Here is a 113285-nt window from a genome sequence, read left to right on the forward strand (position 1 = left end):
TCCTGCTGGGCACGGGCAAAGAACTGGATATCGCCGAAGTTACCTGACTTCAGCGCCAGGGAGAGCGGCTGGCGGGTGTCACGCACCCAGGGCACGCCAGGGGAGATGGTCGGCCCAATATGGAACGCCTCAACCCCCAGGGTCTGCGCCACAATGCTCGACGTTTCCCCTCCGGCCACAATAAAGCGGGTAAATCCGTTCGCCTTCAGGGGGTCGGTTCCGGCTGAGGGCGAAATGACACCCTAAGCTTTCGGTTCCTTGGGCCAAAGATATTCGCCAGTCAGTAGAATGTGCGCCCAGCCCAATGGGGATATGTGGGGAAGAAATTCAGGGGGAACATCCAACCCTTCGTTCCGCCGCTCCGTGACGGCATGACCAAGATGGACGGTATTCCAGTAAATGATCACCGCAGTCAATAAATTGAGCCCAGCGATTCGGTAGTGCTGCCCCTCTGTCGTGCGATCGCGAATTTCCCCCTGCCTCCCGATACGGAGCGCATTTTTGAGCGCATGGTGGGCCTCTCCCTTGTTAAGACCGATCTGAGCACGCCGCTGCATGTCCGTATCCAGGATCCACTCAATAATGAAAAGGGTCCGTTCAATACGACCAACTTCACGAAGCGCAACTGCAAGGTTGTTTTGTCGTGGGTAAGAAGCGAGCTTGCGCAGGAGTTGGCTGGGCCTGATTTTGCCAGCGGTCATCGTCGCGGCACAACGGAATCTATGGTCACTCCCGTTTTTGCAACACCGATTTTGACGATAAATTGGCTTGCTTGAATCTATCCGGCGTCTGAATGGGATTTTATTCCCGCGCCTCGATGAGTTCCGCGCCTGATGAACCTCCAGAAAATATACGGCTTCAATGAGCCTTTCCGTTTTACAGGTTCCTCAACAGGCCGGTGGGCCGTTAGTATCATCAATATCAGTATTCGCAAAACCAGATCAGTGATTCTTTAAACCGGTGTATTTCTGCCGTTATGCTACATAAGTTTGCTGTCGTGCCGTTAGGGCCCAGGCTATTCTGGCCAGCTTGTTTGCCAGAGCACAAGTGACGACAAAGTTGCTTTTCCTACACAGTAGATCCCTGACCCAATCGGCCAATTTGCCAGACTGGTGTTCCAGTTTTTGTATGAATACCCTGGCACATTGAACCAACAAAGTTCGGATCTTTTTGTTACCTCGCTTACTAATTCCCAGCAATGTCGTCCGACCTCCCGTGCTGTACTGTCGAGGCACTAGCCCTGTTGCCGCCGCAAAGTCACGACTGCTGGCGTACTGCTTCCCGTCGCCAATCTCAGTTGAAATAGTACTCGCTGTCAGTGTTCCGACGCAGGGAATGCTCAGCAAGCGCTGTCCAATCTCATCTTCGTCCAACTTTCGTTTCAACTGGGATTCCAAATCTTTAATCTGCTCAACAAGATAGTGATAATGCTGTTGTAATTTCAGCAATAACTGGCTGAGGTATAGAGGCAAACTATTGTCCTCAAGAAGGGTACTCAGTCGGCTAATAACGGCAGCTCCTCGTGGAACGCTGATGCCAAATTCCAGCAGAAAAGCATGCATCTGATTGGTTGTTTTTACCTTATCCTGAACCAGGGATTCACGGACACGATGCAGCGCACGCATTGCCTGCTGAGATTCAGTTCTGGGCTGTACAAAACGCATAGACGGACGCGATGCAGCTTCACAAATAGCTTCGGCGTCGACAAAGTCGTTTTTGTTACTTTTAACGAATGGACGGACAAATTGTGGTGATATCAGCTTAGGAAAATGCCCCAACTCTTCCAACTTGCGTGCCATAAAGTGAGAGCCACCACAGGCTTCCATTGCGATGGTTGTAGCGGGGCATGTCGCCAAAAATTCGATTAACTTTGGCCGTGTAAATTTTTTACGGTAAACAGCCTTGCCGCGACGATCCTGGCAATGAATATGGAAAGAGTTTTTACCCAGATCGATACCAATGAGCGCAATGTTTTCCATGATAGTTCTCCGAATGAAAGCCTGTCCTCAGCATAGTACCGGGAAGGAGGGAGTGACCATCTCATTAAATATCAGGCCAGTTCGCAACGATAAGATCCTCCCGGGCTTTTCCACCTACCAACTTGCGTAACTCCCTGGGGGTCGTATCGGGATTAAATACGTACAACCGCTTCGATGGCAGATCCCTGATTCGCAGAACGAGATTGTAGCCGAGCAGGCTACTGGCTCCGAACAAATGGTCGGTGAATCCTGCTGTATCGGCATACTGTTCGCGAACATGGCGACCGACCTCGTTCATCAGTAGTCCATCGAGAATATACGGTGCCTCGCTCACGGTCGCCGGGATCGACTGACAAGCGAATGGCGCGAACTGGTCGCTTACGTGAGTATACGCTTTGAGGCCGGGAACAGAACCATATTTGGCATTGACCATGTTCATGGCTTCGCCATGCCGCGCTGTCGGGAAAAACTGACCATCGCTCGATGCTGACGTGCCCATCCCCCAGACGCGTGACATCGGCAGTTTACCCTGCGCGGCCACCACAATTGCCAATGCCTGGTTCATGGCTTCGCTTTCAACATGCCAGCGGGCAAGGCGTGAGAGCTGCCAGTAATCATGCGTGTTTGTAGCTTCCGCCATCTTACGCAGGCCCAGATTGAGCCCTTCAGCGAGCAGGACGTTGAGCAGACCGATCCGGTCGCGACATGGAGCCCCGGTTCTCAGATGGGTAAACGCATCTGTGAAACCAAGGGCTGCATCAACTTCAAGCAGCATGTCGGTAATCCGAACGGACGGCATTCGGCGATACAGATCCAGTATGAGTGCCTCGGCACCATCCGGCACGTCTGCTGTCAACCTGTCGATCCGCAACGTTCCATCTTCTATGCTACCGTGCGGAATAGTGCCGTTACGGGCAGCCCGGGCCAGCCGCTTAAGAGCGATCGTGAGTCGCGCCTTTCTGTCTGCCAGCCAATCCTGTGGGTTGGAAGGCACGGCCAGTTTTGCATTTTCCTGCGCCGCGATCATCGGCACCAGTACCTGCTTGAGGTCACCATAGCGGCGCGAATGAGCGAGCCAGACATCTCCGGAACGAAAAGCATCCCGGAGGTGAAAGAGTACCGCCACTTCCCAAAGACGGGTATCTCCTTTTTCCTGAGCTCGTAAATGACGGTTCCATTTGGAGCTGGGCCGCAGGAAACGCCTTTCTGGCGATGCAACACCTTTCATCTCTCCGATCGACAAAGCTGCTGCTACCAATGGTCCGGCGACCGGCGCGGCTTCGAGCTTCAGACAGCGCAACATGCGGGGCGCATAACGACGAAAGCGATGGTATCCCTGCCCGACATATGCAAGAGGCTCATCGGCTAGCGTGTTGCTGAGTTGAGTCCCTGTCGCTACCAGTTGAGCGAGCCGGTCCCATGCAACCGAACTGGCGACAGCCATCTCCAGCGGGGTTCCGTCACTGCGGGCCTCAAGCAACGAAGCTCCCAGCGCGGTGAAGGTACGGATCGTATCCGTGAGTGTGGCTTTAGAGCCGGAAATTGTTTCGTCATGCTGGCGCTTCGCTTCCCGCCAGGTTTTTCCTACGATCCTGTCATGGGTTTCGACTATGGCATCAGCAATCGCCGCTTCCCACTCCACAACACAGACGGCAAGGATCGCCCAGCGGCGGTCCGAAGTGATGTCACGCAAACCGTCGGTGAAGTAGCGTTCACCCTGCCGACGCAGCCGGGCAATGCGATGGGCAGGTATGCTGGCCAAAGCACTATGATTGATATTCAGGGTACGCAGAAATTCGAGCCTGTCGAGCAAACGGTTAGCAGCAGCCGAGTTGTTACCAACCTCGAAGTTGCGAAGCCAGATGAAACGACTGATATTGCCGGCGAGCATTTCACTCAGAAGTTTGTCCAGGTGATCGCGAACATCCGCTGTTAAATTTTCCGCAATCCGCGTTTCAATCCGCCGCTCAGCGGCGACCAGAGCATCCGCGCACAAGCGCTCGATTGTCGATACTGCGGGCAGAATGGTGGAAGTTTCCCGACACCGCACAATAAAACGATGAGCAAGATCCTCGTTTGATCTGGCATCTTCGGCCTGGCCGAAAGTCCACTCCCGCAGATCACGGGCACCACGGCCCGTGAAGGTCTTGTAGCCGTAAATTTCGCGCAGCGTGTCCATGTGCTGCTGACGGGTTTGGCGCCGTGTGGCATAAGTGAGAAGCGCATCAGCCGGAACTCCAAGCTGAGCACCGACGAAGGAAAGGACTTCACGCGGGATCATCTCACCAGGAGCCAGTGCACGGCCCGGATATCGTAAGGCACAAAGTTGCAGGGCAAAGCCAATCCTGTTTTCCGGTCTGCGGCGCTGCCTAATGTTTTCCAGGTCATCATCGCCCAGCGTGTAGAACTTCAGTAGCGACAGTTCGTCCGTGGGCAGATCGAACAGCGCTGCTCGCTGCCGTTCGGTGAAAATATGGCGTCGTGACATACAAATTCGTCCCTTTTGAAGTATAGTCTGTTTTGGACAACAGCCAGCCCATATAAATCAGGGCGTTCCGATACAAAAATCCAGGAGGGTTCAATTGGGACATCGTGCCGCCATTTACTGCCGGGTTTCAACAGCGGATCAGTCTTGTGAACGCCAGGAATTTGATCTGCGAGCCTTCGCCGGCCGTGCCGGCTACGACGTGGTGGGAATATTTAAGGAAACAGGTTCAGGAACTAAACTCGACCGGGCCGAGCGAAAGAAAGTCCTGGCGCTTGCCCAGTCCAGACAAATTGATGCAATCCTGGTCACTGAGCTTTCCCGGTGGGGGCGCTCGACGCTCGATCTGCTCAATACGCTACGTGAACTGGAGAACTGGAAGGTTTCCGTGATAGCCATGAATGGAATGGCGTTCGATCTTTCGTCGCCGTATGGACGAATGCTGGCGACGTTTCTTTCCGGCATTGCGGAGTTTGAGCGGGATCTCATCAGCGAGCGGGTCAAGTCAGGCCTTGCTGTTGCGAAGGCACGTGGTAAGAGGCTTGGTCGTCAGGCCGGAGTGCGACCAAAATCAGACCGACTTTTGCCTAAGGTGGTTGCGATGAGGGCCGAGGGACGCAGCTATCGCTGGATCGCACGCGAGCTCGGTATCAGCAAGAATACCGTCGCTGACATCGTGCAACGACACAGAGCTAACGCTTAGGGTGTCATTTCGCCCTCAGCCGGAACCGACCCCGAATAGGTTTCGTCGCGGATGTGCCAGGCTTGCAGCCAGGACAGCTTGGCGTAGGTCAGGCCGGGGCTCGACTCGGCCATCTTGGTCAGCCCGAGGTTGATCGCATCACCGAGGATTGCGGACAGCAGCAACGTCCTGTCTTTGGCCTCGGCCCCGTCCTTCAAGTGGGTGAAGTGGCGGCTGAAGCCCGTCCAGTCGTCCACGTCCATCAGCAGTTCGGTGATCTTGATGCGCGGCAGTAACTGGCTGGTTTGGTCGATCAGCGCCTGCGCCCGATCCGGCACCGCCGCATCCAGCGGGGTGATTTTCAGCCCTGACTCGGTGAGGATGGCATCGGGCAGCTCGTTGTCCTTGGCCAGGCGGGTGACGGTGGCCAACTGCTCGTCCAGCAGCTGCAAACGCTCTTCCAGGTACTGGTCGCTGTTCGGGTTGATCGCCAGGGGCAGGGCCTGCTCGCGCTTGAGTGCGGCGAACTTCTCGGCCGGCAGCAGGTAGTCGTCGAAGTGGCACTGTTGCAAATAGTCGGTGGTGATAAACTTATCATCCCCTTTTGCTGATGGAGCTGCACATGAACCCATTCAAAGGCCGGCATTTTCAGCGTGACATCATTCTGTGGGCCGTACGCTGGTACTGCAAATACGGCATCAGTTACCGTGAGCTGCAGGAGATGCTGGCTGAACGCGGAGTGAATGTCGATCACTCCACGATTTACCGCTGGGTTCAGCGTTATGCGCCTGAAATGGAAAAACGGCTGCGCTGGTACTGGCGTAACCCTTCCGATCTTTGCCCGTGGCACATGGATGAAACCTACGTGAAGGTCAATGGCCGCTGGGCGTATCTGTACCGGGCCGTCGACAGCCGGGGCCGCACTGTCGATTTTTATCTCTCCTCCCGTCGTAACAGCAAAGCTGCATACCGGTTTCTGGGTAAAATCCTCAACAACGTGAAGAAGTGGCAGATCCCGCGATTCATCAACACGGATAAAGCGCCCGCCTATGGTCGCGCGCTTGCTCTGCTCAAACGCGAAGGCCGGTGCCCGTCTGACGTTGAACACCGACAGATTAAGTACCGGAACAACGTGATTGAATGCGATCATGGCAAACTGAAACGGATAATCGGCGCCACGCTGGGATTTAAATCCATGAAGACGGCTTACGCCACCATCAAAGGTATTGAGGTGATGCGTGCACTACGCAAAGGCCAGGCCTCAGCATTTTATTATGGTGATCCCCTGGGCGAAATGCGCCTGGTAAGCAGAGTTTTTGAAATGTAAGGCCTTTGAATAAGACAAAAGGCTGCCTCATCGCTAACTTTGCAACAGTGCCTTTAAGCGTGCATAATAAGCCCTACACAAATTGGGAGTTAGACATCATGAGCAACGCAAAAACAAAGTTAGGCATCACAAAGTACAGCATCGTGACCAACAGCAACGATTCCGTCACACTGCGCCTCATGACTGAGCATGACCTTGCGATGCTCTATGAGTGGCTAAATCGATCTCATATCGTCGAGTGGTGGGGCGGAGAAGAAGCACGCCCGACACTTGCTGACGTACAGGAACAGTACTTGCCAAGCGTTTTAGCGCAAGAGTCCGTCACTCCATACATTGCAATGCTGAATGGAGAGCCGATTGGGTATGCCCAGTCGTACGTTGCTCTTGGAAGCGGGGACGGACGGTGGGAAGAAGAAACCGATCCAGGAGTACGCGGAATAGACCAGTTACTGGCGAATGCATCACAACTGGGCAAAGGCTTGGGAACCAAGCTGGTTCGAGCTCTGGTTGAGTTGCTGTTCAATGATCCCGAGGTCACCAAGATCCAAACGGACCCGTCGCCGAGCAACTTGCGAGCGATCCGATGCTACGAGAAAGCGGGGTTTGAGAGGCAAGGTACCGTAACCACCCCATATGGTCCAGCCGTGTACATGGTTCAAACACGCCAGGCATTCGAGCGAACACGCAGTGATGCCTAACCCTTCCATCGAGGGGGACGTCCAAGGGCTGGCGCCCTTGGCCGCCCCTCATGTCAAACGTTGGGCGAACCCGGAGCCTCATTAATTGTTAGCCGTTAAAATTAAGCCCTTTACCAAACCAATACTTATTATGAAAAACACAATACATATCAACTTCGCTATTTTTTTAATAATTGCAAATATTATCTACAGCAGCGCCAGTGCATCAACAGATATCTCTACTGTTGCATCTCCATTATTTGAAGGAACTGAAGGTTGTTTTTTACTTTACGATGCATCCACAAACGCTGAAATTGCTCAATTCAATAAAGCAAAGTGTGCAACGCAAATGGCACCAGATTCAACTTTCAAGATCGCATTATCACTTATGGCATTTGATGCGGAAATAATAGATCAGAAAACCATATTCAAATGGGATAAAACCCCCAAAGGAATGGAGATCTGGAACAGCAATCATACACCAAAGACGTGGATGCAATTTTCTGTTGTTTGGGTTTCGCAAGAAATAACCCAAAAAATTGGATTAAATAAAATCAAGAATTATCTCAAAGATTTTGATTATGGAAATCAAGACTTCTCTGGAGATAAAGAAAGAAACAACGGATTAACAGAAGCATGGCTCGAAAGTAGCTTAAAAATTTCACCAGAAGAACAAATTCAATTCCTGCGTAAAATTATTAATCACAATCTCCCAGTTAAAAACTCAGCCATAGAAAACACCATAGAGAACATGTATCTACAAGATCTGGATAATAGTACAAAACTGTATGGGAAAACTGGTGCAGGATTCACAGCAAATAGAACCTTACAAAACGGATGGTTTGAAGGGTTTATTATAAGCAAATCAGGACATAAATATGTTTTTGTGTCCGCACTTACAGGAAACTTGGGGTCGAATTTAACATCAAGCATAAAAGCCAAGAAAAATGCGATCACCATTCTAAACACACTAAATTTATAAAAAATCTAATGGCAAAATCGCCCAACCCTTCAATCAAGTCGGGACGGCCAAAAGCAAGCTTTTGGCTCCCCTCGCTGGCGCTCGGCGCCCCTTATTTCAAACGTTAGACGGCAAAGTCACAGACCGCGGGATCTCTTATGACCAACTACTTTGATAGCCCCTTCAAAGGCAAGCTGCTTTCTGAGCAAGTGAAGAACCCCAATATCAAAGTTGGGCGGTACAGCTATTACTCTGGCTACTATCATGGGCACTCATTCGATGACTGCGCACGGTATCTGTTTCCGGACCGTGATGACGTTGATAAGTTGATCATCGGTAGTTTCTGCTCTATCGGGAGTGGGGCTTCCTTTATCATGGCTGGCAATCAGGGGCATCGGTACGACTGGGCATCATCTTTCCCGTTCTTTTATATGCAGGAAGAACCTGCATTCTCAAGCGCACTCGATGCCTTCCAAAAAGCAGGTAATACTGTCATTGGCAATGACGTTTGGATCGGCTCTGAGGCAATGGTCATGCCCGGAATCAAGATCGGGCACGGTGCGGTGATAGGCAGCCGCTCGTTGGTGACAAAAGATGTGGGGCACTGTTGCAAAGTTAGCGATGAGGCAGCCTTTTGTCTTATTCAAAGGCCTTACATTTCAAAAACTCTGCTTACCAGGCGCATTTCGCCCAGGGGATCACCATAATAAAATGCTGAGGCCTGGCCTTTGCGTAGTGCACGCATCACCTCAATACCTTTGATGGTGGCGTAAGCCGTCTTCATGGATTTAAATCCCAGCGTGGCGCCGATTATCCGTTTCAGTTTGCCATGATCGCATTCAATCACGTTGTTCCGGTACTTAATCTGTCGGTGTTCAACGTCAGACGGGCACCGGCCTTCGCGTTTGAGCAGAGCAAGCGCGCGACCATAGGCGGGCGCTTTATCCGTGTTGATGAATCGCGGGATCTGCCACTTCTTCACGTTGTTGAGGATTTTACCCAGAAACCGGTATGCAGCTTTGCTGTTACGACGGGAGGAGAGATAAAAATCGACAGTGCGGCCCCGGCTGTCGACGGCCCGGTACAGATACGCCCAGCGGCCATTGACCTTCACGTAGGTTTCATCCATGTGCCACGGGCAAAGATCGGAAGGGTTACGCCAGTACCAGCGCAGCCGTTTTTCCATTTCAGGCGCATAACGCTGAACCCAGCGGTAAATCGTGGAGTGATCGACATTCACTCCGCGTTCAGCCAGCATCTCCTGCAGCTCACGGTAACTGATGCCGTATTTGCAGTACCAGCGTACGGCCCACAGAATGATGTCACGCTGAAAATGCCGGCCTTTGAATGGGTTCATGTGCAGCTCCATCAGCAAAAGGGGATGATAAGTTTATCACCACCGACTATTTGCAACAGTGCCTCTCGATAGGTATAGTGTTTTGCAGTTTAGAGGAGATATCGCGATGCATACGCGGAAGGCAATAACGGAGGCAATTCGAAAATTAGGAGTCCAAACCGGTGACCTGTTGATGGTGCATGCCTCACTTAAAGCGATTGGTCCGGTCGAAGGAGGAGCGGAGACGGTCGTTGCCGCGTTACGCTCCGCGGTTGGGCCGACTGGCACTGTGATGGGATACGCGTCGTGGGACCGATCACCCTACGAGGAGACTCTGAATGGCGCTCGGTTGGATGACAAAGCCCGCCGTACCTGGCCGCCGTTCGATCCCGCAACGGCCGGGACTTACCGTGGGTTCGGCCTGCTGAATCAATTTCTGGTTCAAGCCCCCGGCGCGCGGCGCAGCGCGCACCCCGATGCATCGATGGTCGCGGTTGGTCCGCTAGCTGAAACGCTGACGGAGCCTCACGAACTCGGTCACGCCTTGGGGGAAGGGTCGCCCGTCGAGCGGTTCGTCCGCCTTGGCGGGAAGGCCCTGCTGTTGGGTGCGCCGCTAAACTCCGTTACCGCATTGCACTACGCCGAGGCGGTTGCGGATATCCCCAACAAACGATGGGTGACGTATGAGATGCCGATGCTTGGAAGAAACGGTGAAGTCGCCTGGAAAACGGCATCAGAATACGATTCAAACGGCATTCTCGATTGCTTTGCTATCGAAGGAAAGCCGGATGCGGTCGAAACTATAGCAAATGCTTACGTGAAGCTCGGTCGCCATCGAGAAGGTGTCGTGGGCTTTGCTCAGTGCTACCTGTTCGACGCGCAGGACATCGTGACGTTCGGCGTCACCTATCTTGAGAAGCACTTCGGAGCCACTCCGATCGTGCCAGCACACGAAGCCGCCCAGCGCTCTTGCGAGCCTTCCGGTTAGAGGCCGTCGACAATGATAATCTGGATCAACGGACCTTTCGGCGCCGGAAAGACGACTCTCGCTGAGCGGCTGCGCGATCGGCGTCCGAAATCGCTGATCTTTGACCCTGAGGAAATCGGGTTCGTGGTGAAAGAAACGGTCCCCATACCAGCGAGCGGAGACTATCAGGATCTCCCCTTGTGGAGGGGACTTACGATCGCTGCGGTCAGCGAGATTCGCAGGAATTACTCGCAGGACATCATCATCCCAATGACGCTCGTGCACCCGGACTATCTGACTGAGATACTCGACGGGTTAAGGCAGATCGACGATCAGCTGCTGCACATCTTTCTGATGCTTAACGAGGACCTATTGCGTCACCGGATCTCGAACCAGACCATGCATCCTGACCCGAATCGGAATGCGGAGATTCGAGAGTGGCGATTAGCGAATGTCGCCCGATGCTTGGCCGCAAGGGAACGGCTTCCGTCCACAACCCGTGTTCTCGATAGTGGTGCACACACCAGCGATGAACTTGCAGCGATGGTGCTCGACAGACTCGATCAGCGCACCTGATCGCCTTAGAGCTGGCTCGGGAAATCTGCACAGCGGGGATAAGTGGAGTTTCTGCCTGACTTCGGCTTAGATGCCGGGAACAGGAGAGACCATGACGAGACGACCGCGCCGGAACCATAGCCCGGCTTTCAAGGCGAAGGTGGCACTTGCCGCCATCCGAGGTGAGCAGACGCTGGTGGAGTTGTCCCAGCAGTTCGATGTGCACGCCAACCAGATCAAGCAATGGAAAGACCAGCTCCTTGAGGGGGCGACAGGTGTGTTCGGCGATGAAACGAAAGCGGAGCCGTCGGGTCCGACCATCGATGTCAAAACGCTGCACGCGAAAATCGGCGAACTGACACTGGAGAACGATTTTTTATCCGGTGCGCTCGGCAAGGCGGGATTGCTGGGCGGAAAGAAATGATCGACCGCGAGCACAAGCTATCCGTCGTGCGCCAGGCGAAGCTTCTCGGCTTCAGCCGTGGCAGCGTCTACTATCTGCCTCGTCCGGTGTCTGACGGCGATCTGGCCCTTATGCGCCGGATTGACGAATTGCATCTCGACTACCCCTTTGCCGGAAGTCGGATGTTGCAAGGGCTCTTGAGAGGAGAAGGTCTGGAGACCGGGCGGCGACACGTCGCCACGCTGATGAAGAAGATGGGCATCAAGGCGATCTACCGCCGCCCGAACACCTCGAAACCAGCGCCAGGGCACATACGAAAGCTGGCAGTCACCCGGCCCAATCAGGTGTGGGCAATGGACCTGACCTACATCCCCATGGCGCGGGGATTTGTCTATCTGTGCGCCGTCGTGGACTGGTTCAGCCGGAAGGTCTTGTCATGGCGGTTGTCGATCACGATGGAAGCAGCCTTCTGCATCGAGGCGGTGGAGGAGGCACTTGCCCGTCATGGCAGGCCGGAAATCTTCAATACCGACCAGGGATCGCAGTTCACCTCCATCGACTTCACCGCCGTGCTGAAGAGGTCACAGATTGCCATCTCGATGGATGGCAAGGGTGCGTGGCGAGACAATGTCTTCGTCGAGCGGCTCTGGCGTTCGATCAAATACGAGGAAGTCTACCTCCATGCCTACAAGACTGTGTCCGAGGCACGCGCTGGCATCGCCCGATATCTGAACTTCTACAACACCAGACGCCCACATTGGCACTGTTGCAAAGTTAGCGATGAGGCAGCCTTTTGTCTTATTCAAAGGCCTTACATTTCAAAAACTCTGCTTACCAGGCGCATTTCGCCCAGGGGATCACCATAATAAAATGCTGAGGCCTGGCCTTTGCGTAGTGCACGCATCACCTCAATACCTTTGATGGTGGCGTAAGCCGTCTTCATGGATTTAAATCCCAGCGTGGCGCCGATTATCCGTTTCAGTTTGCCATGATCGCATTCAATCACGTTGTTCCGGTACTTAATCTGTCGGTGTTCAACGTCAGACGGGCACCGGCCTTCGCGTTTGAGCAGAGCAAGCGCGCGACCATAGGCGGGCGCTTTATCCGTGTTGATGAATCGCGGGATCTGCCACTTCTTCACGTTGTTGAGGATTTTACCCAGAAACCGGTATGCAGCTTTGCTGTTACGACGGGAGGAGAGATAAAAATCGACAGTGCGGCCCCGGCTGTCGACGGCCCGGTACAGATACGCCCAGCGGCCATTGACCTTCACGTAGGTTTCATCCATGTGCCACGGGCAAAGATCGGAAGGGTTACGCCAGTACCAGCGCAGCCGTTTTTCCATTTCAGGCGCATAACGCTGAACCCAGCGGTAAATCGTGGAGTGATCGACATTCACTCCGCGTTCAGCCAGCATCTCCTGCAGCTCACGGTAACTGATGCCGTATTTGCAGTACCAGCGTACGGCCCACAGAATGATGTCACGCTGAAAATGCCGGCCTTTGAATGGGTTCATGTGCAGCTCCATCAGCAAAAGGGGATGATAAGTTTATCACCACCGACTATTTGCAACAGTGCCCTATTTTTCGGGGATCTGATTGCCCTCTGGCAATATCATTCAGCACGCCATAGTCGGCATCATGGTCCATTCGCCAGAAAACCGAAGCACCGGCATCAGCCAGGCGTGGAGAAAACTGGTATCCCAGCAGCCAGAAAAGGCCAAAGACAAGTTCGCTGGCACCTGCTGTATCGGTCATAATTTCGGTTGGATTCAGCCCGGTCTCCTGTTCCAGAAGACCTTCCAGCACAAAGATAGAGTCCCTCAGCGTCCCCGGTATAACGATGCCATGAAAGCCGGAATACTGATCGGACACAAAGTTGTACCAGGTGATCCCTCTGTTATTACCAAAGTATTTGCGGTTCGGTCCGGCATTGATTGTTCTGACTGGCGTAACAAAGCGCATTCCATCTGCAGATGCCACTTCTCCTCCACCCCATATCTGTGCCAGTGGCAGCGTTGCCTGAAAATCAACCAGTCTGGCATTAGCGCTGGTGATAGTTTCAGCCCGCAGATAGTTCGCTTTTGTCCAGTTCAGCCGGTGTCGGGTCAGTGCAGGAACATTTGATCTGATCAGTGGTTCCAGACCGATATTGCAGGCTTCAGCCATCAGCACGGCGCTGATGCTGACGGGCAGATCATCAACTCTGGCACTGGCTTCACTAGCATGGAAAAACTCATCAGCAAATCCGGTATGGGCGTTAATTTCGAGCAGCAACTCCGTTAAATCCACCGGAGGGAGTAGATCACTGATCATTTTGCTCAGTCGTTTCAGACTGTCCGGCTCATCAAGACTGGCGAGGGGAGAAATTGTCAACCGGGGCTTCGGGCCAGAAACATCGAGTTCGACAGCCTCATTTTCGCAAAGACGTGCAGCAACCTGTCTGTAACGACTATCAAGCTGATGACCCAGAGATTTTATTGCTTCCTGCGGGTCTGTCGGGTGCCCCAAAGAACGATAAACCTTAATCCGGTTTGCCTGCCAGTCAGCACCCTGTAGTAATCTTGCACGAGGATCTCCCCACCGGTTACTGCCGGTAACGTAGACATCCCTCCGCCTCAGACTATCCTGCAGTTTACTGAGAAAGCAGAGCGTGTATCCCCTGCGGGTGATATGTTTTTCCTTGTTAATCACCAGCCGTTTCCATGACCGACTGATAATTTCCGTTGGTGCGTCGTCAAAAAACTGCCGCCGTGAGCTGAACTCCCGGCTGAGGTAGTCACAGGCATTCAGAGTGGTAACCCCGGCAGGTGCGGATGAAAATTTAACGGTATTCAGCAGATGGGGCAGGAAACGACGAACGCGCCCGTACTGCTCCACCATTTCTTCATGAAAATTATCGTCTGAGGGCCGGGCAATTTCACGGACAAGCGTGATGATTTCAGCCAGCTTTTGCCTTGGGATGTAGCTGAACACCTCAGCACGAATCGATTCGTCCGGTGTTTCTTCTTTCAGCAGGTACGAACATGCGCTGGCGAGCGCCAATGCAGATTTATCCAGATCCTTCAGCGAGCGGAGCCGTTTTTTCTGCCCAATCTTTCTGGCGTCACGGATGATAACGGCCAGCATGGCGTCCAGAACGTCCAATGCATCATCCAGCGCCAGCGTTTCCCATGCAAGGACAAAGGCAACCAGAACCGCCATCCTTTTCTGCGGTGACATCCTGGCAATATTGAACACCGAAGTCATACCAGCATAACGTGCGAGATTTTTCAGGCGCACAGCCGGGAGTGTACTCAGGTTTTCAGCATGCAGGCCAAAATCGTTCAGAGTTTTCCAGCGTTCAATTGCTTCATTAAACGCCGGACCACTGATGGTCACAGGGCCCTTTTTCAGTGATTCCAGTAAAGACAGGCGGCTGCAATCAGTTGGCCCCAGCAGCATCTCCAGCTGTGAACGCTGTTCGGCTGACGGTATCAGTGCCAGTTTGTTCCACAGGCGCAACGTCGCCTTTTCCCTTACCTCTGAAATCAACCGGGTCAGCGTAGTGGCTCCGGGGAGAATAATACGATGTTGCATAAGCCACCCTGTCGCCAGATCGAAAAGCAGGCCAGGACGTTCGTTGCTTATCCAGCTCCGGGTATATAAAAGACGGGTAAGGCGAAATGTCCAGGGCCAGGCAAATTCACGATACTGATAGTGCTGACGTATCAGCGCTGCATGCTCACGGCGGGTATTTTCCCTCTGACCGTATTCTGCAAGAACGGTGATATCACGAATCCCGAGCTGTCTGGCGGTAAAATGCCGGACGCCGGAAGGAATATGACCTGGGACCTACGTGCGCCCGCACCGACACCCTCACACCTTCGAGCTACTGTTGCCATTAAGGGGTCGTTTCGTGGTGCTGAATTTTGACGATCGGGGTACCGTCACCCATCGGGCGATATTGGGGGAAACCTGTACGGTGCTGGAGATGGCCGCAGGAACCTGGCATGCCGTGCTGTCGCTGGATACCGGTGGCATAATTTTTGAAGTAAAACACGGTGGCTATCAACCCGTGGCTGCCGATGACTATGCGCACTGGGCTCCAGCGGAAGGAGAACCAGGAACCACGGAGCTTATGGCCTGGTATGCGCAAGCGCAGGTGGGCGACAGCACTTTTGCCGTCTAAGGCGATAAACAAAAACGGAATGAGTTTCCCCATTCCGTTTCCGCTATTACAAACCGTCGGTGACGATTTTAGCCGCCGACGCTAATACATCGCGACGGCTTTCTGCCTTAGGTTGAGGCTGGGTGAAGTAAGTGACCAGAATCAGCGGCGCACGATCTTTTGGCCAGATCACCGCGATATCGTTGGTGGTGCCATAGCCACCGCTGCCGGTTTTATCCCCCACAACCCAGGAAGCAGGCAGTCCAGCCTGAATGCTCGCTGCACCGGTGGTATTGCCTTTCATCCATGTCACCAGCTGCGCCCGTTGGCTGTCGCCCAATGCTTTACCCAGCGTCAGATTCCGCAGAGTTTGCGCCATTGCCCGAGGTGAAGTGGTATCACGCGGATCGCCCGGAATGGCGGTGTTTAACGTCGGCTCGGTACGGTCGAGACGGAACGTTTCGTCTCCCAGCTGTCGGGCGAACGCGGTGACGCTAGCCGGGCCGCCAACGTGAGCAATCAGCTTATTCATCGCCACGTTATCGCTGTACTGTAGCGCGGCCGCGCTAAGCTCAGCCAGTGACATCGTCCCATTGACGTGCTTTTCCGCAATCGGATTATAGTTAACAAGGTCAGATTTTTTGATCTCAACTCGCTGATTTAACAGATTCGGTTCGCTTTCACTTTTCTTCAGCACCGCGGCCGCGGCCATCACTTTACTGGTGCTGCACATCGCAAAGCGCTCATCAGCACGATAAAGTATTTGCGAATTATCTGCTGTGTTAATCAATGCCACACCCAGTCTGCCTCCCGACTGCCGCTCTAATTCGGCAAGTTTTTGCTGTACGTCCGCCGTTTGCGCATACAGCGGCACACTTCCTAACAACAGCGTGACGGTTGCCGTCGCCATCAGCGTGAACTGGCGCAGTGATTTTTTAACCATGGGATTCCTTATTCTGGAAGATACGAAATAACAACAACATGAATAGTCCCTAAATTCCACGTGTGTTTTTTATTAGCTTCAAAAATCACTATTTCACGAAGAATTTAGACTGCTTCTCACACATTGTAACATTATTTACAACCACCTTTCAATCATTTTTGATAAATCATTGATTTCATCTTTGCTGCAATGATACTTAATAAACTCTGCAAGTTATCCACAGAGCAACACTCAATTTTATTGATGATATTCTTATTATACCAGACATTTTTCATACACTCCCTTGTACGGATAGTTTTCCGACAACTTCATGATTACATATCTTGCGGTTTTGATTATTTTTGCTGCAAGAAATACATACTTCAAACGAAAGGTCTTTATTTGCTGTCTGTATTCTGAAGAGTCCAAGGAATCAAACTTGAACAACAAAAATAGGTTATATGAAAGCATCATCATTTGAAACACGGCTTCATTCGCCCAAAATGACTTTAGCAAGAGATGACCCACCGCCATGTCGTATTTGGCTTCTTTGATATAGTTTTCAGCATTACCACGCTTTTCATAGTATATAACTACTTTTTCAGAAAGCAAGGTAGTATTTGTTACAAAGAAAAAGTAGTCGTATTCGGAACCTTCTAAAAGTGATAATTGTGCTCTTTCTTTTTCTGGTTTCAGTACGCGAGATACGACAAATCTTCTGTCTTTTTCCCATTTAACTAATTTTGTATACAGTTCTGTAGTTTCTCTACCTTCTTCTCCTTTAACGAATACAATTGATGAATTCGTTGCTTGTGAGGTGAGTGTAGAATAACTTTTGGCTTTAATTAAATATTTGCATCCAAGAGATTCTATCGTTTCGATAATTTTTTCATCAAAGTAGCCACTATCCATTCGAAATAAAATTTCTAAATCGTCTGATTTGATGTTAGCAACAATTTCTTTGATCATTTCCGCAGCACCGTTTGCAGTGTAAGTATTGCCACTTCTTACAAATCCGGTAACATATGCTTTTAATTCGTCGCAAAATGCAAATTGGATATTGTAGCATCGGTTTCCCAGTTTCTTAGGATTATATCCTTTTGACGCACCTTCTTGATGACCTTCTACGTTAATTACACTACTATCAATATCAATCGTAATGGATGTCAATTTACTTTTAGTGAGCAGTTTTTTAAAGACTTTAAAATTAATGTCTCTAAACATTTGGGTTGTCTTGAAGTTGAAGTTTCCTAGAAACCGTGACACTGTTTCAGGTTCTTTTACGGAAATATCAAACTCGTTGACGAGGGGATCATTTTGAAGTAGCTTTAGACGTTCTAACTTATCAATGCCAATGAAGTGACCGCAGAGCATGGTCTTTATATGATTCATCTTGATTTTATTTGTTGAGTCATTATCAAATACGAGGTCATTTTCAATAAAATCAAAAATCCCATTGCTTTTTGCATTCTCAAGGAGCAGAAAAAGACCTGCATTTGATGTTAGATTCTTAGCTTTGAAATCAATTTTATTAATCATAATTAGAACCCCTTTTTACTACTTTTCTTACTATTATTTTACCATATATCGAGTCATAAAAGCTGATAATTTAACATATTTTTGAGCACTTTTCTTTCACCCAATGGGTGAAAGCTGAATTTCGAAGGAATGCATATTTATCAAGGCTTTGATTATGCTTTTTGAAGTACTGACGTAGAATCTAGGTATGATTCATATCGGTGAGGAAGGTGCCCAGAAAACGGACACATCCAATTTGCAGGGCAATGCCCAGACGGTTGTGATCACCTCTGCTTTTTCCGATAAATTCCTTGTCTGCTTCATCAAGGTGAAAATATCGTGCCAGCTGAAGCTCATCCGGTTCACCGGTGAATCTGCCATAGCTTTCAGTCTGCTCAGTGGTCAGAAAGTCAACGGGCATATCGGCCTCCCTGCCTGACGGGCATTTAGTAACATTTTTCCAACCGTACGAAATGTTATAAATTATCGGACATCGTAAAACTGTTACATTAATATGTCTATTAAATCGTAAATTTGTAATAATAGACATGAGTTGTCCGATATTCGATTTAAGGTACATTTTTATGCGACTTTTTGGTTACGCTCGGGTCTCAACCAGTCAGCAGTCTCTTGATCTTCAGGTCAGAGCACTCAAAGACGCAGGTGTGAAAGCAAACCGTATATTTACCGATAAGGCATCCGGCAGTTCAACAGACCGGGAAGGGCTGGATTTGCTGAGGATGAAGGTGGAGGAAGGTGATGTCATTCTGGTTAAGAAGCTCGACCGTCTTGGCCGCGACACTGCCGATATGATCCAACTGATAAAGGAATTTGACGCTCAGGGCGTGGCAGTCCGGTTCATTGATGACGGGATCAGTACCGACGGTGATATGGGGCAAATGGTGGTCACCATCCTGTCGGCTGTGGCACAGGCTGAACGCCGGAGGATCCTAGAACGCACGAATGAGGGCCGACAGGAAGCAAAGCTGAAAGGAATCAAATTTGGCCGCAGGCGTACCGTGGACAGGAACGTCGTGCTGACGCTTCATCAGAAGGGCACTGGTGCAACGGAAATTGCTCATCAGCTCAGTATTGCCCGCTCCACGGTTTATAAAATTCTTGAAGACGAAAGGGCCTCGTGATACGCCTATTTTTATAGGTTAATGTCATGATAATAATGGTTTCTTAGACGTCAGGTGGCACTTTTCGGGGAAATGTGCGCGGAACCCCTATTTGTTTATTTTTCTAAATACATTCAAATATGTATCCGCTCATGAGACAATAACCCTGGTAAATGCTTCAATAATATTGAAAAAGGAAGAGTATGAGTATTCAACATTTTCGTGTCGCCCTTATTCCCTTTTTTGCGGCATTTTGCCTTCCTGTTTTTGCTCACCCAGAAACGCTGGTGAAAGTAAAAGATGCTGAAGATCAGTTGGGTGCACGAGTGGGTTACATCGAACTGGATCTCAACAGCGGTAAGATCCTTGAGAGTTTTCGCCCCGAAGAACGTTTTCCAATGATGAGCACTTTTAAAGTTCTGCTATGTGGTGCGGTATTATCCCGTGTTGACGCCGGGCAAGAGCAACTCGGTCGCCGCATACACTATTCTCAGAATGACTTGGTTGAGTACTCACCAGTCACAGAAAAGCATCTTACGGATGGCATGACAGTAAGAGAATTATGCAGTGCTGCCATAACCATGAGTGATAACACTGCTGCCAACTTACTTCTGACAACGATCGGAGGACCGAAGGAGCTAACCGCTTTTTTGCACAACATGGGGGATCATGTAACTCGCCTTGATCGTTGGGAACCGGAGCTGAATGAAGCCATACCAAACGACGAGCGTGACACCACGATGCCTGCAGCAATGGCAACAACGTTGCGCAAACTATTAACTGGCGAACTACTTACTCTAGCTTCCCGGCAACAATTAATAGACTGGATGGAGGCGGATAAAGTTGCAGGACCACTTCTGCGCTCGGCCCTTCCGGCTGGCTGGTTTATTGCTGATAAATCTGGAGCCGGTGAGCGTGGGTCTCGCGGTATCATTGCAGCACTGGGGCCAGATGGTAAGCCCTCCCGTATCGTAGTTATCTACACGACGGGGAGTCAGGCAACTATGGATGAACGAAATAGACAGATCGCTGAGATAGGTGCCTCACTGATTAAGCATTGGTAACTGTCAGACCAAGTTTACTCATATATACTTTAGATTGATTTAAAACTTCATTTTTAATTTAAAAGGATCTAGGTGAAGATCCTTTTTGATAATCTCATGACCAAAATCCCTTAACGTGAGTTTTCGTTCCACTGAGCGTCAGACCCCTAAAAGAACTTTCCGCTAAGCGATAGACTGTATGTAAACACAGTATTGCAAGGACGCGGAACATGCCTCATGTGGCGGCCAGGACGGCCAGCCGGGATCGGGATACTGGTCGTTACCAGAGCCACCGACCCGAGCAAACCCTTCTCTATCAGATCGTTGACGAGTATTACCCGGCATTCGCTGCGCTTATGGCAGAGCAGGGAAAGGAATTGCCGGGCTATGTGCAACGGGAATTTGAAGAATTTCTCCAATGCGGGCGGCTGGAGCATGGCTTTCTACGGGTTCGCTGCGAGTCTTGCCACGCCGAGCACCTGGTCGCTTTCAGCTGTAAGCGTCGCGGTTTCTGCCCGAGCTGTGGGGCGCGGCGGATGGCCGAAAGTGCCGCCTTGCTGGTTGATGAAGTACTGCCTGAACAACCCATGCGTCAGTGGGTGTTGAGCTTCCCGTTTCAGCTGCGTTTCCTGTTTGGGGTCGTTTGCGGGAAGGGGCGGAATCCTACGCTAAGGCTTTGGCCAGCGATATTCTCCGGTGAGATTGATGTGTTCCCAGGGGATAGGAGAAGTCGCTTGATATCTAGTATGACGTCTGTCGCACCTGCTTGATCGCGGCCGCGATAGCTAGATCGCGTTGCTCCTCTTCTCCATCCGCGTTCCAAGCTGCGGAAAGGCACCCATAAGCGTACGCCTGGTCGAGCAGGCGACGCGGATCGACGTCCAGCGCACGAGAGAATGCGTCCGCCATCTGTGCAATGCGTCTAGGATCGAGACAAAGGTCGTCTCTGTCAGCCGGATCGTAGAACATATTGGCGGCGCCAAAGCCCACTTCACCGACCAGACCGACGGGATCTATCACCAGCCAGCCGCGACTGGAGAACATGATGTTTTCATGATGCAGATCGCCATGTAGCCCACGCAGTTCCGAGGCATTGCTCATCATTTGATCGGCTATAATCGCCGCGTGGACGTAGTCAGTTTGACAACCTGCGTTTTGATCATCGCGCGCCCGCTGAAACAAAGCTGCAAAGCGATCCCGGATCGGGAGAAGGGCAGAAGGCAGGGGTTCCTCAGATGCGGCATACAGCTTCGCCATTAGTTCCGCTGCAATTTCGGTCGCCTGGTAGTCGCCGTGCTCGGCAACGATGTGAGAGAGCATTCGCTCCCCGGCATATTCGAGCAACATCAGATTGTTCTCACGACCGAGCAACCGGACTGCTCCCCTCCCATTGCGCCATACCAGATAGTCGGCCCCGCGCAGTTCATCAGCAATGTCTTCTATAGGTTTCAATCCCTTGACGATTGCAGGAGTCCCGTCTGGCAATGAAACTTTCCAAACGAGGCTGGAAAAGGTGTCCGCAATGAGAACAGGTTGCGAAACGTGCCAATGAGCAGGAAAAACAGGCGGCATGAACATCAACCCCAAGTCAGAGGGTCCAATCGCAGATAGAAGGCAAGGCGTTCGCGGTCGGGGGCTTCGATCCCCAATACATTGAATAGGACAGCGAAGGCGCGCTCTGCTTCATCTGGCGCTGCCCAGTTCTCTTCGGCGTTAGCAATCATGAGTGCCAAATCGGCATAGCGATCTGCTGTTCCGAGCCGCCCAAGGTCGATCAGACCCGTGCATTGAAGAGTTTTAGGGTCCACCATGAAGTTCGGCATGCAGGGATCACCATGGCAAACAACCATATCGGTGCGCTCTTGGTCGAGCCGCACCGGTAGCTCTCGTTCGACACGAGCCAAAAGATCGAGCTGCGGCGTACTCTTGTCCTCGTCCGGTAAGAAGTCGGGATTGACGGCATTGCGGGACACCACATCAACGGCGCGTCCGAACATTCGCGACAGCCTGCGCTCAAACGGACATTGATCAACCGATAGGCTGTGAACAGCGCCAAGTTGCTGCCCCATTGACGGCCACGCTTTGAGCAAATCCGCTCCAGACAGATCAGCCGCCGGTACTCCCGGAATTGCCGTTATCACCAAGCATGCACCCTCCTGTTCCTCCTGCCAGTTGATGACCTCGGGGCAAGCCACACCTCGACCTTTGAGCCAAATGAGGCGGTCACGCTCTCCAGCGAGCTCACCGCGGCGGGAAGCAGGTGCGATTTTCGCGAAGGCATGCCCGTCACCACGTCGAAAAACAAAATCACCAGATTCTCCGCCTCTGACAGGCAACCAGTCAGAATGCGATTCACCAAAAAAAATATTAGTTCGATTCAATGGAGGTTCCTTCAGTTTTCTGATGAAGCGCGAATATAGAGAAATATCCCGAATGTGCAGTTAACGAATTCTTGCGGTTTCTTTCAGCGCCGCCAATACCGCCAGCCCGTCGCGCAAGGGGCGCGGCTCGTGTGTGCGGATGAAGTCAGCTCCACCTGCGGCGGCGGCAAGCTCTGCAGCGAGTGTCGCGGCCCCGACATCCCCCGGACCACGGCCTGTGAGCGCGCGCAGAAAGGATTTGCGCGAAACAGACAGAAGCACCGGCAAATCGAAGCGCAGCCGCAATTCATCGAACCGCGCCAGCACCGAGAGCGAGGTTTCGGGAGCAGCCCCCAGAAAAAACCCCATGCCGGGATCAAGGACAAGGCGGTTGCGTTTGATACCGGCACCCGTCAGCGCCGCGATGCGCGCGTCAAAGAACGCCGCAATGTGATCCATGATGTCGCCAGCGGGTGCCTCGCGCCGATCTGCCTGCCCGTCTTGCACCGAATGCATAACGACGAGTTTGGCAGATGATTTCGCCAATTGCGGATAGAACGCAGCGTCTGGAAAACCGCGAATATCATTGAGATAGGCCACACCACGCGACAAGGCATAGGCTTGCGTCGCGGGTTGATAACTGTCGAGCGAGACGGGAATGCCATCTGCCTTGAGCGCGTCCAGCACCGGCGCGATACGCGCGATTTCTGTGTCGGACGAAACAGGCGCGGCGTCGGGATTGCTGGATGCCGGACCGAGGTCGATCACATCTGCCCCCTCGGCCATCAGCTTACGCGCCTGCGCAATGGCTGCGTCTGGCGCCAGATACCGGCCTCCATCGGAGAAACTGTCCGAGGTTATGTTGACGATGCCGAAAATGATGAGCGATTTATTCATGGGGGCTTCTATAATAATAATAATCGAGCATGAGTCTCATACGGATGCTCGGGTCGAAAGGGAATCCCCAGGCGAGTAACCTGTTTGCGGTGCTCCATTAGCTGCAGGAGCAGAATAGCATACATCTGGAAGCAAAGCCAGGAAAGCGGCCTATGGAGCTGTGCGGCAGCGCTCAGTAGGCAATTTTTCAAAATATTGTTAAGCCTTTTCTGAGCATGGTATTTTTCATGGTATTACCAATTAGCAGGAAAATAAGCCATTGAATATAAAAGATAAAAATGTCTTGTTTACAATAGAGTGGGTATCGGAGACGAAGAAGGACAAGGTACATGCTGACCGATACCAAGCTGCGCAATCTCAAGCCCAGGGACAAACTCTACAAAGTGAATGACCGGGAAGGTCTCTATGTGGGGGTCGCCTCAGAAAACGGAATCTATGGTCACTCCCGTTTTTGCAACACCGATTTTGACGACAAGTTGGCTTGCTTGAATCTATCCGGCGTCTGAATGGGATTTTATTCCCGCGCCTCGATGAGTTCCGCGCCTGATGAACCTCCAGAAAATATACGGCTTCAATGAGCCTTTCCGTTTTACAGGTTCCTCAACAGGCCGGTGGGCCGTTAGTATCATCAATATCAGTATTCGCAAAACCAGATGAATGATTGTTTAAACTGGTGTATTTCTGCCTTTATGCTTCGTAAGTTTGCTGTCGCGCCGTCAGTGCCCAGGCTATTCTGGCCAGCTTGTTTGCCAGAGCACAGGTGACGACAAAGTTGCTTTTCCGACACAACAACTCCCTGACCCAGTCGGCCAACTTGCCAGACTGGTGTTCCAGTTTTTGTATGAATACCCTGGCACACTGAACCAACAAAGTTCGGATCTTTTTGTTGCCCCGCTTGCTAATCCCTAACAATGTCGTCCGACCTCCCGTGCTGTACTGTCGGGGTACCAGCCCTGTTGCCGCCGCAAAGTCACGGCTGCTGGCGTACTGCTTCCCGTCGCCAATCTCAGTTGAAATAGTACTGGCAGTCAGCGTTCCAACGCAGGGAATACTCAGCAAGCGCTGTCCAACCTCATCTTCGTCCAACTTTCGTTTCAACTGAGATTCCAGATCTTTAATCTGCTCAACAAGATAGTGATAATGCTGTTGTAATTTCAGCAGTAACTGGCTGAGATAAAGAGGCAAACTACTGTCCTCAAGAAGGGTACTCAGTCGACTAATAACGGCAGCACCTCGCGGAACGCTGATACCAAATTCCAGCAGAAAAGCATGCATCTGATTAGTTGTTTTCACCTTATCCTGAACCAGGGATTCACGGACACGATGCAGAGCTCGCATTGCCTGCTGAGATTCGGTTCTGGGCTGCACGAAACGCATAGATGGACGTGATGCTGCTTCACAGATAGCTTCAGCATCAACGAAGTCATTTTTGTTGCTTTTAACGAATGGGCGGACAAATTGCGGTGATATCAGCTTTGGAAAATGCCCTAACTCTGCCAGCTTGCGTGCCATAAAGTGAGAACCGCCACAGGCTTCCATCGCGATGGTTGTTGCCGGGCATGTCGCCAGAAATTCGATTAGCTTTGGTCGGGTGAATTTTTTACGGTAAACGGCCTTCCCACGATGATCCTGACAATGAATATGGAAAGAGTTCTTACCCAGATCGATACCAATAAGCGCAATGTTTTCCATGATGGTTCTCCGAATGAAAGCCTGTCCTCAGCATAGTACTGGGAAGGAGGGAGTGACCATCTCATTAAATAAAGCACGCTAAGCCGGTTGCAGCGGTCGTAGCGGCCTGAACTTGCCCGCGCCGATCTTGGCGCTGCTGCGCCAGAGGTAATCGCCGGTGAGGTTGATGTGCTCCCAACCGAGCGGCGACAGGTACTGCAACAGCGCGTCATCAACGGCATGGCCGTTGCCACGCAGCGCGTGCGCAGCCCGTTCCAGATAGACCGTGTTCCACAACACGACGGCAGCCGTTACCAGATTGAGGCCGCTAGCCCGGTAGCGCTGCTGCTCGAAACTGCGGTCGCGGATTTCACCCAGGCGGTTGAAAAACACTGCCCTGGCCAGCGCATTGCGCGCCTCGCCCTTGTTCAGGCCGGCATGCACGCGGCGGCGCAGTTCCACGCTTTGCAGCCAGTCCAGGATGAACAGCGTGCGCTCGATGCGGCCCAGCTCGCGGAGCGCCACGGCCAGGCCGTTCTGGCGTGGGTAGCTGCCGAGCTTTCGGAGCATCAGGGAGGCCGTCACCGTGCCCTGCTTGATCGAGGTGGCCAGCCGCAGGATTTCGTCCCAATGGGCGCGGACGTGCTTGATGTTGAGCGTGCCGCCGATCATGGGTTTCAGCGCGTCATAGGCGGCGTCGCCCTTCGGGATGTAGAGCTTGGTGTCGCCCAGGTCGCGGATGCGCGGCGCGAAGCGGAAGCCCAGGAGGTGCATCAGGGCGAAGACGTGATCGGTGAAGCCCGCCGTGTCGGTGTAATGCTCCTCGATCCGCAAGTCGGACTCGTGGTACAGCAGGCCGTCGAGCACGTAGGTCGAATCGCGCACGCCGACGTTCACGACCTTGGTGTGAAATGGCGCGTACTGGTCAGAAATGTGGGTGTAGAACGTCCGCCCTGGGCTGCTCCCGTATTTCGGGTTGATGTGGCCGGTGCTCTCGGCCTTGCTGCCGGTGCGGAAGTTCTGGCCGTCCGACGATGAGGTGGTGCCGTCGCCCCAGTGCTCGGCGAAGGGATGGCGGAACTGTGCGTTGACCAGATCGGCCAGCGCCGCCCCGTAGGTTTCGTCGCGGATGTGCCAGGCTTGCAGCCAAGCCAGCTTGGCGTAGGTCGTGCCGGGGCAAGACTCCGCCATCTTGGTCAGGCCCAGGTTGATCGCGTCGGCGAGGATCGTGGTCAGCAACAGGTTCTTGTCTTTGGCCGGGTCGCCCGATTTCAGATGCGCGAAATGCCGAGTGAAGCCCGTCCATTCGTCCACCTCCAGCAGCAGTTCGGTGATCTTGACGTGCGGCAGGATCATTGCCGTCTGGTCGATCAGCGCTTGGGCGGTGTCGGGTACCGCCGCGTCGAGCGGCGTGATCTTCAAGCCTGACTCGGTGATGATGGCGTCCGGCAGCTCGTTGGCCGTCGCCATACGGTTGACGGTGGCAAGCTGTGTTTCCAGCAGCGTCAGCCGGTCGTTCAGGTACCGGTTGCAGTCGGTGGCCACGGCCAGCGGCAATTCGCTGGCCTGCTTGAGGCTGGCGAATTTCGCGGGCGGCACCAGGTAGTCCTCGAAGTCCTTGAACTGGCGCGACCCCTGCACCCAGATGTCGCCGGAACGCAACGCGTTCTTCATCTCCGACAGCGCGCACAGTTCGTAGTAGCGCCGGTCGATGCCGGTGTCGGTCATGACCAGCTTCTGCCAGCGCGGCTTGATGAACTCGGTCGGCGCGTCGGCGGGCACCTTGCGGGCGTTGTCGCTGTTCATGCCGCGCAGCACCTCGATGGCGTCGAGCACGTCCTTCGCGGCGGGAGCGGCCCGCAGCTGGCACTGTTGCAAAGTTAGCGATGAGGCAGCCTTTTGTCTTATTCAAAGGCCTTACATTTCAAAAACTCTGCTTACCAGGCGCATTTCGCCCAGGGGATCACCATAATAAAATGCTGAGGCCTGGCCTTTGCGTAGTGCACGCATCACCTCAATACCTTTGATGGTGGCGTAAGCCGTCTTCATGGATTTAAATCCCAGCGTGGCGCCGATTATCCGTTTCAGTTTGCCATGATCGCATTCAATCACGTTGTTCCGGTACTTAATCTGTCGGTGTTCAACGTCAGACGGGCACCGGCCTTCGCGTTTGAGCAGAGCAAGCGCGCGACCATAGGCGGGCGCTTTATCCGTGTTGATGAATCGCGGGATCTGCCACTTCTTCACGTTGTTGAGGATTTTACCCAGAAACCGGTATGCAGCTTTGCTGTTACGACGGGAGGAGAGATAAAAATCGACAGTGCGGCCCCGGCTGTCGACGGCCCGGTACAGATACGCCCAGCGGCCATTGACCTTCACGTAGGTTTCATCCATGTGCCACGGGCAAAGATCGGAAGGGTTACGCCAGTACCAGCGCAGCCGTTTTTCCATTTCAGGCGCATAACGCTGAACCCAGCGGTAAATCGTGGAGTGATCGACATTCACTCCGCGTTCAGCCAGCATCTCCTGCAGCTCACGGTAACTGATGCCGTATTTGCAGTACCAGCGTACGGCCCACAGAATGATGTCACGCTGAAAATGCCGGCCTTTGAATGGGTTCATGTGCAGCTCCATCAGCAAAAGGGGATGATAAGTTTATCACCACCGACTATTTGCAACAGTGCCCGCTGCCCTACCTCTCACTAGTGAGGGGCGGCAGCGCATCAAGCGGTGAGCGCACTCCGGCACCGCCAACTTTCAGCACATGCGTGTAAATCATCGTCGTAGAGACGTCGGAATGGCCGAGCAGATCCTGCACGGTTCGAATGTCGTAACCGCTGCGGAGCAAGGCCGTCGCGAACGAGTGGCGGAGGGTGTGCGGTGTGGCGGGCTTCGTGATGCCTGCTTGTTCTACGGCACGTTTGAAGGCGCGCTGAAAGGTCTGGTCATACATGTGATGGCGACGCACGACACCGCTCCGTGGATCGGTCGAATGCGTGTGCTGCGCAAAAACCCAGAACCACGGCCAGGAATGCCCGGCGCGCGGATACTTCCGCTCAAGGGCGTCGGGAAGCGCAACGCCGCTGCGGCCCTCGGCCTGGTCCTTCAGCCACCATGCCCGTGCACGCGACAGCTGCTCGCGCAGGCTGGGTGCCAAGCTCTCGGGTAACATCAAGGCCCGATCCTTGGAGCCCTTGCCCTCCCGCACGATGATCGTGCCGTGATCGAAATCCAGATCCTTGACCCGCAGTTGCAAACCCTCACTGATCCGCATGCCCGTTCCATACAGAAGCTGGGCGAACAAACGATGCTCGCCTTCCAGAAAACCGAGGATGCGAACCACTTCATCCGGGGTCAGCACCACCGGCAAGCGCCGCGACGGCCGAGGTCTTCCGATCTCCTGAAGCCAGGGCAGATCCGTGCACAGCACCTTGCCGTAGAAGAACAGCAAGGCCGCCAATGCCTGACGATGCGTGGAGACCGAAACCTTGCGCTCGTTCGCCAGCCAGGACAGAAATGCCTCGACTTCGCTGCTGCCCAAGGTTGCCGGGTGACGCACACCGTGGAAACGGATGAAGGCACGAACCCAGTGGACATAAGCCTGTTCGGTTGGTAAGCTGTAATGCAAGTAGCGTATGCGCTCACGCAACTGGTCCAGAACCTTGACCGAACGCAGCGGTGGTAACGGCGCAGTGGCGGTTTTCATGGCTTGTTATGACTGTTTTTTTGTACAGTCTATGCCTCGGGCATCCAAGCAGCAAGCGCGTTACGCCGTGGGTCGATGTTTGATGTTATGGAGCAGCAACGATGTTACGCAGCAGGGCAGTCGCCCTAAAACAAAGTTAAACATCATGAGGGAAGCGATGATCGCCGAAGTATCGACTCAACTATCAGAGGTAGTTGGCGTCATCGAGCGCCATCTCGAACCGACGTTGCTGGCCGTACATTTGTACGGCTCCGCAGTGGATGGCGGCCTGAAGCCACACAGTGATATTGATTTGCTGGTTACGGTGACCGTAAGGCTTGATGAAACAACGCGGCGAGCTTTGATCAACGACCTTTTGGAAACTTCGGCTTCCCCTGGAGAGAGCGAGATTCTCCGCGCTGTAGAAGTCACCATTGTTGTGCACGACGACATCATTCCGTGGCGTTATCCAGCTAAGCGCGAACTGCAATTTGGAGAATGGCAGCGCAATGACATTCTTGCAGGTATCTTCGAGCCAGCCACGATCGACATTGATCTGGCTATCTTGCTGACAAAAGCAAGAGAACATAGCGTTGCCTTGGTAGGTCCAGCGGCGGAGGAACTCTTTGATCCGGTTCCTGAACAGGATCTATTTGAGGCGCTAAATGAAACCTTAACGCTATGGAACTCGCCGCCCGACTGGGCTGGCGATGAGCGAAATGTAGTGCTTACGTTGTCCCGCATTTGGTACAGCGCAGTAACCGGCAAAATCGCGCCGAAGGATGTCGCTGCCGACTGGGCAATGGAGCGCCTGCCGGCCCAGTATCAGCCCGTCATACTTGAAGCTAGACAGGCTTATCTTGGACAAGAAGAAGATCGCTTGGCCTCGCGCGCAGATCAGTTGGAAGAATTTGTTCACTACGTGAAAGGCGAGATCACCAAGGTAGTCGGCAAATAATGTCTAACAATTCGTTCAAGCCGACGCCGCTTCGCGGCGCGGCTTAACTCAAGCGTTAGATGCACTAAGCACATAATTGCTCACAGCCAAACTATCAGGTCAAGTCTGCTTTTATTATTTTTAAGCGGGTAATGACTCCAACTTATTGATAGTGTTTTATGTTCAGATAATGCCCGATGACTTTGTCATGCAGCTCCACCGATTTTGAGAACGACAGCGACTTCCGTCCCAGCCGTGCCAGGTGCTGCCTCAGATTCAGGTTATGCCGCTCAATTCGCTGCGTATATCGCTTGCTGATTACGTGCAGCTTTCCCTTCAGGCGGGATTCATACAGCGGCCAGCCATCCGTCATCCATATCACCACGTCAAAGGGTGACAGCAGGCTCATAAGACGCCCCAGCGTCGCCATCGTGCGTTCACCGAATACGTGCGCAACAACCGTCTTCCGGAGCCTGTCATACGCGTAAAACAGCCAGCGCTGGCGCGATTTAGCCCCGACGTATCCCCACTGTTCGTCCATTTCCGCGCAGACGATGACGTCACTGCCCGGCTGTATGCGCGAGGTTACCGACTGCGGCCTGAGTTTTTTAAATGGCGGAAAATCGTGTTGAGGCCAACGCCCATAATGCGGGCGGTTGCCCGGCATCCAACGCCATTCATGGCCATATCAATGATTTTCTGGTGCGTACCGGGTTGAGAAGCGGTGTAAGTGAACTGCAGTTGCCATGTTTTACGGCAGTGAGAGCAGAGATAGCGCTGATGTCCGGCGGTGCTTTTGCCGTTACGCACCACCCCGTCAGTAGCTGAACAGGAGGGACAGCTGATAGAAACAGAAGCCACTGGAGCACCTCAAAAACACCATCATACACTAAATCAGTAAGTTGGCAGCATCACCCGACGCACTTTGCGCCGAATAAATACCTGTGACGGAAGATCACTTCGCAGAATAAATAAATCCTGGTGTCCCTGTTGATACCGGGAAGCCCTGGGCCAACTTTTGGCGAAAATGAGACGTTGATCGGCACGTAAGAGGTTCCAACTTTCACCATAATGAAATAAGATCACTACCGGGCGTATTTTTTGAGTTATCGAGATTTTCAGGAGCTAAGGAAGCTAAAATGGAGAAAAAAATCACTGGATATACCACCGTTGATATATCCCAATGGCATCGTAAAGAACATTTTGAGGCATTTCAGTCAGTTGCTCAATGTACCTATAACCAGACCGTTCAGCTGGATATTACGGCCTTTTTAAAGACCGTAAAGAAAAATAAGCACAAGTTTTATCCGGCCTTTATTCACATTCTTGCCCGCCTGATGAATGCTCATCCGGAATTCCGTATGGCAATGAAAGACGGTGAGCTGGTGATATGGGATAGTGTTCACCCTTGTTACACCGTTTTCCATGAGCAAACTGAAACGTTTTCATCGCTCTGGAGTGAATACCACGACGATTTCCGGCAGTTTCTACACATATATTCGCAAGATGTGGCGTGTTACGGTGAAAACCTGGCCTATTTCCCTAAAGGGTTTATTGAGAATATGTTTTTCGTCTCAGCCAATCCCTGGGTGAGTTTCACCAGTTTTGATTTAAACGTGGCCAATATGGACAACTTCTTCGCCCCCGTTTTCACCATGGGCAAATATTATACGCAAGGCGACAAGGTGCTGATGCCGCTGGCGATTCAGGTTCATCATGCCGTTTGTGATGGCTTCCATGTCGGCAGAATGCTTAATGAATTACAACAGTACTGCGATGAGTGGCAGGGCGGGGTGATGCTGCCAACTTACTGATTTAGTGTATGATGGTGTTTTTGAGGTGCTCCAGTGGCTTCTGTTTCTATCAGCTGTCCCTCCTGTTCAGCTACTGACGGGGTGGTGCGTAACGGCAAAAGCACCGCCGGACATCAGCGCTATCTCTGCTCTCACTGCCGTAAAACATGGCAACTGCAGTTCACTTACACCGCTTCTCAACCCGGTACGCACCAGAAAATCATTGATATGGCCATGAATGGCGTTGGATGCCGGGCAACCGCCCGCATTATGGGCGTTGGCCTCAACACGATTTTCCGCCATTTAAAAAACTCAGGCCGCAGTCGGTAACCTCGCGCATACAGCCGGGCAGTGACGTCATCGTCTGCGCGGAAATGGACGAACAGTGGGGATACGTCGGGGCTAAATCGCGCCAGCGCTGGCTGTTTTACGCGTATGACAGGCTCCGGAAGACGGTTGTTGCGCACGTATTCGGTGAACGCACGATGGCGACGCTGGGGCGTCTTATGAGCCTGCTGTCACCCTTTGACGTGGTGATATGGATGACGGATGGCTGGCCGCTGTATGAATCCCGCCTGAAGGGAAAGCTGCACGTAATCAGCAAGCGATATACGCAGCGAATTGAGCGGCATAACCTGAATCTGAGGCAGCACCTGGCACGGCTGGGACGGAAGTCGCTGTCGTTCTCAAAATCGGTGGAGCTGCATGACAAAGTCATCGGGCATTATCTGAACATAAAACACTATCAATAAGTTGGAGTCATTACCCCGGAACAAAACGGATATTAAGTCATTATCAGAAAAAATAAACGATGCGATGGTAGGGCACAATGGTTTATTCATTTCTATAAAAAACATGGAAAATGAAAAAATTGTTGAACTCTATGCCAAAAATTCTGTTGTTCCAGCGGTCCTGCTTAATAAGTCGGGTGATATTCTCGACTATATGATCCAGACGGAAGAAAATAACACCGTGTACCGCAGTATCTCGCGGCGGGTTGCCGTGACGCCGGAACAGGGTAAAAGCAAACATGTCATCATTACGGTTGCCACGGATACTGGGTATCACACCCTGTTTATGGATAAGCTCAGTACCTGGCTGTTCTGGTTCAATATCGGTCTGGTCTTTATTTCTGTTTTTCTGGGCTGGCTGACCACACGTATTGGTCTGAAACCGCTACGGGAAATGACCAGTCTGGCTTCCTCCATGACCGTACACAGCCTGGATCAGCGTCTTAATCCCGATTTGGCTCCGCCGGAAATTTCTGAGACCATGCAGGAGTTCAATAACATGTTCGATCGCCTGGAGGGGTCATTCCGGAAACTGTCAGATTTCTCGTCTGACATCGCGCATGAGCTGCGCACAGCGGTCAGTAATCTGATGATGCAGACGCAGTTTGCACTGGCTAAGGAAAGGGATGTTTCGCATTACCGCGAAATCTTATTCGCTTACCTGGAAGAACTGAAAAGGTTGTCACGAATGACCAGTGATATGCTTTTTCTGGCACGTTCAGAGCATGGTCTGCTGCAGCTGGATAAACATGATGTGGATCTGGCCGCCGAACTGAATGAATTACGTGAGCTGTTCGAGCCTCTGGCAGACGAAACAGGAAAGACAATCACCGTTGAAGGAGAGGGCGTTGTTGCCGGAGACAGCGATATGCTGCGACGTGCTTTCAGTAACCTGCTTTCCAATGCAATCAAGTATTCTCCCGATAACACCTGTACAGCGATACACCTTGAGCGTGACAGTGACTGTGTGAACGTGATGATTACGAATACGATGTCCGGCCAGGTTCCCGCTAATCTGGAACGTTTGTTTGATCGGTTCTATCGAGCTGATTCATCAAGGGTCCACAACACGGAAGGCGCGGGGCTGGGATTATCAATTACAAGGTCGATCATTCATGCTCATGGCGGCGAGCTGTCAGCAGAACAGCAGGGGCGGGAAATTGTGTTCAGTGTGCGCCTGTTAATGGATTAATCCCGTTCTTCAGGAGAAACCTGGAAGGTGACAAAATTGTCATCATTCAGTCACGCGATAAACAGAGGCGGTTTTTTATAATCATACATAAATCAGGAGCAGAGTGATAACGCAATCGCCTGGTTCCTGGAGTGATGAATAACCCGCCCTGAGATCAAATGCTTTCTCTGTTATAAGCCGTTGATTGTTTGGGTATGAAAACACCGGAGACCCAACCATGAAAAAGATCCTTGTATCATTTGTTGCCATTATGGCTGTCGCTTCATCCGCCATGGCTGCAGAGACAATGAACATGCATGACCAGGTAAATAATGCCCAGGCACCCGCCCATCAGATGCAGTCAACCTCTGAAAAAAGCGCTGTTCAGGGAGACAGTATGACAATGATGGATATGAGCGGACACGATCAGGCTGCAATGTCCCATGAAATGATGCAAAACGGCAACGCTTCTGCCCACCAGGACATGGCGGAGATGCATAAAAAAATGATGAAAGGCAAACCAGGGGCCACCAACGAATCAGCAACGTCATTTTCAGAAATGAACGAGCATGAAAAAGCCGCTGTTGTGCACGAGAAGGCGAATAATGGTCAGTCTTCCGTTATTCATCAGCAGCAGGCTGAAAAGCATCGCAGCCAGATCACCCAGAATTAACCCGCAGCTCCACTTGTTAGACCCTCATTTGACGCCGAAGTCACTGGCTTACGCTCCCGTCCGGGAGCGTTTTTTTTATTCTTTCATTTATCATTGAGTCTTATGGGAATGGATTTAATCAGTTACTTAATCCCTGCCTCAGCAACAAGTCCCGGAAAGAGCAGCTTTATATTCCGGGTTTTTCTGCTCATAACCTCAACGGTGGCGCTTAGGATGTACTTTGTAAGTACCCAGAGTGTGTGTCATCAGTACCGGTGTTAATGCACCAGCCCATTCCAGCCATGTATACCCATGTAAATCCCAACAGCAGCAATCAGGGCGCTTGAAATATAGGGGGCTCTTCTGGCGATGGTATTGAAGCCACTCCAGCGTTTGGCGACCTGACGAACGCTGATCGCCGCACCCACTCCAACCGTTACGAGGGTCAATGCCAGGCCGATACTGAAACAAACAACCAGTGTGGCACCCAGCGTAAGCGCTTTAAGCTGAAGGCAGATCAACAATACAGTTATAGCTGCCGGGCAAGGGATAAGCCCTCCTGTCAGTCCAAATATCAGGATTTGCCCGTTGGTTACTTCTTTCCCGTCGAAGCGGCGTTTTATGTCATTGGCATGAGCCAGTTCGTGAGCGTCCTGATACTCTTTCGAATTCACATCCAGCCCATCAAGCTCAGAGTGGTCATGGTCATGGTCGTGTTCAGCGAACGCCACATCATAGTCATGGACATGACCACGATGTCCCAGAGACAGACGTACGTTGAAACTGTGAGGCTCAGGGATGGGAGATGTTGACTCCAGATAATCACCATGATCAACAAATTCAAAAGTCTGAGAGATCGTACTGTTTTCCCGAAGTGTGGTTAATGAGATATCTTCAGAAGCCCATCTTTGGCCACTAAGAGTGCGTAGCCGCCAGTGGGGAAGTTGTCCTTCTTCAAAAATGGACAGTTCAACTTTTCCATGGCCAGTATCGATCAACCTTGTTTCGTCATGGTGATGATGTTCATTCTCCTGCATTCCCTCCAGCCAGTTTTTCTCACCGCTCCAGGTTCGCCAGAACATCCAAAAAGCCGTACCAAGGATGATCACTGAAGAGACCATCTGTAGCCAGGGTTCGGCTGATTCTGCGGTAAATTTATTACTGATATACATCCCTCCAAAAGCAATCAGCCATACGACTGCAGTGTGCGACAATGTTGCCGCGACACCCAGCATCACGGCCTGACGTACGGTGCCTTTTATAGCAATGATGAATGCTGCCATCATTGTTTTGGAGTGCCCGGGCTCCAGTCCATGAAGCGCGCCAAGCAGAATGGCGCTGGGGATGAAAAACCATGCGTTGCCTTGCTGAAGAAGTGTCGTAAATTCGTTCATGAGAATCATTCTTGGTTATTAAGTGTAGGCCGGATTCTACTCCCCCCCAGTAAAATATACTACCCCCCAGTAGAATAACGCTGGTATAGTTACATAAAATATCCAGGAGAGTGAGAGCCCACATGTCACATACCATCCGCGATAAACAAAAACTGAAAGCACGTACAAGCAAGATCCAGGGGCAGGTTGCTGCGCTGAAAAAAATGCTTGATGAACCTCACGAATGTGCCGCTGTACTGCAACAAATAGCCGCCATACGTGGTGCCGTGAATGGTTTATTGCGTGAAGTGATTAAAGGACATTTGACTGAACATATTGTTCATGAAAGTGAAGAACAGAAACGAGAAGAAGACCTGGACGTTGTGCTGAAGGTTCTGGATTCTTACATCAAGTGACAGTTTGGCTAAAAGCCCTGAGCATTAATTTATCTAAATAACACGTTATCAAGTGACGGTTTTGGGCTGTTTGTAGCGGCATAGTGAGTTTGTTTAATCAATGAGCTTTAAGATGCCCCCCTTCATGCAAGGCAACGCGTACATTTCTGGTACATCTACTTCCCTTACTTTGCTCAGGGCAACCCACATTGTTAAAGCCTCTACTCGCTGACCATCAAAATCACCCAACGTCAGATAATGGAAAAAAATTTTGGATGACATTTTGAAACGTGTCCTCTGCTGTGAACGTCGAGAGATGCTACGCGAGAAAGGAGATGACCTACTTAGTATCCTGTTAAGTAGGTCTATCTGAAGAAGTAGACAACTTTAAAGTCTTTTTCATGTTAAAGGAGACAACTTTAATGTCTGTGTACACCTACCTTTGCTCAAATCAAAATGTTCTGACATACCAAAATGGAGTGTAAAATGACTCAAAACCAGGGTTCTGAGCCAGTACCGGCGAGCCGGACAGGGCAGCTCATCAGCGCCCGGGATATGGCCATGCAGAAATTCGAAGAAGGGATGCGGTTAATCTCGGAAGCGTCGGAACTGTGCGGTCTCTCTCTCTTCACCAGCAGAATTATGCAGCCCAACGCATTTGGTCTTCCGTCGTCACTGGATCGCACCATCGAGGAGGGGCGTAAGGAAATTGACCGTAAAACGTGGAAAAGGCTCTTTGAAGAAACAGGTATGGACCGGTACTGGAACCATAAGCAAAAAGAAGCCTTTAACGAATCCCTTCGTACGGATCCGCCCGTCGCTTCCCTGGAGATTGTTAAGGGAACATTACAGCATGCACTGGCTAACAGACGAGACACCCTTGCAGAAGGTTTCGTTGATGTTCTCAACAAGCTTGACCGAAGTTTCAAAAGCAATGCCAGGCAATATACAATGCCAAAAAAGCTTGTTCTTCGGGGGATTTTTCCTGGTGTGAACGTGCTGAGGTACAACGGTTTCTCGCAGGACAATCACTTTTGTTTACGCGACTTTGAGAATATTGTATGCATCTGTTCTGATACTCCAACACCTGCAACCGGCGGTGGGCTGAGTATGGTCGACAGGCTGACGGCCATGAGAAATACAGAATTCACAGGCGAGGTCAGTGATGAGAATGGCTGGCGGTGTCGCCTGTTTGAGAATGGAAACGTTCATATTTGCATCGACAGTATCTCGCTTCTGAATGCTCTGAACGATCTTATCAGCATATATTTTGCAAACCAGCTTCCGGCCGCAGGAAAAAAATGATGATTGAAAATGATAAAGAAAAAAGCCTGAACGATGCTACCCCGCCAGAGGTGCAGAATGACATCCGCAGCGAATCCACTGAAAAATCAAAGGAAATGGGTCGTTCAAGGTACTCATCTATCGCGATGATCGATTACTTCAATGCAATCGAACGTCTGTGCAAAGAGAAAGAAATTAACCCGGAAAATATCGATCTGAGCTTCAAAGTTCACTGGCTCAGAAACGCTGTTGGCGGCTCGTTTGCAAGGTCACAGGAGATGTTCGCGGAGTACCAGAAGTATGTTAAAGAGGTTCCTGAAGAGGCCCGTTACCTGGATATACCCGATGAGGTAAAGGTTGCACTCGGCGATATTATCTCGTACATCACCTGGCACTACCGTAGAAGCTATACCGCAATACAGAATGATAGTGTTAAAAAAGCTGAAGCACGTAGCATGCAGCTGGAGGAGGAGGTAACGCAGCTGTTACAGCGGCTTGAGCAAAGCGCTACCGATATGGATGAGCTGAAACTTGAGAATCAGGCACTACAGGGTCGATTAGAGATCCGGGACAGTACCGTCAAGGAGTTAGAAACAAGGCTGAATGTTGCCGAAGCAGAACTCGAAACCTGCCATCACCAGTTAGATAGCACACGGCATGAATTGAGCCTCGCACAGCAGTCAAATGACTCACTCTCCCAGCAACTGGCTGAACGTAAAACAGAGATCGCTGGTCACCTTGAATATCAAAAAAAGCTGAACGAAGAGATCAACACGCAGCGTTCTGATAACGCCGGTCTTTCCAGACAATGCGACCAGTTAAGTCAGACTGTGTCAGATACAAAGGCAGAGAGGGACAGGTTTGAACAGGAATTGATTGCTGCACAGAACCTTTGTACTGAGCTGAAAAGTGCACTGTCCGGGAAAGAGGGTGACCTGGTGGCGGTGAATGCCGAACTTACTGAACTCCATAAACTAAACGAGTCGCTGAGCGCCGACCTGAATAAAGTAACTTTGGTCAGCCAGGGCTATGAAGCGGAAGTGGCTGAACAAAGCAATGAACTCAAAACGCTCCAGGCCAAAGTAATGAAGCTGGAAGCTACCCTGGAGGCGGAGAAAACAATCTCAGAATCCCTGAAAGGCACCATTGATACATTAACTGGTGCAATGGCAGGGGGAGGTACTGGAAAGTCAAAACAGCCGCGTAGCAGAAAAACATCATGATAAATGAAGCCAGGTTGATACACTTCTCTGCATCCCCTGGCACATAAGAACTTCTGCGGACATTCAGCCCGTCCGCAGGAGTTTTCGTCCTTCAGTCAACAAATGCACTACCTTTTTTGAGTCTCCACTTTCCAGAGCAGAAAACACGTTACCGATTCTACCAACAGCTTGTATCTGAGTGATAACCCCAGTCTTGTAATCATCTAGGATCCCTGACAGGAAAGCGTTCAGTTTTGTCTGTTCGCTTAGCGAAAGCATGTAGGACATTTTTTCTCCATTTTAAGCAGGTGTGTCAGTTGAAAGAGGTTTGCGTGATTCTGGAAAATGAGGCAGCACCATAGTTTCAGATGCTGTGGTCGCATCCCAGTGCCACCATCCATAAGGCCCATATTCACGGTTGTAATAATCTTTTTTGAGTTGCTTTCGGGCCAGATAAGCAGGAGTGGCCATACCAAATACTTCCATCGGGAACGGCTTATCGCTTTTTGTGTCGAGCAGGTAGAAGTCAGGGAACACCTCACTAATACTCGCATCATAACGCATGGGCTTAACGTACTGCCGGTGCTCTGCATCCAGCTTTTCTGCAACAACCGCCTCATAGGAGGAGTCCAGAGGTATCCAGTTCTCGCTAACGTGCATCAGCACAATTTGATGAGCTCTTACAGAAGGGCCTCTGCCGGTTACCGCAGCTGGTGACGTCAACGCAAAGACAACTATTTTCGCCCCGGATTTCCATGCTGCGTACTCCGATGAAAATCGTTTCTTTACGCTATCCCAATGGACTTCTGAATTGAAAAAAATCAGCGGTAGCCCCCCAAAATTCCGCAGGGGTAAAAATTTAAGTGGCTTCTCATGCTTTTCAGCATCGTAGCGAGGTAAAACTGACAGGAGCATGAGACGTTTATCACTCATCGCCTGTGATGAAAGACGCTGAATTTGCGACTGAGCGACAGGTTGTTTCGGGTCAGGTACACCAATGAATAAATGGTCACCTATGCAGGCTCTGCCGGTACGAATTTGTTTAGCGGTTTCAAGCAGACGATACCGTACCAGTGAATCGTTACGTTTCCCTGCCATTTTCGGGTACCAGACATTCAGACCAGACTCTGTCCACAAAAGACTAAGCAAGCCCAGGAGGGTCATTGAGGCCTGACCTCCTTCTGGTCGCTGAACATGGGGCAGGGGAGGCACTTCTGATTTTTCAGGAGGATCTTTCTCTGTCATACCGATACCGAGCCTTACAGCCATATCACCTTCGGTTGTAATCCGGACCACACCACTCGCATATCCTTTCAGGCCGGTATGCCGGGCATCAAGGGAGAAGAATACACAGGAAGGATCATGCTCAATGCCCGTGTTAGCGGCTTTGACGAGAATAAAGGCATCACCGTTCGGTAAAGCACGAACATAAAGTCGCTTTTCTCCTTTTCCACGACATCCGCAGGTGATGACTGATTTTTGACCTGAGGTGTGGTGTGCCTTTTTAAGAGCCGACTGCCACCCTTTAGCAAACTCATCCTGCGTTTGAAAGTCAGGTGAATACCTTTTGACGTTTGGATCGTCGTCGTAAGCAATCATCACTGCGAATTTTTGGCTCATAGTAGTCTCCTAAACAGGAAGTTTAATATCCCAACCAGAGCAACACTTCCTGAGCGTCATACTGTTCCTTTACGCCCATGTCGCTAAAGAATTCTTCGAAATCTGTTTCGGGAACGCAATGCCTGGACAGTTCTTGTAATGCTCGTTCTTTAGATACCGTCTCACCTTCAGCTGATTCGAAATACGTCATGGTTGACCTCTGACATTATTACAACAATCTTAAGCATTTAAATTGATGAAGGAGCTCAGGTCAGCTGACTTCGTCGTAAAACTGCCGCAAGCGCTGGGAGGCTGCAAATTCAATTCGTGACTTCAGCAGTTTGGCGACGGCCGCAAAGACATCAACGACCACGGAGTTCCCAAACTGTCTGTAAGCCTGTGTATTGGACACAGGGATACGGAAAACACTTTCCCCGGGTTTATCGAAGCCCATTAGCCTGCTGCATTCACGTGGCGTTAGCATGCGTGGCCGACGGTCCATGTTGTATGTGTTATGGAAATCAGTTTCTCCCAGTTCATGAGACCAGCCCCGATCAATAAGAATTTCAGATCCGTCTTTCATATAGCGGCTTGAGAGGGTTCTGGTGACACTATTAACATTGGAAGGATCTACTAGTCCAAAACCAAAACCATTGCCTTTTGCCGCATGTTTCTTTGCATAGTTGTATAAGTACTCCCAGAGTTTAGGGGAGAGGATGTATTTACTATCTACGCTCGGATCCAGTAAATCTGAGAGAGAAGGGCGCTTGTCCGGATAAAAGTCTTTAATGTCTCTCAGAGTAAAACCGTCTTTCAGACGTAGGTCGCGGCGAAAACCAATAAGGACGATACGTTCACGGTGCTGGGGTCGGAAATGACGGCCATCGATGACTTTAGGATCATCCGCGCCCGTGCTTTCGCTGTTTGCGACGTCGTAGCCAAGCTCATCGAGCGTTTTCATGATGATGTTAAAGGTATTACCCTTATCGTGACTCTTCAGATTTTTTACGTTTTCCAGAACAAAAATTGCAGGTTGTTTTGCCCGGATGATCCTGGCCACATCAAAGAAGAGCGTACCCTGAGTGTCGCACTCGAAACCGTGTTTGCGACCCATAGAGTTCTTTTTACTGACACCGGCGATGCTGAATGGCTGGCATGGAAATCCCGCAAGAAGAACATCATGATCCGGGATAGAGGCATCGATAAATTTGTATGCCTCGTCATCAGTAACCTCGGGCCGGTTGCTAAGAGTGATGTCACGGATGTCTGAATTGAAGCGGTGCTCGTTCTCATCGCAATACCAGTTCGCCCGGTAAGTACGGCTGGAATAAGTATTCCATTCGCTCGTGAAAAGACATTTACCACCGATGGCATCAAATCCGCTTCGCAGTCCACCTATCCCTGCAAACAGATCGATAAAGCTAAAGTGCCTGTCCTCATAATCAGCAGGTCGTGAAGGTATTAAAGTCTGTAGATAGCGTCCATCTGCGATACTCAGCTCACAATGCTCAGGTATGCATGTAACCTGACGTTTAAGGGATGCACGGGACCAATTACTGCCATTTTCATCATTTAATACCTGAGCCAGATATTTCAGGTCATAAATGGTCGAAGCTGTTAACAAAGTTTTGTGGATCAGAGATGGTGTTTTATCCACATCATTCAGGTCTGTCTCAAGATCATGAGTGTAACGTTTCATCCAAACTCTCTCAGGAATAATATCTTTGAGATAGATTAACACGCTTAATTTGGATTATTTTTTGGTTCAGGTTCTAAATTTATTGTGATTATTCTGCCTTTAAGTTGCAAAAAGATTGGTTTTAAGCCCGCCCATGAAATAATGACTTGTTAAAATACTGCCTGTAAATAGGCTTGTGGATACATGTCTGTACTCAACAAATCAAGGTGAAATGATGTTTTTTTTAACAAAGTTACTTTTGCCCATCATGATTGTTGTATTCCCAGTGGCGTCCTGGGGGAACTCAACAACTTTTGAGGCAAAGGTGGTTAAGATTGTTGACGGTGACACCATAACTGCGTTGGATGCTCAAAACACAACCATCAAAATACGGATGTATGGTATAGACGCTCCTGAATCTAAACAGGCTTTTGGCCAAAAAGCAAAACAGGCCTTAACCACAGCTATAGCAACTAAAATCGTTACCGTGATAGACCATGGTACGGATATCTATGGCCGTATGTTAGGTACCATCTGGTTAGATGGATATGATATCAATGCCTCTATGGTGGACAGTGGATATGCGTGGGTTTATCGGTTCGAAGATAACGCCATTGTCCCTGGCTATATCAAATATGAATCCGCAGCACAAAAGGAGGCAAAAGGGTTATGGGCAGACACCAACCCTGTCCCACCATGGCAGTGGAGACAGGCAAACGAAAAGCCCAGAAAGGTGAAAGGGAAGAAATAACCATGATGAAAGAGCCTCATCCGTTACTTCAGTTGGTACTAAACGATTCCGGTCGTCTAACCATGCCTGTTTATTATAGAGATCAACAGTATTGCCCGACTTGCCTTACAAAGGTGTTGAAGAGTGAGGATGGAAGTTTGGCGCACCTCGGGGAAATAAATCAAAATACATGTAGACCTTCTATTTCAGTAGTTGTGACAAAAGCAATTATTGAAATGTTATGTGACGGGGAAAAAATATTTGTAAATCCAATACGATACCGAGGCCGGGTGCTGGCACCCTCAGTAATTTTTTCTCCCGACACTCACACTTTCAAACCGTTTATAAATACAGACTATCAGCCTGTGGGAGCAAACTGGAAAAGTGAAAAGGGATATAAACTCGGTCTGTTTTATCTCAAAGATCGAGCCAACTCTATCAATAAAGAGGAATTTGATTTCATTGCCGTTATAGACCCTAAGGCAATGCAGAAAGAATTTATTTCGGCCTGGTCTGAGGTTGATGAAAAAAATCCATTGGAAACGCTGAAGCAGATCTTACGATCTAAAAACAACTCTTCTTTATGGGTAAAATGGCCTGGCAAAATTGAGCATGCGCAAAAAGGAAATTGCAACGAAAATTACTGGTTCGATTATCAATCTGATAATCAGGAAGTGAACTGTACGGTCTCTGTTGTAGGTATCGAAGGTAACAGTTCCGGTGAGACAATTTATAGATTGCAAACTTTGCTAAAGCGTAAGCTCAATGAATATCAACTGGTTCGGTCTTTAGGGACTATTATGCTTCTTGATAATACCGGGAATATGATTCCATCAAACCATCCTTATTTTGAAGTCATCTCAAAAGCATGTATAAATGGAGTGCGTGACTTTGTTCGTCAAAACCCGTGGGTAGTCTGACGGTCAACTATAAAGCATAATATAATTAGTAATAACAAGGAACAGACATGAATGAAAACTCAGTAATCTTAATAAGTTTATTTTGGTTTTTTTTTGGATCGAGTGTTGTAGCTGGTTTTATGGATGCATCATTATATTGCTGGATTTTTGCAGCCATAAGCGCATTGTTTCTTCTTTCGGTGATACAAACACCAAAGGAGTTAACGGTATCTATTCTTCTTGCGGTACTTATGGCAAGCTCCGCAGGTGTTTTCATTCTGGCTTATAAAGTCAAAACGAATGTCGTTTCACCAATCTATCTCTTAAAAAAGCCTACTGCATACATGGCTGAAATAGATAACCGAAGGATTCATGGTTACTAAATATTTTGCAATTGCATCATTTGACGGTCCGGGTTTATTTACCCACAGCATCGACTAATTCAAGAGGTTACATATGATAGTTTCAGAAGCAATTTTTTATTCTTCTATTATTTCCTGGGTTCTTTATTGGTGGTTTATTGGAAATATTACTAAAAAGGTAGGGATGCTTGTTGTTCCACTCACGCTTACCTTCGGATGTTACATTTATGCAATTCATTTGGATGATTCCGAACAGCAAACCAATTTACGTTGGGAGCAGATCGGTTTTATTACCTTTATAATTGTGATAATGTGGGCAGGAAAGTTTGTGATGAAAAGACTATCTGAATGATGATCTAATCCACACTTTTCGATATCTTAGAAAAGTAACTTTGTGAGCAAACAGTCATATGACATGCAAAACGCTGATCTCAAAGACAGATGATGGATACACATTTAGCATTTCACCTTACGAAGACGGGTACCGCTTATCAGTCTCGCCTGAAAATCGTCACAATGGTACCCAAAGCTTTGACGGCTGGTTCCCACGTTTTTTTTCCGAACCACAGTATGCCAAATCATCTTTAACTAAGTTTCTCGGTGAGTCCTTAGTATGGGAAGAAGATTCAAGTAATGCTCTATGAGATTACTTATTATAAATTTTTCTATTAATCTCCATGGAGTGATATATGAATTTGGCCTATTTTTTATTTTTGTCTATAACTGTTATGCTTACGAGCTTTATTATTAAATCACTTGTCGTATTGGTAAAGTTCAAATTACTTCGTGATGAACGTCTCGAATATACCAGCAATAAAAATATTGATGAGATGTACGATTTAATGAATGCGAAGGAAGAAATCCTCATAAGGCATCATAAGCAGATGTTGGCATTGCATCTTTCACTATTAATATTCGTTCTATTTATTGCTTACATTTACTAAAAATAATTTTATTCAACATTTCAACAAAGGGTTTTCAATGGAAAGCTTCGAAACTGAACAAATGATTCAATATGCTTTCTACATAAATATCGTAATAACGACTGGTTTGGCATGGTTTTGCTTGCGGTCAGGATTGCATTACAATTTTTTCAGAAAAGCAGAGAGTGCCAGAACAAAAGGGCTGAGTAGTACCTCTACTGAACACGGTCCAGCAATTGTGAGAATAAAGAAGCTACAAGCATTAGTAGATTTTATTAGTAACTGTGCTTTTCTAATCCTTTCAATTGGCACAGCTTATATTTTGTATTTTTGGATCCACAGTTAACTCATACAAGGTAACTTCGGCAAATAACAACTTCTAATGCAGGACTTTAATAACTATAACGGATGCTACATGAAAAACGACAGTTTAATTACGCGGTATAAAATACTTAAAGGCGAACGCGATGAGTCTATCTTCACCATAATAATCGCGCTAGTAGTAAAGCTGGGGCTGGTAGCCCTGGCATTCTATCTGTTGCTTGGTTCCACGATTGATTGGTCAAGCTGGAAAACCTATGCCGCCATGTTGATCTTTGGAGCATTTCTCTAAAAGGATGACCACGGCAATACCAGGTCAGACAACAAGGTCGTTAGCATGATCGTTGGAAGCAACGGAAGCACCTTGAAAAAGGTCGGCAGCACTATAAAATCCATCAGCAATGCACACAAATAAACTACTGGTATCTTAAAATGAAAGTGAAAGAGTTGATCGCCATGCTGAACGAAAGAGACCCTGAGGCAATTGTTCTGATTTCCGGCTATGAAACGATCGGCGGCACGGAAGTCGCAGAAGCTGATTTGCTCATTGATATGCAGTCAATATGCTTAGAACAGGCTGATAATCTCACAGGAAACCGTAAAGTTGTTTCTTCCGGTGGTGAAGATTCAGTTTGGTTAGGCTGGAAAGATGATTACCGTACAAAGGTGTTTTTAGAAGATGCCCAAATTCCTGATCAAGATGAATGACGGTCAGCGTTGGCTTCAAAGGCAATCTATCAGTACGTGAAACGTAAATGTTAAAAAATAACCACATATGAATCAATAACTTATGTCAAAGCTAAGTAGAGATGTCCGGGGTGGGGCAAAGTTCAAATGTCCTTTGATAATATTGAATTCCTGGATAAAAATCGCATCTTAACCTCTTCGTTTGAGTACCTTGTTGGGTTGACCCCGTATTCGCTTTATTTGTAGTATTGGGCTGCTTTGAAGTGTTTCATGTTCAAACGCGACGTGTTCTGTAAGTTCTTCCTGACAACAGAGCCGACAATATATACACATCCGCTATGGAGAATCTGACAACCGCTATGCGTATTACGCCACCCTGAGTTTTTCCTTCCTCTGTCGTACTGAGCAAGCCTCAGCACGCACTCAATAACATCCCGTCTGCGGATGTGCTTTACCGTACGTAAAAATGTAGCCCTCCAGGGCTGACTGTATCTAAAAACTGAGAAATTACTATGTTGCTGTCCTCGACGCGTAAGGACTGGCTGGGTAACGTCCGTGGTGACGTTCTGGCCGGTATTGTTGTCGCGCTCGCACTCATTCCAGAAGCGATCGCCTTTTCCATTATCGCCGGTGTTGATCCCCAGGTGGGCCTCTACTCGGCGTTCTGTATTCCTCTCGTTATGGCCTTCTTTGGCGGACGTCCGGCGATGATTTCGTCCTCCACCGGTGCAATGGCTCTCCTGATGGTGACGCTGGTGAAAGATCATGGCTTACAGTATTTACTGGCTGCCTCCATACTGACCGGGGTATTCCAGCTGATAGCCGGATATCTGAAGCTTGGCGGGCTGATGCGTTTTGTTTCACGCTCAGTGGTCACGGGGTTTGTTAATGCACTGGCAATACTGATTTTTATGGCCCAGTTGCCTGAGCTGACCAATGTGACATGGCATGTTTATGCCATGACTGCGGCAGGGCTGGGGATCATCTATCTCTTCCCTTATATCAACAAAACCATTCCTTCACCGCTTGTGTGCATCGTGGTGCTGACTGGGATTGCCATGTGGCTGCATCTGGATGTGCGAACCGTCGGGGATATGGGGAAACTTCCCGACAGTCTGCCGGTCTTCCTGCTCCCGGACGTGCCTTTAAATCTTCAGACGCTGCTCATCATCCTGCCATATTCTGCGGGGCTTGCGGTGGTTGGCCTGCTTGAGTCGATGATGACCGCCACTATCGTGGATGACATGACCGACACGCCAAGCGACAAAAACAGGGAGTGCAAAGCTCAGGGCATCGCGAACATCTGCACATCCTTTATCGGAGGAATGGCAGGCTGCGCGATGATTGGGCAATCTGTTATCAACGTAAAATCCGGTGGACGCGGACGACTTTCAACCCTCACGGCGGGCGTGGTGCTGCTTTGCCTGATTGTGTTCCTGCGCAACTGGGTCTCCCAAATTCCGATGGCAGCGCTGGTCGCGGTGATGATTATGGTTTCCATCGGGACATTCTCCTGGCGCTCCATTGCCAACCTGCGGACACACCCCCTTTCAACCAGCGTGGTCATGCTTGCCACCGTCGCGGTTGTGGTGGCAACACATAATCTGGCCTTCGGTGTGCTGACCGGTGTACTGATTGCTTCGCTCAATTTTGCCACTAAAGTATCCCGGTTCATGCGTGTAACCTCAGTTCTGGAGGGGACGAGCCGGACGTATACCGTCACCGGCCAGGTATTCTTTGCATCAGCAGACCGCTTTACGAGCCACTTTGATTTCCGTGAAGCGATTGAGAATGTGGTGATAGACGTTTCACATGCCCATTTCTGGGACATCACGTCCGTCAGCGCCCTGGATAAGGTGGTCATTAAGTTCCGTAGAGAGGGCGCCGGGGTTGAAATACGTGGGATGAATGAAGCCACCCGCACCATCGTTGACCGGTTTGGTGTTCACGATAAACCTGAAGAAGTCGAAAAACTGATGGGCGGTCATTAACAGACTGGAGGGAAAACTATGAATAATACTGTTACAGCCTGTGTGGACGGTTCACTTTCAACGCGGTCAGTGTGTGAATATGCGGCGTGGGCAGCCCGCACTTTGCAATCACAGCTAGCACTGTTGCACGTTATCGAAAAAGACAGCACCCCGGTAGTGTCAGACCTGACCGGCACTCTCGGCATAGACAGTCAGCAATTGCTGACCGATGAGCTGGTAGAAATTGAAGGGCAACGTAATCGCCTGCTGATGGCCCAGGGGAAAGCAATACTGGAAAGTTGTGCTGAACTGCTTCAAAAACAGGGAAGCCCGGATGTGCTTTTGATGCAAAAACACGGTACACCGGATGAAGTTCTGGCAGAGCTGAGCGACCTTCGTCTCATGGTGCTGGGGCGTCGGGGTAGCCAGCATCCGGTAGGCTCTCATCTGGAAAGCGTTATTCGTCTGCAAAAGAAACCCCTACTGGTTGTTCCGGAGAACTACTCAGTGCCTTCCAGAGTCATGCTGGCTTATGATGGCAGTGAAGAAAGCAGGAGTAACCTGGAACGTCTGACGATGAGTCCCTTACTCAGGGGGCTGGAGTGCCACCTTGTCATGGTAAACGGTAAGAAGGAAGAGCTGCTGACCGCACAGCAAATTTTACGTGACGCGGATATAGAAAACAGCACAACACATCTTACCGGGCAATCAGTCGGGGACGCGCTTATTCGTTACGCCGAGGAAAATGCTGTCGATCTGATAGTGATGGGGGCCTACGGTCATTCCAGGTTGCGGCAGTTCTTTATCGGTAGTCATACCTCCGAAATGCTGCAAAAGACGCAACAACCGCTTCTTATCCTCCGTTAGCACTGATTATCTTAAATAAAAAAGGGCGAGTTCTCTCGCCCTTCGTCACAAGAACACGTTTAGTTCAGCCGGTTACCTTTTTCATCAACTACCTTCTCACCGTCCTCTTTCGTGAACGCGCTTTTCTGCGCATCGGGAAGAATATCCAGCACGACTTCAGAAGGGCGGCATAGCCGGGTACCCAGCGGCGTTACCACGATAGGGCGATTGATCAGAACAGGGTGCTGCAACATAAAATCGATTAACTGCTCGTCAGTAAAGCGGTCTTCCGCCAGCCCTAACGCTTCAAAAGGTTCGACATTCTTACGCAGCAGCGCTCGTACCGTGATCCCCATATCCGCAATGAGTTTTACCAGCTCAGCTCGTGATGGTGGGGTTTCAAGATAATGAATAACGGTCGGCTCTGTACCGCTGTTGCGGATCATTTCAAGGGTATTGCGTGACGTGCCGCAGGCCGGGTTGTGATAAATGGTAATGTTGCTCATATCAGTATCTCATTACAAAGTGAAAGACAGACGAAGCGCCAGTGCTGCAAGCGTGACAAACAGCACGGGGATTGTCATGACAATGCCCACCCGGAAGTAATATCCCCAGGTAATTTTGATATTTTTCTGCGACAGAACGTGCAGCCACAGTAACGTTGCCAGACTGCCGATAGGGGTAATTTTTGGCCCCAGGTCGCTGCCGATGACGTTGGCGTAAATCATCGCTTCTTTGATAACACCGGTCGCTGTGCTGCCATCAATCGACAGCGCCCCGACCAGCACGGTCGGCATATTGTTCATCACTGATGACAGGAAGGCCGTCAGGAAGCCCGTACCCAGCGTTGCCGCCCACAATCCCTGCTCTGCCAGCTGATTCAGCAAGGAAGAGAGATAGTGGGTCAGACCGGCATTTCGTAAGCCGTAGACCACCAGGTACATCCCCAGCGAGAAGATAACGATTTGCCAGGGCGCACCACGCAGCACCTTACCGGTGTTAATGGCATGCCCTTTTTTCGCAACAGCAAACAGAAGCAATGCACCAGCGGCTGCGACCAAACTGACCGGTACGCCCAGCGGCTCCAGTCCGAAGAATCCCACCAGAAGCAACACCAGAACCAGCCAGCCGGTTTTAAAGGTATTCACATCACGTATAGCGTCTTTCGGTTCTTTCAACAGAGAAACGTCGTAAACGGCGGGAATGTCCTTACGGAAAAACAGATGCAGCATCACCAGCGTAGCCGCAATCGCGGCCAGGTTAACCGGGACCATCACGGCGGCATATTCTGAGAAACCAAGCTTAAAGAAATCCGCCGAGACGATATTCACCAGGTTTGAGACAATCAGTGGCAGGCTTGCCGTGTCAGCGATAAACCCTGCGGCCATGATAAACGCTAAGGTTGCTCCCCGGCTGAATCCCAGCGCCAGCAGCATCGCGATAACGATAGGTGTCAGGATCAGTGCCGCACCGTCGTTGGCAAACAGTGCCGCAACCATCGCACCAAGCAGGACGATCCAGGTGAAGAGCAGCCGCCCCCGGCCATTCCCCCAACGGGCAACGTGCAGCGCGGCCCATTCAAAGAAGCCGGATTCGTCGAGCAGAAGACTGATGATGATCACGGCGATAAAGGTGGCGGTCGCATTCCACACTATCTGCCAGACCACCGGAATATCCCCCAGATGAACGACGCCAGTCAGCAATGCCAGAATTGCGCCCAGTGAGGCACTCCAGCCAATCCCCAGCCCTCTGGGTTGCCAGATAACCAGGACGAGCGTGAATAAAAAGATAGCACCAGCCAGTAACATCAGAAACTCCATTCACATTTGTTTATTCGGATATATATATCGCCATCAGCAGGAGACAGATGCCACGCTACTGAGCTTGTTGCGTATGTTTTCTCGTTCACAGTTCCAGGCTGTATCAATAATACCCGCAGCCCATGCTGGCATGTGTGGCGACAGTCGGTAATGCACCCATTTTCCTTCGCGACGGTCGATGACCAGCTCGGCTTCACGTAAAAGGGCCATATGGCGAGAAATTTTTGGCTGAGACTCTGCGGTTGCCGCACAGATGTCACAGACGCACATTTCACCGGACTCCCTGAGAAGCATCACGATAGTTGAACGGGTCTCGTCGGCGAGCAGTTTAAAAAGCTGAACAGGCTGTAGCATGCTTAACCTCGTAAAAAAATAACAATACATATGGTATTTCATATGTGATAACTTTTAAAGCATAGCTTATGAAATGGAGATTTTTTATGACCGACTTACCAGCAATCGAACCGGCTTATTTTGATGATGCGCTTGCCAGCAAACTTACGGGCAACAACGAAACCATGCCGCGAATTCTCATCCTGTACGGTTCAGTACGAGAGCGGTCCTACAGTCGTTTTGCAGCGGAAGAGGCCGGGCGGTTGCTGGCAAAGATGGGGGCTGAGGTGAAAATATTTAACCCATCCGGTCTGCCGTTACCCGATGATGCGCCCGAAAGTCACCCCAAAGTGCTTGAACTCCGCGAGCTGGTCAGGTGGTGTGACGGAATGGTCTGGAGTTCTCCGGAAAGACATGGCGCCATGAGCTCGGTGATGAAGGCCCAGATTGACTGGATACCCCTGAGTGAAGGTGCTGTTCGTCCTTCCCAGGGTAAAACGCTGGCCGTCATGCAGGTTTGTGGTGGTTCACAGTCGTTTAACACGGTCAATCAGATGCGGATACTTGGCCGCTGGATGCGGATGTTCACCATCCCCAATCAGTCGTCAGTGCCAAAGGCATGGCAGGAATTTGATGATGAAGGGCGCATGAAACCCTCACCCTGGTATGACAGGATTGTCGACGTTACCGAAGAGTTGTTCAAAATGACGTTACTCCTGAAAGGGCACACAGCCTACCTGTCCGACCGCTACAGCGAAAGGAAAGAGAGTCATCAGGAGCTCGCGGCACGGGTCAATCAGGCCAAAATCTGACAGCCAGGCATGCCCGGATGGATTACCGGGCTTTAAATCGGTTTCTTCCCAAATATCTCTTCAGAGCGTGACTGAAGTTTCACCAGGGCATTGAACATATCGTCCTGATCCAGGGAACGCTGGGATTTCTTCGTCGTGGGAGCTTTACGCCTGCGAGAAGGGCCGTCTCCGGATGGTACGGATTGCGACCGGTTATTATCCCGCTCGGCCTGGACCAGCTGCGCCATTTCCAGGGCCCGCCCCAGACGTTTGTTATCCACAATGGCCCCCTGATCGATTTCAGAAAGCTTGTCATAGGTGGAGTAGGGAAGTGATACGCCATTAAGCCGGAGCTCTTTATGTCCATCCGGGTAATGCCAGACATCGATGTATTTACCAATCGCCCGACGACTGAATTCGCTGTCTTCAATCAGATAAAGGACTTTGTCGTATTGCACTGTGAGTGATTTCGACACTTTACGAGCTTCACGCCAGTTAAATACCATATCAAGATCGTCATCGACATCCAGTTCCCGATGAACATCAAACGCCTGGCGAGGCGCTTTTGCGAAACGACGGTTGTAATCGTTCATGAACTCTTCGGCAAATGCGTTCGCAGCTTCCATGGAACTGATGCCCTGGAGCCTGAGCTCCTTGACCAGTCGGTCCTGAAGCGTCAGGTGCGCCCGTTCAACGCGGCCTTTGGCAGCACTGGTTTCTGCACAAATGGTCTGAATGTTCAGTTCATGCATCGCACGGCCAAACTGGGTATCGCCGTCGCCGCCGGTTGCATTTTTATTGTTGATCCTGAATACGCTGGCTTTGTCGCTGTACAGCGCAAGCGGTTTGCCATGTTTTTCAATATAGCCCCGGGTCGCTTCAAAATAGGTGAAAGTAGACTCAGATTTCACGAAAAGAAGCTGCATTAAACGACTGGTTGCGTCATCAACGTAAACCAGTGCCGTACACTTAGGTCCCCGATTTTCAAACCAGTGGTGGTCGCAGCCGTCGATTTGTATGAGTTCACCGGCACAGGCACGGCGGTAACGAGGTTGCTGAATTTTTGGCGCACGTTGCTTACGTGGGACCCACAGACTGGCCTGAGTCATCAGCTTACGGACGGTTTCTTTGGAAAGATGAACACCGTGCACCTCAGACAGTTTTTCACAGGCCAGCGTCGGACCGAAATCGTTATAGCGTTCGCGAATAATGTTCAGCGCGTATGCGGCCAGTCCCTGAGGCAACTGGTTGTTACTGGATTTACCACGACGGCGGCTGGTCATGCCAATCGGACCATCTTCACGATAACGCGCAAGCAGACGACGGCACTGACGGTCGGAGATACCAAGCCGCTGAGCTGCCATTTGTGTTGTCAGACGCCGGTCGATGACATCCTGAATGATTTTGAGTCGGTTAACTTCATCCAATGTGAAAAACTCCGCTGCGAGAGCCGTCATGGTAATCCTTACTTGATTATACACGCCGGACATCTTAACTTAGCCATTATCGGACATTACAACTTTGCTACTACAACTTATGTCAAAGCAAGTTTAAAATGTCACCTCTTTGTGCAAGATAGAAAGGGCACTTTCAGCCTATGTAATCATATTAATGTGACTGCTGCGTTATCCCACTCAACCAATTAATAAAGCAAAAGTTAAATATGAAAGACTGGAATAAAAATATAACGAAAACATCTTAATATGGAAATATCTGTGTCAACGGGATCTTTAGTTATTGAATATCTGGTTCTAAATAGGTTCTACATTCAACGGGAAGGGAAACCAAATATCTATATGTTTTTTATAAATACCATTACGTGGCAAACAACAATCTGCATATTTTTTTAAAGAATCTCCACATGGACAAATATTTTCTGGCGATAATACTCCATCATGTTCTTTCGCCTTAAATCTCCAGGTCGTAATATTGAAAATTTGATGTGGGGATTGTATGTATTTGACAACACTAATTAAAGTTGAATAGTTATAATGATCACCATCATTGGAGAAAAAAACACTACATTTGTTAACGGGATTACTAACTATGTCATAAGTAATTAATTCAAAATCGATCACTTCATCAAAGCAAAGAACTCCATTATAAAGTTTATTTTTAACATGACCACAATCATTAATAAAACTACGGGTTGTATTACATACTGAACATTTCACTTCTTTTATTATTTCACGAGAACTACCGAAGATTTTATATGGGAATAACGCCTGCCAATTACATACCATTCTCGCTAAGAAGTTAACACCATAGAAATTAACCTCAGGCAGAAACTCATTATTTTCTTTAATATGTATTAAATCTATTTCTATCCTTTCAAGTTCTACCCATGCTTCATAAAAATCACCTCTTGTAAGTAAATTAATGACTTGAATATATTTTAAATGGGCTAGTAAAATTGTTTTGTATAAAAACAATCTGTTTGATTCATTATTCAAGCTCAAGGATTGAGCTTTTTTTAACTCAGCATTAAGATAATCAAGAATAGCACTATCTTCTTGAGTAATACACATCCAACGCTTTAACTTTTCGTGAATATTCATAATATCTATATAGATTTTTATTTGATTTTGTTAATTACTTTTAAAACATCGTCTACTTTTCCAGAAACAGTGTATTTCACATGTTTTCCTGATTTATTTTTTTTAATTATAGAGACTTTAACGTCTATATCTCTAGTTCCAAAGTTATCAATTTTTTTCTGAATATAATTTGAAACAAGATTTACTAAAAAAGGTATCATTACTGATGTGGCAAAGAAAGTGCCTAACGCTAACGTTATACTGTTTAATTGCAGGTACGAAACACCATTAGAATCTCCGTACACTTTAACATTAGAATGTGATTGCTTGGTGAACTGGAAAAAATCCAGTGCATTACCTCCAGTAATTTTTGAACTATCAAAAACGATCGCAATCTCATCATCTTGAGGTTCATATGAAGAAATGATTTTTACCTCTTCATCTTCATCACTCATTTCACTCAAAGTAATGGGGTTCATTCTCAACTCCTTGTTTTATATTTTTACATTCAAATTTTACTATACGACTGGTTAATTGCTCCTGTCCAACACACACCAGAGTTCATATGCTTAGCATACAAGGGACCAATGCCAGTAGCGACAGGCTAGTGTGTCAAAAAACCACATGAAGATCAATCTCCTGCGGAAAATTTGGCCGCAATTAGTTTCATTGTCCTTTCCATGCCTTGATAAACTGTCGCATCTGTAATGTTTAACCTTGCGAGTTCCTTAAGTATTCTAGCTTTGTTTCTGATCACTATTTTTTCTACTTTAAACTCTTGCATAGCATCATCAGGGTTTGAAACTAAATCGGGATAAACAGCATTATTCCCAAATAATAAGAATGCACCTGACTGTGATGACATCCTTTCATTATTATTTCTTCCTTTAACGAAAATTAACCTTTCCAAATCTGATGGTATAATTACATCTTTAAAATAAGGTTTTTCATCTTTAATGTAATGTATGAGTTTTTGACAAGCTTCAGTTTTATTGAAAGCCTCCTTGTCCATTTTACAATCCAGCTGATCTTTCAGTGTTTGACTTAGCATTGATATATTTGATATGCAACTTACTGTATCAGAGTCAAAGAATTTTATACGATCCCTTTTTGTTTTGAAAATAATAACATGTCCATCAACCTCATTTGTATTTTCATTATTACTAATGTCGCAACAAGCGAAATACAGAGCGATTAGTGGATTTGATGTTATATCCAACAAACGAGTTGGTAGTCCGTAGTGTTGCATCCTTACTAACTTGTCTAGCATTGTTTTATCATCAACAAACTCAGTTGGCCTTGCTGTTAGGGCTTCACGGACTAAATTTGATTCACTGTGCAAATGCTTGAAGTTACCTTTTTTGTTTTTCCTGAAAACTGATGGAGCCAACTCGTAAGATACATCAGAATGTCCACGATAAAATATTTCTGCATCTTCTTCATGATCTTGTTCTAAAACACGCGCCATGAAACTTTGAACATTATCTATTATTGGGTAGTTATCAACTTCATCAGGAAGTGCTTCAGTAGGAGGAAGTGGTGTACTTCTTGTCGTTATATTTAGAAGTGCTAATGTTTGATTTAAATCACGTGCTTTTATTCCCCAGTGAGTCCGTTTCAGCCCATATGCACCTAATTCTAAAGCTGTTTGATATAACTCTTTGTTTATCACTACGACATCATCTTGTGAGTGAGTGATTCTGAAATCAAACTCAACATTTTTGTTAACTGTTCGTAGATTTGAAATTACACCAAGTCGCAAAGTAATGTATTCAACATTGTCTCGGGAATAAAGTTCTGACATAAAAAGCGTAGGTAATTTCTCAATATAAGATAATGCTTTATCATTCAAAGGCGTTAACTTCAACCGGATGTCATCAGAGGTGCCTTCTAACATACGTGATATAGGAAAATCACAACTCCCACTAACCCGTTCATACATGGGCCAATGTTCAAAATAGTCAGGTTCTCCGCCCATAATTAGATTAAACATTAAAACTAAATCCTTATATTTTACTTAATGAATTATTTACAATCCAATCAATTGCGCCAGAGGTGCGAATCCAAGGCTTTATATTATGATTCACATAATAAATGGCTTCATCCATTCCACCTAACGTGATATATCCACTGTTAGACTTGATCTGTAATCTGCACTTCGATAACAAGCCGGGGATGTGTCTATTAGAATCAATCGCAGCTTTAGCGATATCATCGGCATCCGGGGATGACTGTCGGTAGGCGAGTAGGGCGCGTGTATACTGAAAAAACGAACGCATATCCCCAGGATAATCGTCCAGTAGCAAGGCCAGATCATCCACCATTTCAAGCTCAAGGTAATAGTTCGCTAATAAATGACGAATCCCCTGGTTATCGTTCGGGTTGAGCTTCAGCATTTCGCGGCTATGAGCCATAGCCGGATAAAAATTACCAGACTCCCATAAGGCCTCAGCCAAAGCTGCTTTTGCTCTCATATATGGACGTGTTTCGACAAATCCCCAGAAACGTCCTGCGAACTCCTGAAAATCCTCGCCAAGTGCAATGCTGGCTGCGTACAAAGCAGTCTCCAGCTTCCCGATTTTTGACTCAGGAGGTTCTTGAGATATCTCGCAGTAGAATGAGTATGCGTCAGCACAGAGCGGGGATTTCTTGATAGCTTTTCTGATGAGTTTCAGCACAACTTCCAGGTCATCATTTTCCCAGGCATCGAACATGAACTCCTGAGCCGCAACCAGATCTAGATGTAATTGCTCAGAGCTGACAGCAGTTTTATACAAATCAACGCGCTTTGTAGTCGGGAATTTAATCATCTCAAGTATCCTTTTGGGGACTCACTGTTCCGGTACTTTGCAGCACTGATGGTCGATTCTATCGCTTTGAACTTGCCACAAACAAGCTCGGGTCTGCCAGAACGGGATTGATAGCCCGGAGCTGTTCCTGGATGCGCACCTGAGCCTTACGGCTGGGCGATTTTTTGCTTCGTTCCCGTTTGCCTTCGCTTTCCCGCTCATCCTGTTTTACCTGAGCCAGTCGGAGTACAGTCCCGAGACGTTTGTTATCAACAATCTGCCCCTGGTCGACACAGGCCAGCTTATCAAATGCCTGGCACTTAAGGCTCCGGTGCCCATAGAGGAAGGCGAGGGTGCCATCGGGATAATCCAGTACTTTAATTTTTTCACCGGCAAGACGGCTATTTTCTTCTGTGGTGTCCATGAGATAAAGGATCTTATCGTACTGGAAGGTCAGTGATTTCGACACGGTACGAACATCATGCCAGGCAAAGATGTCTCTTAATTCATCGGGGCTTTCCTGCACCGGACGATGCAAATCTTTGGGGAACTTAGCCGGTCGTGAAAACCGGCTGTTAAAGTCAGCGATGAAAGTGGCAAGCCAGGCATTTGCGGCCTCAATGCCGGTTATACCTTCCAGACGCATTTCTTTGATCAGCCGATCCTGAAGTGTCTGATTCGCACGTTCCACGCGGCCTTTAGCTTCAGAGCTGTTGGCACAAATAAGCTCGATTGCCAGGTCATAAAGCACACGTCCGAACTGGGTAACGGTGGTATTGCGTTTCTCCGGACCACTGACGCGAAATATTGCGTGTTTGTCACTGTACAGCGATACCGGCTTCCCATGCTGCTCGATGTATTCCCGGGTTGCCAGCATGTAGTCAAAGGCTGTTTCTGACTCGCTGAACCGCAAATGCATCAGACGCCCGGTGGCATCATCGATAAAGACCAGCAGGCAGCATTTTGGCGCACGGCCTTCAAACCAGTCATGGTGGGAGCCGTCGATCTGGATAAGTTCACCCAGACAATCACGCCGATGTCGGGGTTGATAAACCCGTGACTTACGGCGAGCATGCGGGACCCAGAGTCCGTCAGACGTCATCCAGTTGCGGACGGTCTCGATTGAAAGCCGGATATTATGGCGCTCTCTGAGTTTTTCTGCGGCCAGTGTGGGCCCAAAGTCACTGTAGTTTTCACGTATCAGCGTGAGTACTCGTAGTTTGAGAGATTCGGTCAACCGGCGGTTGCTGGGCTGGCCGCGTTTGCGGCTGACAAGTCCTTCAGCACCAGAAACTCGGTAACGATTGATAAGTCGTTGCGCCTGACGTTCTGAAATGCCAAGCTGTGATGCTGCATCACGACGGCGTAGACGCTTTTCACAAACTGCCTGTATCACCGGTAGGCGGTGGATCTCTTTATCTGACATGGTCACCAACATGCGTTGAGCCCCTTAGAATTGCATTCAGTTTAGCTTACTCTAAGGTGACGTTTCTATCTGGATAAAAAGTGACATTACTAAATGGTTCTAACAACTTAAGTGCGCATAATCAGGATTATGTAAGATCAGCGTTAAGTAGTCGATTTATTTGAAAGTGACGTCGTCTTTAAGTTAAAATCACCTATAATCAATACCTACTGGAGCAGCTCATGGCTGACACCTACCTCCCCCCGGGCTTTAAAAAATGCAAATCATGTCAGCAAGTTAAACCCTTTGAACAGTTTGGAAAAGAGCTCAAGGGCAAGTTTGGCCTCAAGAGTAAATGCCGAGCGTGTATTAGCGAGAAAAACAAAACGTACGCAGCAGGCCCAGGGGCCGAAGTAAAGACGCAAAATAATAGGACCTACCAGGCAGAAAACAAGACTGAGCTCGCGGAGAAAATGCGCGTTAAGCGTGCGAAAGAAAAATTTGGTGATCGCTATAATTCCTACCTCGCTTCTTTAGAGTCCATGAAAAAACTCAAATAATGTAATCGCCAACGGAGGAATAATGAATGTACATCTGAAATATGATACGATAAAGCACTATCACTTTGATTGGCTAACGCCTGCTGGCGACTATCCTAATTCAGCGGTTATGCTCGTAGGTTTCCGTGATGGGCGCTGGATTATTGTTCAAGAGTTCGGAAATGATTATAGCTGCTTCGAGGGCGTTCTGAAGAATGGTGATGATCTTAATACGGAGCCTAAATTCTATTCCGACTTAGAAAGCGTAGCGGTTGCTGCTTTTGGCATGATGAAGCAGATATATCCCCAGTACCAAGATAGCACGTTAGAAGAATTCCTCGCTGGATAAAATATTCTAGAAACCAAACTCGCCTTATTCGAAGGAAACTGACTATGTATAGAAAGGTTTTAGCTCTTTCAGCCTTACTGATTTCTGCTTGTTCCACCGATAATCCTCATAAACAAAGTATGCACCACAATGATTTTGAGCTTTCGGACTCAGCTGTAAAAATTCAAATCAAGTCTGGAAATAAGACAATCTCCGGCTCAGGTACTTGGATCGATGAACAACATATTCTTACAGCTTCACATTTATGGCTTGATGCAAGCAAGGATTATAGTCTAAGTATAATAACAAGGAATGGGAGCCAACCAGCAACAGTTATCAATATTGATGATCCTAAGAACCGGGACCTCGCTCTTTTAAAAGTAGAAAAAAATACTATTGTCAAAGCCCCACCTAATTGGAAGCTTCCAGTATGTGATAATGTTCTAGGGAAGGTGCGAATAAGCAGGTCATTTCTTCCCAAGCTGACTCGCTGATTAAAATTTCGCGGATCTGGGCCGATTTTTTTCCCGCAAACACATCGAATCAGCCTATTTAGGCTATTTTTTCCACCATTTCTGGCGTTATTTCCGGTTTTTACTGAGATCTCTCCCACTGACGTATCATTTGGTCCACCCGAAACAGGTTGGCCAGGGTGAATAACATCGCCAGTTGGTTATCGTTTTTCAGCAGCCCCTTGTATCTGGCTTTCACGAAGCCGAACTGCCGCTTGATGATGCGAAACGGGTGCTCCACCCTGGCACGGATGCTGGCTTTCATGTATTCGATGTTGATGGCCGTTTTGTTCTTGCGCGGATGCTGCTTCAAGGTTTTTACCCTGCCGGGACGCTCGGCGATCAGCCAGTCCACATCCACCTCGGCCAGCTCCTCGCGCTGTGGCGCTCCTTGGTAGCCGGCATCGGCTGAGACAAATTGCTCCTCTCCATGAAGCAGATTACCCAGCTGATTGAGGTCATGCTCGTTGGCCGCGGTGGTGACCAGGCTGTGGGTCAGGCCACTCTTGGCATCGACACCAATGTGGGCCTTCATGCCAAAGTGCCACTGATTGCCTTTCTTGGTCTGATGCATCTCCGGATCGCGTTGCTGCTCTTTGTTCTTGGTAGAGCTGGGTGCCTCAATGATGGTGGCATCCACCAAAGTGCCTTGGGTCATCATGACGCCTGCTTCGGCCAGCCAGCGATTGATGGTCTTGAACAATTGACGGGCCAGTTGATGCTGCTCGAGCAGGTGGCGGAAATTCATGATGGTGGTGCGATCCGGCAGGGCGCTATCCAGGGATAATCGGGCAAACAGGCGCATGGAGGCGATTTCGTACAGGGCATCTTCCATGGCACCGTCGCTCAGGTTGTACCAATGCTGCATGCAGTGAATACGCAGCATGGTCTCCAGCGGATAGGGCCGTCGGCCATTGCCCGCCTTGGGATAAAACGGCTCGATGACAGCGGTCATATTCTGCCATGGCAGAATCTGCTCCATGCGGGAGAGGAAAATCTCTTTTCGGGTCTGACGGCGCTTAGTGCTGAATTCACTATCGGCGAAGGTGAGTTGATGGCTCATGATGTCCCTCTGGGATGCGCTCCGGATGAATATGATGATCTCATATCAGGAACTTGTTCGCACCTTCCCTAGCTCCAGGTGAGTCTGTTTGGGTTCTATCGGGAATGTATAATACGCTTTCAAATACGTATGCTTCCCCCGACTCAACCTACTATTATAAAGGAATAGTTGGTTCTGATGGTTTGACTGCTTTTTATCAAAATGGAGTTAGTGGAAGCGCTGTGTTAAACCAATCTAAGAGTTGCTTATATGGTGTTGTGAGTCAACAAGACATTAAAAAGATCAATGTCTATCAGATATATATTACGAAGATTACTACAAATGAAATTATACGCGGATTCATAGGTTATAAAAATAATTAAATGAGCGTAATCTTACAACAGGCAATTCCGACGTTATCTGCGTTGGTCTACCTATCTGAACCTTTAAAAGGAACGTCTATCATGTATAAACTTTTACCCGCAATACTAGTCTTTCTTTCGGTGTTCCTTGGACTAATCGCTCTACTCAGTGCTATCAAAAATGGTTCTGATGAATTGGCGGTATTCCTCATTACACTTTCGGCGTGGTTCGCTGCTTTAAGTAAGTTTTATTCACTTAAACTGTATAAAAATAGTTAGCCTGTGAATCCAAATACAGTTGACAAGTATCCAGCACTGCCCCCGTGATTTATTCAGGTTAGAAGCATTCCCGGAGTGCAGGCTGGGATTAGAAAAGTTACTTTTCTTACGATGTACCAACCAATAGGGCACGACTTATCGTAATGCCTAATTACATATTACCTGTTTAAGTCGATCTAATAATTTCATTGGAGCAGACATGTCCCCGGAATTGGTATCAGGCATTGCACGAGTGGCGCATGAAAAGCTACTTTCAGTTTTGACGGAGTGCGGCACAAAGAAGACGAAAGGCACATGCCTTTTTGCAAGCTATCTTGTATGTTATTTAGCAAAAACTAAAGGTCTAGATGCTGTTGTTCGTGGGGGTAACGGTGCAGATGATGGCGGTATATTTACAGAGAGTGGTGGCTTTGGCCATTATTGGTGTGAATTGAACTTCGAAGAAGTGCAATATTATATTGACATCACTTCCGAGCAGTTTGGGTTTCATCCATACATAGTGAAACGCGTCAACGATATAACAGGATGGCCACGATATATTCCTGGTGATCAGGAAACGGTCGATAGTCATTTAGAACAATTATTACGCGACGGCTATACAGAATAGGCTGCGTATACACTATCGCAGCCTTTCAGGCTCTTAACCCTTGTGACCAGTTAACGGAACCACTCAGGATGACGCTGCCGATCAACGTTGATAACCTGCGAATTAAATTCAACGACATCCGCTGGAGTAAGCATTAATTCATCAGGATTTACAATAAATGGTCTTAAAACCACTTCGCCACCGTCTTCTTTTGCACCGTAGATATTAATAAGAAAGTGCAGTCGTTGATTTCCGTCAGCATTGCGTTGCCATTCTCTAAAAGTCAAAGTCTGTTTAATATAGTTTGTTAAAAGAAATGCGAATTCAGATTCTTCCGTTTGTGAGATACCGTTTTTGTTAGACATTTTTTTTAGTATCTTTCCGAGCATGGATACACAGGCATCTAGGGAAGGTGCGAATAAGCAGGTCATTTCTTCCCAAGCTGACTCGCTGATTAAAATTTCGCGGATCTGGGCCGATTTTTTTCCCGCAAACACATCGAATCAGCCTATTTAGGCTATTTTTTCCACCATTTCTGGCGTTATTTCCGGTTTTTACTGAGATCTCTCCCACTGACGTATCATTTGGTCCACCCGAAACAGGTTGGCCAGGGTGAATAACATCGCCAGTTGGTTATCGTTTTTCAGCAGCCCCTTGTATCTGGCTTTCACGAAGCCGAACTGCCGCTTGATGATGCGAAACGGGTGCTCCACCCTGGCACGGATGCTGGCTTTCATGTATTCGATGTTGATGGCCGTTTTGTTCTTGCGCGGATGCTGCTTCAAGGTTTTTACCCTGCCGGGACGCTCGGCGATCAGCCAGTCCACATCCACCTCGGCCAGCTCCTCGCGCTGTGGCGCTCCTTGGTAGCCGGCATCGGCTGAGACAAATTGCTCCTCTCCATGAAGCAGATTACCCAGCTGATTGAGGTCATGCTCGTTGGCCGCGGTGGTGACCAGGCTGTGGGTCAGGCCACTCTTGGCATCGACACCAATGTGGGCCTTCATGCCAAAGTGCCACTGATTGCCTTTCTTGGTCTGATGCATCTCCGGATCGCGTTGCTGCTCTTTGTTCTTGGTAGAGCTGGGTGCCTCAATGATGGTGGCATCCACCAAAGTGCCTTGGGTCATCATGACGCCTGCTTCGGCCAGCCAGCGATTGATGGTCTTGAACAATTGACGGGCCAGTTGATGCTGCTCGAGCAGGTGGCGGAAATTCATGATGGTGGTGCGATCCGGCAGGGCGCTATCCAGGGATAATCGGGCAAACAGGCGCATGGAGGCGATTTCGTACAGGGCATCTTCCATGGCACCGTCGCTCAGGTTGTACCAATGCTGCATGCAGTGAATACGCAGCATGGTCTCCAGCGGATAGGGCCGTCGGCCATTGCCCGCCTTGGGATAAAACGGCTCGATGACAGCGGTCATATTCTGCCATGGCAGAATCTGCTCCATGCGGGAGAGGAAAATCTCTTTTCGGGTCTGACGGCGCTTAGTGCTGAATTCACTATCGGCGAAGGTGAGTTAATGGCTCATGATGTCCCTCTGGGATGCGCTCCGGATGAATATGATGATCTCATATCAGGAACTTGTTCGCACCTTCCCTAGACTTAACGATGTTAAAATTTTGGTTGTATTAAAATCCTCCTGCGAAAGTGAAATCATCCATGTATTATCTTTATGATAGTCGGTGATATAAATAAAATGAGATGTAAAAGGCGTTGAGTGATTGAACTCTCCTAAGTTCCATCCATACTGTCTCACTGTATTTGAGCTAAGTTCTTTGTCGGTAATGTTCATAATTCATACCTTTCGATAAAGTCTGTAATGATAATTAGCTATCTCAAAGGCCCAGAACAACTCTTGAAATAACCTCACTCGAAGAATTTATCATATTGAACACCCCTACCTAATAACCTTGCCGACTTAATAAATCACAATAGCCCTCCCCTGTCATTTTAAAACGCTACTTGAATTTTTGATAGCTTATAGTTGTTTTACGTTCTTTGTGATACTCATATGTCATCTTCTCTTTCCAGTACCAATCTTGTAAATCCTGCAAGTCTAGCCCATTTTTCTCACGTATGCTTTCGTGTAATTCGCTAAGCGCGAGTTTATCATTAGGTTTATAAATGGCTAATTTTTCTTCAAATAAATCCAGCCAACGTTTCCCCATCTTTCGACGCAAAACAAACACCATCGTGATAATTGTACTGAAATGCACAGCAATTAGTTCCAACTTATGCGATTGCTGACCAGATAAAATTACTATTGTAACAACAGGGATGGCCGTATATAAAGCAATCAAAGCGACCATAAGTTGATATGGTTTTTCCCGTATTACCATGTCCATGGGTAAACCAGAGGACGCTACTGCTTGCCAAAATCTTAAATACCTTCCGATGGACTTAAACCTTTTCCCGTTTTTATGCATAAACCTGTTTTTATTTACTATCATGTTAGACCTCTATTTTTCTGTAATTCTAGAAGAATGTTACCTTAACCCTTAACAGGGATAACACCGCATGTATTATCTCCATAATCAAAGCGCAGGGCCGGTAATAAAAAGTACCATACCATCGATGTGTAGTTCGTTCAGTGCATCCCTGTCCGTGGATAGCTTTCTAATGTTGTCAGGAGTTGCATCAATCGGGTATAAATCTTGCGTCAGTTTGACGAGATTCTTCTCAGTGCAGGTAAGACCGCCTTCAGCGAGAGTGCGCAGGTAATCACTAAACACGACTTCTTTTTCATCAGAGGTAAGTCGCTCGAAGTACCCCATATGTTCGGACGTGAAATTCTCATCTGCAATACTTCTCACTACTGAGATGATATCCGACCTTATGACCAACTCCCGCACCGCAGCATAAAAAATCCTGCCGTAATGTCCTGACACGTTTTCCTTTGCGAGCCACCAGCGCTCATCCGTGGTAACGGGTACTGTGGTCGGGGATGCCAGTAGCAGAACGGGGCTTAAACCGGATCGCGATAACCCTTCAGCAAAAGCTTCTTCAGGAAGACTGCTAACAGGCTTGCCTTGATAACGTGCTTCTACCATCTATGCTTCTCCTTTCTGATGTAGGCATGACTGCCTTCTATTTAAGCAATCAGTAAACCGGATTGAGCTGAGCAACGTTATCCTTCTCCCATCATTGCTTGCCACTTTTACCATAAGCGCCAAACAATTAGCCCCATTATTCCGGTTGTAAACTGAACCTTAACACTAACCAGTATGAATCGGTCATCTGGGGCAAAGTGTCCACCGGGTTGAAGTAGCCAGGTTGTTAGCGGCGGATGGAAAGCCAGTACGAATCCGTAAACTATAAAAGCCAAGCTCAGTAAAAGAAGGAGCATGCGCCCAATACGTTTGAGTTGATAAGATAAACTCGCGCTAGTTTTTCGTGGGGGTACGATATGGTCTTTCAACACTGTCTCCTTGCCAGCAAATGCCGAAGCGCTGGCATAAAGATTAAACAATTTTTATGCCAGTTACTCCGGCGAGATGGGTGATAATCCTCGTTGCCATCATAAAGCCTTATCTCTTTCAAATTTGAGCGATAAGGGGTCTTTGAGCCTGTAATGGCTTTTTGTTTGATGTTTTGATGGCACCTGCCCCCGCGTTTTACCATGACCGAAGTACATAGCGGCTCACACCTTCTGCTGGCTGTTGCCACTCGCTATTCTCCGTTGACGGTCTGAGGCGCGTCGAGCCCCGGGAGATGTTTTTCATCGCCTGCTCAAGAGTGTCCATCCTGTAGGTTTTGATGTTCACCCCTTCTTCAGAAATAGGCCCCAGCAGTTCCGTAACCTCACGCTCACCCTGATAAATATCGACCCACTGTGTAATATTCACCTTATCACCATTCGCATCAATGCCACGTCGGTTAAAGTGGTCAATTTCAAACTCACACACGGTTACCGGTACCAGCCCCTCCGGGCGCGGATACCCGAGTATTTCATCAAAACCAGGTTCCCCTTCATCAGTGACCAGATCAGGCGTCAAATAGAGTTTTCCGTTACGGGAAAAATGCGCAACATGGCAGGACCACTGGTCATTTAACATCGTTGGCATGCTTGTGAACATTCCTGAATACCACCGTCTGGCATTATCAACTGATTTGGTGACGAGGATTTCATCTGGTACTTCCCCGTTGTCCATGGTGTAAAAACTGAGAGACAGAGCGGTATTTCTGCGTGAAAGTAGCTTTTCTTTATTGACCTCTTTATTTTCAAATTTGGACAGGTATTCCTCAAGGAACAGCGCCTGCAACTCGGGTGTCGGCGCTTTCTGATAAAACCAGTCGGCCAGGTCTTTAGTGCCAATATAGATGAGGCTGGCTTTACCTTTTTCGCTCTTGACCGCAACAGGAGCCATTAGGCTTACTTGCTGTACGTACTCACTGGTTTCATTGATACTTTCATAGGCCTCAATCCACTGGCCAAGCAGATTGGTGTAAATCACCGGATCGTTCAGCTTTAAAAACTGCTTAAGAGCCTGAGCGCCACGGGAGCATGTATCAAAATAACGCTGCTTCTCTTCGAAGCTTTTGAAAGCAGTCTTTTTGCCCGACCATGTGGCCACCAGCTGTTCATCTTCGAACAGGGTGTTTTCAGCTGGTAAGAAGTGTTTCATTTTCGCAAAACGTTGATGAGTGACGTTTAAGACATTTCGGGATGTAGCAAGTACCATTCGATGAACCCAGGCATGCCCTTCCATCCGGTTGTCGCATTCAAAATTTGCTGGTGCGGCATATGCAACAAGTTTCCCTGAAGCATTTACCGATAACCTGACCAGCTCATAGCCTTTGCTGCTAATAAAATTACGAACCCCGGGAAGATGTTTGAGCCCCACATCAGCGAGCATATAGAGCTGGTTCAGGAGCTCTTTGGAGCCCTTCTCTGTACTCATGGCAGCTTCCAGCGTCGCCCCCCTGTTATCAGCTCGCCAGGCTACAATGCATCGATCTATCAACTCTGATCTCAGATTAGGCTGGCCAATATTTCCATCGGCCAGAGCCTGGCTCAGCATCTGCCGGTAAGGTTCTTCTGCCTCACGCTCGGCACGAATATAATTTAAAGCCATCTTGAAGAAGCGAATGTAAAACAGGTGATTAGACCTGAATTTACGTCTGTGAATGTACCATTCGAGCTCCTCCGCTTTAATGGTATCCATGCACAGGAAACCCAGTTCAGCATCATTCCTGCTGGACTCCTTAAATAAAGACAAATTCACCTTACAATTGAAATCTCGATCCGTTGAGTATCTGTTTACTGTTGCGTTGACACAGATATCGTCTCCCTGACGGAATGCAATAACCGGCTCATAGTTTTTATGGGTTCTCCCAAGCCATTTATAGCCAGAGTAGCTGTTGTCTTCCTGAACTGCTCCTGGTGCTGTCACTGGGTTCATCAACGAATCCCAGTTGCACATTACCCGGGATCCGGACTGAAGGCATGAGTTTGCCTGTTCAAGATAACTTTGCAGAGACGGCCGTGTCTCAGCCATACCCAAAAGGCCAGAACCGTCTTTGTCGTGCAGAAATTGGAAGTACCGTTCCTGGAACTCAAGGCTCAGAAAACTGTAAGGGGTATTGGTATCATAGAAATCACCAAATAGTTTGAGCCGGTGATCGAGGCCGCAGATAAGGATCAGGAAACGACGGTAGTGAAGTGCCATAAGATCATGCTGCTTCAGTCGGTCGGTATAACTGACGTCCTCAAACTTTATGGTGCTGCCATCAATCCCCTGGAAATGTGCTTCCTGTTCGCTGGCGGAAGGGAATAGCTGCGAAGCCCCAAGATGGCTTTCTACCGAAGAGTAAACCTGATGAATATTTTGACCGTCCCGGACCAGAAGGAATACAACCCGGTTCCTGTCATTGCGGACATGATTTTCCCAGGGATCGCGGTAATCGATATAACGTCGTGTTGTGGCCATACATACGATGGAACGTTCGGACGGAAAAATCTGCTCCACCAGCCCGGGGCTGGTTCGTAAAGTTTCATGAAATTTTTCCATATCAGAGAAGTCGAACCAGCTATCGAGATCGCACCATACGGCCAGCTCTTCATCCACCATCAGCTTTGCCTGAACGACCTGGAGCGGGAGGTGTGATGGAGCGGATTCACCCTTCACGATATTCACTACCTCAACGTCTTTGCCGGTATACAGTTCCAGACTGCCAACGCCATCGTGGATTTTCTTCACATATTCCATGGCTTCTTCTGTAGTGGCCAGACTTGCCGCTGCAACTTCCTCGAAATAGGGCAGCATTCTTTTGCTGGCATTAGCGATTGCCTGCGTTCGTTGTGTGATGATTTTGCTGATGGCTGTGCTGATCTGCCCTTCTTTTAAGGCCGCTTCTCTGATTTGTTCAATGCGGGTATCTGAAATACCAGAGGACAGAGCATTTTGAACTGATCCAATCGCCAGTGAGGTTACCGCCTGCTGCTCTTGTGGGGGCACTAACGCAACGCTAAGGCCCGTCACAGGGTTTTCACGGTCATCTGTACCTAATTGCTCAATCGCAAGGTCACGGAGCCCCTGAGCATCGCTCACGAGGGCTGTAAGCGATGCCTGTAGGCTATTCACTTCTTCCTGAGCTTGTCTGAGTTCAGCATCCCGGATTACCTTATGGTCGGGTTCAAATACAAAACTGGACAGAAAATCCTTAACCAGGAAGCGATGCTCTCGCATTTCTTTGCCACGTTCCCTACGGTTGCCGCTGCTGTCTTCAGTGACAATAGCTACAGTCTGACCGTAAACGCGGGGATGGGCGCGTAGAATCACTGTGTGCAGCTTATCTTCAACGTAACGCAAAGACGTAATGAGCAGCGTATCCCCTGCCACAATACCCTCTTCAGGGATGCTGTCAGTGGACGTCCAGTACTGACCCGCCAGCAAAGAATGAAATCGCTCTAAACGGTCAATGTTATTTTTGCTGACCAGGTCACCCATATACCTTTCCTTCCAGATTCGTATGTTAGGTGAATCATACCAGATTGCACTTACCGTCTAATAACTCAAAAAACACCAACTTCGGCATTCACTAGAAATGAATCCGTCCACTATTATTCATTAATTAAATAGATTCTTAGATATGAATAGCGCATTGCTTTTAAAGCAGGTTTCGCAAAGGGTTAAAAAAGGCTTCTTAAGTGAAGCCTTTAATAATAAATGCTACTTATCTTCAGAGGGATACATTTCCCAGTATTTATTACGTACATTAACAAGGCAATGGTCTGCTGTTTCTGAAGCGCCTTTGTCGCGGTTTACAAAGGCTTCTGCAACTTCATCCAACTTATCCGGTACCGTATTTAATGGTAATGCCTGCTTCAGGTTGGTGGTTACCAGTTCCTTTGCTTTATCATGATTAAGTTCAGTTCGGATGCTTGCATCTTTACAAATATCATCAACCTTACCATCAAGAATAATGTTTGGGATAGGTTCGTTTTCAACTTTATGTGTAGTATTAGCAGAGGAGCCAAAAGCGACTGACATCATCGCACACAGCAGAATATTTTTTAATTTCATAGTTCACTCCATTATGACTATTGATATCTACTTATGAAGTATTAGTTATATCATGTTTGCCGTCAAAACATAGAACCCACTGTTTTGACTTTAAACATATCATGCTACAACGTTTTTTTGCACGTGACTTTAGTAGGCATGATTTATGAGGTTTCAGCAGGACGTCAGATTGTTGTCGATCCAGTATTGATGCAAGCCTACCGTCCATTTCTTCGATAAGGCCGAAAGTAAAAGCGCTAAACCACAGCAGTTACCAGGAGTAAAAATTCGTATGGGATCTGGAGAACCGACTTTAACACTCATAATGAACTCCAGAATGTTGCCATGGCATAGACTATTTCTAAGCCTGACGATATCTGCTTCAGGTTTTTTACCAGCGTCTATCTTTGCCAACATATTCTTCTCGGCTGGAAATGACAGTAATTCTATCGGCATCCCTTCCTGCTTAGCCTTTCGCATTAAAGCGTTACTCATTACTGACGTACCATCTAAGTCCACCAGTACAGGAACTGACTGCTGAACGTTAACAGTTGATTTCAACTTCAGCGTAACCCTGAGTGATGTTTCGATCCCATTCAGAAAGCTCGTACAGGCCGGTAACCATAGACCATGATGCAGCGCCTCGGTTGCTTGTTTAAAAAACCAGTCAATCACGGGGACAGTGCAATGCTCATAATAGTGATTTACCTCGCTGAACCTTGCCATATAAGCATCGTACTCAGCCTGGTCTTCAGGAGATAAAAAATTTGGTGGGAGGAGCATCAGAATCCTTTCATCCTAGCTTGTATACCTTCTTCGTAGGCCAGCTCGCCATTATCGGTAAAAGATGGTTTTTGATGTTTATGATAAAGCTTAATTTTTCGTCAGGCTTGATAGCGTTACCGGAGAGATTTGATCTTTTCTCTTCAACTCGCAATACTGTTTATACATGGGTCTTCCCCGATCATGGTGGGAAGGCTCAGAACGCCATATTCAGCTTTCCGTAGTGGAACATCACCCCCAGTTTAAAGCGCTCCCGGTTTCGGTATCCCCTGGCTTTTATCCTCAGCAGCCTGATCTTGCTGTTAAGTGCCTCCGCATTTCCGTTTGAGACACTGTGTCGCATCGCATTCAGGATCCCGTACAGCCTTTTTCCTATCGTTTTCGCGGCATTTTTCATCATGGGAACGTCACTGTTAGCCGCCAGCGCCAACCATCTCTGCCAGTCACTCCGTCTTTCCTCGCTCCATGGCCTGTTCCAGATATCCTTTGCCAGCTCTTTCAGCGCCCAGCACTGGCTCGTCAGCTTCATCTGTGCACGCAGCCACATCAGCTTTTCCTGCCGGGATTCGGTCATCCACTTATCGCTGTACTGCCACAGGAAGCGGGTTCCTTTTGCCTGGTGTCGGCTTTCAACAGGGAGGTGCGGATGTTCATTCTGACGGGTTTTATCAACTACCTCGCCCAGTTGCTTCGCCACATGGAAGCGGTCAAAGGCGATTTTCTCAACCGCACTGGGTAAGTGGATACGCGCTGCTCTTATATAGCCCGCGTTCATGTCCATTGAGAGCGTTTTGATAGCCAGCAACTGCCCATCAGTGAGCGTGCGAAGATAGCCGGCAAGACTCTCTGTGCCGCGATCATCCGTTAAGGCCAGCGCCCGACCATCGCGATCGGAGATCACCGTTATGTAACGATGTCCTTTTTTAAAGGCGACCTCATCCACATTCATATGACGGGCGGATAATGGCTTTTTTATCCGGGCAAGACCTCGCTTAACTGCCCGGGTCATAATGCCGTCAACCGCATTCCAACTGAGCTTAAGTTGCTTCCTGACAGCATCAACGGTGCTGATTTTCAGCCATGAGAGAACGAACGATTCGAATAGCAACGTATACCGGCTTCCGGGGCCAGCCCACGGAACAGGCAACGTCAGGCAGCCATGCTCCGGACACATAATTCGTGGAACATCGGCTTCAACAATAGTGGTGAACTGGCAGGTATCAAGATGGCGCCATTTACGATGACGGTGATCGTGAACAGAACAGGATTTACCGCAGGTCGGACAGGCTAGCCGGGTGTTTTCAGCGATCTCAATAGTGACAGTAACAGAACCGGCATTTTCATCGAGAGAAAGGGACTTTACCTGCCACGGATCGGACAGGTTGAGAATATGAGCGTAGAGGGACTTTTCGTCCATGGCGGTGACCTCTGGCGATTAAATACACCATTATCATGCCTTCAGCCACCACAACAAGGGAAGACCCTTATACATACAGTACAAGAATTCGAGTGTAGCTATGTCTGTTATCCTTGAGCACATTAGCAACAAGCCTTACGAAATGGCACCTTTTTTCAGTGATTTACTAAGCTGTGGAGTGATGAGTCCGTGCGCCGGGCATGAAGATAATGAATTAAATTTGCATGAATATGTAGTCCGCAACCGCCCCTCAACCTTCTTTGTCAGGGCGGCGGGCCTCAGTATGATCAATGCCGGTATCAATGATGGAGCAATACTGGTTGTGGATCGGTCTTTAACAGCACGACACGGCTCTATCGTCGTTGCGCTGGTGGATGGAGAGTTTACGGTAAAGATCTTACACACGTATCCTGAGCTGCTTTTGATGCCTTCTAATCCAGCCTATAAGCCGATACGTGTAAATCCTGAATCCCTTGAGATATGGGGCGTCGTCACCTTTGCACTGAATCAGTTCAGCCATGTACATGCACGTTGATATTAACGGAGCCTATGCGGCATTTGAGTGTGCGATGGATCCCAAGCTGTCAAAAAAGCCGCTCATCATAGCCAGCAATAACGATTCGTCCGTCATTGCAATGAATAAACTGGCTAAAAGCGTTGGTATTAAGCGTGGGACCCCAATTTTTAAGTGCAGGGATTTGATTCAGCAACACCGGATCGAAGTCAGGAGCTCTAACTTTACTTTGTATGAAGACTACTCAAATCGCTTCCATGAAACGCTGGAAAGCTTCGCGCCTCAATCGAGTCGATATAGCATAGATGAAAATTTCATGTTATTGAAAAACATGAACAAGATAATAGATTATGAAGATTACGGCCGGTTGATCAGAAGTACACTTCTTCATAATCTGTCCCTTACCTGTGGTGTGGGTTGTTCAAGCACCAAAACCCTCGCTAAATTATGCACCTATGCGAGCAAACGATGGGCAGCTACAGGCGGGGTTGTAGTTTTGACTGATCAGGCCAGGATCAGGAAGCTCCTGAGCCTGATCAGTACCAGAGAAATATGGGGTATTGGTCGAAAGATTAGTGAACGCCTGTCGGCTTTCGGGATCATCACTGCCGGTGATTTTTATAATAGCGACGTTCGCTTTTTACGTAAAAGCTTTGGCGTTGAAATCGAGCGTACCTGGCGGGAACTGCATGGCGAACCATGTTTCCGGCTGCACGAGTCTCCTCCTGTCAGGCAACAGATTATCGTTTCCAGAAGTTTTGGTCAGCGCCTTAATGAGATAGGCAAGCTACATGAGGCAGTTTCATTTTTTACCGCCCGGGCGGCAGAGCAGCTGCGCAAGGATGGCTCGTGGACCCGTCAAATCACAGTCTTCATTCAGAGTAGCAATTATGCGCAAGGTGAAAACCGCTACAGCAATTGTGGTATCGAGCCGCTTACCGCTACACAGGACACCCGCGATCTGGTTGATGCAGCCATGACCATCCTGAACCGCATTTACAGACCCGGGATAGCGTATGCGAAAGCAGGGGTAATGCTCTCCGCTATGACTGACGGCACAGAGCAACTCAGCCTGTTTGATACTCGCCCGGCCAGGCCTGGCAGTCAGGCACTGATGAAAGTTATGGACCGGTTCAATAAAGAAAAGCGCGGAGCTCTGTTTTTACTGGGGGAAGGCATTCAACAGGATTTTCGTATGAAGCAGGCCATGCTATCACCGAGATATACGACCCGCTGGGATGAATTACTCGTTGTAAAAGCGTAGCGGCCATGACCGGCATGGCCGTACTCATCAAATGTGAAAGTAACTTTAGGCCCCGCGAGCTTTTTCGATTGCGCCCTGCAAAGTTGCTGCGTCCATAGCCCCGGGGATAAATGTGGTAGTCGCCGCATTCGGCTTTTTCATATTCATAATGATGAAACCGGGTGTGCCGGTGATCCCGAGCGCTTCGCCCAGCTGCATATTGCCGGAGATCACGTTTTCATACCGGTTTTTTTCCCTGTCAGAAAACGTGCTGTTAAACCCTGACTTTTCCACCACAGTATTAAAGTCAGTGAGTTCGAATTTGCGTTGAGAGGTCATGAAGGTATGAGCCACAGCCATCAGGTTGTTGTGGTACTTACGATAGGCTTCAGCACCGAAATTCTGATAGACGTGCAGACCCGTAGCGGCCCCCATGGCAGATACAGGTTTTGAACCGGCAAAAATCGGGAATTCTTTAAAGAAGAATTTTACATCTTTGCTCTGATTCATTACCGATTCAACAACAGGTGTAACCCGCATGCAGTAAATACACTGATAGTCGAAGAACTCGATTACCGCGACGTCGGCGTCATCAGGGCCGATGTTTGGCGTCTCCTTGGTATCCAGCAGAGCTGGCGCATATGGAATTATTCGTTCCACTGAGGCACTCACGTTCTGATTTTCCAGCGCCTTACCTGCTTCCACTAAATAATGGGGATTTTTTACCAGGTAAGTAGCGGCAATTTTGCCAATTTCTTCCTCACTGAGCACCTTCGGTTTAAAATAAGTTGCCGTGATTAACGCCGAGGCAGCGGTAGCAATAACCGCAGAAATTAAAATCGTGGCCATCGGTTTTAAATAAAATTCTTTAGACATAGCTACCTTTATGCTTTTCAGCCTGTTAGTTATTAACCTGCGATGGATTATACTGGCCCGGTAAATCGGAATTATTCGTGAAACAATGCTTTTTGGAGATTAAAGGATGATTAGGCAGGGCTTTATACTCACAACCGCAATGCTTTTGAGTGGATGCGGATATCATTTCGCAAACCAGGTAGATGCGTACGATCTAATGCCTCGTCCTGTTACAAATAAAAGGTTTCAGATAGTCCCTCCGGACGAAAGTATTCAGTCCAGAATGTTTTCAGGCCGTTTTGCTGATGGATTAGCAAAAAAAGGAGTCATTATTTCCACTCACCAGCCAGATTATGTGCTCAGGTTCCGAATCAGCAGCTCACAGGAGAACATGCAGTATAGCGAGCAGCTTCTTACTGGGGTGACAGGCTACGTTGTAGATAAAAAGACAACGAGAACTGACAAGCATGGCGAATTGCATACTGACTATGACTACAAGCCAGTCGATGGGGTAATAGGCACTGAGACGATGTCGCAGATGCACTATATGCGACAGCTGGATGTCGAGGTATACCCGTCAGCGAAAGGAGCAAAGCAGGTTCTGAAAGTGAGTATGCAAAGCAATGCACCTGTGCCGTCAGACAGCATTGCTTATTCAGCAATGATCGACGCCTTTACTGATAAATTTGATGCGCCGCTGCGTTCCGGAAATTATGTTGCAGTGATCCCCTGGAACTGAAAGCAGACGGCGGGAAGAGAATGTTCAAAAGTGACTTTTGGACACGCACATTAACGTGGCTATCGCCCTCCCCCATTAAAATCATAAAGTCGGTAAAGATCGCCCATCGTGATGGAATTGGGCTTATTAATGAACAGATACTGTAACTGTTCTTTATGTTGAGTACTGGCAGCTGCATTCATAAGCACTTCCAGGTAGAACTTGTAGCCTATGCTTCGCTCTGAATACATATACTGGAACTGCATCAGTAAAATGCCTGACATAACATACAACAGCAGCAGACTGAGTAATACAGTGCTATCAGGCTGTTCCAGTGCCATACTGACATACCCTGAACCCAGAATGCACAGAAGCCACCCCGTCATTAGAGCAGGCACCCTACGACTCAGACGTTTATAACAACGTTTTATTACGGGATCCCGGAGATACTTTTTGTCAGGTATCCCCGTTGCTCTGATGACGAAGCTACTGAGTATCGACATCTTTTTTCCTTCTGGACGCTCTCAGTCAATAAATCAGGCCAGGCGCTCATTGAAAGCTACCACGAGCTGCGAATCGGGATTTTTTACCAGTTCGGGCCGGATAACTTTTAGTTGCCTCGTTGGGGCGAGCTCATCTGTAGGCCTGATGGTGGTATTACCCGGCCCCTTGCGGGTACTGTCGGTGTTTACCTTGAGCTTTTTATTTCCCAGGTAGCTTTCCATCTTTTTAGAGATGGTGTCACCTGTGGTCGCAACACCAGAGAGTTCCTTTAGATGTTCACCTTTATCCATTTGTACCGATGACATCAGAAATCCGATTCCGGGATCGTTTTCCGTTCCACAGGCTCCGTACTGACATTGTGCAGCGAAAACGGGCTGTACACCTACAGCAACCAGCATTAACGTACTCAGTAAAGTAGATTTCATACACACCTCTTACAGTCGGAAAAGTTACTTTTGCGCAGCGCCCATTTGGGTCACCAGGTTTTCCGGGCTCAGCCACCCCGTAAATAACTGCGGTTTGCCGCTTAGTGTCACCATGGTAGGAGTACCTTGCAGCGGGATTGTTGAGGCCACCTGGAAATGCGATTTGATAATGTTTAAGCAAGCCTCATCAGGACGTCCTTCCGGGATAGTTGAAACCGGATTCATCGCTGCATCCAGAGCTTCGTTTGGCTTTGCTGAACACCAGATTTTGGCCATGTTCCCGGCTACTACCGAGTTCAGTCCTGCACGTGGGAATGCAAGAAACTTAATCGAAATACCGGCATCAAGATAAGACTTCAGATCATGATGCAGTTTTTGGCAGTATCCACAGGTTATATCGGTAAAGATAGCAAGCCGGTATTTTTCGTTTGGTGATTTGTAGTCGATGGATTTTGTTTTGGATGCGAATTCCCGGACGCCCATTAAAATGGCCTGCTCAGTGGTGTTTACCACATCTTTACCTTTCACGTGGAATAAGCTTCCGGTAAAAATGTAATCTCCGTCTTTGCTCACGTAACTTACCCCCTCCCTGGAAATCACCGTAAAAATATCTTTTACTGGCGAGGGTTCGACGTGCTCGATTGAAAGCCCAATGGCTTTGAGCTTATCCCGGGCTGCATCTGGCAGTACCATTGTATTAACCGGCTCGGCATTCATCGTGAAGGCGGTACTTAATGAAAGAAGTAATACCGATGCCTTAATAATTTTTTTCATTTCCGCTCCTTAAATCGAGCACTAATATTATCACGCCCCAAAATTCCAGAATTTTGCTTAAACGCTTAAATCAACGGGTAAAGCCGAAAGAAAGTCGATAGATATATGGGAGAATAGATAAAACGTAGATTCAGTGGAGAAATCGTTGTGTTTACACCACCAGCAGATGATGTGAAACCTATTCCCGTTCCTGATGAGATTTACACTCAGTGCATTACGGATGCCGCCCGCTACTTCGGAATTGATGCTGAACTGGTTTTTACGTTGTTTGACAATGAAGGCGGTAAGGTTGGTACTTTCAGCAGGAATACTAACGGCACTTATGATATTGGCCCAATGCAGATCAACTCATCCAATCTACCTGAAATAAAAAAGCATTTCCCGACGGTAACGTGGCGGGTTCTGGCTTACGATGCTTGCGCAAGTTTCTGGGTTGGAACATGGTGGCTCTATAGAAAAATTGTTGATCGCAAGGGCAATGTGTTTGAAGGGATTGCAGATTACAACAGCAAAACCCCAAAGGTACGTGCAAAGTACATATTTAACTTCATGGTAAAGTACAATCGCCGGATCCAGCAGCGTAACGGGATGGGTGAGCTTTATCAATGGACCCAGCAACCTCCTCGATACAATGGCCATATAGCTAAAAATGTCCCGGAGCAAAACCCGACTCCTGTTGTTAAATAAATACAACCCGATATTACAGAAGATCATCGAGTGGCTTGGGTAAACCACCACAAATATTTCACACTGACTCAGGAGTAATATATTGTCTTCTTCTGCAAGAAATTTATTTAAGATTCTCTCTTCTTTCTTGATCCAGAAAAACCCTCATCATGAAGAAGTATGTGTTCATGAAGAAACAACAGCTGGTTTATGGGCCCCTCTCCCTGATTCGCATGTCGTGCTTTTCTTAGATTTCGATGGGGTTTGCCACAGGTGTAAAAATGAAACCTTTGAGCGAATGCCACTGTTAGAGAAATTGCTGGATAACTGCCCTGCCATGGTGATTGTTATCTCCAGCTCATGGCGTGAGTGCGCTAATACAAGTTATCTGAAATCTCTGTTCCGGGTGCCTTATAGAGACAAAATCATAGGTGCAACCGGTTCGGTATATTTAAAACACGGACAGACTGGTGTGCGGGCTGCCGAGTGTGAGGACTTTGTCTTTTCACATCGAGTTAAAGCATTTATCTGCCTTGATGACGACGAATCATTATTTCCGGCCGGTTATCCGCATTTGCACAAAACCGATTATTACACGGGCCTCACCGAATCTGACCTTGCAGCTCTTAACGCAAGGTACCATCAGCTCATGGGACGCTGATGAACAAAGTAACTTTCCTTTTACCCTGTCACTGCTGATCTCGTACGCCCATCCACTTTAGGATTGATTGTTTTATACCATACGCAATAATGTCTCATATGAATTCGACAAGAAAGGGACATTATGCTGCATCACTGTCAGGCTAAGTCACTGGATGACATATACCTTGAGGATATTCCCCACATCATACATCCGGCCACGGCGGTACATGACCTCGAAGATACCGCCCTGCCAAACCGGATTATTCAGGAATGGAATTTACCGCAGGGATATACACAGTTTGTCAGCCGGTATCACCAGTTCCACCATCAACGCCCCTGGCTCGCTTACCGCGATACGCTTGACGACATCAGATACGGTAAGATCGTTCTGCTTAGAAAAGACATAACCGGCAATGCCGGGCCGGGGGTTATATCAAATGGCAACCTACGCAATGACCTGCCCCTGTCCCTCTTTACCCGTCTGCGCGATATCATCTCTCGTCAGTTGAAACGCCCGGGGTATTACGTTCGATCAACGACACCAGCACAGCACGCCCAATCAACAAAAACCATTAATTCCAAAGCGGCTGGTCGTCTTCTCGCAGCTGGCGGGCTTTATAATGGAAATGTGGAGGGATTTCGACATACGGCTGAACAACTTGGCGGCGAAGCTGTTGAAGGCTATGACCAGGTATTGAACGAAACAACTTCAGGTATGCTGGTTGCAGCGGCTTCACTTCTGGTTATCCGAAATCCAAGGTCTGCGGATGAATTGACAAGTTATCTCGGCAAGTACAAAAAAGCACACGTTTTGCTCGATGATATGAATGTTAGCGAATTGAACTACATGCGCCGAGACAGAGCTGAATATTTAGCTCTCCGTGGACAATTCAACAATACTGTACGCCCTAACTTCCTTAAATCACTTTCAGACCACCCAGATGCCCTGGCTACGTTTGAACCTAACGATTTGATGAAACTTGCAACAGGCAAGGTCCCCTCTGGGTGGCAGGTTCACCACAAGATCCCTCTTGATGATGGTGGCACAAACGCTATAGACAACCTGGTACTTATTCAGAATTCACCATACCATTCAGCACTGTCGAAAGCACAATCCATCATTACGAAGGATCTACCGTATAATTCAAGCACCAAAGTTCTATGGCCATCGCCGAACGGTGTTATCTACCCGGTAGGAAAGTAAGAGGCGCTCATGAAAGATTTAACTCAACTACTCAGCAGCTTAAAGAGGTTGATGGTTGCAGATCACTACCCTTTAGCCAGCCCGGTAGCCCCGGAAGTCTTGAAAGACTTAATCTGCAATCCGCCTCCAGTGGAGTGGGCAGATCACAAAAAGAGCGCCTATATAGATATACAGAAACTCATTAAAACCAGGCTTGATTATGCCCAAGTGTTTAATGCTATGGATGGTTTTGAGTACAACGGACTTACGTTTTATAACCTTGTTCAGGCAGAGAACGAAAATCTATTGTGGTCAAATATTTACATACGCAACTTTGAAGCACGAGACAATGAAATCTACGTTGACCCAAATCTCACTGATAAGGTGTTAATCGGAGAAGATGGCATGTCACTTTTCGCTTATAGTTTTGCAGACGACTGCTTTCAGATAAGAGACAAAGCATCTACTGATTATGTTATTGAATCTCATACAGAGTTTGATAGATTTTTGTCTTCACTGATTCAAACCGTCAGTTGAATGTTCCGCAAGAGCGGTACTTCTGAAAAAAAGGCCGCAAACACATACTTTGCGGCCTTAATTGTTTAGCAGTAATTTACAATCTATTGATAGTCATTTCAGGAGGTTATATTCAACCTCCCTTATTTTTTATTTTCATTAAGCCACTGATCCGCTTTATCGACACGTGACTGGTAAGGCTCATTTGTGTTGCTCAGCTCTGACTTCATGTACTGAATGAATTCATCTGCTTTCTGAGGCCCAAAGCGTGGGTCATCCGTCAATTGCTGCCGGATAGCCCTTTCAGAGTTCTGCGCTGCATTCGCATAAGTCGAAACGCCGTCGCTGCTAATACTCTGATACCGGTCACTTACAGCTGCGACGCCATCAGACATCTGCATGTGATTAAGGACTTTACCCTGGAGAGAATCAGGCATATTTGCAGGGTTAGAGGCATCATTTGCTATCGATGTCTGGGTTTGAAGGATGCCCGCTCCCGTAAGCATCTCATTTACCGGTTTCGCCCCAACGCTGGTTAGCGTATCCGAAACAAATTGCTGGCCCCCGAGTAGCGCACCAGAAATCGCGCCCCGCTCAGTGTTGGCCTCTATCTTTTCCCCAACCAAGCGATCTGTGACGGTCTGAGTGCGGTTACCAACGAGACCACCGCCCGACCCACCTTCTCCCAGGTTTGCCCGTACGACTGACTCAAGTGAACCATCAGCTCTGTTATGAGTGTTGAAACTGCTATGGATGCTCTTAACGTCATTCATACTCCAGTTAACGTTATAGTTACCCAGTTCATTAAGGATCTTCTGGGTATCCGCTTTGAGCTGCTCTCTTTCGGCACCGGTAGCCATGGTGCTGGCACCATAGGTAAAGACAGCTTGCTGTGCCAATTCAGCTCGCTTATCGTCCCGGCTTAAGTTCGGGTTGTTGGCAACACGACTAAAGTAGTTATCAGTGTTATTAGATAAGCCACGAACTTGCCCGCTCTGATACATACTGTTCAAAGCAGTGGCTCGTTGATCCATTCCATCACCAACCACCCGACCTCCAACCTTTTCCAGATCGTTAAATGTGCCTTCTGCATTTCTGACATCCTGACCCGAATTGACGACTTTCTCTACACCCTGATTATTCAGTACAGGTCCATTCTTTTCGAGAGAATTAAGCACATTCCTTTCTTCATCAGAATAAGTGCGGCCCACGTTGTTGTTATGTATTCCCTGAATATCGCCTTTGCCCGCGTTATCAAGGTTATACGGAGTAAAGCCAGCTTCACTTTTTCCAGGGACATGCTGTGTCGCGTCCTGAGCGTTGGAGGAAAGACCGAGTTTAGCCTGCGAATCTACACTTCCACCCAGTTCCCCTACGCGTGACGCACTCATCACGCCAGACGTATTTACGCTGTCAGGAGTTCTATCCTGTGCCTGAGTGATAGTATTAATTCCTGACCCGTCACCTGAAATTCTGTCGAGCTGATTGGTGATAGGTAGCAGCTGCTGTGCATTACCACCGAAGTCGGAAACCAGACTTTTAAGCAGGCTGGAGGTTTCACGGAGATCCTGTTTATTACTTTCGGCCGTCTCTCCCCGGGCGGTATCAATCGCAATTTTTTGCTCACTGAAATCTCGGGTTGCAGCCACAAGCGCGTCAGTACGTTGAAGCTGCGATCCAAGCTGATTACTGGCCTTGAAGGTATCGTTATAGGAGTTGAATTTCTCCATAAACGCATTCTCATCCAGCCCATTCTTACGAGCAAAATTCCTTACATCATCATCACTGAAGTTTTTGTTGCGAATAGAATCGGAGAACCTGTCCAGGTTAATGCTTTGTTTAGAATCAAGGCTCATTCCACTATTGGAGCTTGCGTTAGTCGAAACCGATGTAGAAATATTTTGCGCCATCGTCTGTGTCGCCTGGTTCATTTTCGACGATGCTTCTTTAAACGCATTAGTATTGGATATCTGATCGCTGCTTACCTGAGACGCCGCTTTACTGAACTGGTCAGTTAACGCAGAATCCTGGCTAAGCTGATTCGTGATTGCTTTTGAAAGGTCATTTGAAAGCGAGTCACTGCCTGTATTGGTCTTAGATGCACCGCTACTCAATTGCCCTGCTACAGCCGCTTTCAGCCCGGCTCCATTGCCAGTTCCAACACCTCCATTAAGCCCAGCGTTGAGAATAACATTTGAAGCAATGCTGGCCATCTGAGACGCACTCACCCCATGTTTCGTTGCAATACCTTCTGCTACAGAGGCACCAATCTTATCCGAGATCTGCTTCATTGTTTGCAGGTTGGTTGAGAACTGCTGGCTCGACTGTCCTGACCTTCCAATTTCGCTCATCTGACTGTAACCAGCCTGGAATGAATTACTTGCCGCACTCATAACTGATGAGGTTACAGCTGATCCTTGTCCCTGGCTGTTAGCGATACTTGAACCAGCATTCCACATTCCAAGACGGAAATTACTTGAATCAACTGCGCCGCCATCGCTGTATCCCTGACCGGTACTGGTTAAGGCGGTTCGTGTCACGTCACCAAATGAAGATTTACCGCTGTTAGGGCCATCCCATACTTTGGGCGTTACATGACCAGTATCCACCGGCGCATCGGGGGTCACTCCCTTAACCGCATTCATCATCGGGTGAATCGACTGTGTCATCAGGAATAATGTGAGTACCGGAATCAGAGCATAGAGGGCGGAAGCAACAGACAGGTATGAACTGTATGTTTCCGCAAGCCCTGGGAGTCCCATCCACGTGACGGCATTATTCTGGCTGTTGAGGGTGCTCCAGGTATCCAAGTCGGCCGTCGCGACTTTCTTCACATACGCGTTGACCATTACTGCCGTAAGCGGCCACATATTCACGAAGAGGATAAGTTGCAAATATTTCGCCGCAGCGGCAACACCATTACCACCTAACGCCAGCAGCATAAGCAAAGCAAATGGAGCAACCATATAAGCAAACATTTCAAGGAATGCGATTGCTGCTCCCGACAGTTGTAACCACAACTGGCCCTGTGAAGCCATTGTGTTGGTTCGCTTCAGAGAAGCCTCAAACAACTGCATATCGGAAGCCAGACCGAGTGGGGTCTTATATTTGCTTGCGCCATTTCTGAGCTCATTCATAATGAACAGGTTCAGGGTGGCGTCATACGAACCAATAGCCTTACCGTACATACCATTTGCTGACGCCATAACATCAGTAAAGCTTGCGCCGGTAGGTGCACCATTTGCTTCGTCTGGAGTAAGGATGCCGTTTGTCTGTCCTATAAGGGAAATAGTCTGGCGAGCTTCAGCTGTACTGGTAACCTGTTTCACAGTTGACCAGACCTCATCACACGTACCAGATTTTGAACCGTTAGCGCCAACAATACTGGCAGAGGCATTCTTCAGTGCGCCTTTCATCGCCTGATTAATCCGGTCCATGCTATCTGCCAGATTAGCTGAGAAAATATCGTTAAAAATAGTTTCTTTACCGGCAATATTTGCGCTTGAGTTTTGGGTAGCCTTCAGGCAGTTGTATGCAAGAGACTGAACGGTAGCACATACGTTCATTGGCCCTAGCCCGCTGGCCGGTTCAGGAAATGCGGAACAGTAGCCCTGGCTATCGCCGCCCCATTGCAAAAACTTCACGAATCGGATCATCGGACCGAGGGTGATGTCATCGTCCAGAGTTGTTGCAGACAGGTCCACCGGAGAAAGCGGATCAAACGCTGTTTTATAATCCTTCAGCAAACCCTGGCTTAAGTTAGTGGTGACGGTTGCCATCGCAGCAATAAAAATTGGAATTCCGTCGACGTTTCTGACCTCTCCCGACTTTACAGATTCAATAGTTACATCCACTCGAACCATTGCCATCATGAAAAGGATCAACCCCAAAAACCAGGAGAAAAACGGTAATTCATTTTTGGTCGGAGCCTGAAGCCATAGCCACGTTTTATAGAATAGGCTCACACCTGCTACAACGGCGGCCGTGGTCAGGAACTCTTTTACACCAGTATATTGAGAAAAGATCAGGGCAATACCGGTAAAAGCCGACCAGACAAAATCAATATCACCCAGGGTATATATGTTGTAATCCATGTCAGACCTCAGTTACGTGTGCCACGAATACTTTCAGTGAAAGCCTTCCGTTGCAGGCGACGGTTATCCCAGGTTGAAATGACGTCCGAGCTGGTACCGACCTGGCTGTGCGATAGCTCATAGGCGGCTTTAACCTGTTTTGAGAGATTGTCTGTTAATCGGTTGAGATCATCCCTTTTACCCGACAGCGACTCACTCGGTATGCTCATGGTTGAAATTTTGGCCTCAACCTGGCGCAACATGTTGATTACGAGGCTCGTCGCAGCAATAGTGCTGATGTCCTGAATGTATGCGTACCCTTCCGGTGCTTCGAATGTTTGCAAAGAGTCGATAATGGTCGGGATGCCGATATAGGAGATAATGCGTAATTCATCATCTGAAACACGAACGTCGTTGATGATTTTTTTCTGTACGTTTAAAAGAAGATCAGAAATGGTATCCTTCAATCCCTTAAAACCACCGTCATTAACTTCTGACATGACAAGGCACTGAGCCTTTCGTGGGGATGATGGATCTGGTGCCGGAGAACACTTGAGCATTTTAATTGATCCGCCAGCTGGTGGCCCCATGATGTAATCCGTGACAGTCATGGTAGACGGGCGGACTTCCATTCCCGCTTTTTCGCCTTTGCTATCCCAGTTGATAATGACAGTACCTACGAGAGACATAAGTTGTTCTGCCAGTTTATAACCGGATAACTCCGTTACCCCTCCGATGTTCATCGTTCCCTTATCAATATCCATGAACGACATATAGAAGAGGTTACCACTGAATTTTTCAGCGAACTCTTCGGGATCCTTTGCTTTAACCTGAGAAGTGACAGCTTCAGGTGACTTTGTCATCGATGAGCCAAAATCAGGAATAAGACCATTAATCGATCCCAGAATTGAGGCTGGTCCAGAGCTAACTGAGTTAGCGAACTGGCTTGGCGTACCCACGTTTTCAGAAAGGAAAGAGTAAGTTGCATTGCATGAATCTTTCGCAAATTTATTTAGCGCTTGCAGTTTGTTTTGGATGTCATTAATCGTTGCAGCACAGTCAGCACAAATAGCTGAAACAGCAACGTTAAAAGCATAGATAGCCGCACCCTGGGCAATACCACGGGCCACCTGCACAAGCTGGTCCCCGTTGATCATGCTGAAGGACCCAAGAAAAACGTCAATACCGTTACAACCGACAGAAGCTTTTGGAAACGACATGGAAACAAGGTTGGTATTAACGTTTGTTGTTCGGTAAGACATTGACCCGCCAACTATGCCTGTACGGGTTGCTGTGGAAAAGGTGGCCGGGCTGGTAGACGTCATCATGCCATTGAAAATGTTACGCATTGCGTTGTCTGCATTTGCAGTCGGGGCTAAAATTGCAGCACAAACAGAAAGAGACAAAAGTAACTTTTTGAAGTTGAAAACGGCATTACTGCGCATAAGTGCCTCCAAAACTGCCGCCAGCATTGAGATAATTGACCGGATCGGCCGTAGGCATGTCATAGCCTTCGAGTTTTTGGTCCATTATTTTTTGAAGTAGGAATGGGTCTGATTCCATTTCGGATTTATTAACGGTAATAACGCCATCATCGCCGATGGTATATTGCCTTTTAATATCTAGAGTTGACTGGAACGAAGCGTCATCGATCAGATTCATGCCCTTCGCGGCAAGTATAATAGTGTTCTTTAATTCATCAGCGGAGATCATGCCTTCACTAATGCGCTGAGCTGATGTCCCATCCTTTGAAACCAGGAAAATTGTAGGTACCTCTCGAATTTTAAATTGATCAATAATTTGTGCGTTGGGGATGTTAAAATCCTGAAAAAGGCCATTATGCAATGGCCTTCCATCCATACTGATTGGAAGAATATCTACCGAATAATAGTTCTGCATAAATTGAAGTATTTGGCTTTCTTCGTGGCAAAACTGGCAAGTACTCTGGAAAAAGAAAAATAAACCTGACTTAGTAAAGATATCTTTCATTACCGTTTGCTGATTTTTTTCAACAACAGTGCGGTGAGCATCCAGTGCCACCTTTTCCACTGGTTGCCTGCGTTTTTCAGACATCATCGGGTTTTTAAGAAAATAATCTTTTGATTTGTCAGAAAAACGCGTACTGATATCCAGCATTAACCTTTGCGCCGTGTAATAACGTGATAGATTTTCTGCGGTAGGGTTATCCATTGCCTGCGTTAACAGTCGAGGCATATTCTCTTTTAGCCATTTTGAATTTAAATCTACCATTTCCTCTTTTGAAGGCGAGCTAGCAGCACCGGTTGGTGGCAAAACCTCTTCTTCTTCAGCTTCGCTTTTTTTAGCAGGATCGTCATACCAGAAGAAACCCTTCTTATAAGCCTGGCCAGATACAAAGGGCGTATCTTTTATTAGGGGTTGCTCAGGGCTGGCGTGGGCACCAGTAATTACCAAAGACATAAGCAAAACCATCTTTGAAGGCGCTAATGCAATACGAGTCATAGACCGTTCTCCTTTTCTGATGCGGTTATGATGGCATACAAAAAAAAGGTTAGAGCTCGTATAGCATGGTCGTTTTTATGTTGAAAAGGACGGAAAAGGAGTGCTGACTAAGAAGATAGTCTCGGTGATGGAAAGATCATCCATCTTGCACGTTGTCAAAAATCCGGTGTAACAAAAACATGGTTTTATCGAATATCTAAAAGCAAATATTGCTTTGAAAACAGGTGTATTTAGAGCTGAAAAAAATCATCACAAGTAATGCTGTTTCTATATTTCAAAAAAGGAATAGCTAAGGATCAAAGAAGCGAACTTAGACAAGAATATAAAATATATTAATTGAAAGCGATTAAGAAGTCGTCATGCATAGAAGGTTTTGAGAACCTAAGTAGTTTTACGTTTTCAACAGAAAAAAAGGTGCACATTTTTGGAACGAAGAAAAACTGAATAAAGAAAAATCAAATTATATCTTTACTTGTCAAGAGTTGATATTTAAGTTGTAACTAATATTTGATTGTAAAGCAAACAACAGAATTTGACTTAAGTCAATATTTAGATTCAGACAAGGCAAGTTTCGCGATATCTTTTTTAAATTTAATCTAATTCTTCTTGAGAATACCTCTCTATGGCTGAAGCAGTTGAAGATAATCTGCAACGTGGACAATGAGCATCATTTGTCACTGGCACAATGTATGGGCGTTTACATTTTTCGCAGGCACCTAGTTCTTCAATTTCTTTCATAGAAGTAAGGATTTCTATTATTTTATTAACTTCCGGTGCGCATACAAAGTATCCCAGATTATGAAGGACACTCATTATTCGGTTGAAGTCAATTTGCCGAAAACTCGCTTCCGGATTTATTGGATCAAAACCAAAATAGTTAACTGCGACATCAATAACAGCAGAAAAGGCTCGGCGGTTATCTGTGCGTTTGCTCCAGCCCCGGATACCTTTTTTGAGTTTTGTTTTTGCACCAGGCTCAAAATCGATATTTTCAGCAACATGATTACCGTACAAAATTCGTATTGTATTTTTATTTGCCCCAAGCGACATAGTTCTTGCTGCTCGCAATAGAGCATTAGCTTTTGTTTGATCGACCTTTGCCATATCAATAATCCTTTAACATAACTTTATTTGTTAAAGTGTTGAACACATCCTGACGGTGACTGGTGAACATAGTGTCATAACGTAATAGTTCCATCAAATCATCACTAACTTTTCCTAACCGGATGTCAGCAGACAATTCATAAGCCCAGGCAAAAACTTTCGTTTTAAGTGAAACACTCTCTTCAATATGCCCTTGTGAGAAAGCAATTGTACGTGGGAAAAGAACGACATCGTTAATTGTTTTTAACGATGAATAACCAATGTCTTTAATAGCATCAGCTGTAGTTGGTTTTAAACCAAAGAAAATACTTACAAACTCTGGTGCGAGCATTGAGATAAAGAACACCTGCATAAAGTAGTCATTCTGTATATCAACACATTTAGAACGCAACTCATGAATCTTCTTGGGATTATAGATATCCACTGTACCATTCAGAAAAGTCACTTTTTCACCGGCATCGTAAATACCATAGTCAATATCATTTGTATCATATTCACGAATTACATTGGAATCACCGTCCAAGACCGCAGAAAAAAACCTCTCCCATGTAATTTCCTTTCCGAGTGTACGCGGAACCAAAAAACTACCTGGACGTGTTTCCACTTCAAAAGCTAAATCAGCGGCTGTACTAAATCCTTTCCCAAATAGGCGACGCTGGAGAAGAGGAGTCCCAGTTTGATATGCAGAAGATCCATGCACAGGCAATAACATTAAAAATGCACGGTAACTACGAATAAGCGAAATCTCAGTGCGGAAAAGTTTACCGAGTAAGCTACGAGTTAAATTATCAGATTCTGACATGTGCTGATTGTCCTTGCGCCATTACAATTGTTCAAATCTTCAACATGGATTTTTTGTTAGGTGTTCGGTAGGGTGAAAAGTAACTTTTAGTATTTTCTTAAGGCTTGAATAAGCCTTAAATCTATCCCTTCAACCACACCGCTTACTTGTAACACTTTTTAACCAAACTAACCAGAATTTTATCAAAAATTCCTGCGCATGCTAACGAAATGTGAAGCGATTAAAAAAAAACCTAAATCCAGCCCCTCCCAACGTTGGATTAGAATAACGACGTCTTTCACTGACCGTCATAAACTGACATTTTTACTTTTCATCAACCTCATGCTTACATAGGATCACTAAACAAAGAAAAGTGACCCTATGAATGCCTCACATAGGGTCACTTATGTTTGAAAAGTGACCCTATGTAATGTCGTCATAGGGTCACTTTTTATAAAAGTGTCACTATGGACAAAGTTCCATAGGGTCATTTTTTTTGGAAAAGTGGCACTAGATATATGTATAACTTTAATAGAGCAATGCACATTATCAAAAGCAATAATCCACAATGGTCATTCTGTCAAAAGTAACTTTAGGGGGTAGCGATGGAAGTGAGGCTAAACTCGCTGTTACTGTTTCTGAAGGCCCCTCCCGAATGGGGGAAACAGCGAGTGCATTACATCTGTTCAATTCCCTCATCAAAGAGCATTCAAAAATCTTCTGTTCGTGAAAAAAAACGGAAATTTCCTCCGGTATAGTAATTTCACATCAGGAGGCGTCATGAGTAATTCAAATCTTATAAGTTCTATAGAGCTAACACGTAAAAATTTACGTGCTCAGATTGAAGGTTTGCGTGTTGAGGCTGAAGATCTCATTACAAAATACTGGATCAAGTGGAAGGAACGAAACCACCAAGAGATTAACCTTACCCGACATAGCAAAGTTCCAAAGAGGGAGTACCTGGGTTCTTACGCACCAAAAGTTGAGCTAATTGGTAATGCCAGAAAAGTAACGATCACTTGGCATCAGTTCAGCCCTTATAAAACAAGAGCGCCTAGCCACATGTCAAAACGGGTGCAACCAATGAAAAGTGGAAAATATTCTAAGAACTGTTTTGTAAACCATGCCAGCTGGGAATACGAAATGATTTCTGAAACGGAAGCATTGCTGGAGCCTTACAGAGAAATGCTTGAGCTCTATCATTCAGCATATATCGAACTTGGACGAAAAATCCGTCAATACTCAAAAACTAAGGTGGCACAATGAACGACGCAATTATCACGGACAATGAGCGTATTAACATTGAACCAAAAGATGTAATGGTAAAAGGTTCAAATAAAAAGCAAGGCGTAAACGCTCAAACTTCTACTCAACGTAGACCAGAGCACCAGGGTATGGCCAAAGTTATTATTAACCCCGGCACCCCAGACTTTAACCGGTTTTTAACTGCCAGAAATGGAGCAGTCATCAGAGGTTTTGATGATGTGAGTATCGCTATTTCCTCTCTCTTTAAAACGGTTGATGCAGTTAAACATCCTGACCTTGTTCAGGCTATTCAGGATTGGTTCAACGAGCTGCATGAAGAAAACAATAAGATGAAAGAAAATCTTGTTGCTTATATTAAGTCAATTGAGTTCGACAAGAATGACTCATTCATGTCATCAACTCAGTTTGTACCTTTCAGTTTTGAACCAGTACAACTCAACTTCAATAACCACAACACCATGAGGTTTTACAAGTACATCTTCGAGATGAACCAGCTCATGAACACAATGTATGAGTACAACTCATTGGGTTTACTGGCTGTAAGCGACTATCCGGTTATGTCTCACAACATTATAAAGAGTATTAATTTATATGTTGAGAATGTGAAAAAGACTCTGAATGTTTCTCGCCGTAAGGATGGGCCATACAGTCCAGCAGAGTTCATCACCAAAGTAATGCAATATAAAAGTGTGCAGGCATACATTGCAGCCGAACTGTCAGGCAAACGTCGATAAGGTATGATGATGAATTTCAGGGCGCTGTATTTATGTATTAAACGGATTTTGGGGATATTCTCATCTCAGGAGAATGATGCAACCTCTGTAATGATTGAGGATATATCAAGCCTCTCTCCTTTTGCGCAGATTCTAGGAGATCAGAAGTACACTGTTCCTGATCATCCAAATCCAGAAGTCCTGAAATTCATCGAGTATCCAACTCGTCCGACGGGCATACAGACATTTAATGAACAGTCAATCCTGTCTCTGTATCGGGAAAAGCTGCACTCAATTTCAATGATGTTAGCTATCAGCGATAGCGACATCAGGGACGATGCATATACATTTACTAATTTAGTTTTAAAGCCCTTGGTTGAATATGTTCGCTGGATACATCTTTTGCCAGCTTCCGAAAATCATCATCATAATGGTATTGGTGGGTTACTTTCTCACAGCCTGGAAGTGGCCATACTCTCTTTAAAAAATGCGCATCACTCAGAACTGAGACCAATCGGATATCAAGATGAAGAAGTAGTCCGTAGAAAAGTATATCTCTATGCTGCGTTTATCTGTGGTTTAGTCCATGATGCCGGAAAGGTTTACGATCTCGACATTGTAAGCCTGAATTTAGCTAGTCCGATCATTTGGACGCCAAGCTCACAAAGTCTTCTTGACTGGGCACGTGAAAATGACGTGGTTGAATACGAAATCCACTGGCGAAAGCGTATTCATAATCAACATAATATCTGGTCCAGCGTTTTCCTTGAGCGAATCCTAAACCCGGTATGTCTTGCATTTTTGGATCGGGTAAATAAAGAACGTGTTTATTCAAAAATGATCACCGCCCTAAACGTTTATACTGATGGGAATGACTTTTTGTCTAAATGCGTGAGGACCGCTGATTTCTATTCTACTGGTACAGACCTTAATGTTTTACGTGACCCTATCATGGGTCTGCGTTCTAATGATGCAGCAGCAAGGGCCATTAGTACCATCAAGCACAACTTTACCAGTATCAATATCAACAATTACAATGCTAAGCCTATGCACATCATTATCGTAAATGGTGAGGTATACCTTAACGAGAACGCATTCCTTGATTTTGTTCTCAATGATTTCGAATTACATAAATATAACTTCCCTCAGGGAGAGGCTGGTAAGACCGTATTGGTAGAATCCCTAGTTCAACGTGGTTACGTCGAGCCCTATGATGATGAGCGTGTCGTTCACTACTTCATTCCGGGTATCTATTCGGAAAACGAAATATCAAACATCTTTAGAAATGGGATAGGGAAACTAGAATTCTATAACCTTCTTAAGCTAAGGTGGATTGGTTTAATCTTTGATTCCTATAAAATCCCTGACTCAGTGCCGGGTCTTTTTAGCGTTAATGCCAATAAAGACTTTATTTACATTGACGAGCAAAAAACAGTTACTGAATACAGAAGACCAGTGCCCGGTCGGGACGTTATAACTAAAATTACTGATACTGTTGAGACGGCTGTTCTTAAGGTTAATGATTTAGGCCGCTCCTCTGCCTCTATTGATGTTGATATACATTCTAAGAAAAATGAAGGCTCATCCGACGATTTTGAGAAGAAAGCCGAAAGTGATAATGAAATTGATAATGACACGCAGATAGTTAAATCTGAGGGTGAGGAAGCAGCTGATCCTGTCATTCCTGATATAGAAGAAAGTGAAGATGAATCGGCAAAGGACACGGAATCCCATGTCCTGGTCAACCAACTTCATGAACTCCTTTTAAGCGCTCCACTTTCCAATGACTATATAGTGTGTGTTGATGCTGTCCCCTACCTCAACATAGATACCACTATGGCATTGCTGCCGGGATTAGATGAAAAAGCATTCAGTGAAGAGCCCTATTTCCAACTGACATTCAGAGAAGGCTCTCTCGATGGAATGTGGATAGTAAGGGACATTGACGATCTGCGTTTAGTCCAGCTCGGCGATAACTGCGCCGGGTTCCAGCTCACCTATCATGAGCCAAGAAGGCCAACAACTTTAAAGTCACTTTTCAATACTTCTATGTATCAGGCATTAGTGATTAATGATGAGTCTTCTGTTGAAAACTCTGCCCCACGTCCAAAGCAAACGCTTGAGCTGCCTCCCCCACGTGTAAATGCAGTCGAAGAACATTCTGGCGACGTGGAATATCATGGAACCGATAGTGCATCCGCGACTGGTCCGCTGAAAACTGAGGCTGTGGAATATGAACATTATCAACATCTTTTTGAGAAAGAAGATGAAGAGCATGAGATCATTGATTATACCGATTTCTCACAGCTTAGTGTTTCTCGGCCAGAAGTCGGTAGTTGTGCAACAAGCTCTTCGGTCCATAATGAAAAGCTTCTCTCCGAGCCGTCAGAATTACCAGAACTTAACCGAGAACAGAACGCTGATCCCCAGGGTACGAATGAACGCTCTATGGATGTTTCTGTAGGACAAGAAAACTCAGAACCAGATACTGAGGGTAACTGCCCACCACCAGCTGAAGTTGTGTATTCCCAGACCGAAGCAGCCGCAACCAGTGTGATGGCAAGTGAAGAGCCCGCCTTACCTCCTGTACTTGAAGAATCAAATGGAGAGCATGCGCCCACAGACGCTAAGGGGCATCATCTTTCGCCAGCACTGGCCAGACTGTTCGCCCCAACAGCACCGGTAGAAAAACAAAATCCCAAGCGCAACCGGAATAAATCATCGGACAAAGCAGAAGTACAAAAACCAGCATCACCTGTTTCTGGTCACAATCTGAACAGTAAAGTCTTTGCATCTACTGAATCAGACCAAAATGGTGAATTCTCGCTTATAAGCGAAGGTGACGTTACAGAGCTTGAATTTGTAGAAATTGCGTTAGTACTGCATCAAATTCTGTCCAAAATGGAGGTGGCGTTTAAAAGAAAGCGCAAAAACAGATTTATGGTAAGTACTCCTAATACTCTCTATCTGACCCAATCTTGCGTGGAAAAATTTGGGTCGCAGTTAGAGGCTCAAGATCTTTTCAATAAGCTTCCTCAGTACCTCGTTAATTCTGGTGCTGTGATCAATACAAAATGCCATGCATTTAACATGCCTACTTTGCTGGCCGCATCAGACCGGGCGAAAGTGGACATTGAACGAATTATCAATAACCTGAAAGAGGCTGGGAACCTATAATGTCAGATTCGAAGAGGACTAACCTCCATGCACAAGAGAATTTTTATCGGCCTATTCTTGAGTATCGTAGTGCCTCAATACTTTTGATTTGTTCGGTTTCTATGCTTTATATGGGACTTTCTTCAGACGGACTGGACATCGCCCCAATAGTTCTGTTCACCTCAATATTGCTTTTTTTGCTGTGCCTTTATCGTTGCAAAACAGCAGCGCCATTTTTGATGGCTCATTGGCGTGTATTCAAGCGACATTTCATGTTCGTTAGTCTTGATTCACTGCGTGTAATTAACAAAAGTAACTTTTTCTCCAATGAGCGAAAGTATCGTCAACTGGTTCAGGATTATCAAAATAAAAATAAGGATATACCCGAGCGAAAGTCCTATTTTTGTGATGGGTTTGAGTGGGGTCCGGAACATGCGGATCGGGCATATCAAATAGCTAACCTCTCCAGTGATAAACGTGAGATCGAGTTGCCATTCGTCTTCAACCCAATTAAGAGACATTTTGACGCAATGGCTCGTAAGATGGGCGGCAGCAATGCAATTTTTGCTGTGGAACGTAGGGAACCCATATTTGTAACTGAAGACAATTGGTTTGGTCATACTCTGATAACCGGAAACGTGGGTACCGGGAAAACGGTGCTACAGCGTTTACTAAGCATTAGCATGCTTCATCTTGGTCATGTTGTTGTTGTCATAGATCCAAAGAACGATGCAGAGTGGCGAGAATCTCTAATGGAAGAGGCTAAGACCCTCGGTCTTCCTTTCTATAAATTTCATCCTGGCCAGCCAGCATCTTCGGTCTGTATTGATGTCTGCAACACCTATACTAATGTTTCTGACCTAACATCTCGTCTTTTGAGCTTGGTGACAGTTCCCGGTGAGGTTAACCCATTCGTTCAGTATGCCAAGGCTCTCGTTTCCAATGTGATTTCCGGGCTTTCTTACATAGAGAAAAAGCCTTCTATTTATCTGATTCACAAGAACATGAAAAGCCACATGTCTATTGTGAATCTTACAGTCAAGGTAATGGAGTCATGTTACGCGAGATATTATGGTTACGATGTCTGGACCGAAAAAGTTAAGTACGTCGCTAACGATACCTTGCCGGTACGTTTCAAGCGTCTCGCTGAATGGTTTACGGCTCATTTCATGAATTACGAGGGGTCCGAACAAATAGACTGGTTAGATACTGTTTCCCAGCTTATTGATTACTCAATGTCCGACCCAGAGCATATGGCTAAAATGACCGCAGGTATTATGCCTGTTTTCGATATGCTCATTGAAAAACCTTTAAATGAGCTTTTATCTCCTAACCCGAACTCAGTATCATCAAGAGAAATTGTAACAAGCGAAGGGATGTTCAGCACTGGCGGGGTGCTATACATTTCGCTTGATGGCCTTTCAAACCCCGATACAGCAGCTGCTATTTCTCAATTAATAATGTCAGATCTGACCTCCTGTGCCGGTAGTCGCTACAACGCTCAAGATGGTGATATGTCAGCTAATTCCAGGATAAGTATTTTTGTTGATGAGGCACACTCAGCCATTAACAACCCTATGATTAACCTTCTGGCGCAGGGTCGTGCAGCGAAAATTGCACTGTTTATTTGCACCCAAACCATCTCCGACTTTATTGCTGCGGCAAGTGTTGAAACTGCCAATCGAATTACGGGGCTCTGCAACAATTATATAAGCTTGCGAGTCAACGATACTCCTACTCAGACGCTTGTTGTAGAGAACTTTGGTAAGAGTGCGATAAGCACAAATATGGTCACTTATACGACCGGTTCAGAAACATCTTTGCCGCATAATAACTTCTCAGGTTCAATCTCAGAAAGAAAGCAGACAACTTTAGAAGAGAGTATTCCAAAGGATCTCTTGGGTCAGGTCCCTATGTTTCACATAGTTGCCAGGCTTCAAGATGGCAGGAAGGTTGTAGGCCAAATCCCTATTGCTGTTGCTGAGAAACAAATGAAGCCAAACACAACTCTGTCGGAAATGCTTTTCAAGAAGGCCGGAAAAGTTACTTTGCGTCAAAATCTCGATATCAAAAATCTTAATAAATTTCTAAGGAAGTTGCATTGATGGATGAAAAAATTGTCCTGACGCGCCAGCAAATTTTAAGCTCTGCACTAAAAGTCAGCAAATGTCGCTCGCTCGTAAAAAGGCGCTTTCAGTCTTTGGGTTTAAAGTACGCAGATTCTCAGGAAGTTCGAGATCGGCTAACTATGATAGAAAAAAACGCGTTTCATCATTTGGGAAAATTTTGTCAGAGCAACGATATCGATTCCCTATTCTCCATGGCAAATACCCTGTCTGAGCTTTTCCTTTTAAAGGGAGAGTTGATCACGACTGATCCCTTTGGGGACCGTGAAACCAGCTACTGGTCGGTACCACAAGGATCATGCCATGAATGGATTCAATCACTGACCACCAGCGAAGGTCCTGAACGTAAATTCGTTAGTTTCCGTATTTCTTTCGATAACAATGACGTACGGTGTGATCTTGTAAAAAAGAATGCCCGTATGCTTGGTTGTTATCTTTTGCCTTATTTCGTCGATTTAACACGCACGGTGGGCGCATTCATTAATTTGCCAGGTAGTGTCTCTTTTAAACAAGTACAGCGCATCAAACCCCAGATTCATCCAGAAACAACACATAGTCATATAGTTACTATTGAGGACTCTCCCTTTCTTTCTCGGTTAAAATTTAAAATCATTACTGCCATAGATCAGCTTCCTGACCCTAATGGCCTTTATACAAACACCTTTAACAGCATTATTGACCGTGCACTGCTGACTCATCTCAAAACCGAACAGGAAAAAATAGATAGTCCAAGAGTCTGCAAAAATGTGATTTCGGCTTTTGCCGACTCAACTCTTTCTCTGCCGGTGTTTAACATCGGCCTAAACGAGCAGTACAGATACTGGACGCCGTGGGGCATCAACTTTATAGAATTTTCCCGCCAGGCCGCAAAAGCAAGGACCGCTGTATTTGTTCCTGATGTGGGACAGATCGAGTGGAAAAGCGCAGAGCATAAAGAACTGGCGGAGTTAAGCCTCATCGACCAAATCATACCTAAACAGTACCACTGGCTCCTGGGTATCCCGACGATGTGGCGTAACAACTATTGCAATCACGATCAGAGGCTAGCTCTTTTTCGTGAATGGAGGGAAAGCAATGGCTGCGGATAATACAAGCAGGGCAGCAGTGCTCAGAACAATGCTTTTTTTTGGCATGGTCATTTATTTTGGTTACAGCTTGGCTTTCCAGAATACTGAGGAGCTCAAATATCAGATTACTCAGGAGGTTAATGCAAGCCGGTCCATCATATCAAATGACCGTTGGAAGTCTGTCATTGCAAATAGTGAAGCGACTTTAAATTGGTTGGTACATGACTATAAGTTAATTGACTATCTGAATACTATTCTGATCCCTGACACCAAAAAACCAGCCAGAGGTATTAACATTGTTGCTGAAAAATTTACCTCTATTAATTACACTATGGCCAAAAACATACCCCTCTTACTTTATCAGTCCATTTTCCGGTGGAACTTAATCCTGGGGTGGCTAATCGTTTTTCTGCCCTATCTATTTGCCATGCTAGCAGATGGAATGTACCAGTGGAAATTGAAGAGGTACGTATTTGGTAAGGTTACAGTTCAGTTTTATCGTATTTGGTTTCGAGCATTTTGGGTGATCAGTGCTTTAACGATGGTCTACCTGGTCATGCCAAATATGTCACTATTTAACAATATCGCTCAACTTTTCCCACCAGTCGCTTTATTGATACTGGGAATTGCATTGAATCGCTTGTGGTCTAACTTTCAAAAACTCATGTAAAGGTGGTCAGATGTTAAGCAGTAAAAAAAGGAAGTCCCCTACAAATATCAAAGAATCGCTCAATGATAACGCTGACCGTTTTTATAAGATGTTTCGCATTCATACCACGGCAAAAGTTGCTATGTCGCTAATTGCCATGACCGCTGTAGGGTTTTCTTTCTACAATCTTTACGAACAATGGCAGGACGCTGAAGGGAAGAAAGACCATATAGCTGTAATACGGATTTCTGGCGAGATGGGTACCGGCTCGGAAACGGGCGATGGAACAGTGATCGCAACAGCTCTTGCCAAAGCTTACAATAATCCCCATGCCAAAGCAGTTATTATCGAGGCAGAGTCAGGTGGTGGTGGTCCCTCTGACGCCATCATTATTTACCGCCAGATAAACGCGCTTAAAAACCACCAGCCACAGATTGAACGCGTATCAGATGCCGGTGGCTCTCTTTCATCTGTAGCCGCTGACAAGAGTAACAAAACCGGGAGCACAGAACGTGGCGATGAAGCACGGTCGAAGCAAAACTCCCTCGAAGTACTCTCCAGCGGTACCGGTCGTTTTTTCTCTGATATCGCAGACTCATATAAACCAATCATCGTTAGTGTGAAAGGCATATGCGCATCCGCATGCTATTACGCGGTATCGCCCGCTGATGCAATTTATGCCGACAGTAATGCCCTGATCGGTTCTATCGGTGTGCGTATGGACCACTGGAATCTGTCAGAGATCATGAGCACAGTAGGCGTCAAGAATGAGCCCCTTACGGCCGGTGAGTTCAAAGATGCTCTTGACCCCTTCCACCCATTGTCCGATTCAACGAGGGAGTTCATGCAGAAGGAGATCCTGAACACGATGCATGAAAAATTTATAACTGATGTTGAACTTGGACGGGGTAAAAAGCTTCTCTCGCGTCATGATGCCGATGCTGTTTCTCTCTATTCAGGCCGTGTATGGCCAACACCTCAGGCAGTTAAGTACGGCCTGGTGGATGGAGATCTTACGTCAGTAGAGATCCGTACACGTCTTTCAAAAATGTACTCCACTGACACGTTCAAAAACTACAATGAGCCTCATCGTAATCTCCGTTCTGCACTCGGCATGCTGATGAGCCTGTCTTCAAATATTGAGAGCCTTACCGGTACCACTACCCGCTTAGTAGAATCTGTTAATGCCACCAGCTACCCCTCTGTGAGGTAACATGGATGCTTTCAATCTGCTGTGGAGCATTACGGGGGTAGCTTTCATTATCCTTATTTTCGTCGTGTTGCTGTGTCTGTTGGGATTTATGACCTCTGCCATAGCGGAACGGCGGACTGCAAAGGCAATTGAATCTGGGCTTCCTGAAGAAGCTCAGGGGCTACTTAGTGATCTCACCTTTCAGTTGTCGGCTCATAGCACTACGCAGGTTGATCACATTCTCGTAGCCCCACATGGTATATACGTCATAGAGCAGAAAAACTACGTAGGCAAGCTCTACGGTACTCTGGAGGAAAGCCACTGGCGGAAATGGACTCAGTCCCGAACCCTCAAGTTGCAGAACCCGTTTAAGCAAAACCAGGGGCACATCAGGGCTATTCAGTCTGCTCTTAAGGCTAGAGAACTGGAATGTATCAATGTCGTCATCATAAACGGACGTTGTAAGTTTGATGGCATCAAGCCGGAATGGTTATGTATGGGGATGGACGATTTTATCCATAAAGTCAAACAACGACGAGGGCTACGGTTGTTCACACCGGAGTCTGTTCAGCACATCTGTTCGGTGTTGAAGTCAACAAGGAAGTCGCCAGGGCTCTATACGGACCTTACTCATATTCATAACATAACGACAAAGTACAAAGCCCCGATGAAATTCGAGCAACGAGTAACATACATTCTGCTCAACTTTATCCATTATCTGTGGGCAAGTCTGTTCACTAAGCAGAAGCCTTAGCGCTCTATCATTGGTAAGGCTGTAAAATGTCTGCAAAAGGCCCCATCGGTAAATTGTTGGGGCTTTTTCTTTGCGTAGTTCTGATACGGTTTATCCTGTGGAGCATTATGGCCACCAGCCAGCTGGTGACTGGCCAACGCTTTGTATGACGTAGCCTACTCAGGGCAGGCTATTTTAGAGGGACCGATTTTTATCCGGGCTAATTTAGAAAGAGATAATTTGAACTTAGGCGGGCTGACCACCAGCAGAGAGGTAAATCACTAGCCGGTGATATTGACAGAAGTCGTCAGGGGTTTAACGCCGGAATATTTTGCCAGGCCTCCTGCAAGGTCTGCAAGACTTCTACAAGTGATAGTGACGGCCACAGGACTGTTTCCGTCATTATCACTCCAGGTGGCTCGCACTCTACTGGTACCAGAATTAAAACAACACGAGTTCCTTTTACCTGGTAGGCAAGGTTTACTGCCGGTTGGCGGTAGGAGGCCAGTACACCCTCACCATATTGAGCAGGGTTACTTGCCCAGTTCCGCACCATTGCATACACCTGAGGCATATACCGACTATCCAGATCCCCTTTGGGCCGTCTGAACGGCACGATTTCTTCTGAGCGGTAGGTGGTCGTTGTTGTATTGGTTGTCATCTTTGTCACCTCCCCTGTTCGTCCATTTAGAGTTTTAAGCTGCTTTACACATCACACTCAACTGATTATTTAAGCTGGTCATCGTCTCTGGCCAGCATAGCCCAACCATTCGCCTGGTTTTCGCGGGAGTAAGGATTCATTTCAAAATAACTATCTACCGCGTCGCTGTCCGCAACAGAACTGTTGTTAGCTCTCTTTGAACCCTGAACCACTACAGCATCAACCTCTGCGGCTTTCCCGTTGCGCTGTACCAGGATTTTAACCGTATTGGGCTTACGTCTTGCGAGCAGTTTGTTGGCGATAAAAAGCACAACAATCCAGGCCAAAAGCACGTATAAAAATGTATTCATAATGCCCTCCTTTGTATGTGATTATTATACCTGCTTCCATTGCAGGCCAAACAGGTTCGGTGCATGAAAAATAGACTTCTCTCCGGCGTATAGCAATCTACTTACTGATCTGTTTTCGTATCAAACTGTATGGCATAACCGAGGGGCGTACGTGGTGAGTCAGAAAGTTACTTTTCCGTAATAGTTAATTTCAGATCCTTCTTCCAGTTACGCTTCAGTATAAAACCGATACCCTCTAATTCAGCATCCTTCACGTTTAATACGCTTCACTTTAAGGCAGGGCTTTTCGGTTGAAATGAATTCTTTTTCCGGTTGCTGGACATGGGTTTCATCCTGATAGTTAAAGTTGCAGGCTATCAGTCACCACCACCACCTCCGTCACCTCCTCCACCGCCACCATCACAACCACCAGCTATGCTATTTTCACCATTACAATCACCTCCGAGGGGGTTCAAATGGCTGCTCCCCTGTAGATGGTGTCCTTGCCAGATCGAACCCGAACCAGCGCCTCCTGAGCGTCTTTGCTTGCCCTGAGGCAATTGTGCAGGCTCACCAGCACCGGCGGTACCAAAAATGTCCCGGGCAATTTTATAAAGAAGGTAAAAAGGTACGCCCAGCATCATAAAAAAGATTACTGAAAATATTACACGTTCCATTGATGATCTCCTGTCTTGTGAGAGACCAGTTATATCAGGGTGATTCAGTATTTCCGTTTAGAAAAGAGTACTAATTTGGCCCTGTTCGCTCTTAATTTGCCATCCGGGAAAAAGTCATAGGGATAGGCCTGCCAGAGTCAATAACTTCCAGTGATCTGGAGGAGACCCCGGCTCTCTGAGCCCTCATGGATGGTACGGCTTTACCCCTTGTAAACAGATTCACGTTCCGCAGGACAAACATCGACTACTGACGTCTCATATTTGCTGACGCTAATCCGACGTCTCATTGCCGTCTGCTTGTTTTCTTTAAAGGGTGTATTAGACGAATATCAAATCGGAATGGTAGGGGATGTGTGGGCACCATGCCCGGCCCTCTTTGAGCATCTGAGAGATTGGAGACCTAGCCGGGTAAGATAGCTACTTTCTTACGGGTTACCCTTCAAATCCAAAGACGAAACGGACGCTGCCGTTCTCCACGTGGAGACGCTTTACTTCTTCGACAAATTCCTGGATCACCTCTCCGGCGTTATCGGGTGGTATGGCTGACAAAATTTCTTCCGAAGTCAGCCATGAGTATGAATGTTCACCGAATAAATCATCATCTTCGGACGGTATATCATCAGGTAATCCGCGTAATGCGTGGATAAAAACTGCTGATGTGCTCGCCCTTTCACGATCTACATCAAATCCGAGCCAGGCAAAGTGGAGATATGATCGGTCCCCTTTATAATTGCTTGATAAATTAATCCATTTACCAGGCTTTTCTTCCCTTTGAAATCGCCAGCAGATATCAACGCCCATTAAGAAACTCCATTACTATCGTTCGTATGAGATAACTATCATTTCAGAATACTATGACTTCTTCCCGTATAGAACTAATCGCTCACGCCATTTAGCTACTTACTTTTTTTACGTACGCTTGCAGCGCAGTACCTTGAGAGAAGTAAGTAAGACTGGGCGAAGCCAACCGGTTCCGCCACCTCGCTCACCGGCTTTTAGGCGTAAGCACTGAAGTCAGCCTCCATGCTAACTGGCGAGCCTGCGAAAGTCAGACTCGTTGTTATAAAGCGGCATATCGTAAGCAGTGTCTGAAATGAACATTCGGATCTGCTCAAGCGTCATGCCACAATGAAAACGGGTTACGCTCACATTGGCCCGGGGGAAGTCAGCACAAAATGCATTCAAAACATTCTCATGGACAATACCAATGTTGATTAACGCAGCTGGCCCGTTGTCACGGAAAGATACGACACGGAATCCCCCATACCAGCCTGACTGGGAGAAAAATGAAAATGCACTCGTTGCCAGACCATTAGACAGGTCATAGCGCAATTTCCCGCTCAGAGACTGGCTGTCTCTGCTGTACACGCGATTAATGAAAATGCCGGGACCAACTTCTACCGGCTGCTTGTTGCTTGCTAAACACGGAAAGCCCACCAGCGAAACCTCCCTTTCTCCTAACCAGTTTACCTGATACCCGGCAGTGAGAAAGTCAGTCAGTTCTACGCCAGAAAGAGCATTAATGGCCGCAATATCGGTATCCAAAATATTTACGTTTTTCATATTCATCTCATCTATATTCTAAAGTGCGTTTTTTGTCTATCAGCCCGAGGATTGAAAATTTGAATATTTAATGTGACAGAAAAATACCTGTCACCTTTTCAAAAACTGCCTGCAATTGAATATCGAGAGAGTCCATTTTAAAATCCACCAGCTCAGCTTTATTATCGCAAACCGAATAAAAATAGGAGTCAAATGCGTCTGTATCTTCATCTTTAAAAATACGGAAGGAATTAATTTTATTATGCCCTTCAAATTCGGCATGAATACCATAGCGAACCGAGCCGTCATCGAACTGAACAACCCGTCGTACAGAATTAATCCGGACGTACTGTTTTAAGGCCCTCGCGAAATCGGCATTTAACGCCAACGCTCGTAAGATTGAATCAGCGGTTTCATTCTGCTTTTTACGATCATATTCAAACATCCCACAGCCGGTGTTACGAAAGACCGGCTGAAGAGCATTAACCAGGTTGAAGGAATCCACGTTTCTGTCGTTTCTGTACATGAGATATCTCCTGCCCCTCCGCTATACGAAGGGGCTTGATAGGGTTACTGCCAGGCTGCGATCACTTCTTCGCACTGGAAATGAGATAAGCACTGCTGGAGTAAAAGGGCCAGCACCGCTGTGTTAGGGACGCGATTGTTACACCACGCGTTGAATAGCAGCTGCCATGGACCGGCATAATACCCGGCCAGTTTCTTTTTTTGTTTATCTGTGCAGCAGCTGGAAATGGCCTGCTGATAAAGGCTTTCATTCTCGGCACCAGAGCGTTGTTGCAGTGCCTGATAAATATAGGAGTAGACAGAATCGGAGCAATTAGATGCATAGGCCAGATTGGTTTTCATAATACCTCCTGTGTTTTTGGGTATTATATAAAACTCCGACCTACTGGCTAATAACCCACACTGTAATTTCTTTTAAAAACACAATAAATTTTCAAAATTGGACCAGTGTGGATTTAAGCGAGCAGTTTAAATCTTTATGAACTAGCTTTCAAAGAGGTTGGTTTTTCGGGAAGTTTTTTGCCAGACCAGCATGTTGGTTTTTTTTCTGTAGTGCAGATTAGCTGGTACCTGCCCCTTCTTACCTCTTTGAGCAATGACTGTTTGAAATATGGTAAGCCCAGTTCAAAAACCCAGTAACGACCGTCTGCAAAAACGACTGAATTTTCAACGCCATCCGAAGCCACCAAGGATGCATCATTAAGTAGACGTTCTTCATAATGAAATGGTAATGAAAATGTCAGATATAACGCACAAAGTACAAAGATTCCTGTGAGACTAACTGCCAGTGAACCACAATAACCAGAATAAACATTTAAATTTCTTTTGATAAATTTCTCATGCAAGATTACAAGCAGACAGAATACACAAGCTACCAGCCCAAATCCTACATGCAGATAAAACTGTCTTATTTCATCATTCCAGACGATGTTGTCCCATTTCGTGCTTAAGATTGAACCCAACAAGGAGATAATAAAAGCGGCAATTTGAGAACTGATAAAGTAGGAGAAAGCTGACTTTGAAGTTATTTTTTTCATAGAAACAGGAACCTCTTTACCTCGTTCCTGATCAGAGAAAAGACACAAAACGCACCATGCGCAAAAAACTGCAAGTCCAGATGCAATAATCTCGCGTAAAAACATATTAAACGTTTCCGATAATGAATAAGTAATTACCATATCCTCTCCGTAAGTCTACATATAATTCAGACGTGACAAATAATTAAAGGCATTGCTATTCTATCATTATGCATTGCGTTTAAAATCATTTCTAATTCAGCAGAGTAGCGATACAGGCATTTCGCTATCCTAAAATCTGGTAGCTTTCCATTTCCTTGCTGAGATAAATCAAAATAATTCTATTTATTGCCTATTCGGATGCTGCAAAACCTTATAAATCCGGATGTATATCACTTAACAGTGAACCATTCGGTGACTTGCTCTCCGTGAGGTCCACCGGGTTTATCCAGTAGGGAACATTCTGCTTTTACCGTTTACTGCATACGCGAGCAGGAATTCTGTTGCAGTTCTGCATTTGCCTGCTTTTCCAGTGCTGTCATAACCCGGCGGAGCATCGCCAGAGCCTGAACAGGCGAGCTCCCAAACTGCACTTTCACTTCATCCGTATCATGATCCTGAATCAGGTCGAGGATGTTCACTTCGATCCCTGCCCCGTTTTCATCTTTTGCCGTGCACTGAATACTTACCCGGGTCACCGAATCCGTCAGGACTGGCAGTGGGTTAGTCTTGTCTACGTTGATAAAAGCCTTCTTCATTGCCCTGTTTCCCCTTGTCCTGAAAAAGTTACCGACCCGTCCGGATGGAGGGGTCGGTCAGAAAATCATGCCTGTCCCTTATTCATCTTCTCAGCATGCTTACGCAGGTACTCTTTCAGGTCAGCATGAGCATTGATGATATCGTTCATTTCATCATTGGTCAGAACAAGCGTGTAAGTATCAGTGCTGACAGATTCACCTTCTTTAAGCTTGGCTTCTTCAGCAATACGTTCAAAAATCGGGATCGCGGTGTCGGCAATGACGGTCACGGTCTTTTTGTTCAGAACGCTGGACATGGATGGTGCTTTACCTGCCGGGTTCTGTTTAGGAGCGCTGTCCTTTGGAGCCGGAGCTGGTTCCTGTACCGGTGGCGTAACCAGCGTCTCTGTATTGCTTTCATCATTCAGTTGATCCGGTACCGGGGTGTTAACGGTAGCATTACCTGCCGGTTGCTCATCACCGGAGTTTTCCGGAGTCTGCGGATCTGCCATGCGCTCTTCTACCTTGGCAGCTTTGACGAATTTCAGCGTGTTTTTCGTCGCTTTACCATAGATGGAGATCGCCTTGTTGATGTTATCTACCGCATCCTCACCGCTGTACATATACTCGTCCAGCGCAACGTACATGCTCACCTGATCGCTCACAAGCATGGTCTGTAGTTCAGAAGGCAGGTCCAGTACGCGAACCATCTGGCGAAGATGCTGCTCTGATTTACCACGTTTTTTTGCCAGTTCCGCAAAGGTCTTAGGCTCTTCTTTATCTTCAACAAGACGCTTAATTGAAAGCGCTTCAGCTACGACAGACAGCGCCAGGTTGGAGTTGCCGGTCAGGGTGAAGAGTTCTGCTTTTGAAGCGCTACCGCGAAACTCTTCGCAGCGAATACGAGTAATGCGTTCACGCCCTTCTGCTTCCAGCTGGCGGTTTGCAATAGCGATGGAACGGATACGGCAAGCCCCCTGACGCAGTACAGGTACGCCATTAACCATCTGAACAACGATAGGCGTCACGCTGAACGGGTCTTCCATGTAGGCATCGGCCAGGCTGTTCAGGTGTTCCACAACGTGAGGCATTGAATAGTAGAGCTCGCCCATACCGGCCGTGCGGGTGTTAAAGCCTTCCTGCTCTACAACAACCGAAGGGTCAATGATAAGGCCGTTACCTTTACGGGCACCGTTACCAGTGCGTTCCAGGTAACCACGAAGGCTGATTTCGTTGCTGTTGTTTTTTACTTCAGTTTCGATTGCGGACATTTTTGTTCTCTCTTTTGGTTGGTTGTTTAACTGCGCTACAACACAACAATACCAGGTTCGACATTTTTTCTAATAGGTTGCACAGAAGAAAAAGTAACTTTTCTTAAAAAAAATTCCTGAGACAATACTACTCGATCCGTCCGTTTTAAATCTTCACAACAGTGGGCCGTTTTTACGTTTAAGCAAAATAGCTGGTTCAGAAGGTGAGTCGGAGAGAAAAGTTACTTTTCCGGTTGTCTGGGCCAGTGATGAGAGAGTGGCAGGACAGGAATGGCTAAACCGGTGCGGGTCTCTTGTAAGTCGCAGGGGATTGAGGAGATATAGAGGTAAACCGGTACGTTCAGTTTTTGGATTGAGCCGGGCTTTTGGCCCGGGCTTAAGGAAGCGGAAATTTGAACGAACTGGCAGGTAATGATTTATGCCGCCGACAGCTGGCCGTCAGTGCTTTGCTGTTCTGGTTTGACAGTTGGGGGATAACCGGCAGTTAGCCGCTGGCATTCCGCATCACAGAAAGCCCTGAGGTTGCTGAAGACGGACTCCATGAAATCAGCATGAGCATACGAGTCTACAGGACGTGTCTTGTTATCTTTCATCTTGTTCTCCTCAATCATTATTAAAACCAGCGGATTTAGTTCCTGGCGCTCCATCTGCTGACCGGCTTTCCCAGAGAGCAGCGATGTGTCGGGTTCTGTTTCTCATTTTATCGTTTTCATCGGGCCCATCCGGCCGTATAAGAGACCGATTTGGCATGTTTAAGAAACGTACTGGCGACATTAAAAGCTGAGGTTGGCTTTGGAATAAAAGGATACTTTTCCCGTTTGTCAGGTCTTTCGCTACCGCTGCACGATGATTCTGTCAGGCATTCTGCGCCCTCCTTGGCTGTACATCTTGAAACAAGCGGTGGGATGTTCCCTTCCCCCTGCTCACCGCAGAATAATTGGCAAGTCCCGACGGTCGTTCCGTACGAGCCGGGTCCAAATAATGAATAAATACAACGCCACTTCAATTGTATTGACAATAGAAGTTAGGAGGATCATAGTGTCATTCATGGTGCGGCTTTCGCACCACCGCCCCGGCGGTACCGGGCAGAACTGGAGTACCTCATGAAACTTTCCCGTCAGACGACTTCTGATACTTCTGTTGATGGCCGTTCACGCGCATATGCCTGGGGCCGTGTCCATTATTTCATTATCGAACATGCACCAATGGCTGAGCTGGTCGCTATTGACGAGCTGCTGGAAAAAGCTGGCTGGAGCAATGACGGCTGTCCGAACTATGAGAAAGATGACGAGTTTGGTAATGCTGGTTACAGCTGTGGTTACTGGATCGATATTGACAGCGTGGGAAGCTTCAAGGCTGACTACAAACGTCTTAAGGGTGAGATTAGTGCGCATATCGCCTCAAAGGCGGCAGAGGTGGAGATCCGCGTACTGGACTCGATGTCCGACAAAGAATGTAAAGATGTTGCCTCGGTGGCATGTACTGTTCGCCGTGACTTACGTACGCAGTCCGAATCGCTTCATTCACTGCGTACTATCGTAACGGTTGATCATTACAATCCCTATGTGATCACCAGCCGCCCGCTGAGCATTTCCGCCTGGACACTTATCCACGACTGTCTGAAAACCGGCACCATCAATGACGTCTGTTCACGGTTGAGTTCATTAATCCTGCACTCTGAAGCCGCGATTGCCCGTTGTAAGGGAAGCTCCGACTACTCTTCGGAACACGCTCAGCTATCGTTTTTTGCTGGTAACGACTATGTCACCAGACGCACCCTTGTTGATGCAGCTCACGAAGAGGCTCTGCGAATGAACCGCCGCTTTGATGAACGTATTGCAATGAACGCGGATTCTGATGCCAGAAGGCTCCAGTGCGAATTCAACCTGAGCAACCATGTCGTACAGCGTCGGACCGTTGAATCTGCTCATATCCAGGCAATCAACGAAGACGTCACCCGTTCACAGGCGGAACCACGCTGCCCTGGAAAGCTTCTTCTGAAAATGACCAGTCATGAGGAAGTGCGGGACTCACTGAGCACCTGTTAGTCCAGCGACACCCCCTGCGGCTCTACTACCGGGCCGCAGTCTGCTCCGGCCAGATGGTGCCAGTGGCGTAATGAATTTGTTTAATAAGGCTGAGTATGATGAATAAAGAACAACTAATCGACAAACTGGAACGCGTGGTATGTGGTCAGTACTCCTACGAAATGCAGGAGCTTGCGTATTCGGCCCTCTGCTGCATTAAAGGCACCCCGGACGACTGCGCTAAGTTCCCTGTTACGCGTCCGCTGCCTGACACCTTAGTGGACGTATGGGACGAGATCGGGCAATACCTTGGCACAGGCAAAGCCATTGAAACTCGCAGTTGCGGCGTTTCGCTTCTGCTTCATGGACACTGCTACGATTCAAATCATGTGCTGTACTGGCGCAATGCTGGCGCACTTCCAGCAGCTTGCGATACGCCACTGGCTGGTGGGTCTCGCAAACTGTTCACCTGCTCAGCCTGTGGAGTGGACGGTCTGGATGAACCACCTGAAACCAGTTGCCACTGCTGCACAGAGGGGGCCCACTGGATTGAGAGCAGGCTCTTCACCTCCGGGCAGGCAGACCCTGAAGAATTTAGACCCGTGGCGGTCGTGAAAGTGTGTGCAGGCTCAACGCCGGATGATCGGCTCATCTGGAGCGTGATTGAACAGCTCAACGGCGAACTGGCGGAAGGCGATAAACTATTTAAGCGACGCTGACAGATCACGTCAGCATTTATATCAGACGAACTCCAGAATAATTTAAAGCAACCATGAACATGAAAAAGCCCAAAGCTGCATTACAGAATGCCATGAAAGAAGATGTGCCAGCTGTGACACAGATTCAGATGCGATCTACGGTTTCCAGAAAGGTTCGCTATGTAAAACAGGCAAATCGAGAGGGTCTGAAATTATCTGAGTGGATGTCGCGGCATCTCGACGCTGTCTGTGATACCGCAGATGAGATTCATAAAGGCAAACGCTCAACTCCGGTTGCGCCTGGGAAGATTCCCCCTGAGGTATACCAGGTGATATACGATCAGTGCGGCGGGTTCGTGGAGTGTGATGCTAATGCCCAGGTAATCTGGGAAGCCTGCCGTGATGCCATTCTTAACGGAGACAAAGGGTAAACGGCAGGTATCGCCTGTCATTTTTACCCTTGTGAGGAAAATCCTGATGAACCATGAGAGCCGAACTGTATACCTGAACACGGCCATTGAGGCCCTGTTGAAAGCTGAGGCGGCTCTGAACGAGCTGGCATTAGCCTATGTACTCAAACCAGGTGAAAAGGCAAGCGCATGCCATCCCCGAACCGGTACGCTTTCCACAGCTTCCCAGGTAAGAAAACTTCGCCGTGTTCTAGAAAAAAACAAGTTATGACGGCCCTTATACGCTGGCATAATGTACCGTGCTTCGCTCATCCCAGCAGTATGGGTTTTAAACTCTTCCATTTTTAAGAGTACGGGAAGAGCCTTATTATTGTCGCATACCCTACGGATGCATTGCAGTTCAAACCGCTGTTCGGTGCAATTATTGCTGTATCCGGCGGATTTGAAAATGACAGAAATAGTGATGTAAAGCTCCGCCATTAAAGAAATGCCCCGTAGTTTGGCGAATCAACTTTCTGAATTATCTCGATGAACACCATTTAAGGAAATCGAATGTGTGATTTTTGCAGGGCTGACGAAAATTACTTTCATATGGCAGAATGCGTGTATGACCAACTGGTTAAAGAGTATCCCGTAATGTGGCTGCGGGATTCAACCCGGATCGGGGCCTGCTACCTCTGTCGAGAACTGCTGTCGCCGGAGGGGATGGTCCTGGCGATGCAGAGCGCTTTCCCTGCGAAGGGATGGCGGCTGCGTATTTGGTACAATGAAACCATTGACGAAGAGATAGAACCGCAGCGTGGAGACTGTATTGAGCTGTCCTCCAGGGCGGACGCTCTGCTGTCCTTCATGTCGTTCCAGGAAAAGGTTTAGCGCTGCGGCCCCCCTCACAAAAAGGCGCTTTCCGCGACAAATCTGGTACGACCGGACAACGTTGAGTCAATTCTTGCTTCCCCGCAGAAGAATCCCTATGAAGTAAAGTAGAGGTAGGCATTACGCCCACCAGCAAACCTGATAACTGTTCTTTGCGTAACATCCTCAAACTTCTGGTGCCTTCGTAGACTGCGATGCGAATGCCCATGAGCTGAATTCACCGTATCATTTGACCGGATGCAGCGAGAACAGAAATGACAATGTTTGAACGATTTGCCAGACGGCCATAAAACTCTACTGGGTACAGAATAAGGACTGACCGCAATGGCTACGTTCTATGAGCTACCGACCAGTGAGAAGTCCATTGTTTCCGGTACGTGCCCGGACGAGCACCGGTGAAATTTTTCCCGACTGGATTACGCTAAGGCTTTTGAACGGTTTGCGTGAAGTGGGACTCTTTGGGTCTGGTTCTTGATTTATACAAAAGGCTATATGCCACAAGACGGGAGGAAAAAAGGGTTTCCCCGACTGGAGAAACCCTTTCAAAAGGTGCCGATGGCATACTAATCCACACCCCGAAAAGAGGGGGTTGCCCCCCTCTTTGTCAGCTACTTACCGGATTCGTAGGCCAGGATAGCAGATACCTCCCTTGTTCCGTCTTTCATCCGCAACTCGCAAAGCGAGTTTCGTGTGAGCCAGGTGAATATCAACAGCGTTAAACAAACTATTAATATGCACAAAACAATGGGTTGGTTCGGCATTTTCATGGCCTTCTTCTCCTTGCATTTAAGCAGGCAAGAGGCTACTCTGAATGTGACTAGCATACAGGGGCCTCGGGTTGTACTGACCCCAAAAAGTTGGACAGTTAAACACGAGGCACATAGGTCTGGGTTCGATATTCAATTGGACTCAGACCTTTTAATTTCAGGCTAATTCTTCTGCTGTTGTAGTAGTCAATATATTCCGTAACAGCATCCTTCAGTTCGCTTATATTACTGAACTCGTCAAGATAAAAACACTCCGACTTTAAGGTTCCAAAGAAACATTCCACGACTGCATTATCCAGACAATTGCCTTTTCTGGACATGCTCTGTGTAATGCCTTGTTCTTTAAGGATGTTTTGATACCTTCTCATACGATACTGCCATCCCTGGTCAGAGTGCAGAATAGGATGCTCGTGAGGCTTAAGCTTTTTGAATGCCTGATCGAGCATATTCTCGACCATGTTCATCACAGGTCTTTCCGACAGGCTGTAAGAAATAACTTCGTTGTTGAAGAGATCTATTACTGGAGACAAATACAGCTTTCGCCCATTGACTGCAAATTCAGTAACGTCGGTAACCCACTTCTCGTTTGGCCGTGTAGCCTTGAAATCCCTTTGGAGAACATTGGGGGCGGTTTGCCCTACCTCTCCTCTGTAGGAGCTGTATCGCTTGACCTTAATCGCTGCCTTAAGCGAGAGGGTTCCCATCAGGCGCTGAACGGCTTTATGGTTAATCCGTTCCCCGTCTCGATGGAGAGACAACGTTACCCTACGGTATCCGTAACGACCTTTATTCTCGTGATAAATCTCACCAATACGCTTTTTAACATCCGCATACTTATCAGGCTTGCTGAGAGCCTTTAGATGGTAATAAAACGTACTGCGCGGTATCTCCGCTGCCTTGAGAAGCTCATCAAGAGGGTAAAACTGCCTTAGCTCGTTGAGTACTTTCACTTTTTCGCGGGATGAGCTAAGGCTTTCAGCTTTTTTAGATACGTAAGCCGCATTTCAAGGAATCGAACTTGTCTTTCAAGATCCTCAATACGTCGGTCTTTCGACAGCTCCAATGCTAACGCCGCTTTTTCTGGATCAACTGACATTGTAATGTTTCTTTTGGTGCCGATCTTGAGTGCGCGTAAACCAGCTTCTCCGTGCTCCTCATAGACTTTCAGCCACTTGGCTACAGAACCACTACCAGCAAGCATAAAGTGAGCAGCAGCCTGATTGAGGGACATCTGCTGCTCGGTCACGGCTTTCACGACCTTAATGCGCAACTCTGGATCAGCACTAACGCCTTTAGGTTTGGGAATTAAACCTTTTTCTCCATGTTTTTCATAGAGGGCAACCCACGTCCTGACCTGGGTTCGAGGCACACCAAAACGTGCAGAGATGATCCTGTAACCATCATCAGTTGTGAAGTAGTGATTCACGACTTCAAGGCGCTTTTCGAAGGGGTATTTTGGCTTTGACATATCAGGGACTATTCCATTTCATCGTCCAACAAAATGGGTGCAGTACAGGTTAATTGAAAAATTACTCGGGGCTTTCTGCTTTTACCACAGTCAAACAGTGTTACCGCTGGCTGGGGCAAAAGCCTCCAGCACCAGCGTTATTATACCACCCTGCCCTGATCAGCCAAACACCCCGCCTACATAAATTACTGATTTTTCATTTATTTGACATGATTCACTTCCGGTTGTCGGCGAAAGTCATTTTATACTAAAGAAAAGGGTAACGGGCAGCTGCTGGGTCGGAACATACAGTGCAGTTCCTGCCCGTTTAATTTCCGGATGCAATGGTAGGATCAGGAGGCACTGCTTCCGTTGATTAGGGAAATCTTATGTGCCTGAATACGGCTGTATTCGAGATGGGATGCAATATTACAGATGCGCTCCAGTCGATCATGCAGCCTCGTGTAGGTCAGTCGATGAATACCGGACATTTCATCAAGTAGCCAGCGCTTGATGTAAGGGTTACAGGAAAGCCGGGCAAGATCGTCGTCATCCACTTCGTCAAAGAACCAGTACTGCTCCATCGGGACTACCTGAAATATCCACGGCCGGGGATAGTCCCCTGTGACAACCAAAAACCATGCAAGAAAGCATAGACACAGCTCAACGACCATAAGCATCGAAAATTGCGAATAACTTAGACCGGGCACATAGGGTGAACTATCCGCAACATACCCCCTGAGCAATTCCGCCACAAGGTAGCCCAATAGCGTCAAGGCCAGCATCAGGGTCAGGATTAATCCCCCATTAAACGCTACCGAAGCCTTTTGAACCCGATCAGGTGCTGTCCGGCTGCGATAGTTGGTCACTACTCTTTCTACAAGTGCCCTTATGGCAGCCTGTTCTTTACTGACATCAGCTCCGGAAAAACCGGACGGGCTTTTATTTAATTCAGTCATACCCCACTCCTGTTATGTGCTCTACTTAACAAACACGTAGATCATACAGAGCTCACGGACGCACTCCTGCCAGATAAAGGAGGGAATTTGGCTGTAAGACGGTTAGCCAACAGTTCAGGTTATGCGTGGGATCCGCCCAGTCAGAAAGGATTCCGTTAATAACAGGCAAGGTTAAAGGCAGATGGACGGTGAAATTGTGGGTGCTAAAAGGGGGTATTACTCTTTTTCCTGCATAGCGGTTTTTTCAGCCCGGGTGGCCAGACGAACATTTCCGAAAGGCTCACGGACAAGCAGTGGCTTCTCCTTCTTCCAGCCCCTGATAGCCGTTTCTCCAAACCGACGTGGTGCATTGCCGTTCCAGCGAGCAATCACATGGTTATCATGAATTTCAATAATGACAACGGGGTGGACAATGACCGTTGAAATGGTGGTATTTCCCATTTTGGTACGGGTTACAGACCAAACCTGCATCCCGGATTCCAGCTGGCTGATTTTCATATTATATCCTTAAGCCATCACGAACTGCGCCACAAACAATTAATGTGGCGCAATTTACCATAAACAATAAACATCAGATAC

The 113285-nt window shown here is 47.5% G+C and carries 109 protein-coding genes and 12 pseudogenes (1 of these 121 running past the window's edge); 54 read left to right on the forward strand and 67 right to left on the reverse strand.

From position 1 onward, the window contains the following. From ACQG2Q_RS20730 to ACQG2Q_RS20745, 4 genes and pseudogenes are all read right to left on the reverse strand, one after another. A pseudogene (locus tag ACQG2Q_RS20730) lies at window positions 1-209 on the reverse strand (nucleotide-binding domain containing protein); its annotated part reaches 16 nt to the left of the window's first position; the annotation flags it as partial. Window positions 210-242: 33 nt separating this feature from the next. Further along, window positions 243-716, reverse strand: a pseudogene (locus ACQG2Q_RS20735) (Tn3 family transposase); the annotation flags it as partial. Window positions 717-974: 258 nt separating this feature from the next. Next, entirely contained in the window at window positions 975-1979 is a 1005-nt protein-coding gene (locus tag ACQG2Q_RS20740) for an IS110-like element IS4321 family transposase (RefSeq protein WP_000427620.1), read from the reverse strand. 67 nt (window positions 1980-2046) lie between these two features. Further along, a pseudogene (locus tag ACQG2Q_RS20745) lies at window positions 2047-4467 on the reverse strand (Tn3-like element Tn5403 family transposase); the annotation flags it as partial. Between the two features lie 94 nt (window positions 4468-4561). Here ACQG2Q_RS20745 and ACQG2Q_RS20750 point away from each other — a divergent pair. Then, on the forward strand, window positions 4562-5167 hold the full coding sequence (locus ACQG2Q_RS20750) for a recombinase family protein (protein WP_000509966.1): 606 nt from the start codon (window positions 4562-4564) through the stop codon (window positions 5165-5167). Window positions 5168-5199: 32 nt separating this feature from the next. On the opposite strand, the pseudogene ACQG2Q_RS20755 reads toward ACQG2Q_RS20750, so the two are convergent. Further along, window positions 5200-5703, reverse strand: a pseudogene (locus tag ACQG2Q_RS20755) (Tn3 family transposase); the annotation flags it as partial. A gap of 65 nt (window positions 5704-5768) precedes the next feature. On the opposite strand from ACQG2Q_RS20755, the gene ACQG2Q_RS20760 reads away from it, so the two are divergent. The 4 genes and pseudogenes from ACQG2Q_RS20760 to ACQG2Q_RS20775 form a co-directional block, all read left to right on the forward strand. After that, window positions 5769-6473: an IS6-like element IS26 family transposase gene (locus tag ACQG2Q_RS20760; RefSeq protein ID WP_001067855.1), complete on the forward strand. Its 705-nt coding sequence runs from the start codon at window positions 5769-5771 to the stop codon at window positions 6471-6473. A 143-nt stretch (window positions 6474-6616) separates the two neighbouring features. Next, the gene (locus ACQG2Q_RS20765) at window positions 6617-7171 is read left to right on the forward strand and encodes a fluoroquinolone-acetylating aminoglycoside 6'-N-acetyltransferase AAC(6')-Ib-cr5 (protein ID WP_063840321.1); all 555 of its coding nucleotides are present in this window, start codon (window positions 6617-6619) and stop codon (window positions 7169-7171) included. A gap of 130 nt (window positions 7172-7301) precedes the next feature. Then, window positions 7302-8132 carry an oxacillin-hydrolyzing class D beta-lactamase OXA-1 gene (locus ACQG2Q_RS20770; RefSeq protein ID WP_001334766.1) on the forward strand — a complete coding sequence of 277 codons (831 nt, stop codon included), beginning with the start codon at window positions 7302-7304 and terminating at the stop codon, window positions 8130-8132. A 137-nt stretch (window positions 8133-8269) separates the two neighbouring features. Next, window positions 8270-8710 (forward strand): annotated as a pseudogene (locus ACQG2Q_RS20775) (CatB-related O-acetyltransferase); the annotation flags it as partial. Window positions 8711-8763: 53 nt separating this feature from the next. Here ACQG2Q_RS20775 and ACQG2Q_RS20780 read toward each other — a convergent pair. Further along, a complete protein-coding gene (locus tag ACQG2Q_RS20780; protein ID WP_001067855.1) occupies window positions 8764-9468 on the reverse strand; it encodes an IS6-like element IS26 family transposase in 705 nt (234 codons plus the stop codon). Window positions 9469-9574: 106 nt separating this feature from the next. Between ACQG2Q_RS20780 and aac(3)-IIe the strand changes: the two genes are divergently transcribed. The 3 genes from aac(3)-IIe (at window position 9575) to ACQG2Q_RS20795 (ending at window position 12238) form a co-directional block, all read left to right on the forward strand. Then, the gene (gene aac(3)-IIe, locus ACQG2Q_RS20785; RefSeq protein WP_000557452.1) at window positions 9575-10435 is read left to right on the forward strand and encodes an aminoglycoside N-acetyltransferase AAC(3)-IIe; all 861 of its coding nucleotides are present in this window, start codon (window positions 9575-9577) and stop codon (window positions 10433-10435) included. Between the two features lie 12 nt (window positions 10436-10447). Beyond that, window positions 10448-10990: an AAA family ATPase gene (locus ACQG2Q_RS20790; RefSeq protein ID WP_002063889.1), complete on the forward strand. Its 543-nt coding sequence runs from the start codon at window positions 10448-10450 to the stop codon at window positions 10988-10990. Window positions 10991-11081: 91 nt separating this feature from the next. After that, a protein-coding gene (locus ACQG2Q_RS20795) for an IS3 family transposase (RefSeq protein ID WP_165587319.1) occupies window positions 11082-12238 on the forward strand; the annotation gives its coding sequence in 2 pieces (ribosomal slippage) (window positions 11082-11340 and window positions 11340-12238; 1158 coding nt in all). On the opposite strand, the gene ACQG2Q_RS20800 is transcribed toward ACQG2Q_RS20795, so the two are convergent. Further along, window positions 12184-12888 (reverse strand): IS6-like element IS26 family transposase, encoded by a 705-nt coding sequence (locus ACQG2Q_RS20800; protein ID WP_001067855.1) that lies wholly within the window; start codon window positions 12886-12888, stop codon window positions 12184-12186. The genes ACQG2Q_RS20795 and ACQG2Q_RS20800 overlap by 55 nt on opposite strands. Before the next feature lie 67 nt (window positions 12889-12955). Further along, window positions 12956-15184: pseudogene (locus ACQG2Q_RS20805) on the reverse strand (Tn3-like element Tn3 family transposase); the annotation flags it as partial. 64 nt (window positions 15185-15248) lie between these two features. Here ACQG2Q_RS20805 and ACQG2Q_RS20810 point away from each other — a divergent pair. After that, window positions 15249-15542: a WbuC family cupin fold metalloprotein gene (locus ACQG2Q_RS20810; protein WP_116961751.1), complete on the forward strand. Its 294-nt coding sequence runs from the start codon at window positions 15249-15251 to the stop codon at window positions 15540-15542. A gap of 46 nt (window positions 15543-15588) precedes the next feature. Here ACQG2Q_RS20810 and ACQG2Q_RS20815 read toward each other — a convergent pair whose 3' ends face one another. From ACQG2Q_RS20815 to ACQG2Q_RS20825, 3 genes and pseudogenes are all read right to left on the reverse strand, one after another. Then, window positions 15589-16464 carry an extended-spectrum class A beta-lactamase CTX-M-15 gene (locus ACQG2Q_RS20815; protein WP_000239590.1) on the reverse strand — a complete coding sequence of 292 codons (876 nt, stop codon included), beginning with the start codon at window positions 16462-16464 and terminating at the stop codon, window positions 15589-15591. Between the two features lie 255 nt (window positions 16465-16719). Then, window positions 16720-17982, reverse strand: a complete 1263-nt coding sequence (locus tag ACQG2Q_RS20820) for an IS1380-like element ISEcp1 family transposase (RefSeq protein ID WP_000608644.1) — start codon at window positions 17980-17982, stop codon at window positions 16720-16722. A 193-nt stretch (window positions 17983-18175) separates the two neighbouring features. Then, window positions 18176-18382, reverse strand: a pseudogene (locus ACQG2Q_RS20825) (DUF4158 domain-containing protein); the annotation flags it as partial. Window positions 18383-18545: 163 nt separating this feature from the next. Here ACQG2Q_RS20825 and ACQG2Q_RS20830 point away from each other — a divergent pair. From ACQG2Q_RS20830 to ACQG2Q_RS20840, 3 genes and pseudogenes are all read left to right on the forward strand, one after another. Continuing rightward, window positions 18546-19103 carry a recombinase family protein gene (locus ACQG2Q_RS20830; RefSeq protein ID WP_001235713.1) on the forward strand — a complete coding sequence of 186 codons (558 nt, stop codon included), beginning with the start codon at window positions 18546-18548 and terminating at the stop codon, window positions 19101-19103. 182 nt (window positions 19104-19285) lie between these two features. Then, a complete protein-coding gene (locus ACQG2Q_RS20835; RefSeq protein WP_000027057.1) occupies window positions 19286-20146 on the forward strand; it encodes a broad-spectrum class A beta-lactamase TEM-1 in 861 nt (286 codons plus the stop codon). 209 nt (window positions 20147-20355) lie between these two features. Continuing rightward, a pseudogene (locus tag ACQG2Q_RS20840) lies at window positions 20356-20760 on the forward strand (IS91 family transposase); the annotation flags it as partial. Window positions 20761-20866: 106 nt separating this feature from the next. On the opposite strand, the gene ACQG2Q_RS20845 reads toward ACQG2Q_RS20840, so the two are convergent. The 3 genes from ACQG2Q_RS20845 to sul2 are packed head-to-tail and all read right to left on the reverse strand — an operon-like array spanning window position 20867 to window position 23382. Beyond that, window positions 20867-21703, reverse strand: a complete 837-nt coding sequence (locus ACQG2Q_RS20845; RefSeq protein WP_000480968.1) for an aminoglycoside O-phosphotransferase APH(6)-Id — start codon at window positions 21701-21703, stop codon at window positions 20867-20869. Further along, the gene (gene aph(3'')-Ib / locus ACQG2Q_RS20850) at window positions 21703-22506 is read right to left on the reverse strand and encodes an aminoglycoside O-phosphotransferase APH(3'')-Ib (protein WP_001082319.1); all 804 of its coding nucleotides are present in this window, start codon (window positions 22504-22506) and stop codon (window positions 21703-21705) included. Before aph(3'')-Ib ends, ACQG2Q_RS20845 begins: the two co-directional genes overlap by 1 nt. 60 nt (window positions 22507-22566) lie before the next feature. Further along, a complete protein-coding gene (gene sul2 / locus ACQG2Q_RS20855) occupies window positions 22567-23382 on the reverse strand; it encodes a sulfonamide-resistant dihydropteroate synthase Sul2 (RefSeq protein WP_001043260.1) in 816 nt (271 codons plus the stop codon). A 329-nt stretch (window positions 23383-23711) separates the two neighbouring features. Here sul2 and ACQG2Q_RS20860 point away from each other — a divergent pair. Next, window positions 23712-23816 (forward strand): annotated as a pseudogene (locus ACQG2Q_RS20860) (Arm DNA-binding domain-containing protein); the annotation flags it as partial. Between the two features lie 253 nt (window positions 23817-24069). Here ACQG2Q_RS20860 and ACQG2Q_RS20865 read toward each other — a convergent pair. The 4 genes and pseudogenes from ACQG2Q_RS20865 to intI1 form a co-directional block, all read right to left on the reverse strand. Next, window positions 24070-25074 (reverse strand): IS110-like element IS5075 family transposase, encoded by a 1005-nt coding sequence (locus ACQG2Q_RS20865; RefSeq protein ID WP_000427614.1) that lies wholly within the window; start codon window positions 25072-25074, stop codon window positions 24070-24072. A 78-nt stretch (window positions 25075-25152) separates the two neighbouring features. Beyond that, window positions 25153-26919 (reverse strand): annotated as a pseudogene (locus ACQG2Q_RS20870) (Tn3 family transposase); the annotation flags it as partial. 51 nt (window positions 26920-26970) lie between these two features. After that, window positions 26971-27675: an IS6-like element IS26 family transposase gene (locus ACQG2Q_RS20875; RefSeq protein WP_001067855.1), complete on the reverse strand. Its 705-nt coding sequence runs from the start codon at window positions 27673-27675 to the stop codon at window positions 26971-26973. A gap of 70 nt (window positions 27676-27745) precedes the next feature. After that, on the reverse strand, window positions 27746-28759 hold the full coding sequence (gene intI1 / locus ACQG2Q_RS20880; RefSeq protein WP_000845039.1) for a class 1 integron integrase IntI1: 1014 nt from the start codon (window positions 28757-28759) through the stop codon (window positions 27746-27748). A gap of 145 nt (window positions 28760-28904) precedes the next feature. Between intI1 and aadA1 the strand changes: the two are divergent. Beyond that, window positions 28905-29743, forward strand: a pseudogene (aadA1, locus tag ACQG2Q_RS20885) (ANT(3'')-Ia family aminoglycoside nucleotidyltransferase AadA1). A gap of 95 nt (window positions 29744-29838) precedes the next feature. Here the strand turns inward: aadA1 and ACQG2Q_RS20890 are convergent. Beyond that, a protein-coding gene (locus ACQG2Q_RS20890) for an IS1-like element IS1B family transposase (RefSeq protein WP_095033700.1) occupies window positions 29839-30536 on the reverse strand; the annotation gives its coding sequence in 2 pieces (ribosomal slippage) (window positions 29839-30287 and window positions 30287-30536; 699 coding nt in all). Window positions 30537-30814: 278 nt separating this feature from the next. On the opposite strand from ACQG2Q_RS20890, the gene catA reads away from it, so the two are divergent. From catA to ACQG2Q_RS20910, 4 genes are all read left to right on the forward strand, one after another. Then, complete coding sequence (gene catA, locus ACQG2Q_RS20895) at window positions 30815-31489, forward strand: type A chloramphenicol O-acetyltransferase (RefSeq protein WP_031942326.1); 675 nt, start codon at window positions 30815-30817, stop codon at window positions 31487-31489. Window positions 31490-31522: 33 nt separating this feature from the next. Further along, window positions 31523-32220 (forward strand): IS1-like element IS1B family transposase gene (locus ACQG2Q_RS20900; protein ID WP_095033700.1). Its coding sequence is split into 2 segments (ribosomal slippage): window positions 31523-31772 and window positions 31772-32220, totalling 699 coding nucleotides; the frame shifts between segments, so codons are not numbered across the junction. Continuing rightward, entirely contained in the window at window positions 32213-33451 is a 1239-nt protein-coding gene (locus ACQG2Q_RS20905) for a sensor histidine kinase (protein ID WP_077269371.1), read from the forward strand. The genes ACQG2Q_RS20900 and ACQG2Q_RS20905 overlap by 8 nt, the downstream gene beginning before the upstream one ends. A 217-nt stretch (window positions 33452-33668) precedes the next feature. Then, window positions 33669-34103, forward strand: a complete 435-nt coding sequence (locus ACQG2Q_RS20910; RefSeq protein WP_000723070.1) for a hypothetical protein — start codon at window positions 33669-33671, stop codon at window positions 34101-34103. 257 nt (window positions 34104-34360) lie between these two features. On the opposite strand, the gene ACQG2Q_RS20915 is transcribed toward ACQG2Q_RS20910, so the two are convergent. Further along, window positions 34361-35476, reverse strand: coding sequence for a nickel/cobalt efflux protein RcnA (locus ACQG2Q_RS20915; RefSeq protein WP_001572377.1), 1116 nt, complete (start codon window positions 35474-35476; stop codon window positions 34361-34363). A gap of 122 nt (window positions 35477-35598) precedes the next feature. Here ACQG2Q_RS20915 and rcnR point away from each other — a divergent pair, with 122 nt between their 5' ends. From rcnR to ACQG2Q_RS20930, 3 genes are all read left to right on the forward strand, one after another. Then, the gene (gene rcnR, locus ACQG2Q_RS20920; protein WP_000019951.1) at window positions 35599-35871 is read left to right on the forward strand and encodes a Ni(II)/Co(II)-binding transcriptional repressor RcnR; all 273 of its coding nucleotides are present in this window, start codon (window positions 35599-35601) and stop codon (window positions 35869-35871) included. Between the two features lie 465 nt (window positions 35872-36336). Beyond that, the gene (locus ACQG2Q_RS20925; RefSeq protein WP_000193209.1) at window positions 36337-37155 is read left to right on the forward strand and encodes a DUF4942 domain-containing protein; all 819 of its coding nucleotides are present in this window, start codon (window positions 36337-36339) and stop codon (window positions 37153-37155) included. Then, complete coding sequence (locus ACQG2Q_RS20930; protein ID WP_001572381.1) at window positions 37152-38357, forward strand: hypothetical protein; 1206 nt, start codon at window positions 37152-37154, stop codon at window positions 38355-38357. Before ACQG2Q_RS20925 ends, ACQG2Q_RS20930 begins: the two co-directional genes overlap by 4 nt. A gap of 279 nt (window positions 38358-38636) precedes the next feature. Here the strand turns inward: ACQG2Q_RS20930 and ACQG2Q_RS20935 are convergent, their stop codons facing one another. From ACQG2Q_RS20935 to ACQG2Q_RS20945, 3 genes are read right to left on the reverse strand one after another with little or no spacing between them, the layout of a single operon-like run. Next, the gene (locus ACQG2Q_RS20935; RefSeq protein ID WP_000078514.1) at window positions 38637-39956 is read right to left on the reverse strand and encodes a DUF1173 family protein; all 1320 of its coding nucleotides are present in this window, start codon (window positions 39954-39956) and stop codon (window positions 38637-38639) included. 22 nt (window positions 39957-39978) lie between these two features. Further along, entirely contained in the window at window positions 39979-40146 is a 168-nt protein-coding gene (locus ACQG2Q_RS20940) for a hypothetical protein (RefSeq protein ID WP_000220758.1), read from the reverse strand. A gap of 60 nt (window positions 40147-40206) precedes the next feature. Continuing rightward, entirely contained in the window at window positions 40207-41634 is a 1428-nt protein-coding gene (locus tag ACQG2Q_RS20945) for a DNA cytosine methyltransferase (protein ID WP_000833382.1), read from the reverse strand. Between the two features lie 214 nt (window positions 41635-41848). Between ACQG2Q_RS20945 and ACQG2Q_RS20950 the strand changes: the two genes are divergently transcribed. The 8 genes from ACQG2Q_RS20950 (at window position 41849) to ACQG2Q_RS20985 (ending at window position 48372) form a co-directional block, all read left to right on the forward strand. Then, the gene (locus ACQG2Q_RS20950) at window positions 41849-42364 is read left to right on the forward strand and encodes a thermonuclease family protein (RefSeq protein ID WP_031942328.1); all 516 of its coding nucleotides are present in this window, start codon (window positions 41849-41851) and stop codon (window positions 42362-42364) included. A gap of 2 nt (window positions 42365-42366) precedes the next feature. After that, on the forward strand, window positions 42367-43263 hold the full coding sequence (locus ACQG2Q_RS20955; protein ID WP_000975181.1) for a hypothetical protein: 897 nt from the start codon (window positions 42367-42369) through the stop codon (window positions 43261-43263). A gap of 47 nt (window positions 43264-43310) precedes the next feature. After that, window positions 43311-43625: a hypothetical protein gene (locus ACQG2Q_RS20960; protein ID WP_001005009.1), complete on the forward strand. Its 315-nt coding sequence runs from the start codon at window positions 43311-43313 to the stop codon at window positions 43623-43625. A 73-nt stretch (window positions 43626-43698) separates the two neighbouring features. Beyond that, the gene (locus ACQG2Q_RS20965; protein WP_000637193.1) at window positions 43699-43956 is read left to right on the forward strand and encodes a hypothetical protein; all 258 of its coding nucleotides are present in this window, start codon (window positions 43699-43701) and stop codon (window positions 43954-43956) included. A 986-nt stretch (window positions 43957-44942) separates the two neighbouring features. Next, window positions 44943-45140 carry a hypothetical protein gene (locus ACQG2Q_RS20970; protein WP_001371914.1) on the forward strand — a complete coding sequence of 66 codons (198 nt, stop codon included), beginning with the start codon at window positions 44943-44945 and terminating at the stop codon, window positions 45138-45140. 140 nt (window positions 45141-45280) lie between these two features. Then, window positions 45281-45556 carry a hypothetical protein gene (locus ACQG2Q_RS20975; RefSeq protein ID WP_000864986.1) on the forward strand — a complete coding sequence of 92 codons (276 nt, stop codon included), beginning with the start codon at window positions 45281-45283 and terminating at the stop codon, window positions 45554-45556. A 491-nt stretch (window positions 45557-46047) separates the two neighbouring features. Next, window positions 46048-47526: a SulP family inorganic anion transporter gene (locus tag ACQG2Q_RS20980; RefSeq protein WP_000927306.1), complete on the forward strand. Its 1479-nt coding sequence runs from the start codon at window positions 46048-46050 to the stop codon at window positions 47524-47526. Between the two features lie 18 nt (window positions 47527-47544). After that, window positions 47545-48372, forward strand: coding sequence for a universal stress protein (locus tag ACQG2Q_RS20985; RefSeq protein ID WP_001066652.1), 828 nt, complete (start codon window positions 47545-47547; stop codon window positions 48370-48372). A 59-nt stretch (window positions 48373-48431) separates the two neighbouring features. Here ACQG2Q_RS20985 and arsC read toward each other — a convergent pair whose 3' ends face one another. Genes arsC through ACQG2Q_RS21000 form a run of 3 tightly spaced genes read right to left on the reverse strand, consistent with a single transcriptional unit; the run spans window position 48432 to window position 50525 of the window. After that, complete coding sequence (arsC, locus tag ACQG2Q_RS20990; protein ID WP_000065802.1) at window positions 48432-48857, reverse strand: glutaredoxin-dependent arsenate reductase; 426 nt, start codon at window positions 48855-48857, stop codon at window positions 48432-48434. Window positions 48858-48869: 12 nt separating this feature from the next. After that, a complete protein-coding gene (locus ACQG2Q_RS20995; RefSeq protein WP_000922628.1) occupies window positions 48870-50159 on the reverse strand; it encodes an arsenic transporter in 1290 nt (429 codons plus the stop codon). A 45-nt stretch (window positions 50160-50204) separates the two neighbouring features. Next, window positions 50205-50525 carry a transcriptional regulator gene (locus ACQG2Q_RS21000; protein ID WP_000941305.1) on the reverse strand — a complete coding sequence of 107 codons (321 nt, stop codon included), beginning with the start codon at window positions 50523-50525 and terminating at the stop codon, window positions 50205-50207. Between the two features lie 86 nt (window positions 50526-50611). On the opposite strand from ACQG2Q_RS21000, the gene arsH reads away from it, so the two are divergent. Beyond that, the gene (arsH, locus tag ACQG2Q_RS21005) at window positions 50612-51316 is read left to right on the forward strand and encodes an arsenical resistance protein ArsH (RefSeq protein WP_000130816.1); all 705 of its coding nucleotides are present in this window, start codon (window positions 50612-50614) and stop codon (window positions 51314-51316) included. Window positions 51317-51348: 32 nt separating this feature from the next. Here arsH and ACQG2Q_RS21010 read toward each other — a convergent pair whose 3' ends face one another. The 6 genes from ACQG2Q_RS21010 to ACQG2Q_RS21035 form a co-directional block, all read right to left on the reverse strand. Continuing rightward, on the reverse strand, window positions 51349-52752 hold the full coding sequence (locus tag ACQG2Q_RS21010) for an ISNCY family transposase (protein ID WP_000125668.1): 1404 nt from the start codon (window positions 52750-52752) through the stop codon (window positions 51349-51351). A gap of 294 nt (window positions 52753-53046) precedes the next feature. Further along, window positions 53047-53853, reverse strand: a complete 807-nt coding sequence (locus ACQG2Q_RS21015; RefSeq protein ID WP_016239971.1) for a hypothetical protein — start codon at window positions 53851-53853, stop codon at window positions 53047-53049. A 17-nt stretch (window positions 53854-53870) separates the two neighbouring features. Next, the gene (locus ACQG2Q_RS21020; protein WP_016239970.1) at window positions 53871-54311 is read right to left on the reverse strand and encodes a hypothetical protein; all 441 of its coding nucleotides are present in this window, start codon (window positions 54309-54311) and stop codon (window positions 53871-53873) included. Window positions 54312-54463: 152 nt separating this feature from the next. Next, window positions 54464-55825, reverse strand: coding sequence for an FRG domain-containing protein (locus ACQG2Q_RS21025; RefSeq protein WP_000482601.1), 1362 nt, complete (start codon window positions 55823-55825; stop codon window positions 54464-54466). 13 nt (window positions 55826-55838) lie between these two features. Then, on the reverse strand, window positions 55839-56642 hold the full coding sequence (locus ACQG2Q_RS21030; protein ID WP_000589340.1) for a hypothetical protein: 804 nt from the start codon (window positions 56640-56642) through the stop codon (window positions 55839-55841). Between the two features lie 58 nt (window positions 56643-56700). Continuing rightward, on the reverse strand, window positions 56701-58047 hold the full coding sequence (locus ACQG2Q_RS21035) for an ISNCY-like element ISLad2 family transposase (RefSeq protein WP_076611902.1): 1347 nt from the start codon (window positions 58045-58047) through the stop codon (window positions 56701-56703). 221 nt (window positions 58048-58268) lie between these two features. Between ACQG2Q_RS21035 and ACQG2Q_RS21040 the strand changes: the two genes are divergently transcribed. The 3 genes from ACQG2Q_RS21040 to ACQG2Q_RS21050 are packed head-to-tail and all read left to right on the forward strand — an operon-like array spanning window position 58269 to window position 59387. After that, complete coding sequence (locus ACQG2Q_RS21040) at window positions 58269-58586, forward strand: hypothetical protein (protein ID WP_000785965.1); 318 nt, start codon at window positions 58269-58271, stop codon at window positions 58584-58586. 22 nt (window positions 58587-58608) lie between these two features. Beyond that, window positions 58609-58914 carry a hypothetical protein gene (locus ACQG2Q_RS21045; RefSeq protein WP_001100610.1) on the forward strand — a complete coding sequence of 102 codons (306 nt, stop codon included), beginning with the start codon at window positions 58609-58611 and terminating at the stop codon, window positions 58912-58914. 44 nt (window positions 58915-58958) lie between these two features. Beyond that, window positions 58959-59387 (forward strand): trypsin-like serine protease, encoded by a 429-nt coding sequence (locus tag ACQG2Q_RS21050; RefSeq protein ID WP_410030406.1) that lies wholly within the window; start codon window positions 58959-58961, stop codon window positions 59385-59387. Between the two features lie 100 nt (window positions 59388-59487). Here ACQG2Q_RS21050 and ACQG2Q_RS21055 read toward each other — a convergent pair whose 3' ends face one another. Further along, window positions 59488-60468: an IS5-like element ISKpn26 family transposase gene (locus ACQG2Q_RS21055; RefSeq protein WP_000019450.1), complete on the reverse strand. Its 981-nt coding sequence runs from the start codon at window positions 60466-60468 to the stop codon at window positions 59488-59490. Between the two features lie 819 nt (window positions 60469-61287). Here ACQG2Q_RS21055 and ACQG2Q_RS21060 point away from each other — a divergent pair. Next, window positions 61288-61695 carry a hypothetical protein gene (locus ACQG2Q_RS21060; RefSeq protein WP_001371904.1) on the forward strand — a complete coding sequence of 136 codons (408 nt, stop codon included), beginning with the start codon at window positions 61288-61290 and terminating at the stop codon, window positions 61693-61695. A gap of 50 nt (window positions 61696-61745) precedes the next feature. Here ACQG2Q_RS21060 and ACQG2Q_RS21065 read toward each other — a convergent pair whose 3' ends face one another. From ACQG2Q_RS21065 to ACQG2Q_RS21105, 9 genes are all read right to left on the reverse strand, one after another. Further along, entirely contained in the window at window positions 61746-62135 is a 390-nt protein-coding gene (locus tag ACQG2Q_RS21065; RefSeq protein WP_236689843.1) for a hypothetical protein, read from the reverse strand. Then, window positions 62032-62247: a hypothetical protein gene (locus ACQG2Q_RS21070; protein WP_122966916.1), complete on the reverse strand. Its 216-nt coding sequence runs from the start codon at window positions 62245-62247 to the stop codon at window positions 62032-62034. Before ACQG2Q_RS21070 ends, ACQG2Q_RS21065 begins: the two co-directional genes overlap by 104 nt. Further along, window positions 62229-63143 carry an IS5 family transposase gene (locus tag ACQG2Q_RS21075; protein ID WP_119505882.1) on the reverse strand — a complete coding sequence of 305 codons (915 nt, stop codon included), beginning with the start codon at window positions 63141-63143 and terminating at the stop codon, window positions 62229-62231. The genes ACQG2Q_RS21070 and ACQG2Q_RS21075 overlap by 19 nt, the downstream gene beginning before the upstream one ends. A gap of 496 nt (window positions 63144-63639) precedes the next feature. Then, entirely contained in the window at window positions 63640-64131 is a 492-nt protein-coding gene (locus tag ACQG2Q_RS21080) for a hypothetical protein (RefSeq protein ID WP_000636790.1), read from the reverse strand. A gap of 84 nt (window positions 64132-64215) precedes the next feature. After that, a complete protein-coding gene (locus tag ACQG2Q_RS21085) occupies window positions 64216-64731 on the reverse strand; it encodes a hypothetical protein (protein ID WP_000228894.1) in 516 nt (171 codons plus the stop codon). Window positions 64732-65295: 564 nt separating this feature from the next. Then, window positions 65296-68631, reverse strand: a complete 3336-nt coding sequence (locus ACQG2Q_RS21090; protein ID WP_000502666.1) for a hypothetical protein — start codon at window positions 68629-68631, stop codon at window positions 65296-65298. Between the two features lie 222 nt (window positions 68632-68853). Beyond that, window positions 68854-69207, reverse strand: coding sequence for a hypothetical protein (locus ACQG2Q_RS21095; protein WP_000769182.1), 354 nt, complete (start codon window positions 69205-69207; stop codon window positions 68854-68856). A 153-nt stretch (window positions 69208-69360) separates the two neighbouring features. Beyond that, window positions 69361-69969: a hypothetical protein gene (locus tag ACQG2Q_RS21100; RefSeq protein ID WP_000926374.1), complete on the reverse strand. Its 609-nt coding sequence runs from the start codon at window positions 69967-69969 to the stop codon at window positions 69361-69363. 196 nt (window positions 69970-70165) lie between these two features. Beyond that, entirely contained in the window at window positions 70166-71386 is a 1221-nt protein-coding gene (locus tag ACQG2Q_RS21105; RefSeq protein WP_000343760.1) for an ISL3-like element ISKox3 family transposase, read from the reverse strand. 100 nt (window positions 71387-71486) lie between these two features. On the opposite strand from ACQG2Q_RS21105, the gene umuD reads away from it, so the two are divergent. Further along, window positions 71487-71921 (forward strand): translesion error-prone DNA polymerase V autoproteolytic subunit, encoded by a 435-nt coding sequence (gene umuD / locus ACQG2Q_RS21110; RefSeq protein WP_000111290.1) that lies wholly within the window; start codon window positions 71487-71489, stop codon window positions 71919-71921. After that, window positions 71911-73164, forward strand: a complete 1254-nt coding sequence (gene umuC / locus ACQG2Q_RS21115) for a translesion error-prone DNA polymerase V subunit UmuC (RefSeq protein WP_001371894.1) — start codon at window positions 71911-71913, stop codon at window positions 73162-73164. Before umuD ends, umuC begins: the two co-directional genes overlap by 11 nt. 45 nt (window positions 73165-73209) lie before the next feature. On the opposite strand, the gene ACQG2Q_RS21120 is transcribed toward umuC, so the two are convergent. Continuing rightward, window positions 73210-74019, reverse strand: a complete 810-nt coding sequence (locus ACQG2Q_RS21120) for a DsbA family protein (RefSeq protein WP_000031378.1) — start codon at window positions 74017-74019, stop codon at window positions 73210-73212. 262 nt (window positions 74020-74281) lie between these two features. Here ACQG2Q_RS21120 and ACQG2Q_RS21125 point away from each other — a divergent pair, with 262 nt between their 5' ends. Beyond that, window positions 74282-74737 carry a hypothetical protein gene (locus ACQG2Q_RS21125; protein ID WP_223230168.1) on the forward strand — a complete coding sequence of 152 codons (456 nt, stop codon included), beginning with the start codon at window positions 74282-74284 and terminating at the stop codon, window positions 74735-74737. A gap of 59 nt (window positions 74738-74796) precedes the next feature. Here the strand turns inward: ACQG2Q_RS21125 and ACQG2Q_RS21130 are convergent, their stop codons facing one another. The 3 genes from ACQG2Q_RS21130 to ACQG2Q_RS21140 form a co-directional block, all read right to left on the reverse strand. Next, on the reverse strand, window positions 74797-75057 hold the full coding sequence (locus ACQG2Q_RS21130) for a hypothetical protein (RefSeq protein ID WP_001439466.1): 261 nt from the start codon (window positions 75055-75057) through the stop codon (window positions 74797-74799). Window positions 75058-75252: 195 nt separating this feature from the next. Further along, the gene (locus ACQG2Q_RS21135; protein WP_000843243.1) at window positions 75253-75645 is read right to left on the reverse strand and encodes a hypothetical protein; all 393 of its coding nucleotides are present in this window, start codon (window positions 75643-75645) and stop codon (window positions 75253-75255) included. A gap of 24 nt (window positions 75646-75669) precedes the next feature. Further along, window positions 75670-76419, reverse strand: coding sequence for a thioredoxin fold domain-containing protein (locus ACQG2Q_RS21140; protein ID WP_000720274.1), 750 nt, complete (start codon window positions 76417-76419; stop codon window positions 75670-75672). 147 nt (window positions 76420-76566) lie between these two features. On the opposite strand from ACQG2Q_RS21140, the gene ACQG2Q_RS21145 reads away from it, so the two are divergent. From ACQG2Q_RS21145 to ACQG2Q_RS21160, 4 genes are all read left to right on the forward strand, one after another. Beyond that, the gene (locus ACQG2Q_RS21145) at window positions 76567-77106 is read left to right on the forward strand and encodes a lytic transglycosylase domain-containing protein (protein WP_000494968.1); all 540 of its coding nucleotides are present in this window, start codon (window positions 76567-76569) and stop codon (window positions 77104-77106) included. A gap of 82 nt (window positions 77107-77188) precedes the next feature. Next, window positions 77189-77746 carry an HAD domain-containing protein gene (locus ACQG2Q_RS21150; RefSeq protein WP_001371950.1) on the forward strand — a complete coding sequence of 186 codons (558 nt, stop codon included), beginning with the start codon at window positions 77189-77191 and terminating at the stop codon, window positions 77744-77746. A 123-nt stretch (window positions 77747-77869) separates the two neighbouring features. Then, a complete protein-coding gene (locus ACQG2Q_RS21155; RefSeq protein WP_000902297.1) occupies window positions 77870-78931 on the forward strand; it encodes an HNH endonuclease signature motif containing protein in 1062 nt (353 codons plus the stop codon). A gap of 9 nt (window positions 78932-78940) precedes the next feature. Further along, window positions 78941-79447, forward strand: coding sequence for a YrhA family protein (locus ACQG2Q_RS21160; protein WP_000654195.1), 507 nt, complete (start codon window positions 78941-78943; stop codon window positions 79445-79447). A gap of 122 nt (window positions 79448-79569) precedes the next feature. On the opposite strand, the gene ACQG2Q_RS21165 is transcribed toward ACQG2Q_RS21160, so the two are convergent. From ACQG2Q_RS21165 to ACQG2Q_RS21185, 5 genes are all read right to left on the reverse strand, one after another. Next, window positions 79570-83520, reverse strand: coding sequence for a conjugal transfer protein TraG N-terminal domain-containing protein (locus ACQG2Q_RS21165; RefSeq protein ID WP_000386160.1), 3951 nt, complete (start codon window positions 83518-83520; stop codon window positions 79570-79572). An 8-nt stretch (window positions 83521-83528) separates the two neighbouring features. After that, window positions 83529-84944, reverse strand: a complete 1416-nt coding sequence (gene trhH, locus ACQG2Q_RS21170; protein ID WP_001257292.1) for an IncHI-type conjugal transfer protein TrhH — start codon at window positions 84942-84944, stop codon at window positions 83529-83531. Beyond that, window positions 84934-85980 (reverse strand): thioredoxin family protein, encoded by a 1047-nt coding sequence (locus tag ACQG2Q_RS21175; protein WP_000196727.1) that lies wholly within the window; start codon window positions 85978-85980, stop codon window positions 84934-84936. The genes trhH and ACQG2Q_RS21175 overlap by 11 nt, the downstream gene beginning before the upstream one ends. A gap of 591 nt (window positions 85981-86571) precedes the next feature. Further along, window positions 86572-87084 carry a hypothetical protein gene (locus ACQG2Q_RS21180; protein WP_001140952.1) on the reverse strand — a complete coding sequence of 171 codons (513 nt, stop codon included), beginning with the start codon at window positions 87082-87084 and terminating at the stop codon, window positions 86572-86574. Window position 87085: 1 nt separating this feature from the next. Then, the gene (locus ACQG2Q_RS21185; RefSeq protein ID WP_000004208.1) at window positions 87086-87886 is read right to left on the reverse strand and encodes a hypothetical protein; all 801 of its coding nucleotides are present in this window, start codon (window positions 87884-87886) and stop codon (window positions 87086-87088) included. A gap of 759 nt (window positions 87887-88645) precedes the next feature. On the opposite strand from ACQG2Q_RS21185, the gene mobI reads away from it, so the two are divergent. The 8 genes from mobI to ACQG2Q_RS21225 are packed head-to-tail and all read left to right on the forward strand — an operon-like array spanning window position 88646 to window position 98788. Beyond that, entirely contained in the window at window positions 88646-89131 is a 486-nt protein-coding gene (gene mobI, locus ACQG2Q_RS21190; protein WP_000071885.1) for a conjugative transfer protein MobI(A/C), read from the forward strand. After that, window positions 89128-89865, forward strand: coding sequence for a hypothetical protein (locus ACQG2Q_RS21195; protein ID WP_000995978.1), 738 nt, complete (start codon window positions 89128-89130; stop codon window positions 89863-89865). The genes mobI and ACQG2Q_RS21195 overlap by 4 nt, the downstream gene beginning before the upstream one ends. 9 nt (window positions 89866-89874) lie before the next feature. Beyond that, on the forward strand, window positions 89875-93021 hold the full coding sequence (mobH, locus tag ACQG2Q_RS21200; RefSeq protein ID WP_001011152.1) for a MobH family relaxase: 3147 nt from the start codon (window positions 89875-89877) through the stop codon (window positions 93019-93021). Beyond that, the gene (gene traD, locus ACQG2Q_RS21205) at window positions 93021-95105 is read left to right on the forward strand and encodes a conjugative transfer system coupling protein TraD (RefSeq protein ID WP_001284073.1); all 2085 of its coding nucleotides are present in this window, start codon (window positions 93021-93023) and stop codon (window positions 95103-95105) included. Before mobH ends, traD begins: the two co-directional genes overlap by 1 nt. Continuing rightward, window positions 95105-96214, forward strand: coding sequence for a hypothetical protein (locus ACQG2Q_RS21210; protein WP_000343600.1), 1110 nt, complete (start codon window positions 95105-95107; stop codon window positions 96212-96214). Before traD ends, ACQG2Q_RS21210 begins: the two co-directional genes overlap by 1 nt. Next, a complete protein-coding gene (locus ACQG2Q_RS21215; protein WP_000718549.1) occupies window positions 96201-96863 on the forward strand; it encodes a DUF4400 domain-containing protein in 663 nt (220 codons plus the stop codon). The genes ACQG2Q_RS21210 and ACQG2Q_RS21215 overlap by 14 nt, the downstream gene beginning before the upstream one ends. 10 nt (window positions 96864-96873) lie before the next feature. Then, the gene (locus tag ACQG2Q_RS21220; protein ID WP_000952985.1) at window positions 96874-98055 is read left to right on the forward strand and encodes a S49 family peptidase; all 1182 of its coding nucleotides are present in this window, start codon (window positions 96874-96876) and stop codon (window positions 98053-98055) included. Window position 98056: 1 nt separating this feature from the next. Further along, window positions 98057-98788 (forward strand): nuclease-related domain-containing protein, encoded by a 732-nt coding sequence (locus ACQG2Q_RS21225; protein ID WP_000338612.1) that lies wholly within the window; start codon window positions 98057-98059, stop codon window positions 98786-98788. A 286-nt stretch (window positions 98789-99074) separates the two neighbouring features. Here the strand turns inward: ACQG2Q_RS21225 and ACQG2Q_RS21230 are convergent, their stop codons facing one another. The 11 genes from ACQG2Q_RS21230 to ACQG2Q_RS21280 form a co-directional block, all read right to left on the reverse strand. Then, entirely contained in the window at window positions 99075-99428 is a 354-nt protein-coding gene (locus tag ACQG2Q_RS21230) for a hypothetical protein (RefSeq protein ID WP_000210769.1), read from the reverse strand. Window positions 99429-99493: 65 nt separating this feature from the next. Continuing rightward, window positions 99494-99778 carry a hypothetical protein gene (locus ACQG2Q_RS21235; protein WP_001091367.1) on the reverse strand — a complete coding sequence of 95 codons (285 nt, stop codon included), beginning with the start codon at window positions 99776-99778 and terminating at the stop codon, window positions 99494-99496. 356 nt (window positions 99779-100134) lie between these two features. After that, complete coding sequence (locus tag ACQG2Q_RS21240) at window positions 100135-100434, reverse strand: hypothetical protein (RefSeq protein WP_000442693.1); 300 nt, start codon at window positions 100432-100434, stop codon at window positions 100135-100137. Between the two features lie 432 nt (window positions 100435-100866). Next, window positions 100867-101235: a hypothetical protein gene (locus tag ACQG2Q_RS21245; RefSeq protein ID WP_000537761.1), complete on the reverse strand. Its 369-nt coding sequence runs from the start codon at window positions 101233-101235 to the stop codon at window positions 100867-100869. 225 nt (window positions 101236-101460) lie between these two features. Next, a complete protein-coding gene (locus ACQG2Q_RS21250) occupies window positions 101461-101997 on the reverse strand; it encodes a hypothetical protein (RefSeq protein WP_000800251.1) in 537 nt (178 codons plus the stop codon). Between the two features lie 67 nt (window positions 101998-102064). Beyond that, window positions 102065-102502 carry a hypothetical protein gene (locus tag ACQG2Q_RS21255; RefSeq protein ID WP_000286108.1) on the reverse strand — a complete coding sequence of 146 codons (438 nt, stop codon included), beginning with the start codon at window positions 102500-102502 and terminating at the stop codon, window positions 102065-102067. A 44-nt stretch (window positions 102503-102546) separates the two neighbouring features. Then, a complete protein-coding gene (locus ACQG2Q_RS21260; RefSeq protein ID WP_000856246.1) occupies window positions 102547-102843 on the reverse strand; it encodes a hypothetical protein in 297 nt (98 codons plus the stop codon). Between the two features lie 134 nt (window positions 102844-102977). Then, entirely contained in the window at window positions 102978-103679 is a 702-nt protein-coding gene (locus ACQG2Q_RS21265) for a hypothetical protein (protein ID WP_000237191.1), read from the reverse strand. A 314-nt stretch (window positions 103680-103993) separates the two neighbouring features. Further along, the gene (locus tag ACQG2Q_RS21270) at window positions 103994-104275 is read right to left on the reverse strand and encodes a hypothetical protein (RefSeq protein WP_000708863.1); all 282 of its coding nucleotides are present in this window, start codon (window positions 104273-104275) and stop codon (window positions 103994-103996) included. A 65-nt stretch (window positions 104276-104340) separates the two neighbouring features. Then, window positions 104341-105525, reverse strand: a complete 1185-nt coding sequence (locus tag ACQG2Q_RS21275; RefSeq protein WP_001272971.1) for a hypothetical protein — start codon at window positions 105523-105525, stop codon at window positions 104341-104343. Between the two features lie 416 nt (window positions 105526-105941). Further along, complete coding sequence (locus ACQG2Q_RS21280; protein ID WP_001371930.1) at window positions 105942-106118, reverse strand: hypothetical protein; 177 nt, start codon at window positions 106116-106118, stop codon at window positions 105942-105944. 510 nt (window positions 106119-106628) lie between these two features. Here ACQG2Q_RS21280 and ACQG2Q_RS21285 point away from each other — a divergent pair. The 5 genes from ACQG2Q_RS21285 (at window position 106629) to ACQG2Q_RS21305 (ending at window position 109533) form a co-directional block, all read left to right on the forward strand. Beyond that, window positions 106629-107573, forward strand: coding sequence for a DUF5417 domain-containing protein (locus ACQG2Q_RS21285; RefSeq protein WP_000778029.1), 945 nt, complete (start codon window positions 106629-106631; stop codon window positions 107571-107573). 95 nt (window positions 107574-107668) lie between these two features. After that, entirely contained in the window at window positions 107669-108271 is a 603-nt protein-coding gene (locus tag ACQG2Q_RS21290; protein ID WP_224222681.1) for a hypothetical protein, read from the forward strand. 59 nt (window positions 108272-108330) lie between these two features. Next, window positions 108331-108681, forward strand: coding sequence for a hypothetical protein (locus ACQG2Q_RS21295; protein ID WP_000743059.1), 351 nt, complete (start codon window positions 108331-108333; stop codon window positions 108679-108681). Between the two features lie 46 nt (window positions 108682-108727). Beyond that, on the forward strand, window positions 108728-108931 hold the full coding sequence (locus tag ACQG2Q_RS21300; protein WP_001015183.1) for a hypothetical protein: 204 nt from the start codon (window positions 108728-108730) through the stop codon (window positions 108929-108931). A gap of 281 nt (window positions 108932-109212) precedes the next feature. Then, entirely contained in the window at window positions 109213-109533 is a 321-nt protein-coding gene (locus ACQG2Q_RS21305) for a hypothetical protein (protein WP_000332796.1), read from the forward strand. Between the two features lie 608 nt (window positions 109534-110141). Here ACQG2Q_RS21305 and ACQG2Q_RS21310 read toward each other — a convergent pair. From ACQG2Q_RS21310 to ACQG2Q_RS21330, 5 genes and pseudogenes are all read right to left on the reverse strand, one after another. Then, window positions 110142-110261 (reverse strand): type I toxin-antitoxin system Hok family toxin, encoded by a 120-nt coding sequence (locus ACQG2Q_RS21310; protein ID WP_223152483.1) that lies wholly within the window; start codon window positions 110259-110261, stop codon window positions 110142-110144. Next, window positions 110209-110319, reverse strand: a pseudogene (locus tag ACQG2Q_RS21315) (DUF5431 family protein); the annotation flags it as partial. The gene ACQG2Q_RS21310 and the pseudogene ACQG2Q_RS21315, both read right to left, overlap by 53 nt. 79 nt (window positions 110320-110398) lie before the next feature. Next, window positions 110399-111768 (reverse strand): IS3-like element ISKpn8 family transposase gene (locus ACQG2Q_RS21320; protein WP_085949440.1). Its coding sequence is split into 2 segments (ribosomal slippage): window positions 110399-111288 and window positions 111288-111768, totalling 1371 coding nucleotides; the frame shifts between segments, so codons are not numbered across the junction. Between the two features lie 332 nt (window positions 111769-112100). Then, complete coding sequence (locus ACQG2Q_RS21325) at window positions 112101-112706, reverse strand: hypothetical protein (protein WP_000137794.1); 606 nt, start codon at window positions 112704-112706, stop codon at window positions 112101-112103. A gap of 216 nt (window positions 112707-112922) precedes the next feature. Continuing rightward, window positions 112923-113204, reverse strand: coding sequence for a hypothetical protein (locus tag ACQG2Q_RS21330; RefSeq protein WP_000703842.1), 282 nt, complete (start codon window positions 113202-113204; stop codon window positions 112923-112925). Window positions 113205-113285 lie beyond the last annotated feature (81 nt).

The sequence above is a fragment of the Enterobacter cloacae complex sp. 370H10 genome (genome assembly GCF_050031535.1).
In the GTDB taxonomy this organism is placed as follows: domain Bacteria; phylum Pseudomonadota; class Gammaproteobacteria; order Enterobacterales; family Enterobacteriaceae; genus Enterobacter; species Enterobacter intestinihominis.

Bases quoted from the DNA above. Each gene is read 5' to 3' on its own strand.
- ACQG2Q_RS20740 (WP_000427620.1), bottom strand. From the start codon at position 1,979: ATGGAAAACATTGCGCTCATTGGTATCGATCTGGGTAAAAACTCTTTC.
- ACQG2Q_RS20760 (WP_001067855.1), top strand. From the start codon at position 5,769: ATGAACCCATTCAAAGGCCGGCATTTTCAGCGTGACATCATTCTGTGG.
- ACQG2Q_RS20770 (WP_001334766.1), top strand. From the start codon at position 7,302: ATGAAAAACACAATACATATCAACTTCGCTATTTTTTTAATAATTGCA.
- ACQG2Q_RS20780 (WP_001067855.1), bottom strand. From the start codon at position 9,468: ATGAACCCATTCAAAGGCCGGCATTTTCAGCGTGACATCATTCTGTGG.
- ACQG2Q_RS20790 (WP_002063889.1), top strand. From the start codon at position 10,448: ATGATAATCTGGATCAACGGACCTTTCGGCGCCGGAAAGACGACTCTC.
- ACQG2Q_RS20800 (WP_001067855.1), bottom strand. From the start codon at position 12,888: ATGAACCCATTCAAAGGCCGGCATTTTCAGCGTGACATCATTCTGTGG.
- ACQG2Q_RS20815 (WP_000239590.1), bottom strand. From the start codon at position 16,464: ATGGTTAAAAAATCACTGCGCCAGTTCACGCTGATGGCGACGGCAACC.
- ACQG2Q_RS20820 (WP_000608644.1), bottom strand. From the start codon at position 17,982: ATGATTAATAAAATTGATTTCAAAGCTAAGAATCTAACATCAAATGCA.
- ACQG2Q_RS20830 (WP_001235713.1), top strand. From the start codon at position 18,546: ATGCGACTTTTTGGTTACGCTCGGGTCTCAACCAGTCAGCAGTCTCTT.
- ACQG2Q_RS20835 (WP_000027057.1), top strand. From the start codon at position 19,286: ATGAGTATTCAACATTTTCGTGTCGCCCTTATTCCCTTTTTTGCGGCA.
- ACQG2Q_RS20845 (WP_000480968.1), bottom strand. From the start codon at position 21,703: ATGTTCATGCCGCCTGTTTTTCCTGCTCATTGGCACGTTTCGCAACCT.
- sul2 (WP_001043260.1), bottom strand. From the start codon at position 23,382: ATGAATAAATCGCTCATCATTTTCGGCATCGTCAACATAACCTCGGAC.
- ACQG2Q_RS20865 (WP_000427614.1), bottom strand. From the start codon at position 25,074: ATGGAAAACATTGCGCTTATTGGTATCGATCTGGGTAAGAACTCTTTC.
- ACQG2Q_RS20875 (WP_001067855.1), bottom strand. From the start codon at position 27,675: ATGAACCCATTCAAAGGCCGGCATTTTCAGCGTGACATCATTCTGTGG.
- intI1 (WP_000845039.1), bottom strand. From the start codon at position 28,759: ATGAAAACCGCCACTGCGCCGTTACCACCGCTGCGTTCGGTCAAGGTT.
- catA (WP_031942326.1), top strand. From the start codon at position 30,815: ATGGAGAAAAAAATCACTGGATATACCACCGTTGATATATCCCAATGG.
- ACQG2Q_RS20910 (WP_000723070.1), top strand. From the start codon at position 33,669: ATGAAAAAGATCCTTGTATCATTTGTTGCCATTATGGCTGTCGCTTCA.
- ACQG2Q_RS20915 (WP_001572377.1), bottom strand. From the start codon at position 35,476: ATGAACGAATTTACGACACTTCTTCAGCAAGGCAACGCATGGTTTTTC.
- rcnR (WP_000019951.1), top strand. From the start codon at position 35,599: ATGTCACATACCATCCGCGATAAACAAAAACTGAAAGCACGTACAAGC.
- ACQG2Q_RS20925 (WP_000193209.1), top strand. From the start codon at position 36,337: ATGACTCAAAACCAGGGTTCTGAGCCAGTACCGGCGAGCCGGACAGGG.
- ACQG2Q_RS20930 (WP_001572381.1), top strand. From the start codon at position 37,152: ATGATGATTGAAAATGATAAAGAAAAAAGCCTGAACGATGCTACCCCG.
- ACQG2Q_RS20935 (WP_000078514.1), bottom strand. From the start codon at position 39,956: ATGAGCCAAAAATTCGCAGTGATGATTGCTTACGACGACGATCCAAAC.
- ACQG2Q_RS20940 (WP_000220758.1), bottom strand. From the start codon at position 40,146: ATGACGTATTTCGAATCAGCTGAAGGTGAGACGGTATCTAAAGAACGA.
- ACQG2Q_RS20945 (WP_000833382.1), bottom strand. From the start codon at position 41,634: ATGAAACGTTACACTCATGATCTTGAGACAGACCTGAATGATGTGGAT.
- ACQG2Q_RS20950 (WP_031942328.1), top strand. From the start codon at position 41,849: ATGTTTTTTTTAACAAAGTTACTTTTGCCCATCATGATTGTTGTATTC.
- ACQG2Q_RS20955 (WP_000975181.1), top strand. From the start codon at position 42,367: ATGATGAAAGAGCCTCATCCGTTACTTCAGTTGGTACTAAACGATTCC.
- ACQG2Q_RS20960 (WP_001005009.1), top strand. From the start codon at position 43,311: ATGAATGAAAACTCAGTAATCTTAATAAGTTTATTTTGGTTTTTTTTT.
- ACQG2Q_RS20965 (WP_000637193.1), top strand. From the start codon at position 43,699: ATGATAGTTTCAGAAGCAATTTTTTATTCTTCTATTATTTCCTGGGTT.
- ACQG2Q_RS20970 (WP_001371914.1), top strand. From the start codon at position 44,943: ATGAAAAACGACAGTTTAATTACGCGGTATAAAATACTTAAAGGCGAA.
- ACQG2Q_RS20975 (WP_000864986.1), top strand. From the start codon at position 45,281: ATGAAAGTGAAAGAGTTGATCGCCATGCTGAACGAAAGAGACCCTGAG.
- ACQG2Q_RS20980 (WP_000927306.1), top strand. From the start codon at position 46,048: ATGTTGCTGTCCTCGACGCGTAAGGACTGGCTGGGTAACGTCCGTGGT.
- ACQG2Q_RS20985 (WP_001066652.1), top strand. From the start codon at position 47,545: ATGAATAATACTGTTACAGCCTGTGTGGACGGTTCACTTTCAACGCGG.
- arsC (WP_000065802.1), bottom strand. From the start codon at position 48,857: ATGAGCAACATTACCATTTATCACAACCCGGCCTGCGGCACGTCACGC.
- ACQG2Q_RS20995 (WP_000922628.1), bottom strand. From the start codon at position 50,159: ATGTTACTGGCTGGTGCTATCTTTTTATTCACGCTCGTCCTGGTTATC.
- ACQG2Q_RS21000 (WP_000941305.1), bottom strand. From the start codon at position 50,525: ATGCTACAGCCTGTTCAGCTTTTTAAACTGCTCGCCGACGAGACCCGT.
- arsH (WP_000130816.1), top strand. From the start codon at position 50,612: ATGACCGACTTACCAGCAATCGAACCGGCTTATTTTGATGATGCGCTT.
- ACQG2Q_RS21010 (WP_000125668.1), bottom strand. From the start codon at position 52,752: ATGACGGCTCTCGCAGCGGAGTTTTTCACATTGGATGAAGTTAACCGA.
- ACQG2Q_RS21015 (WP_016239971.1), bottom strand. From the start codon at position 53,853: ATGAATATTCACGAAAAGTTAAAGCGTTGGATGTGTATTACTCAAGAA.
- ACQG2Q_RS21020 (WP_016239970.1), bottom strand. From the start codon at position 54,311: ATGAACCCCATTACTTTGAGTGAAATGAGTGATGAAGATGAAGAGGTA.
- ACQG2Q_RS21025 (WP_000482601.1), bottom strand. From the start codon at position 55,825: ATGTTTAATCTAATTATGGGCGGAGAACCTGACTATTTTGAACATTGG.
- ACQG2Q_RS21030 (WP_000589340.1), bottom strand. From the start codon at position 56,642: ATGATTAAATTCCCGACTACAAAGCGCGTTGATTTGTATAAAACTGCT.
- ACQG2Q_RS21035 (WP_076611902.1), bottom strand. From the start codon at position 58,047: ATGTCAGATAAAGAGATCCACCGCCTACCGGTGATACAGGCAGTTTGT.
- ACQG2Q_RS21040 (WP_000785965.1), top strand. From the start codon at position 58,269: ATGGCTGACACCTACCTCCCCCCGGGCTTTAAAAAATGCAAATCATGT.
- ACQG2Q_RS21045 (WP_001100610.1), top strand. From the start codon at position 58,609: ATGAATGTACATCTGAAATATGATACGATAAAGCACTATCACTTTGAT.
- ACQG2Q_RS21050 (WP_410030406.1), top strand. From the start codon at position 58,959: ATGTATAGAAAGGTTTTAGCTCTTTCAGCCTTACTGATTTCTGCTTGT.
- ACQG2Q_RS21055 (WP_000019450.1), bottom strand. From the start codon at position 60,468: ATGAGCCATCAACTCACCTTCGCCGATAGTGAATTCAGCACTAAGCGC.
- ACQG2Q_RS21060 (WP_001371904.1), top strand. From the start codon at position 61,288: ATGTCCCCGGAATTGGTATCAGGCATTGCACGAGTGGCGCATGAAAAG.
- ACQG2Q_RS21080 (WP_000636790.1), bottom strand. From the start codon at position 64,131: ATGATAGTAAATAAAAACAGGTTTATGCATAAAAACGGGAAAAGGTTT.
- ACQG2Q_RS21085 (WP_000228894.1), bottom strand. From the start codon at position 64,731: ATGGTAGAAGCACGTTATCAAGGCAAGCCTGTTAGCAGTCTTCCTGAA.
- ACQG2Q_RS21090 (WP_000502666.1), bottom strand. From the start codon at position 68,631: ATGGGTGACCTGGTCAGCAAAAATAACATTGACCGTTTAGAGCGATTT.
- ACQG2Q_RS21095 (WP_000769182.1), bottom strand. From the start codon at position 69,207: ATGAAATTAAAAAATATTCTGCTGTGTGCGATGATGTCAGTCGCTTTT.
- ACQG2Q_RS21100 (WP_000926374.1), bottom strand. From the start codon at position 69,969: ATGCTCCTCCCACCAAATTTTTTATCTCCTGAAGACCAGGCTGAGTAC.
- ACQG2Q_RS21105 (WP_000343760.1), bottom strand. From the start codon at position 71,386: ATGGACGAAAAGTCCCTCTACGCTCATATTCTCAACCTGTCCGATCCG.
- umuD (WP_000111290.1), top strand. From the start codon at position 71,487: ATGTCTGTTATCCTTGAGCACATTAGCAACAAGCCTTACGAAATGGCA.
- umuC (WP_001371894.1), top strand. From the start codon at position 71,911: ATGCACGTTGATATTAACGGAGCCTATGCGGCATTTGAGTGTGCGATG.
- ACQG2Q_RS21120 (WP_000031378.1), bottom strand. From the start codon at position 74,019: ATGTCTAAAGAATTTTATTTAAAACCGATGGCCACGATTTTAATTTCT.
- ACQG2Q_RS21125 (WP_223230168.1), top strand. From the start codon at position 74,282: ATGTTTTCAGGCCGTTTTGCTGATGGATTAGCAAAAAAAGGAGTCATT.
- ACQG2Q_RS21130 (WP_001439466.1), bottom strand. From the start codon at position 75,057: ATGGCACTGGAACAGCCTGATAGCACTGTATTACTCAGTCTGCTGCTG.
- ACQG2Q_RS21135 (WP_000843243.1), bottom strand. From the start codon at position 75,645: ATGAAATCTACTTTACTGAGTACGTTAATGCTGGTTGCTGTAGGTGTA.
- ACQG2Q_RS21140 (WP_000720274.1), bottom strand. From the start codon at position 76,419: ATGAAAAAAATTATTAAGGCATCGGTATTACTTCTTTCATTAAGTACC.
- ACQG2Q_RS21155 (WP_000902297.1), top strand. From the start codon at position 77,870: ATGCTGCATCACTGTCAGGCTAAGTCACTGGATGACATATACCTTGAG.
- ACQG2Q_RS21160 (WP_000654195.1), top strand. From the start codon at position 78,941: ATGAAAGATTTAACTCAACTACTCAGCAGCTTAAAGAGGTTGATGGTT.
- ACQG2Q_RS21165 (WP_000386160.1), bottom strand. From the start codon at position 83,520: ATGGATTACAACATATATACCCTGGGTGATATTGATTTTGTCTGGTCG.
- trhH (WP_001257292.1), bottom strand. From the start codon at position 84,944: ATGCGCAGTAATGCCGTTTTCAACTTCAAAAAGTTACTTTTGTCTCTT.
- ACQG2Q_RS21175 (WP_000196727.1), bottom strand. From the start codon at position 85,980: ATGACTCGTATTGCATTAGCGCCTTCAAAGATGGTTTTGCTTATGTCT.
- ACQG2Q_RS21180 (WP_001140952.1), bottom strand. From the start codon at position 87,084: ATGGCAAAGGTCGATCAAACAAAAGCTAATGCTCTATTGCGAGCAGCA.
- ACQG2Q_RS21185 (WP_000004208.1), bottom strand. From the start codon at position 87,886: ATGTCAGAATCTGATAATTTAACTCGTAGCTTACTCGGTAAACTTTTC.
- mobI (WP_000071885.1), top strand. From the start codon at position 88,646: ATGAGTAATTCAAATCTTATAAGTTCTATAGAGCTAACACGTAAAAAT.
- ACQG2Q_RS21195 (WP_000995978.1), top strand. From the start codon at position 89,128: ATGAACGACGCAATTATCACGGACAATGAGCGTATTAACATTGAACCA.
- mobH (WP_001011152.1), top strand. From the start codon at position 89,875: ATGAATTTCAGGGCGCTGTATTTATGTATTAAACGGATTTTGGGGATA.
- traD (WP_001284073.1), top strand. From the start codon at position 93,021: ATGTCAGATTCGAAGAGGACTAACCTCCATGCACAAGAGAATTTTTAT.
- ACQG2Q_RS21210 (WP_000343600.1), top strand. From the start codon at position 95,105: ATGGATGAAAAAATTGTCCTGACGCGCCAGCAAATTTTAAGCTCTGCA.
- ACQG2Q_RS21215 (WP_000718549.1), top strand. From the start codon at position 96,201: ATGGCTGCGGATAATACAAGCAGGGCAGCAGTGCTCAGAACAATGCTT.
- ACQG2Q_RS21220 (WP_000952985.1), top strand. From the start codon at position 96,874: ATGTTAAGCAGTAAAAAAAGGAAGTCCCCTACAAATATCAAAGAATCG.
- ACQG2Q_RS21225 (WP_000338612.1), top strand. From the start codon at position 98,057: ATGGATGCTTTCAATCTGCTGTGGAGCATTACGGGGGTAGCTTTCATT.
- ACQG2Q_RS21230 (WP_000210769.1), bottom strand. From the start codon at position 99,428: ATGACAACCAATACAACAACGACCACCTACCGCTCAGAAGAAATCGTG.
- ACQG2Q_RS21235 (WP_001091367.1), bottom strand. From the start codon at position 99,778: ATGAATACATTTTTATACGTGCTTTTGGCCTGGATTGTTGTGCTTTTT.
- ACQG2Q_RS21240 (WP_000442693.1), bottom strand. From the start codon at position 100,434: ATGGAACGTGTAATATTTTCAGTAATCTTTTTTATGATGCTGGGCGTA.
- ACQG2Q_RS21245 (WP_000537761.1), bottom strand. From the start codon at position 101,235: ATGGGCGTTGATATCTGCTGGCGATTTCAAAGGGAAGAAAAGCCTGGT.
- ACQG2Q_RS21250 (WP_000800251.1), bottom strand. From the start codon at position 101,997: ATGAAAAACGTAAATATTTTGGATACCGATATTGCGGCCATTAATGCT.
- ACQG2Q_RS21255 (WP_000286108.1), bottom strand. From the start codon at position 102,502: ATGTACAGAAACGACAGAAACGTGGATTCCTTCAACCTGGTTAATGCT.
- ACQG2Q_RS21260 (WP_000856246.1), bottom strand. From the start codon at position 102,843: ATGAAAACCAATCTGGCCTATGCATCTAATTGCTCCGATTCTGTCTAC.
- ACQG2Q_RS21265 (WP_000237191.1), bottom strand. From the start codon at position 103,679: ATGGTAATTACTTATTCATTATCGGAAACGTTTAATATGTTTTTACGC.
- ACQG2Q_RS21270 (WP_000708863.1), bottom strand. From the start codon at position 104,275: ATGAAGAAGGCTTTTATCAACGTAGACAAGACTAACCCACTGCCAGTC.
- ACQG2Q_RS21275 (WP_001272971.1), bottom strand. From the start codon at position 105,525: ATGTCCGCAATCGAAACTGAAGTAAAAAACAACAGCAACGAAATCAGC.
- ACQG2Q_RS21280 (WP_001371930.1), bottom strand. From the start codon at position 106,118: ATGAAAGATAACAAGACACGTCCTGTAGACTCGTATGCTCATGCTGAT.
- ACQG2Q_RS21285 (WP_000778029.1), top strand. From the start codon at position 106,629: ATGAAACTTTCCCGTCAGACGACTTCTGATACTTCTGTTGATGGCCGT.
- ACQG2Q_RS21290 (WP_224222681.1), top strand. From the start codon at position 107,669: ATGATGAATAAAGAACAACTAATCGACAAACTGGAACGCGTGGTATGT.
- ACQG2Q_RS21295 (WP_000743059.1), top strand. From the start codon at position 108,331: ATGAAAAAGCCCAAAGCTGCATTACAGAATGCCATGAAAGAAGATGTG.
- ACQG2Q_RS21300 (WP_001015183.1), top strand. From the start codon at position 108,728: ATGAACCATGAGAGCCGAACTGTATACCTGAACACGGCCATTGAGGCC.
- ACQG2Q_RS21305 (WP_000332796.1), top strand. From the start codon at position 109,213: ATGTGTGATTTTTGCAGGGCTGACGAAAATTACTTTCATATGGCAGAA.
- ACQG2Q_RS21325 (WP_000137794.1), bottom strand. From the start codon at position 112,706: ATGACTGAATTAAATAAAAGCCCGTCCGGTTTTTCCGGAGCTGATGTC.
- ACQG2Q_RS21330 (WP_000703842.1), bottom strand. From the start codon at position 113,204: ATGAAAATCAGCCAGCTGGAATCCGGGATGCAGGTTTGGTCTGTAACC.